Source organism: Actinokineospora terrae (genome assembly GCF_900111175.1).
Taxonomy (GTDB): Bacteria; Actinomycetota; Actinomycetes; order Mycobacteriales; family Pseudonocardiaceae; genus Actinokineospora; species Actinokineospora terrae.
In genome coordinates this window covers 341,543-456,885 of the sequence record NZ_FOGI01000005.1, presented here as the reverse complement: position 1 = coordinate 456,885, position 115,343 = coordinate 341,543, and the positions used below count along the sequence as shown (strand labels likewise).

General features: G+C 71.4%; 106 protein-coding genes and 2 pseudogenes (2 of these 108 running past the window's edge). 48 read left to right on the top strand and 60 right to left on the bottom strand.

The window, feature by feature from the left end:
* The 6 genes and pseudogenes from secA to mtrA all read right to left on the bottom strand — a co-directional run.
* Positions 1–1,504 carry the 5' portion of a preprotein translocase subunit SecA gene (secA, locus tag BMY07_RS13630; RefSeq protein ID WP_092778144.1) on the bottom strand. Its footprint begins 1,370 nt before the window's first position, so the window shows 1,504 of its 2,874 coding nt (coding positions 1–1,504); it begins with the start codon at positions 1,502–1,504; the stop codon falls past the left edge of the window.
* Between the two features lie 365 nt (positions 1,505–1,869).
* Complete coding sequence (gene hpf, locus BMY07_RS13625) at positions 1,870–2,577, bottom strand: ribosome hibernation-promoting factor, HPF/YfiA family (protein ID WP_092778142.1); 708 nt, start codon at positions 2,575–2,577, stop codon at positions 1,870–1,872.
* A 524-nt stretch (positions 2,578–3,101) separates the two neighbouring features.
* On the bottom strand, positions 3,102–3,827 hold the full coding sequence (locus BMY07_RS13620) for a ComF family protein (RefSeq protein ID WP_177215564.1): 726 nt from the start codon (positions 3,825–3,827) through the stop codon (positions 3,102–3,104).
* A 66-nt stretch (positions 3,828–3,893) separates the two neighbouring features.
* Entirely contained in the window at positions 3,894–5,609 is a 1,716-nt protein-coding gene (locus tag BMY07_RS13615; RefSeq protein ID WP_092778140.1) for an LpqB family beta-propeller domain-containing protein, read from the bottom strand.
* Positions 5,606–7,285, bottom strand: coding sequence for an MtrAB system histidine kinase MtrB (gene mtrB / locus BMY07_RS13610; protein ID WP_092778138.1), 1,680 nt, complete (start codon positions 7,283–7,285; stop codon positions 5,606–5,608). The genes BMY07_RS13615 and mtrB overlap by 4 nt, the downstream gene beginning before the upstream one ends.
* Before the next feature lie 13 nt (positions 7,286–7,298).
* Positions 7,299–7,977 (bottom strand): annotated as a pseudogene (gene mtrA, locus BMY07_RS13605) (MtrAB system response regulator MtrA).
* A 92-nt stretch (positions 7,978–8,069) separates the two neighbouring features.
* On the opposite strand from mtrA, the gene BMY07_RS13600 reads away from it, so the two are divergent.
* On the top strand, positions 8,070–8,552 hold the full coding sequence (locus BMY07_RS13600; protein ID WP_092778136.1) for a VOC family protein: 483 nt from the start codon (positions 8,070–8,072) through the stop codon (positions 8,550–8,552).
* A 357-nt stretch (positions 8,553–8,909) separates the two neighbouring features.
* On the opposite strand, the pseudogene BMY07_RS13595 reads toward BMY07_RS13600, so the two are convergent.
* From BMY07_RS13595 to ahcY, 3 genes and pseudogenes are all read right to left on the bottom strand, one after another.
* Positions 8,910–9,593, bottom strand: a pseudogene (locus BMY07_RS13595) (NACHT N-terminal helical domain 7-containing protein); the annotation flags it as partial.
* Between the two features lie 27 nt (positions 9,594–9,620).
* Positions 9,621–10,259 carry a dTMP kinase gene (locus BMY07_RS13590; protein WP_092778132.1) on the bottom strand — a complete coding sequence of 213 codons (639 nt, stop codon included), beginning with the start codon at positions 10,257–10,259 and terminating at the stop codon, positions 9,621–9,623.
* A 302-nt stretch (positions 10,260–10,561) separates the two neighbouring features.
* A complete protein-coding gene (gene ahcY / locus BMY07_RS13585; protein ID WP_092778130.1) occupies positions 10,562–12,052 on the bottom strand; it encodes an adenosylhomocysteinase in 1,491 nt (496 codons plus the stop codon).
* A gap of 162 nt (positions 12,053–12,214) precedes the next feature.
* Here ahcY and BMY07_RS13580 point away from each other — a divergent pair, with 162 nt between their 5' ends.
* The 3 genes from BMY07_RS13580 (at position 12,215) to BMY07_RS13570 (ending at position 17,444) form a co-directional block, all read left to right on the top strand.
* Positions 12,215–14,500 carry a hypothetical protein gene (locus tag BMY07_RS13580; RefSeq protein WP_425426286.1) on the top strand — a complete coding sequence of 762 codons (2,286 nt, stop codon included), beginning with the start codon at positions 12,215–12,217 and terminating at the stop codon, positions 14,498–14,500.
* Positions 14,501–14,614: 114 nt separating this feature from the next.
* Positions 14,615–16,150 (top strand): amino acid permease, encoded by a 1,536-nt coding sequence (locus tag BMY07_RS13575; protein WP_092778126.1) that lies wholly within the window; start codon positions 14,615–14,617, stop codon positions 16,148–16,150.
* 10 nt (positions 16,151–16,160) lie between these two features.
* Positions 16,161–17,444, top strand: coding sequence for a glutamate mutase L (locus BMY07_RS13570; RefSeq protein WP_092778124.1), 1,284 nt, complete (start codon positions 16,161–16,163; stop codon positions 17,442–17,444).
* A gap of 116 nt (positions 17,445–17,560) precedes the next feature.
* Here the strand turns inward: BMY07_RS13570 and BMY07_RS13565 are convergent, their stop codons facing one another.
* The 6 genes from BMY07_RS13565 to BMY07_RS13540 form a co-directional block, all read right to left on the bottom strand.
* Positions 17,561–18,484: a cation diffusion facilitator family transporter gene (locus BMY07_RS13565; protein WP_092778122.1), complete on the bottom strand. Its 924-nt coding sequence runs from the start codon at positions 18,482–18,484 to the stop codon at positions 17,561–17,563.
* Positions 18,485–18,536: 52 nt separating this feature from the next.
* Complete coding sequence (gene manA / locus BMY07_RS13560) at positions 18,537–19,766, bottom strand: mannose-6-phosphate isomerase, class I (RefSeq protein WP_092778120.1); 1,230 nt, start codon at positions 19,764–19,766, stop codon at positions 18,537–18,539.
* 88 nt (positions 19,767–19,854) lie between these two features.
* Positions 19,855–20,949, bottom strand: a complete 1,095-nt coding sequence (locus tag BMY07_RS13555; RefSeq protein ID WP_092778118.1) for a hypothetical protein — start codon at positions 20,947–20,949, stop codon at positions 19,855–19,857.
* Entirely contained in the window at positions 20,946–21,161 is a 216-nt protein-coding gene (locus tag BMY07_RS13550) for a Trm112 family protein (protein WP_092778116.1), read from the bottom strand. The genes BMY07_RS13555 and BMY07_RS13550 overlap by 4 nt, the downstream gene beginning before the upstream one ends.
* 52 nt (positions 21,162–21,213) lie before the next feature.
* The gene (locus tag BMY07_RS13545; protein ID WP_092778114.1) at positions 21,214–22,566 is read right to left on the bottom strand and encodes a phosphomannomutase/phosphoglucomutase; all 1,353 of its coding nucleotides are present in this window, start codon (positions 22,564–22,566) and stop codon (positions 21,214–21,216) included.
* Positions 22,567–22,687: 121 nt separating this feature from the next.
* On the bottom strand, positions 22,688–23,047 hold the full coding sequence (locus tag BMY07_RS13540; RefSeq protein ID WP_211346442.1) for a DUF3499 domain-containing protein: 360 nt from the start codon (positions 23,045–23,047) through the stop codon (positions 22,688–22,690).
* 107 nt (positions 23,048–23,154) lie between these two features.
* Between BMY07_RS13540 and BMY07_RS13535 the strand changes: the two genes are divergently transcribed.
* Complete coding sequence (locus BMY07_RS13535) at positions 23,155–23,613, top strand: metallopeptidase family protein (protein ID WP_092778110.1); 459 nt, start codon at positions 23,155–23,157, stop codon at positions 23,611–23,613.
* Here the strand turns inward: BMY07_RS13535 and BMY07_RS13530 are convergent.
* Positions 23,571–26,942 carry a glycosyltransferase gene (locus BMY07_RS13530; RefSeq protein ID WP_245782359.1) on the bottom strand — a complete coding sequence of 1,124 codons (3,372 nt, stop codon included), beginning with the start codon at positions 26,940–26,942 and terminating at the stop codon, positions 23,571–23,573. The two genes, BMY07_RS13535 and BMY07_RS13530, sit on opposite strands and share 43 nt — an antisense overlap.
* Positions 26,943–27,125: 183 nt before the next feature.
* Positions 27,126–27,440: a WhiB family transcriptional regulator gene (locus tag BMY07_RS13525; RefSeq protein ID WP_092778108.1), complete on the bottom strand. Its 315-nt coding sequence runs from the start codon at positions 27,438–27,440 to the stop codon at positions 27,126–27,128.
* Positions 27,441–27,670: 230 nt separating this feature from the next.
* Between BMY07_RS13525 and BMY07_RS13520 the strand changes: the two genes are divergently transcribed.
* The 5 genes from BMY07_RS13520 (at position 27,671) to BMY07_RS13500 (ending at position 31,953) form a co-directional block, all read left to right on the top strand.
* Complete coding sequence (locus BMY07_RS13520; protein WP_092778106.1) at positions 27,671–28,420, top strand: site-2 protease family protein; 750 nt, start codon at positions 27,671–27,673, stop codon at positions 28,418–28,420.
* Positions 28,421–28,490: 70 nt separating this feature from the next.
* Entirely contained in the window at positions 28,491–29,489 is a 999-nt protein-coding gene (cofD, locus tag BMY07_RS13515) for a 2-phospho-L-lactate transferase (RefSeq protein WP_092778104.1), read from the top strand.
* Positions 29,482–30,813, top strand: a complete 1,332-nt coding sequence (locus BMY07_RS13510; protein WP_245782358.1) for a coenzyme F420-0:L-glutamate ligase — start codon at positions 29,482–29,484, stop codon at positions 30,811–30,813. The genes cofD and BMY07_RS13510 overlap by 8 nt, the downstream gene beginning before the upstream one ends.
* The gene (locus tag BMY07_RS13505; RefSeq protein WP_092778100.1) at positions 30,810–31,337 is read left to right on the top strand and encodes an NUDIX hydrolase; all 528 of its coding nucleotides are present in this window, start codon (positions 30,810–30,812) and stop codon (positions 31,335–31,337) included. The genes BMY07_RS13510 and BMY07_RS13505 overlap by 4 nt, the downstream gene beginning before the upstream one ends.
* A 124-nt stretch (positions 31,338–31,461) precedes the next feature.
* Complete coding sequence (locus BMY07_RS13500; protein WP_092778098.1) at positions 31,462–31,953, top strand: tetratricopeptide repeat protein; 492 nt, start codon at positions 31,462–31,464, stop codon at positions 31,951–31,953.
* Positions 31,954–31,959: 6 nt separating this feature from the next.
* On the opposite strand, the gene BMY07_RS13495 is transcribed toward BMY07_RS13500, so the two are convergent.
* Positions 31,960–32,862, bottom strand: coding sequence for a DNA-3-methyladenine glycosylase family protein (locus tag BMY07_RS13495; RefSeq protein WP_092778096.1), 903 nt, complete (start codon positions 32,860–32,862; stop codon positions 31,960–31,962).
* Between the two features lie 74 nt (positions 32,863–32,936).
* Here BMY07_RS13495 and BMY07_RS13490 point away from each other — a divergent pair, with 74 nt between their 5' ends.
* Both BMY07_RS13490 and BMY07_RS13485 read left to right on the top strand, forming a co-directional pair.
* The gene (locus BMY07_RS13490) at positions 32,937–34,046 is read left to right on the top strand and encodes a mannose-1-phosphate guanylyltransferase (protein ID WP_218150659.1); all 1,110 of its coding nucleotides are present in this window, start codon (positions 32,937–32,939) and stop codon (positions 34,044–34,046) included.
* A gap of 132 nt (positions 34,047–34,178) precedes the next feature.
* Entirely contained in the window at positions 34,179–34,601 is a 423-nt protein-coding gene (locus tag BMY07_RS13485; protein WP_092778094.1) for a hypothetical protein, read from the top strand.
* Between the two features lie 45 nt (positions 34,602–34,646).
* Here the strand turns inward: BMY07_RS13485 and BMY07_RS13480 are convergent, their stop codons facing one another.
* Positions 34,647–35,510, bottom strand: a complete 864-nt coding sequence (locus tag BMY07_RS13480) for a glycosyltransferase family 2 protein (RefSeq protein ID WP_092778092.1) — start codon at positions 35,508–35,510, stop codon at positions 34,647–34,649.
* Positions 35,511–35,909: 399 nt separating this feature from the next.
* Here BMY07_RS13480 and BMY07_RS13475 point away from each other — a divergent pair, with 399 nt between their 5' ends.
* Positions 35,910–36,992, top strand: a complete 1,083-nt coding sequence (locus BMY07_RS13475; protein ID WP_177215563.1) for a glycosyltransferase family 4 protein — start codon at positions 35,910–35,912, stop codon at positions 36,990–36,992.
* 501 nt (positions 36,993–37,493) lie between these two features.
* Here BMY07_RS13475 and rfbD read toward each other — a convergent pair.
* Both rfbD and rfbB read right to left on the bottom strand, forming a co-directional pair.
* Positions 37,494–38,384, bottom strand: coding sequence for a dTDP-4-dehydrorhamnose reductase (rfbD, locus tag BMY07_RS13470; protein ID WP_092778379.1), 891 nt, complete (start codon positions 38,382–38,384; stop codon positions 37,494–37,496).
* 8 nt (positions 38,385–38,392) lie between these two features.
* Entirely contained in the window at positions 38,393–39,385 is a 993-nt protein-coding gene (rfbB, locus tag BMY07_RS13465; protein WP_092778090.1) for a dTDP-glucose 4,6-dehydratase, read from the bottom strand.
* Positions 39,386–39,647: 262 nt separating this feature from the next.
* Between rfbB and BMY07_RS13460 the strand changes: the two genes are divergently transcribed.
* Genes BMY07_RS13460 through BMY07_RS13450 form a run of 3 tightly spaced genes read left to right on the top strand, consistent with a single transcriptional unit; the run spans position 39,648 to position 42,738 of the window.
* Positions 39,648–41,225: an LCP family protein gene (locus BMY07_RS13460; protein WP_245782357.1), complete on the top strand. Its 1,578-nt coding sequence runs from the start codon at positions 39,648–39,650 to the stop codon at positions 41,223–41,225.
* A gap of 10 nt (positions 41,226–41,235) precedes the next feature.
* Entirely contained in the window at positions 41,236–41,901 is a 666-nt protein-coding gene (locus BMY07_RS13455) for a TIGR03089 family protein (protein WP_092778088.1), read from the top strand.
* A gap of 39 nt (positions 41,902–41,940) precedes the next feature.
* A complete protein-coding gene (locus tag BMY07_RS13450; RefSeq protein ID WP_092778086.1) occupies positions 41,941–42,738 on the top strand; it encodes an SDR family NAD(P)-dependent oxidoreductase in 798 nt (265 codons plus the stop codon).
* Here the strand turns inward: BMY07_RS13450 and BMY07_RS13445 are convergent.
* From BMY07_RS13445 to BMY07_RS13400, 10 genes are all read right to left on the bottom strand, one after another.
* Positions 42,698–43,228, bottom strand: coding sequence for a DinB family protein (locus BMY07_RS13445; RefSeq protein ID WP_092778084.1), 531 nt, complete (start codon positions 43,226–43,228; stop codon positions 42,698–42,700). The genes BMY07_RS13450 and BMY07_RS13445 overlap by 41 nt on opposite strands.
* 94 nt (positions 43,229–43,322) lie before the next feature.
* Positions 43,323–43,487 (bottom strand): hypothetical protein, encoded by a 165-nt coding sequence (locus BMY07_RS34305; RefSeq protein ID WP_177215562.1) that lies wholly within the window; start codon positions 43,485–43,487, stop codon positions 43,323–43,325.
* Between the two features lie 197 nt (positions 43,488–43,684).
* Positions 43,685–44,851 (bottom strand): acyl-CoA dehydrogenase family protein, encoded by a 1,167-nt coding sequence (locus BMY07_RS13435; RefSeq protein ID WP_092778080.1) that lies wholly within the window; start codon positions 44,849–44,851, stop codon positions 43,685–43,687.
* A gap of 73 nt (positions 44,852–44,924) precedes the next feature.
* Complete coding sequence (locus tag BMY07_RS13430; protein ID WP_092778078.1) at positions 44,925–45,719, bottom strand: hypothetical protein; 795 nt, start codon at positions 45,717–45,719, stop codon at positions 44,925–44,927.
* A 2-nt stretch (positions 45,720–45,721) separates the two neighbouring features.
* Positions 45,722–46,546 carry a hypothetical protein gene (locus BMY07_RS13425; RefSeq protein ID WP_092778076.1) on the bottom strand — a complete coding sequence of 275 codons (825 nt, stop codon included), beginning with the start codon at positions 46,544–46,546 and terminating at the stop codon, positions 45,722–45,724.
* Between the two features lie 74 nt (positions 46,547–46,620).
* Positions 46,621–47,175 carry a hypothetical protein gene (locus BMY07_RS13420; RefSeq protein ID WP_143073464.1) on the bottom strand — a complete coding sequence of 185 codons (555 nt, stop codon included), beginning with the start codon at positions 47,173–47,175 and terminating at the stop codon, positions 46,621–46,623.
* Positions 47,176–48,367: 1,192 nt separating this feature from the next.
* Positions 48,368–48,838, bottom strand: a complete 471-nt coding sequence (purE, locus tag BMY07_RS13415) for a 5-(carboxyamino)imidazole ribonucleotide mutase (protein ID WP_092778375.1) — start codon at positions 48,836–48,838, stop codon at positions 48,368–48,370.
* Between the two features lie 147 nt (positions 48,839–48,985).
* The gene (locus BMY07_RS13410; protein WP_092778072.1) at positions 48,986–50,170 is read right to left on the bottom strand and encodes a 5-(carboxyamino)imidazole ribonucleotide synthase; all 1,185 of its coding nucleotides are present in this window, start codon (positions 50,168–50,170) and stop codon (positions 48,986–48,988) included.
* A gap of 12 nt (positions 50,171–50,182) precedes the next feature.
* On the bottom strand, positions 50,183–51,184 hold the full coding sequence (locus tag BMY07_RS13405; protein ID WP_245782356.1) for a glycosyltransferase 87 family protein: 1,002 nt from the start codon (positions 51,182–51,184) through the stop codon (positions 50,183–50,185).
* Between the two features lie 704 nt (positions 51,185–51,888).
* On the bottom strand, positions 51,889–52,713 hold the full coding sequence (locus tag BMY07_RS13400; RefSeq protein WP_092778068.1) for a hypothetical protein: 825 nt from the start codon (positions 52,711–52,713) through the stop codon (positions 51,889–51,891).
* Positions 52,714–52,897: 184 nt separating this feature from the next.
* On the opposite strand from BMY07_RS13400, the gene BMY07_RS13395 reads away from it, so the two are divergent.
* Both BMY07_RS13395 and BMY07_RS13390 read left to right on the top strand, forming a co-directional pair.
* Positions 52,898–55,132, top strand: coding sequence for a sigma-70 family RNA polymerase sigma factor (locus BMY07_RS13395; protein WP_245782355.1), 2,235 nt, complete (start codon positions 52,898–52,900; stop codon positions 55,130–55,132).
* 71 nt (positions 55,133–55,203) lie between these two features.
* The gene (locus BMY07_RS13390; protein WP_092778066.1) at positions 55,204–55,743 is read left to right on the top strand and encodes a GtrA family protein; all 540 of its coding nucleotides are present in this window, start codon (positions 55,204–55,206) and stop codon (positions 55,741–55,743) included.
* 5 nt (positions 55,744–55,748) lie between these two features.
* Here the strand turns inward: BMY07_RS13390 and BMY07_RS13385 are convergent, their stop codons facing one another.
* Complete coding sequence (locus BMY07_RS13385) at positions 55,749–57,047, bottom strand: sensor histidine kinase (protein WP_092778064.1); 1,299 nt, start codon at positions 57,045–57,047, stop codon at positions 55,749–55,751.
* Between the two features lie 3 nt (positions 57,048–57,050).
* Positions 57,051–57,719: a response regulator transcription factor gene (locus BMY07_RS13380; protein ID WP_092778371.1), complete on the bottom strand. Its 669-nt coding sequence runs from the start codon at positions 57,717–57,719 to the stop codon at positions 57,051–57,053.
* A 39-nt stretch (positions 57,720–57,758) separates the two neighbouring features.
* Between BMY07_RS13380 and hisN the strand changes: the two genes are divergently transcribed.
* The gene (hisN, locus tag BMY07_RS13375) at positions 57,759–58,538 is read left to right on the top strand and encodes a histidinol-phosphatase (RefSeq protein ID WP_092778062.1); all 780 of its coding nucleotides are present in this window, start codon (positions 57,759–57,761) and stop codon (positions 58,536–58,538) included.
* Here the strand turns inward: hisN and BMY07_RS13370 are convergent.
* The 8 genes from BMY07_RS13370 to BMY07_RS13335 all read right to left on the bottom strand — a co-directional run bounded on the left by BMY07_RS13370 (position 58,515) and on the right by BMY07_RS13335 (position 65,367).
* Positions 58,515–58,787: a hypothetical protein gene (locus BMY07_RS13370; protein ID WP_092778060.1), complete on the bottom strand. Its 273-nt coding sequence runs from the start codon at positions 58,785–58,787 to the stop codon at positions 58,515–58,517. The two genes, hisN and BMY07_RS13370, sit on opposite strands and share 24 nt — an antisense overlap.
* Positions 58,784–61,267, bottom strand: a complete 2,484-nt coding sequence (locus BMY07_RS35360; protein ID WP_245782354.1) for a glycohydrolase toxin TNT-related protein — start codon at positions 61,265–61,267, stop codon at positions 58,784–58,786. Before BMY07_RS35360 ends, BMY07_RS13370 begins: the two co-directional genes overlap by 4 nt.
* Positions 61,268–61,276: 9 nt before the next feature.
* Positions 61,277–61,582 (bottom strand): WXG100 family type VII secretion target, encoded by a 306-nt coding sequence (locus BMY07_RS13360; RefSeq protein ID WP_092778057.1) that lies wholly within the window; start codon positions 61,580–61,582, stop codon positions 61,277–61,279.
* Positions 61,582–62,007 (bottom strand): YbaB/EbfC family nucleoid-associated protein, encoded by a 426-nt coding sequence (locus BMY07_RS13355; RefSeq protein WP_342741537.1) that lies wholly within the window; start codon positions 62,005–62,007, stop codon positions 61,582–61,584. Before BMY07_RS13355 ends, BMY07_RS13360 begins: the two co-directional genes overlap by 1 nt.
* 153 nt (positions 62,008–62,160) lie before the next feature.
* The gene (locus BMY07_RS13350) at positions 62,161–62,892 is read right to left on the bottom strand and encodes an SAM-dependent methyltransferase (RefSeq protein WP_092778053.1); all 732 of its coding nucleotides are present in this window, start codon (positions 62,890–62,892) and stop codon (positions 62,161–62,163) included.
* 55 nt (positions 62,893–62,947) lie between these two features.
* The gene (locus BMY07_RS13345; protein WP_092778051.1) at positions 62,948–63,889 is read right to left on the bottom strand and encodes a hydroxymethylglutaryl-CoA lyase; all 942 of its coding nucleotides are present in this window, start codon (positions 63,887–63,889) and stop codon (positions 62,948–62,950) included.
* A 1-nt stretch (position 63,890) separates the two neighbouring features.
* Entirely contained in the window at positions 63,891–64,487 is a 597-nt protein-coding gene (locus tag BMY07_RS13340; protein WP_092778049.1) for a PH domain-containing protein, read from the bottom strand.
* An 85-nt stretch (positions 64,488–64,572) separates the two neighbouring features.
* Positions 64,573–65,367, bottom strand: a complete 795-nt coding sequence (locus BMY07_RS13335) for a biotin--[acetyl-CoA-carboxylase] ligase (protein ID WP_092778047.1) — start codon at positions 65,365–65,367, stop codon at positions 64,573–64,575.
* A 169-nt stretch (positions 65,368–65,536) separates the two neighbouring features.
* Between BMY07_RS13335 and BMY07_RS13330 the strand changes: the two genes are divergently transcribed.
* The 7 genes from BMY07_RS13330 (at position 65,537) to BMY07_RS13305 (ending at position 73,704) form a co-directional block, all read left to right on the top strand.
* Positions 65,537–67,159 carry an acyl-CoA carboxylase subunit beta gene (locus BMY07_RS13330; protein ID WP_092778045.1) on the top strand — a complete coding sequence of 541 codons (1,623 nt, stop codon included), beginning with the start codon at positions 65,537–65,539 and terminating at the stop codon, positions 67,157–67,159.
* A 10-nt stretch (positions 67,160–67,169) separates the two neighbouring features.
* Positions 67,170–67,382 (top strand): acyl-CoA carboxylase epsilon subunit, encoded by a 213-nt coding sequence (locus BMY07_RS35355; RefSeq protein ID WP_092778043.1) that lies wholly within the window; start codon positions 67,170–67,172, stop codon positions 67,380–67,382.
* A gap of 217 nt (positions 67,383–67,599) precedes the next feature.
* Positions 67,600–69,204: a DHA2 family efflux MFS transporter permease subunit gene (locus tag BMY07_RS13320; RefSeq protein WP_177215561.1), complete on the top strand. Its 1,605-nt coding sequence runs from the start codon at positions 67,600–67,602 to the stop codon at positions 69,202–69,204.
* Positions 69,205–69,215: 11 nt separating this feature from the next.
* Positions 69,216–71,042, top strand: coding sequence for a Xaa-Pro dipeptidyl-peptidase (locus BMY07_RS13315; protein ID WP_092778041.1), 1,827 nt, complete (start codon positions 69,216–69,218; stop codon positions 71,040–71,042).
* Between the two features lie 478 nt (positions 71,043–71,520).
* A complete protein-coding gene (locus BMY07_RS13310; protein WP_092778039.1) occupies positions 71,521–72,135 on the top strand; it encodes a Maf family protein in 615 nt (204 codons plus the stop codon).
* 87 nt (positions 72,136–72,222) lie between these two features.
* Entirely contained in the window at positions 72,223–72,300 is a 78-nt protein-coding gene (locus BMY07_RS36170) for a putative leader peptide (protein ID WP_425426285.1), read from the top strand.
* A gap of 42 nt (positions 72,301–72,342) precedes the next feature.
* Positions 72,343–73,704, top strand: a complete 1,362-nt coding sequence (locus tag BMY07_RS13305; RefSeq protein WP_092778037.1) for a dicarboxylate/amino acid:cation symporter — start codon at positions 72,343–72,345, stop codon at positions 73,702–73,704.
* Between the two features lie 40 nt (positions 73,705–73,744).
* Here BMY07_RS13305 and BMY07_RS13300 read toward each other — a convergent pair whose 3' ends face one another.
* Positions 73,745–74,446, bottom strand: a complete 702-nt coding sequence (locus tag BMY07_RS13300) for a hypothetical protein (RefSeq protein ID WP_092778035.1) — start codon at positions 74,444–74,446, stop codon at positions 73,745–73,747.
* A 141-nt stretch (positions 74,447–74,587) separates the two neighbouring features.
* Here BMY07_RS13300 and BMY07_RS13295 point away from each other — a divergent pair, with 141 nt between their 5' ends.
* The 6 genes from BMY07_RS13295 to BMY07_RS13270 all read left to right on the top strand — a co-directional run bounded on the left by BMY07_RS13295 (position 74,588) and on the right by BMY07_RS13270 (position 80,146).
* Positions 74,588–76,366 carry an acetyl/propionyl/methylcrotonyl-CoA carboxylase subunit alpha gene (locus BMY07_RS13295; protein WP_092778033.1) on the top strand — a complete coding sequence of 593 codons (1,779 nt, stop codon included), beginning with the start codon at positions 74,588–74,590 and terminating at the stop codon, positions 76,364–76,366.
* 67 nt (positions 76,367–76,433) lie between these two features.
* Positions 76,434–76,928 carry a DUF1707 SHOCT-like domain-containing protein gene (locus BMY07_RS13290; protein ID WP_092778031.1) on the top strand — a complete coding sequence of 165 codons (495 nt, stop codon included), beginning with the start codon at positions 76,434–76,436 and terminating at the stop codon, positions 76,926–76,928.
* A 47-nt stretch (positions 76,929–76,975) separates the two neighbouring features.
* Positions 76,976–77,524, top strand: coding sequence for a GNAT family N-acetyltransferase (locus tag BMY07_RS13285; protein WP_092778029.1), 549 nt, complete (start codon positions 76,976–76,978; stop codon positions 77,522–77,524).
* Positions 77,525–77,674: 150 nt separating this feature from the next.
* Positions 77,675–78,058 carry a PE domain-containing protein gene (locus BMY07_RS13280; RefSeq protein ID WP_143073461.1) on the top strand — a complete coding sequence of 128 codons (384 nt, stop codon included), beginning with the start codon at positions 77,675–77,677 and terminating at the stop codon, positions 78,056–78,058.
* A 14-nt stretch (positions 78,059–78,072) separates the two neighbouring features.
* Positions 78,073–79,401, top strand: a complete 1,329-nt coding sequence (locus BMY07_RS13275; protein WP_092778025.1) for a PPE domain-containing protein — start codon at positions 78,073–78,075, stop codon at positions 79,399–79,401.
* 13 nt (positions 79,402–79,414) lie between these two features.
* The gene (locus tag BMY07_RS13270) at positions 79,415–80,146 is read left to right on the top strand and encodes an ESX secretion-associated protein EspG (RefSeq protein ID WP_092778365.1); all 732 of its coding nucleotides are present in this window, start codon (positions 79,415–79,417) and stop codon (positions 80,144–80,146) included.
* A 46-nt stretch (positions 80,147–80,192) separates the two neighbouring features.
* On the opposite strand, the gene BMY07_RS13265 is transcribed toward BMY07_RS13270, so the two are convergent.
* Positions 80,193–81,956, bottom strand: a complete 1,764-nt coding sequence (locus tag BMY07_RS13265) for a glycerol-3-phosphate dehydrogenase/oxidase (protein ID WP_092778023.1) — start codon at positions 81,954–81,956, stop codon at positions 80,193–80,195.
* 213 nt (positions 81,957–82,169) lie between these two features.
* On the opposite strand from BMY07_RS13265, the gene BMY07_RS13260 reads away from it, so the two are divergent.
* A complete protein-coding gene (locus BMY07_RS13260; RefSeq protein WP_092778021.1) occupies positions 82,170–82,910 on the top strand; it encodes an MIP/aquaporin family protein in 741 nt (246 codons plus the stop codon).
* A 34-nt stretch (positions 82,911–82,944) separates the two neighbouring features.
* On the top strand, positions 82,945–84,462 hold the full coding sequence (glpK, locus tag BMY07_RS13255; RefSeq protein ID WP_092778019.1) for a glycerol kinase GlpK: 1,518 nt from the start codon (positions 82,945–82,947) through the stop codon (positions 84,460–84,462).
* Positions 84,463–84,475: 13 nt separating this feature from the next.
* Here the strand turns inward: glpK and BMY07_RS13250 are convergent, their stop codons facing one another.
* A complete protein-coding gene (locus BMY07_RS13250; RefSeq protein WP_092778016.1) occupies positions 84,476–84,724 on the bottom strand; it encodes a hypothetical protein in 249 nt (82 codons plus the stop codon).
* A 1,020-nt stretch (positions 84,725–85,744) separates the two neighbouring features.
* Positions 85,745–87,145, bottom strand: a complete 1,401-nt coding sequence (locus BMY07_RS13245; protein WP_092778363.1) for an NAD(P)H-quinone dehydrogenase — start codon at positions 87,143–87,145, stop codon at positions 85,745–85,747.
* Positions 87,146–87,283: 138 nt separating this feature from the next.
* On the opposite strand from BMY07_RS13245, the gene BMY07_RS13240 reads away from it, so the two are divergent.
* The 3 genes from BMY07_RS13240 (at position 87,284) to BMY07_RS13230 (ending at position 88,978) form a co-directional block, all read left to right on the top strand.
* The gene (locus BMY07_RS13240; protein WP_092778361.1) at positions 87,284–87,745 is read left to right on the top strand and encodes a gamma-glutamylcyclotransferase family protein; all 462 of its coding nucleotides are present in this window, start codon (positions 87,284–87,286) and stop codon (positions 87,743–87,745) included.
* A gap of 99 nt (positions 87,746–87,844) precedes the next feature.
* Complete coding sequence (locus BMY07_RS13235; RefSeq protein ID WP_218150658.1) at positions 87,845–88,414, top strand: AMIN-like domain-containing (lipo)protein; 570 nt, start codon at positions 87,845–87,847, stop codon at positions 88,412–88,414.
* A gap of 12 nt (positions 88,415–88,426) precedes the next feature.
* Positions 88,427–88,978, top strand: a complete 552-nt coding sequence (locus BMY07_RS13230; RefSeq protein WP_092778014.1) for an AMIN-like domain-containing (lipo)protein — start codon at positions 88,427–88,429, stop codon at positions 88,976–88,978.
* A gap of 57 nt (positions 88,979–89,035) precedes the next feature.
* On the opposite strand, the gene BMY07_RS13225 is transcribed toward BMY07_RS13230, so the two are convergent.
* The 5 genes from BMY07_RS13225 to BMY07_RS13205 all read right to left on the bottom strand — a co-directional run bounded on the left by BMY07_RS13225 (position 89,036) and on the right by BMY07_RS13205 (position 95,896).
* On the bottom strand, positions 89,036–90,340 hold the full coding sequence (locus BMY07_RS13225; RefSeq protein ID WP_092778012.1) for a M20 family metallopeptidase: 1,305 nt from the start codon (positions 90,338–90,340) through the stop codon (positions 89,036–89,038).
* A 204-nt stretch (positions 90,341–90,544) separates the two neighbouring features.
* Positions 90,545–90,844 (bottom strand): hypothetical protein, encoded by a 300-nt coding sequence (locus BMY07_RS13220; RefSeq protein WP_245782353.1) that lies wholly within the window; start codon positions 90,842–90,844, stop codon positions 90,545–90,547.
* Between the two features lie 42 nt (positions 90,845–90,886).
* Complete coding sequence (gene meaB, locus BMY07_RS13215) at positions 90,887–91,885, bottom strand: methylmalonyl Co-A mutase-associated GTPase MeaB (protein WP_092778008.1); 999 nt, start codon at positions 91,883–91,885, stop codon at positions 90,887–90,889.
* Positions 91,878–94,061: a methylmalonyl-CoA mutase gene (gene scpA / locus BMY07_RS13210; protein WP_092778006.1), complete on the bottom strand. Its 2,184-nt coding sequence runs from the start codon at positions 94,059–94,061 to the stop codon at positions 91,878–91,880. Before scpA ends, meaB begins: the two co-directional genes overlap by 8 nt.
* Positions 94,058–95,896: a methylmalonyl-CoA mutase family protein gene (locus BMY07_RS13205; protein ID WP_092778004.1), complete on the bottom strand. Its 1,839-nt coding sequence runs from the start codon at positions 95,894–95,896 to the stop codon at positions 94,058–94,060. Before BMY07_RS13205 ends, scpA begins: the two co-directional genes overlap by 4 nt.
* A gap of 128 nt (positions 95,897–96,024) precedes the next feature.
* Between BMY07_RS13205 and BMY07_RS13200 the strand changes: the two genes are divergently transcribed.
* Positions 96,025–97,689, top strand: a complete 1,665-nt coding sequence (locus BMY07_RS13200) for a serine/threonine-protein kinase (RefSeq protein WP_281245063.1) — start codon at positions 96,025–96,027, stop codon at positions 97,687–97,689.
* A 25-nt stretch (positions 97,690–97,714) separates the two neighbouring features.
* Here the strand turns inward: BMY07_RS13200 and BMY07_RS35875 are convergent, their stop codons facing one another.
* Positions 97,715–98,434, bottom strand: a complete 720-nt coding sequence (locus BMY07_RS35875) for a MerR family transcriptional regulator (protein WP_281245062.1) — start codon at positions 98,432–98,434, stop codon at positions 97,715–97,717.
* Between the two features lie 66 nt (positions 98,435–98,500).
* Here BMY07_RS35875 and BMY07_RS13190 point away from each other — a divergent pair, with 66 nt between their 5' ends.
* The 4 genes from BMY07_RS13190 to BMY07_RS13175 are packed head-to-tail and all read left to right on the top strand — an operon-like array spanning position 98,501 to position 102,295.
* Positions 98,501–99,403, top strand: coding sequence for a hypothetical protein (locus BMY07_RS13190; protein ID WP_143073460.1), 903 nt, complete (start codon positions 98,501–98,503; stop codon positions 99,401–99,403).
* Positions 99,400–99,846: an ABA4-like family protein gene (locus BMY07_RS13185; RefSeq protein ID WP_092777998.1), complete on the top strand. Its 447-nt coding sequence runs from the start codon at positions 99,400–99,402 to the stop codon at positions 99,844–99,846. Before BMY07_RS13190 ends, BMY07_RS13185 begins: the two co-directional genes overlap by 4 nt.
* Positions 99,843–100,655, top strand: coding sequence for a purine-nucleoside phosphorylase (locus tag BMY07_RS13180; protein ID WP_092777996.1), 813 nt, complete (start codon positions 99,843–99,845; stop codon positions 100,653–100,655). Before BMY07_RS13185 ends, BMY07_RS13180 begins: the two co-directional genes overlap by 4 nt.
* Entirely contained in the window at positions 100,652–102,295 is a 1,644-nt protein-coding gene (locus BMY07_RS13175) for a phospho-sugar mutase (RefSeq protein WP_092777994.1), read from the top strand. The genes BMY07_RS13180 and BMY07_RS13175 overlap by 4 nt, the downstream gene beginning before the upstream one ends.
* Positions 102,296–103,335: 1,040 nt before the next feature.
* Here the strand turns inward: BMY07_RS13175 and BMY07_RS13170 are convergent.
* The 7 genes from BMY07_RS13170 to BMY07_RS13140 all read right to left on the bottom strand — a co-directional run bounded on the left by BMY07_RS13170 (position 103,336) and on the right by BMY07_RS13140 (position 108,650).
* Positions 103,336–104,862: an FG-GAP-like repeat-containing protein gene (locus BMY07_RS13170; protein WP_092777992.1), complete on the bottom strand. Its 1,527-nt coding sequence runs from the start codon at positions 104,860–104,862 to the stop codon at positions 103,336–103,338.
* A gap of 144 nt (positions 104,863–105,006) precedes the next feature.
* Entirely contained in the window at positions 105,007–105,459 is a 453-nt protein-coding gene (locus BMY07_RS13165) for a flavodoxin family protein (RefSeq protein ID WP_092777990.1), read from the bottom strand.
* A 170-nt stretch (positions 105,460–105,629) separates the two neighbouring features.
* Positions 105,630–106,562 (bottom strand): aldo/keto reductase, encoded by a 933-nt coding sequence (locus BMY07_RS13160; protein WP_092778355.1) that lies wholly within the window; start codon positions 106,560–106,562, stop codon positions 105,630–105,632.
* Between the two features lie 64 nt (positions 106,563–106,626).
* The gene (locus BMY07_RS13155) at positions 106,627–107,607 is read right to left on the bottom strand and encodes an aldo/keto reductase (protein WP_092777988.1); all 981 of its coding nucleotides are present in this window, start codon (positions 107,605–107,607) and stop codon (positions 106,627–106,629) included.
* Positions 107,604–107,990: a MerR family transcriptional regulator gene (locus tag BMY07_RS13150; RefSeq protein WP_092777986.1), complete on the bottom strand. Its 387-nt coding sequence runs from the start codon at positions 107,988–107,990 to the stop codon at positions 107,604–107,606. Before BMY07_RS13150 ends, BMY07_RS13155 begins: the two co-directional genes overlap by 4 nt.
* A 62-nt stretch (positions 107,991–108,052) precedes the next feature.
* On the bottom strand, positions 108,053–108,433 hold the full coding sequence (locus BMY07_RS13145; protein WP_092777984.1) for a type II toxin-antitoxin system death-on-curing family toxin: 381 nt from the start codon (positions 108,431–108,433) through the stop codon (positions 108,053–108,055).
* 10 nt (positions 108,434–108,443) lie between these two features.
* Complete coding sequence (locus BMY07_RS13140; protein WP_092777982.1) at positions 108,444–108,650, bottom strand: ribbon-helix-helix protein, CopG family; 207 nt, start codon at positions 108,648–108,650, stop codon at positions 108,444–108,446.
* A gap of 63 nt (positions 108,651–108,713) precedes the next feature.
* Here BMY07_RS13140 and BMY07_RS13135 point away from each other — a divergent pair, with 63 nt between their 5' ends.
* Both BMY07_RS13135 and BMY07_RS13130 read left to right on the top strand, forming a co-directional pair.
* Positions 108,714–109,313, top strand: a complete 600-nt coding sequence (locus BMY07_RS13135; RefSeq protein ID WP_092777980.1) for a TetR/AcrR family transcriptional regulator — start codon at positions 108,714–108,716, stop codon at positions 109,311–109,313.
* 47 nt (positions 109,314–109,360) lie between these two features.
* A complete protein-coding gene (locus tag BMY07_RS13130; RefSeq protein WP_092777978.1) occupies positions 109,361–110,509 on the top strand; it encodes a Fic family protein in 1,149 nt (382 codons plus the stop codon).
* A gap of 43 nt (positions 110,510–110,552) precedes the next feature.
* Here BMY07_RS13130 and upp read toward each other — a convergent pair whose 3' ends face one another.
* Positions 110,553–111,176 carry a uracil phosphoribosyltransferase gene (gene upp, locus BMY07_RS13125; RefSeq protein ID WP_092777976.1) on the bottom strand — a complete coding sequence of 208 codons (624 nt, stop codon included), beginning with the start codon at positions 111,174–111,176 and terminating at the stop codon, positions 110,553–110,555.
* Positions 111,177–111,258: 82 nt separating this feature from the next.
* Here upp and BMY07_RS13120 point away from each other — a divergent pair, with 82 nt between their 5' ends.
* Entirely contained in the window at positions 111,259–111,903 is a 645-nt protein-coding gene (locus BMY07_RS13120) for a DUF1707 SHOCT-like domain-containing protein (protein ID WP_092777974.1), read from the top strand.
* Here BMY07_RS13120 and BMY07_RS13115 read toward each other — a convergent pair.
* Complete coding sequence (locus BMY07_RS13115) at positions 111,900–112,544, bottom strand: TetR/AcrR family transcriptional regulator (protein ID WP_092777972.1); 645 nt, start codon at positions 112,542–112,544, stop codon at positions 111,900–111,902. The genes BMY07_RS13120 and BMY07_RS13115 overlap by 4 nt on opposite strands.
* A 56-nt stretch (positions 112,545–112,600) precedes the next feature.
* Between BMY07_RS13115 and BMY07_RS13110 the strand changes: the two genes are divergently transcribed.
* The 3 genes in view from BMY07_RS13110 to BMY07_RS13100 are tightly spaced (each overlapping or abutting the next) and all read left to right on the top strand, a layout consistent with a single transcriptional unit that may run on beyond the window.
* Positions 112,601–113,212 (top strand): hypothetical protein, encoded by a 612-nt coding sequence (locus BMY07_RS13110; protein ID WP_092777970.1) that lies wholly within the window; start codon positions 112,601–112,603, stop codon positions 113,210–113,212.
* The gene (gene deoC, locus BMY07_RS13105) at positions 113,191–114,126 is read left to right on the top strand and encodes a deoxyribose-phosphate aldolase (RefSeq protein ID WP_092777968.1); all 936 of its coding nucleotides are present in this window, start codon (positions 113,191–113,193) and stop codon (positions 114,124–114,126) included. The genes BMY07_RS13110 and deoC overlap by 22 nt, the downstream gene beginning before the upstream one ends.
* Positions 114,127–115,343, top strand: the 5' portion of a protein-coding gene (locus BMY07_RS13100) for an aldehyde dehydrogenase family protein (protein WP_092777966.1). 214 nt of this gene lie beyond the right edge of the window; only the first 1,217 of its 1,431 coding nucleotides appear in the window; the start codon lies at positions 114,127–114,129; its stop codon lies off the right edge, out of view.

Sequence of the window (115,343 nt, the reverse complement as noted above, 5' to 3'; positions counted from 1 at the left end):
CGATGTGGTCGGGGTTGCCGCCGAGCACGATGTCGGTACCGCGACCGGCCATGTTGGTCGCGACGGTCACCGCGCCCTTGTGGCCCGCGCCCGCGATGATCGCGGCTTCCTTCTCGTGGTGCTTGGCGTTGAGCACGTTGTGCGGCACGCCCGCCTTGAGCAGCAGCTTCGACAGGTACTCGGAGCGCTCGACGCTGGTGGTGCCGACCAGCACCGGCTGGCCCTCGGCGTGCCGCTCGGCGATGTCCTCGGCGACGGCGAGGAACTTCGCCTCCTCCGTCTTGTAGATCAGGTCCGGCTGGTCCTTGCGGACCATGTCCCGGTTCGTCGGGATCGGCACCACACCGAGCTTGTAGGTGGTGTGGAACTCGGCCGCCTCGGTCTCGGCGGTACCGGTCATGCCGGAGAGCTTGCTGTAGAGCCGGAAGTAGTTCTGGAGGGTGATCGTGGCCAGGGTCTGGTTCTCGGCCTTGATCTCCACCCCCTCCTTGGCCTCGATCGCCTGGTGCATGCCCTCGTTGTAGCGGCGACCGGACAGCACGCGACCGGTGAACTCGTCGACGATGAGCACCTCGGCGTTGCGGACGATGTAGTCCTTGTCGCGCTTGTAGAGCTCCTTGGCCTTGAGCGCGTTGTTGAGGTAACCGACCAGCGGGGTGTTCGCGGCCTCGTAGAGGTTCTCGATGCCGAGCTGGTCCTCGACGAGCGCGACGCCCTTCTCGGTGACGCCGACGGTGCGCTTGCGCTCGTCGACCTCGTAGTGGGTGTCGCGGCGCAGCATCGGGGAGAGCCGGGCGAACTCCTGGTACCAGCGCGAGGACTGGTCGGCCGGGCCGGAGATGATCAGCGGGGTGCGCGCCTCGTCGATCAGGATGGAGTCGACCTCGTCGACGATGGCGAAGTGGTGGCCGCGCTGGACCATGTCGTCGAGCGACCAGGCCATGTTGTCGCGCAGGTAGTCGAAGCCGAACTCGTTGTTCGTGCCGTGCGTGATGTCGCAGTTGTAGGCCTCGCGGCGCTCGGCCGGGGTCATCTCCGACAGGATCACGCCGACCGTGAGGCCGAGGAAGCGGTGGATGCGGCCCATCCAGTCCGCGTCGCGCTTGGCCAGGTAGTCGTTGGTGGTGATGACGTGCACGCCGTCGCCCGCGAGGGCGTTGAGGTACGCGGCGAGGACACCGGTCAGGGTCTTGCCCTCACCGGTGCGCATCTCGGCGACCTGGCCCAGGTGCAGCGCGGCGCCGCCCATCAGCTGCACGTCGAAGTGCCGCTGGCCGAGCACCCGCTTGGCGCCCTCCCTGGCCACCGCGAACGCCTCGGGCAGCAGCTCGTCGAGCGACTCGCCGCCGCGGTAGCGCTCCTGGAACTCGGCTGTCTTGCCGCGCAGCTCCTCGTCGGAGAGCGCGACGACCTCGTCCTCCAGCGAGTTGATGTGCGCTGCGATGTTGCGCAGCCGCTTGAGCATCTTGCCCTCGCCCGCGCGCAGGATCCGGGACAGCACCATCCGAGTCGACCTCGCTAGCTGATAGTCGTGCGCCCGCTACGGACGCTCCTGTTCGTCATCGTAGGCACCGCGCCCGGCAGCGTGCACCGACGCCGACTCCGACGCGGCGCAGGCTACCCGGGTGAGGCCCGCCACAGCACCAACGGCCCACCCGGCCGGGAGGTTCCGCACCTGCCGCCAGTTGGGAACTGGGAACGGACCGGGGTCGACCCGCGCGGATCGATCTCCGCCGGTCACCGGCCTGTCGGACGGTGTCGACGCCCTCCGGGCACCCTCGCGAATCCACCGACTAGGGGGCCGGGTGCGGGCATGGTGGTGCCCCGGGGGAGCTGGTCCCCCGGGGCACGCGGTGCGTGGGTCGGGGCTCAGACGAGCTTGATCACGCCGTAGTCGAAGGCGTGGCGCCGGTAGACGACGCTGGGGGTGCCGGTGTCGGCGTCGGCGAACAGGTAGAAGTCGTGCCCGACCAGTTCCATCTCGTAGAGGGCCTGGTCGACGGTCATCGGCTTGGCCGGGTGCTCCTTCTCGCGCACCACGCGGCCGGGGAGGCCGTCCTCGTCGTCCTCCCAGCGCTGCCGGGGCATGGGGACGCCGCCGTACTCGGTGGCCAGGTCGGCGTCGAGGTGGCTGCCGTTGGTGGTCCCGTCGTACTCGGGGGCGTGCAGCAGCGTGGTGCTCCCGGCGGTCAGACCCGCGTGCCCGTTCCCGTTGGTCATCTGGGTGGCCGCGGCGACGGCTTGGCCGACCGAGGTGGGGGTGCGCCGACCGTGGTGCACGCGCCTGCGGTCGTGTTGGCGGCGGAGCCGGTTCTCGATCTTGCTGACCGCCAGGTCGAGCGCGGCGTAGAAGTCGCCTGCGCATGCCTCCGCCCGCACGGCGGGGCCCTTGCCCTTCCCGGTGATCTCGACCCGCTGGCAGTTCTTCGACTGCCTGCGGTTGGGCTCGTGGAACAGCTCCACGTCGAAGCGGATGACCTTGCGGTCGTAGCGCTCCAGCCGGGTCAGCTTCTCCTCGACGTGTGTCCGGTAGTGCTCCGGAACCTCGACGTTACGGCCCTTAACCACGATGTCCATACACGACCTCCCTCGCTGGTGGCGAGTACTGGTTGCGGCTTTGCGGTACTTGGCGCCGGGCTGGTCTGGATTCCAAGTCCAGGACAGGAGCTGACCTGGGGCTACGCCCCCTCGGTCAACGCTCCACCGGCACCAGGGTCATGGGCTACTCGCCTCCTCCCCGCTTGCCGGGAACGGTGATAGCGATGCACGTTAGCCCGCGTTTCGACCGAGCAACAGCCCCCGAGGCGGGCGACATCCGTTCGCGACCGAGCGTGACGTCGTGCGACGGGCGGGCGGCCACGCGCGGCCGAACCGGGAGCGCGCCGAGACCACCGCGGCGAACCCGTTCCCCCGGGCGGCGCAGCACCGGGGGCCGAGCAGCGGCAGGGCGTGTTCGGTCGAGCGGACCCGGCCGCTGCGCCACCGGGTCCAAGACCACCCGCCTGCTCACCCTCATATCCGGCCAACGGCCCCGAACGGCGTACGGTTCCCGACCCTCCTTCACTCTTTCGGGGGTATCAGACTGTGGGATGGATCTCTCGTCAGACGGTCGCGGCGCAGGCGAGCACGGCGAGTACCGACAGCCCGGCCGACCGCAGCGCGCCCGCGCAGGCGGCGGCGGTCGAACCGGTGGTGACGACGTCGTCGAGCACCAGTACGGGTGCACCCGGCGGTGGGACGCCCCGACCCGAGACACACAGGTGCCGCGCCAGGTTCTCCCGCCGCCCGGCCACATCGAGCCCCACCGAGTCCCGCGCGCGACCGGCCAGCGACAACACCGGCGCGACCCGGGCGGGCACGCCGCCGAGCACCAGGACCCGGGCCACCACCTCGGCCACCCCGGCCATGTGGTGCCCACCCCGCCGCCGCACCGCCGCCCGCCTCGACGGCGCCGGGACGAACCACAGCGGGTCGCCCACATGAGCGACGCCGAGCGGCGGGGGCGACTTGCCCGACAGGGTGACCAGCGCGGGGCAGGCGGCACGCACCGCGGGCACCCGCTCGGCGAGGTCCGGCAACGCGGCCGCCATGGCCCGCCCGAGCGGCTCGGCCAACGCGCGCCGGTTGCGCTCCTTGTAAGCGATGATCGCGCGCCGCGCCGGTCCGCCGTAGGCCGTGAGGGCCAGCACGGGAACGCCCTTCGTGGCGCTCCGCTCGACCGCGCGCAGGCCGACCAGGGTCGCGGCGCACCGCGAGCACCACGAGGTGCCCGGCTCGCCGCAGCCCGCGCAGGTCAGGGGGATCAGGAGGTCCAGCAGCATCCGCATGCGAGCAGGGTGGCCGCTGCCGCGAGAACGCGCGCGAAGTTGTCCACAGGGCAGGGAAACCGCAGGTCAGCCGGGGTAGAACGGCAACGCCGCCGAGCCGAGGTTGTTCTGGTGGTACTGCCAGACCTTGCCCGCCTCGCCGGTGGTCCACATGCCGGACCCGTCGGTGACGATCGTCGACCGGCCGGGGGCGGCGGTGACCGCCGTGACCGGCAGGGTCAGGTTGGTCTTGTTGTAGGCGGTGTACGCGTACCCGTCGACCGACATGCTCACCACCGGCCGGATCGGCTGGTCGGTCGCAGCGATCACGGTGAGCCTGTCGAGCCAGTCCAGGCCGACGACGTCCTTCACGATCCCCGCTTGCAGGGTGCGGCCGGAGCGGATCGTGACGGCGTCGTTGGGCCTGACGACCGAGGCGACCCTGATCTCGCCGTTGACCACGGCCGCGACACGGGCGCCGTCGCGGGAGAGGCGGAGCTGGGTGATCGTGCCGCCGTTGCGGGTGAACTCCGAGGCGTCGACCGGGTAGTCCTCCCACTTGCCCTCGTTGGTGCGGACGACGCGGACAACCAAAGTCCCGTCTTGCACCGTCCAGACCTCGTTGGGCGTGGCCTCATTCGATCCCGCGAACAGCCAGGTGGGCCTGGTGAGGGTGGCCGCGGCAGGCAGGCTCACCTCGGGCAGATCGCCGTCTGACTTACCCACGCGCAGTTTCATGCCGCCCGGAGTCCGTTGCACGACTGCCAGCAGGCCGCCGTCCAGTGACTGCGCGGCGCTGACGATGTCGTAGCTGCCGTCGCCCGTGGGCCCGTCCAGCTTCTTGCCGTCACGCAGGGAGTAGAGGCGTCCACCGACAACGGCAAGTCCTAGAAGGTCTGCCTTAAGCGCGGACAGCGAGTCGTACGCGCCCACATCGCCGGTTGTCCAGTCCTCATGACCTGGCACCAAAGGAAGCCCTTGGCTCCGGATGCGCAGTGGGCTCGTGGTGACTTCCCGCAGGGATCGAACTAACTGCGCCGCTATGCGCTGTCTGTCCTCTAGTGGCTTATCGACCTTGCCGAGGTTGATGAGGATGGCGCCATCGGGCTCGGGGAGGATGTTGGTGCTCATCTCCAGCCCTTCGAGGTGGTTGCGCACCGCGCCCTTGAGCGACTCCGAGGGACCGCCGAGCAGCAGGTACACGACGCGGCCGAAGAGACCGGGGCGCGGCTCGATCGCCACGTAGCGGGGGTCGGAGACCATGACCCGCTGCTCGGGGTCGAAGAACTCCAGGTTCACCCTGCGGTAGCTCTTCGCGAAGTCCGCCTCGCGGATGAGGACCGCGTTCGGCGGCTCGGCGATGCGCCACTGCCCGTCCTGGCGCTTGATCACCACCCGGTACTCCAGCGACTGCACCTGCGGCAGGAACGAGAAGTCGCCGACCAGGCCGCCGATGGAGGTCGCGGTGAGGATGACGACCTGCTCGTTGGTCGGGTCCTTGCCCTCCGGAACCGACTGCGGGATGGTCTTGAACTCGTCCTGGATGATCGTCGGCGCCTCGCCGCTCTTCCAGTTGGGCTTGGCCTCCTCGGTGAGGTAGGTGCGCGCCGCGTCGGGGGTGCCCGCGTTCTTGACGAACTCCTGGACCAGGTTGAACGGGTCGAGCCCCGGCGCGGGTTTGCCGACCTGGCGCGGCTGCTCCTCGGTGGCGTCGACCACGACCCTCGGCAGCGTCCGGTCCGGGATGTTGGCGCAGCCCGCGAGCAGCGTGGCGCACAACAGGGCGAGGACGAGCCGGATCACGGGTAGACCTCCTCCGGAACGGAGATGGGCAGTGGGGCGGGCTGGGTCATGGGGCGGGCGTCGAGCGGCAGTAGCGGCAACGGGCTGTCTTCGTACTGAACGCCCTGGTTGCGAGGCAGGGTCAACCGGAAACAGGCACCCTCACCCGGTTCGCCCCACGCGTCAAGGCCACCGCCGTGCAGACGGGCATCTTCGAGGCTGATCGCTAGTCCCAATCCGGTGCCCCCGGTGTGCCGGTTGCGGGAAGGGTCAGCGCGCCAGAACCGGTTGAACACCAGGTCAGCCTCACCGGTGCGCAGGCCGACACCGTGATCCCGCACGGTTACCGCTACCGCGTTCTCGTCGAGCACCATCTTCAGCTCGACCGGCTTGCCCTCGCCGTGGTCGATGGCGTTGGCGAGCAGGTTGCGCAGGATCCGTTCGACGCGGCGGGACTCGACCTCGGCGATCGCGTCGCCCTCGGGCAGGTCGAGCACGATCTCCGACCCGGCGTTGCGCGCGATCACCCGCACCGACTCGACCGCGCGCCTGGCGATGGCCCGCAGGTCGGCGTGCTCGGCGATCAGCTCCTCGACGCCCGCGTCGAGCCGGGAGATCTCCAGCAGGTCGCCGAGCAGCGACTCGAACCGGTCGAGCTCGTCGACCAGCAGCTCGGTCGAGCGGGCCAGGCCTGCCGGAAACTGCGCGCGCGAGGCGTGCAGCACGTCGGCGGCCATCCGGACCGTGGTCAGCGGGGTGCGCAGCTCGTGCGAGACGTCGGAGGTGAACCGGCGCTGCAGCTGCCCGAAGTCCTCCAGCTGGCGGATCTGCCGTTCGATGCTCGCCGCCATCTCGTTGTAGGACTCGGCCAGCCTGGCCACGTCGTCTTCACCGGCGACGACCATCCGTTCGCCCAACTCGCCGTCCGCGAACCGTTCCGCGGCTCTAGCCGCACGCCGGACAGGCAGCACCACCTGCCGGGTCACGAGGTTGGTGATACCTGCCAAGAGAAGCAGTAGTACCAAACCGCCGACGACGAGCGTGCTCTGGACAACGCCGATCGTCCGTTGCTCGGCCGCTAGCGGGAAGAGCATGTAGAGCTGCACGGCGGTGTTCGCGGTCGCCACCGTCACGCCGACGATCAGGTAGGTGACACGCTCGCCGTTGCGGTCAACGGTGTAGATCTGCGAGACGGTCCGGTTGGACGTGTTCAGCAAGAAGTCCCGCAAGGACTGCGGGATGCTCTCGTACGGTCCAGCGGCTCTGACGTCACTCGGCGCGATGTACGGGGCGTCGTTGACGAGAACCGGTTCGAACGCGCCCGCGGAGCCTGCCCCGGACTGGTCGGGCGAAGAGCTGGTGAGCTTGTTGAGCGCGCTGTTGAGCCTGTCGCGGATGGGGTCGAACGGGCTGGTGCCGCCCAGTTCCCGCTCCGCGATCTGCACCGCGATCCTGGTCTGCGCGATGGCGGCTTCCTCTTTGGTCGCCAGCAGCCGCTCGGTGATCTGGTTCTGCAGCACCATGCCCAGCACGAAGATCACCGCGGAGCCCAGGGCGAGCGTGCTGACCACCACGCGCAGCTGCAGCGACCGCCGCCACAGCTCGCTGAACGCGCTGGAGCGGCGCCTGCCCGCGGCGACCAGGCCGCGAGCAGTGCGGACGAGCCACCGCCCCTGGCCGCTCGCCGCCGGGGTCACCGGGGATCCGCGATCACGGAGGGCCCGCCTTGTAGCCGACGCCGCGCACGGTCAGCACGGACCTCGGGGTGCTCGGGGTCGCGCTCCACCTTGGAGCGCAGCCGCTGGACGTGCACGTTGACCAGCCGGGTGTCCGCGGCGTGCCGGTAGCCCCAGACCTGCTCGAGCAGGACCTCGCGGGTGAACACCTGGCGCGGCTTGCGGGCCAGCGCCACCAGCAGGTCGAACTCCAGCGGGGTCAGCTGGATGGCCTTGCCGTCGCGGGTGACCTCGTGGCCGGGGACGTCGATGGTCAGGTCGCCGATGCCCAGCGTCTCGGCCGGTTCCGACTCGGTCCTGCGCAGCCTGGCGCGCACCCTGGCGACCAGTTCCTTGGGCTTGAACGGCTTGACGACGTAGTCGTCCGCGCCGGACTCCAGGCCGAGCACGATGTCGACGGTGTCGCTCTTGGCCGTCAGCATCACGATCGGCACGCCGGACTCCGCGCGGATCGCCTTGCACACGTCGATCCCGTTCATCCCCGGCAGCATGAGGTCAAGCAGCACGAGGTCGGGTTTCAGCTCGCGCAGCGCGGGCAGCGCCCGGGAGCCGTCCGCCACCACGGCCGTGTCGAATCCCTCGCCGCGCAGCACGATAGTGAGCATCTCGGCGAGGGCCGGGTCGTCGTCAACCACGAGCACTCGTGCCTTCATGGGCACATAGTCGCACTGTTGCGCGGGTGCCCGCGCAGCACCCGCCGTCGAGTATCGTTGAAACTTGAACAGGCCGACCGGCAGGAGCACCCATGGGCATCCGCAGGCTCAACCACGCCGTCCTCTACGTCCGCGACGTGGCGCGCAGCGTGGCCTTCTACGGCGACGTCCTCGGCTTCCGCCCGATCACCGAGTTCCCCGGCGCCGCCTTCCTGCGCGCACCGGACTCGGACAACGACCACGACCTGGGGTTGTTCCAGGTCGGACTGGACGCCCCCGGCCAGGTCGCAGGCGGCGTCGGGCTCTACCACCTGGCCTGGTCGGTGCAGACCCTGGCGGAACTGGCCGAGTTCAAGCGGGTGCTCACCGAGGTCGGCGCACTGGTCGGCGCCTCGGACCACGGGGTGTCCAAGTCGCTGTACGCGAAGGACCCGGACGGGGTGGAGTTCGAGGTCTCCTGGTTCGTCCCCCGCGACAAGATCACCCAGGAGATGGAACAGTCAGGCCCGCCACGGCCCCTCGACATCGACGCCGAGATCGCCGTCTGGGGAATCGAGTTGGTCGGCGCGCTGTAGCTCGATCAGTGCCTCCACCTGCTGCGTGATCGCAAGCGAGAGGTCTGGCAAGTCCAGCCCTAGTTCCGGGAACAGTCTCGCGGCCAACGCGCGCATAAGAGCCTCGGGTCTGGCCAGCTCGCGGGTGCTGTCCTTGACCCGGATGCCGTCGAGAAGGGCGGAACCGGTATTCGCCGAAGGTGGCGTGGAGGAACTCGTAGCCCCGCACGGCTCCTCTAGCCGTAGTGGCTTCAGGGGCGTGGATGAAGAAGAACTGGCTGAGGACCTGATCGCCGGATTGGGTTCGGTCGCCGAGGGCGGCTAGATCGGCGGTGAGGTCTGCCTCCGAGATGTACTGCGCCCCGCGGTTGAGCATGCCTAGAGCGGCGATCGACAAGCCCCAGAGCAAGCGTTCGACCGAATCAGCCGACTTCTCGGCCGAGCAGGTCCGGTGATGGCGGCGAGGCCGCGGGCGAGGTTCGCCGCGGTGACCTGGTCGGACCAGATCTTGAACTCCGGGACCTTGGTCGCCAGCTCCAGGAAGTGCGACCGGTACCGGTCGCAGAAGTCGTTGATGATGTGCCGGTTGACCGAGGGCCAGTCGCCCCGCACGTCGAACACGTCGAACACGGTGACCCCGACGCGCCGCGCCCAGCCGTCCAGTTCGGCGGTGTTGGCCTCGAACCCGACGACGGCGGACGGGGTGGGGATCTCGGCGGTGTAGAGGGCGTCGACGAAGGTCTGGCCCTCGGCGCGGCGGAGGTCGGCGATGGTCGCCTTCTGCTCGTCGGCGAGGTCGACGCCGAGGTGCGCGGCGACGGCGGCGGAGTACGCGGAGAGCACGATCGTGGAGTGCGCGGCGACCACCAGGTCCTGGCGGTGCACGCCGCTGGTGCCCATCAGGCGGTCGCCGAGGGCGTCGAGTGCGCCGCGGATGCCGGTCATGGCCTCGGACTTCTGGTCGCCCATGCCCCAGATCGCGCCGAAGACCGCCGCGACCAGGCTCAGCGGGCCAGAGGCGAGGATCACGCCGCCGAGCAGGGCGTTGAGGCGGGTCAACCAGGGGTGGTCGTCATCACGGTAGCGGGGTCAGGCGAGCAGGGTGCCGGTTAGCCACAAGGCGTCGAGGTCCGCGCTGCCGTCGACGACGTGCCAGGGCGACAGCCAGGACCTGGCGGCGAGGTCGTCGTAGACCTCGCCGACGCGGACCTGGAGCGGGGTGTCGGACTCCCACTTGTCCCTGGCGCGCGCGTCCACGGTCTCCCGGTGGGTCGCGCGCTCGGCGGCCAACTGGGCGGAGACGCGGAGCAGCAACTGCGCGTGCGGCACGGGTAGGCCAAACCGCTCGATCTCGATCGAACGCACCCACGACACGAAGTCGCCCGTAGCGGACTCGTGCAGGCGGGCAGCGCCATAGGCGGCGTTGGACGCTACATAGCGGTCCAGCAGGACGACGTCGAAGGACGCCAGGTCGGACAAGAGGTCGTCGAGCGCCCCCTGACGGTCCAGCGCATAGAGCACGGCCATGCCGTAGACGGAGTCACCGAGACCCCCGAGCCGACCGTGCAACCCCTCCTGCACCAGGTCAGCGGTCACCGACAGCCCGTACCGGGGAAAAGCGCGGGTCCCCACGGACGCGCCCTGCTCCGAGAACGCGGCGGTGAGCTTGTCGGCCAAGGTGCGCTTACCAGCGCCGTCCAGGCCCTCGATGACGATCAGACGTCCCACGGGCGTTGACCCTAGCGACAGCCGTGGCCGACTGCGTCGACAGCCGTGGCCGACTCCATCGACAGCCGTGGACGGCGCCTGCCCGGCTCTCCCCTCCGGGCCCGACGCCGTCCACGGTGCCATCCACCCCCCGGGGCGGCTCCTCGGCTCTGGCTTGCCCCCTGCGCAGGCCAGAACTACACAAGATCGCTGGACCGGGTCTGTTTGTTACACCTTTCGGTGACATAAGACGCGGGCCCCGGCACGCAGGTTGCGTGCCGGGGCCCGGAAGAACCGCCTACCGCCCAGTAGGGGCGTACTCGTCAGTAGCGGTAGTGCTCCGACTTGAACGGGCCCTCGACGTCGACGTCGATGTACTCGGCCTGCTCCTTGGTCAGCTTGGTGAGCGTGCCGCCGAGCGCCTCCAGGTGGATGCGGGCGACCTTCTCGTCCAGCTTCTTCGACAGCCGGTACACCTCGCGGTCGTACTCCTCGTGCTTGCCGTACAGCTCCACCTGGGCGATGACCTGGTTGGAGAAGCTGTTGGACATCACGAAGCTGGGGTGCCCGGTCGCGTTGCCCAGGTTGAGCAGGCGGCCCTCGGACAGCACGATGATCGAGTGGCCGTCCGGGAACACCCACTCGTCGACCTGCGGCTTGATGTTGACCCGGCGGATCCCCGGGAAGCGGGTGAGGCCCGCGATGTCGAGCTCGTTGTCGAAGTGGCCGACGTTGCCCAGGATGGTCTGGTGCTTCATCTTGGCCATGTGCTCGACGGTCACCACGTCCTTGTTGCCGGTCGTGGTGATGATGATGTCGGCCTCGCCGACGGCCTGGTCCAGCGTGCGGACCTCGTAGCCGTCCATCGCCGCCTGCAGCGCGCAGATCGGGTCGATCTCGGTGACGACCACCCGGGCACCCTGCCCGCGCAGGCTCTCCGCCGAGCCCTTGCCGACGTCGCCGTAGCCGCAGATGACCGCGACCTTGCCCGCGATCAGCACGTCGGTGCCGCGGTTGATGCCGTCGACCAGCGAGTGCCGGATGCCGTAGCGGTTGTCGAACTTGCTCTTGGTGACCGAGTCGTTGACGTTGATCGCCGGGAAGAGCAGCTCACCGGCGGCGGCGAGCTGGTAGAGCCGCAGAACGCCGGTGGTGGTCTCCTCGGTGACGCCGCGGATGTCGGCGGCGATCTTGGTCCACTTGCCCGAGTCGGCGGCCAGCGAGTGCCGCAGGGTCTCGAGGATGAGGCCCCACTCCTCCGGGTCGTCGTCCTCGGTGGCGGGCACGACGCCCGCCTTCTCGTACTGCACGCCCTTGTGGACCAGCAGCGTGGCGTCGCCGCCGTCGTCGAGGATCATGTTCGGGCCGGGGCCGTCCGGCCAGGTGAGCATCTTCTCGGTCGCCCACCAGTACTCCGGCAGCGTCTCGCCCTTCCACGCGTACACCGGGACGCCCTTGGGCTCCTCCGGCGTGCCGTGCGGACCGACCACGACCGCGGCGGCGGCGTGGTCCTGGGTGGAGAAGATGTTGCACGAGCACCAGCGGACCTCGGCGCCGAGCGCGACGAGGGTCTCGATCAGGACTGCGGTCTGCACGGTCATGTGCAGCGAACCGGAGATCCGGGCCCCGCGCAGCGGGTACACCTCGGCGTACTCGCGGCGCAGTGTCATCAGGCCGGGCATCTCGTGCTCGGCGAGGCGGATCTCCTTGCGGCCGAACTCGGCCAGCGAGAGGTCCGCCACGGCGAAGTCGATGCCGTTTCGGGTCTGCGCGAAGCTCGCTCCGGTCGCGCTCCGCGTGTCTTCTGCGGTCATCGAAAACATCCTCCAGACTTCTGGTTCCTGTCGAACACTACCGTTGGAGCAGGGGGCGCGGGGCGACCAAAAGGAGTGATCCGTGCCTGAGAGTGACCGGGGAGGGACGTGCTGCTAACGGGTTCGGAAACTCGCGTGGTCGAGCTGCGCGTGCACGGCATCATGGGCACCTCCGCGGAGAACCTCGTGACCGCGGTGGCCGCGGTCGATGTGGCAGGCGACGGCGTGGGCCGCATCGTGCGCCCGGCCGACCGCCTGATGCGGCCCGCGCCGGGTCCGGTGCTGCGCGCCGAGGGCCGGTCGGTACCCAGGGTGGTCGAGGGGTACGTGTGGGGCGCGATGACCTCCGGCGGCGTGGCCAAGGCGACCTGGGCGCTGCTGTTCCCGTTCTCGCTGGCGAACATGGCGCACTGGATGCTGCCACCGATCCCCAGCGGCCACCGGACGGCGCGGCTGCTCGGCGCCGTGAACCGGTCGCTGCTGCGGCTGGCCGCGCTGCTGCTCACCGGGCTGCTGGTGTCGCAGGCCGCCGTGGTCAGCATGGACCTGCTGGCCGCGCAGTGCCTGGCGCCGGGCACCGGCTGCCTCGACTGGGTGCCGGACTGGGTGCGCACGACCACGTCGATGCGCCAGGTGGTCGGCCTGGTGCCGGTGCTCGCGGGCATCCTGGTGCTGCACCGGGTGTCGACGGTGGCCTGGGAGACCCCTGCCGCGCCGAACCCGCCGGACGCCCAGCCCAACCAGCGGGTGGAACTGCCCGGGCGCAACCTCGTCTCCGACCCGGACACCCCCGCGCTGCGCGCGCTGCACCTGACCGCCGCGTTGGCGCTGGTAGCGCTGTTGCCGCTGGGTGGCCCGTTCACGCCACCGGCGCATGGGCCCGCCCTGTGGGTGTGGGTCGCGGCGCTCGCGGTGGTGGGCACATGTGTTTTGTGTGTACTCGCTTTGGACGACCCGCGGGGAGCCGACCCCTCAACTGCCGGTCGGTACCTGAGGACCGTACTGGGCCGGGTGCCGAGGGCGGTGTTGCTGCTCGGCGGTGCCGCGCTGGCGGTGGCGGCCGGGGTGATCACCGGTCCCGTCCCCGCGCGGATGACCGGCACCGGGCCGACCGTGGAGGCGATCGCGGCCGGGTTGATCGCGGTGGTCGTGCTGCTCGGGGTGTTCCTGGTGCCCGCCGCGCTGATCGCCCGCCGCACCTGGAAGCACCAGCCCAAGGCGCTGCGGCCGTGGGCAGGCGGGTGGATGGCGGCGCCGGTGCTGGCGATCAGCGCGTTGATCGGCGGCGGTTTCGGCGCGGGTCTGGCGATCTCGCTGCGCAAGGTGGTCGGGTCCAGCGGGATCGAACTGCCGCGCGGCTACGAGCAGGTGACCCTGCTGTGGGGTGCGGCGGCGGTGATCGGTCTCCTCGTGGCGATCCCGTGCGGCGCGGTCGCGGCGGTACGCCTGTTGATGGCGCCCGGCGGGTACGCGGAAGTCGACATGTTGCACGCGGGCAGACCCGCGGACGCCTCGGCCGCACTACGCGGATGGCGGGCGGCTGGGTGGCAGCGGCGCAACGCGCATCGCGTACTGCTGGCGTTCGCGGGGGTGCTCGCGGCGGGGACGGTCTTGTCGGTGACCACCCGGATCGCGAACCTGCACCCGCCGCAGTGGATGGACCCGTTGCCCACCATGGGAATCCTGACGCTCGGCGCGTTGGTCGTCGCGTTGTTGCGGGCGATCTACACGGCAGCGCAAGAGCCGGAGGCAGGGCGACGGTTGGGCGTTATCGCTGACCTGGCGTCGTTCTGGCCGCGTGAGGCACATCCAACGGTGCCGCCGTGTTACGCGTTGAAGGTCGTGCCGGAGCTGGCGGCGCGCGTGATGGAACACCTCAAGGACCCATCAACGCGGGTAGTGCTGACGGGCCATAGTCAGGGCAGCCTTCTCGTTGCGGTTACCGCCGCCCGGTTGATGGATGTGCTGAACGAGCCCGAACGGCAGCGGTTGGGTCTAGTGACGGTGGGATCGCAGTTGCAGTGGGCGTACCCGCGCGCGTTCCCCGGTGCGGTGCCGCATGCCTCGCTCGCCGAGCTATCGCAACGTCTAGGTACCCGTTGGCGCTCCCTGTGCCGTGGCACCGATCCTCTCGGCGGCGCCGTCACCACCTGGGACCGCCAGGTGTGCGACAACCAACTGCTCGGCACCGGCTTCCGCCCGGACGGCACCATCGGCCCCCTCCCCGCCGCCACCCCCTCCCCCACCGGCGCCCTGGTCCTCGGCGGCGACCACTGGCTCCCCGACCCCATGCGCGGCCCCTTCACCGGCCGCCGCTGGGTGGCCGGGGTCATGGGCCACGGCAACTACACCGCCGATCCCGAGTGGGACCGCGCCATCGCCATGGCCGCCGGGCTGGACCCGGAGGAGCCCAAGTCCACCCTCCCCTGGCCCAGTCGCCACGCCTGACCTCCGCCGCTGACCGGTAAGTGGGATCGGCCGGGCAGGCGACCATCCGGCGGAAAGGCACCGGGAACGTTAACCTTTCGTGGCCGATTCACCCGCACGGAAAGGGGGGCGAGGATGCCTGGTAACGGGCTGTGGCGGACGAAGTCGGTCGAGCAGTCGATCGCGGACACCGATGACGCCGAGACGAAGCTGCGGCGGAACCTGTCGACCTGGGACCTGATCGTGTTCGGGGTCGCGGTGGTGATCGGGGCCGGGATCTTCACGTTGACCGCGCGGACGGCGGGTGACCTGGCGGGGCCGTCGGTGTCGGTCGCGTTCGTGATCGCGGCGGTGGCGTGCGCGTTGGCGGCGTTGTGCTACGCCGAGTTCGCGTCGACCGTGCCTGTCGCGGGTAGTGCGTACACCTTCTCTTACGCCACCTTCGGCGAGTTCGTGGCGTGGATCATCGGCTGGGACCTGATCCTGGAGCTGGCCGTTGGCGCTGCCGCGGTCGCCAAGGGGTGGTCGGTCTACCTGAACACCGTGCTGGGCTACATCTTCGGGTTCGACCCGTCGCAGAGCACGGCGACGATCTTCAAGCTCGGTGGGCTCACCCTCGACTGGGGCGCGTTGGTCCTGGTGGTGTTCCTGGCGGCGATGCTCGCCATCGGCACCAAGCTGTCCTCGCGGGTCAGCGCGGTCATCACCGGGATCAAGGTGGCGATCGTGCTGTTCGTCATCGTCTTCGGCCTGTTCTACGTGAAGGCGGCCAACTACACGCCGTTCGTCCCGGAGTCGCAGCCGCCCGCGGTCGGCAAGAGCGGGGTCGAGCAGTCGCTGTTCTCGGTCATCGCGGGCGGCGACGGCAGCTCGTTCGGCGCGTTCGGGCTGCTGGCGGGCGCGTCGCTGGTGTTCTTCGCGTTCATCGGGTTCGACATCGTCGCGACCACCGCGGAGGAGACCAAGAACCCGCAGCGGTCGGTGCCGCGCGGCATCTTCGGCTCGCTGTCGATCGTGACCGCGCTGTACGTGGCGGTGTCGCTGGTGCTGGTGGGCATGGTCAGCTACCACCAGCTCGCGACGACGATCAAGCCGGACGGCAGCGCCGACAAGAAGACCCTCGCCACCGCGTTCTCCCTCAACGGGGTCGACTGGGCGGCGCAGATCATCTCCATCGGCGCGCTCGCAGGCCTGACCACCGTGGTCATGGTGCTGATGCTCGGCCAGATCCGGATCATCTTCGCCATGTCGCGCGACCACTTGCTGCCGCGTCAGCTCGCGCGCACCAGCGCCAAGCAGACCCCGGTCCGCGCGACCGTCGCGGTGGCGGTGCTGGTGGCGATCGCGGCGACCTTCTTCGAGGCGGACAAACTCGAGGAGATGGTCAACGTGGGCACGCTGTTCGCGTTCATCCTCGTGTCCGCGGGCGTGATCGTGCTGCGCAAGACCCGGCCGGACCTCAAGCGGTCGTTCCGGGTGCCGTGGGTGCCGCTGGTGCCGATCCTGGCGATCATCGCCTGTGTGTGGCTGATGCTGAACCTGACCGTGCTGACCTGGCTGCGGTTCGTGGCCTGGATGGTCCTGGGCGTGATCGTCTACTTCGCCTACAGCCGCCGCCGGTCGCTGCTCGGTCAGCGCAACGCCGAGGAAGCCGCCAAGTCCGAACCGTAGTATCGCGGTCGTGCCCTTCCTGTGCCTGGACATCGGTTCGACGTGGACGAAGGGCGCCCTCGTCGCCCAGGACGGCGAACTGCTGGGCACGGCCCAACACGAGACGACGCCGCCGGAAGTCCTCGACGGCATGGCGGCCGTGACCTCGGCGCTGGGTGCTCCCGGCGCCGAGGTCCTCGCGTGCTCGTCGGCGGGCGGCGGCCTGCGGCTCGCGGTCGTCGGCCAGGAGCGGCTGGTCAGCGCCGAGGCGGGCTACCGGGTGGCCCTCTCGGCGGGCGCGAAGGTCGTGCACGTCTGCGCGGGCAAGCTCGACAGCCTCCGCCCCCTGCGGGCCGACCGCCCGGACCTGGTGCTGCTCGTCGGCGGCACGGACGGCGGCGACGACACCGTCCTGCTGCACAACGCGCGCAGGCTCGCCGAGAACCGCCTCAGCGTCCCGATCGTCCTGGCGGGCAACGCCCACGCGCGCGCCGAGGCGCTGGCGCTGCTGGACGGCCGCACCGTCGTCCCGACCGACAACGTGCTGCCCGACGTCGGTGAACTGCACCCCGGCCCGGCCAGGCGGGCGATCCGCGAGGTCTTCCTCGCCCACGTCATCGGCGGCAAGGGCCTGTCCAGGGGCACGCGCTTCCGCTCCCTGGTGCGCACCGTGACCCCGGACGCGGTCCTGGTCGGCGTGTCCCGTCTGGCGCACCTGCTGGCCACCGACGACGATCCTGGCGCGGTGCTGGTGGTCGACGTCGGCGGCGCGACCACGGACGTCTATTCGGCGGTGTCCACAGTGGAGGAGACTGGCGCCACTGTCGCGTTGCCTGCCGACCGCAGGACGGTGGAGGGTGACATCGGGATGCGCTGGTCCGCCCCTGGCATCGCGGCGGAGGCCCGGGCGGAGCAGCTCGTCGAGGACGACAGTCTTGCGGCGGCCGCGCAGTATCGGGCCGAGAACGTCGACTTCATCCCGTCCACGGATGAAGAGTCCGCAGTGGACACCAAGTTGGCTGCCCTGGCCGCGATCATCGCGATCCGTCGGCATCTGCGGATGGTCGACAATCGGCTGGGGCCTCGGGGAGCGGGGCTTTTGGTGCTTTCGGGGGGCGTTTTTCGCCACGCGAGCAAGGCAGCGCAAACAGAGGTGGAGAACGCTCTCCGCGCCGACCCGGTGCTACGGCCGATCTTGCGCACGGCACGGATTGCTGTCGATCGCGACTACGTGCTCGCGCCGGCGGGTTTGCTCGCTGAGGCTGGGCACACTGAAGTGGCGGGGCGACTTCTGCGAGGACTCAGCACGGACTGACGCGGGGGTCGGCGCTTGCTGGGTGGGGGGCTCGATAGGGCGAACTTCCTTTGCGCGGGGCCCCTGGGCGCCCTGGGAAGGAAGTTCGCCCTATCGAGCGTGAGCAGTGTGGCGGCTCAGGGAGTGCTGACCGTGGTGCGGTAGAGGTCTGGCTCCAGGTAGATCAGCCGGGCAGCCGGGACGGCGTTGCGGACGCGGGCCTCGGCGTCGTCGATGGCCTGGGCGACGTCTTCCATGGGGAGGCCGGGGCGCAGGGCGATCTTGGCGGCGACGAGGAGCTCGTCCGGTCCGAGGTACTGGGTGCGCAGGTGGATGATCCGCTGGACCTTGCCGGTGGCCAGTTCGTCCTCGATCTTGGCCAGTTCGGCCGGGGTGGCGCCCTCGCCGATGAGCAGCGACTTCATCTCCACGATCAAGATGATCGCGATGATGCCCAGCAGCACCCCGATGCACAGCGTGCCGATGCCGTCCCAGACCGGTTCGCCGGTGGCCAGGGTGAGGCCGACGCCGCCGAGTGCGAGGACGAGGCCGAGCAGCGCGCCCGCGTCCTCCAGCAGCACGACCGGCAGCTCCGGGGTGCGCGACTGGCGGATGAAGCCCCACCAGGTGGCGTCGCCCTTGATCTTCCTGGACTCCACGATGGCGGTGTAGAACGAGTACGACTCCAGGGCGATGGCCAGCACCAGGATGATCACCGCGACCCACGGCGATGTCAGCGGCTCTGGGTGGCCGATCTTGTGGATGCCCTCGTAGAGCGCGAACACCGAGCCGAGCGAGAACAGCATCAGCGCCACGATGAACGAGTAGAAGTACCGGTCGCGGCCGAAGCCGAACGGGTGCTCCTTGGTGGCCCGCCGCTGCGAGGTCTTCTGCCCGAGCAGCAGCAGCCCCTGGTTGGAGGTGTCGGCGACCGAGTGCACCGACTCGGCGAGCATCGAGGACGACCCGGTGACCAGGAAGCCGACGAACTTGGCCACGGCGATCCCCGCGTTGGCGCCCAACGCGGCGAGGATGGCCTTGGTGCTGCCTCCAGCGGACACAGTCGCTCCCTGGTGCTAGTCCGATATGTCGGATCGGTGGATCGGTGGCAGCCTAGAGCGTGTCATGGTCGGGGGCCTCGGCGCCCACGGTTGCCACGAACACCTGGGTGTGACCCTCGCCGACCGGGCGGACCGCCAGGTCCACGTCGCACGCGGGCACCCACGCGGACTGGCCGCGACCGAGCCTGCGGCCGCCGACCTCGACCTCGCCGTCGGTGCAGACCATGATCTGCGGGCGCTGCACCGGCAGCGGCACGCGGTCGCGCTGACCCGGCGCCCACTCCACTCTGGACAGCTCGAACTCCGGCGCGTCGGTGCGGTAGGCGCGCAGCCGCCCGACCTGGTCGCCGGTGGACACCGGCATGTCGCCGCAGCCGAAGTCGAGCACCCGCAGCAGTTCCGGCACATCGACGTGCTTGGGGGTGAGCCCGCCGCGCAGGATGTTGTCGGAGTTGGCCAGGATCTCCACGCCGGTGCCGTGCAGGTAGGCGTGCAGGTTCCCGGCTGGCAGGTAGATGGCCTCGCCGGGGCCGAGCACCAGCCGGTTGAGCAGCAGCGCGGCCAGCACGCCCGCGTCGCCGGGGTAGCTCTCGCCCAGCTCCAGGACCGTGCGGCACTCCAGGGAGAACTCGCCGTGCGCCTTGACGTGCGCGACGCAGGCGTCGATCAGGTCCGGCATCAGCCGTTCCAGCGCGGTCTGCGGCAGCGTGATCCAGGTGGTGAACAGGGCCCGCAGCCCGTCGGAGTTGGGCTGGCCGACCAGCAGGTCGATGTGCGCGGACAGGCCGGGCGTGCGCAGCTGTTCGAGCAGCGCGATGGTGCGCACCGGGTCGCGGAACCCGGCGAGGGCGTGGAACTCGGTGAGCGCGCAGACCAGTTCGGGCTTCGCGGTCGGGTCCGGGTAGTTGCGGTTGGCCGCGTCCCTGGTGATGCCCGCGGCCTCTTCGCGCGCGTACCCCTCGGCGGCCTGCGCGGCCGAGGGATGCGCCTGCATGCTCAGCGGCTCTTCAACGGCGAGGATCTTGAGCAGGAACGGCAGCCGGTTGCCCCACCTGGCCGCGGTAGCGTCACCGAGCTGTCCACGCGGGTCGGAGTCGATCCGGTCGAGCAGGGAGTGCTCGGCGCCGTCGCCGTCGACGAACCGGGACGGGTCGCCGGGGTGCGCGCCCATCCACAGCTCGGCCTCCGGGTGCGGCGCGGGCACCGGCTTGCCCAGCAGCTCGGCGAGAGTCGTGCGCGACCCCCACGCATACGGGCGCACCGCATTGCGCAGCAGCTCCACCTGACTACTCACTCCTTCGGACCACCCGGTGGGGTCGGCAGCGACCACCGGGCTCGTTCCCACCGTCACCTCGGACCAGACTCCCTGGTCACGCGCTCGCGGGAGCGTAACGGCCGGTGCCGCCGGTGGTACCCGCGGCGAGGCCGAGGTAGAGCGCGGCGAGTTCGAAGCGCAGCGCGAGCACGGCCGCCCTGGTCGGCTCGTCCGCCGTGATCTCCTCGGCCGGGGCGATCAGGTCGGCGGCGGGCAGCGTCTCGTGGGCCTGCCTGCGCACCGGGTCGTCCGGCTGCGCGCGGACCGCGAGCAGCAGCACCCTGGGCGGCAGCGCGGCCGGTCCGTCGAAGGAGTCCGGGTCGGCGAAGATGTCGCGCTCGGAGGTGGCCCGCACGGCGGCGCGGTGCAGCGCGGTGCGGCTGCTGGCCTGCAGGTACCCGGCCACGTCGCAGACCAGGTCGGTGTGGGTGCCCAGCACCTGCACGGCGTGGCGGCCGACCGCGGTGGCGACGTGGTCGAGGCCCCACAGCAGCGGGGAGTGCTCGGCCAGCCGCAGCGCCAGCGTCTTGGCCGGGTTCACGAACGACTCGTGCTGCGGGTGGTCGCGCTCGGCCTCGCGGTCGAGCTCGTCGGCGAGCATGTCCACGTCGAAGCGCAGCAGGTCGAGTTCCCGCAGCGCGAGCAGGCCGCTGGTGTAGGCCTTGGCGAAGCCGAACCCGGGCCGCACGACCAGCCTCGGGGTGATCAACATGGCGTTGCCAGCGGCAGCGGCGGCGACCGGGCCCTCGGACGGCGCGGTCAGCACGACACCGGCGCCGCGGCGGCCCGCCCGGTCGACGTCCTCGGCCAGCTGCCGGTCGCCGGGGTCGTCGGTGTGCGCGATCACGACGTCCAGCGCGCCCACCCACGGCGGGACGACGTCGGTGACCACCAGCGGCACCGGGCACGCGGGCAGCAGCAGCTCGGCGAGCAGCCGAGACACCGCGGGGCCGAGCCCGGGGCGGGTCAGCAGCACCACCGCGCGCGGACGGCTGCCCGCGAGCCTGCCGATGCCCGCGCCCGCCGCGGCCTCGGAGGTGGCCCGCACCTGGGCACCGGCCATCGCGCCCGCCCGCAGCAGACCGTCCACGTCGGCCTCGCCCAACCGGGCGGGGTCGTCGAGGAGGCTGTCGTCGGCGACGGTGCTCACGGGGCTTGGCCGGTCTGCCGGTCGGCCGGGTGCTCCGCCTCGTCGAGCAGCAGCACCGGGATGCCGTCGGTGACCGGGTACCGCCTGCCGCACTCGGTGCAGGTCAGCACGTCGGCCTCCGGGTCGTCCGGGGTGCCGACGCGCAGCGGGGCGTGGTCGTCGGACGGGCAGGCGAGGATGTCCAACAACTGCTGGTCCAGTGTGACTGCCACGGTCGTCCTCCTCGTTGGGTCCAGTGTCCAGGCGGGTGCGGGTCGGCGCAGCTCAAGCCCGGACGATCGCCAGCACCTCGTCGCGGATGGCGGTGACGGCGCTGTCGTCGGCCGCCTCGATGTTGAGGCGCAGCAGCGGCTCGGTGTTGGAGGCGCGCAGGTTGAACCAGCCGCCGCCGGGCAGCCGCACGGTCAGCCCGTCGAGCTCGTCGAGCTCGACGCCGTCGCGGTCGCCGAACTCGGCGCGGATCGCGGCCAGCCGCCCGGCCTGGTCGGTGACCGTGGAGTTGATCTCGCCGGAGGCCGCGTAGCGGTTGTACTCCCTGGTCAGCGCGGACAGCGTGCCCGGCTGCTCGCCCAGCGCCGCCAGCACGTGCAGCGCGGCGAGCATGCCGGTGTCGGCCTTCCAGAAGTCGCGGAAGTAGTAGTGCGCGGAGTGCTCGCCGCCGAAGATCGCGCCGGTGCGGGCCATCTCCTGCTTGATGAACGAGTGGCCGACCCTGGTGCGCACCGGCTTGCCGCCGTGCTCGGCGACGATCTCGGGCACCGCGTCCGAGGTGATCAGGTTGTGGATCACCGTGCCGCCCGGGTCCTTGGCCAGCTCGCGCACCGCGACCAGGGCGGTGACGGCACTCGGGGAGACCGGGTCGCCGTTCTCGTCGACGACGAAGCAGCGGTCGGCGTCGCCGTCGAAGGCCAGGCCGACGTCCGCGCCGACCTCGCGCACCCTCGCCTGCAGGTCCACGATGTTCTTCGGGTCCAGTGGGTTGGCCTCGTGGTTGGGGAAGCTGCCGTCGAGCTCGAAGTACATCGGCACGACCTCGATCGGCAGGTCGGCGAACACGCTCGGCACGGTGTGCCCGCCCATGCCGTTGCCCGCGTCCACGACCACCTTCAGCGGCCGGATCCCGGTGAGGTCGACCAGCTCGCGCAGGTAGGCGGCGTACTCGGCCAGCAGGTCCTTGTGCTCGACCGAGCCCTTGGTCTCGGCGACCGGGTGGTCGGCTCCGGCCTCGACATCGGCCTGGATCTCGGTGAGACCCGAGTCCTGGCCGACGGGGGCGGCGCCTGCGCGGCAGAGCTTGATGCCGTTGTACTTGGCCGGGTTGTGGCTGGCGGTGAACATCGCGCCGGGCAACTGCAGGCTGCCGGAGGCGAAGTACAGCATGTCGGTGCTGGCCAGGCCGATGTTGACCACGTCGACCCCGGTCGAGGCCACCCCGTCGCCGAAGGCGTCGGCGAGCGCGGGCGAGGAGTCGCGCATGTCGTACCCGATCACCACGGCGGGCCCGCCGACCAGCCTGGCGAACGCGGCGCCGATGGCGCGCACGAGGTCGGTGTCGATCTGCTCGCCCACCACGCCGCGGATGTCGTAGGCCTTGAAGACGCCGGACAGGTCGCGCACGGGGTACTCCCAGGGGTCGGGCAGGCTGGCCCTGCGGCAGCCCGCGACTACTCGCCAGGAGCCTACCGGCGGCGGCCCGACCGCGACGCCCAGCGTCGCCAGTCGGCGACGGAGTCGGTCGCTACTCGGTGACCGGGTCCGGCAATACCCGCAGGTGACCGCGTCTGCCCGCGGCCGCGCCCTGGTCGGGTTGCTCCACCGGCCGGTCGACCCGGCCCGCCTCGCGGACCGCCTCGGCGAGCGCGGTGAGGTCGTCGACCGAGGGCTCGGGGAGGGCGAACGCGCCGTCGTGGCGGACGACCTCCCAGCCGCGCGGGACGGTGAGGCGCAACGCGTGCTCCTCGCAGAGGTCGTAGCTGTGCGGCTCGGAGTAGGTGGCCAGCGGTCCGACGACCGCGGTCGACTCGGCGTAGGCGTAGGTCAGCGTGGCGACGGCCGGGTCGAGACACCCGGTCCGTGAACACCGCCGCACGCTCCGCACGATCGGTGACCATAGCGCCTCCGCGGCCGCTCGCGCCCCAAGTGCCGCACGACACGCCCCCGACACGCCCAACCGGCCCAGCAGGGGACCCGCGTACCCTGCTCAGGGTGGTGACGGCTCGCAGTTCCCGGCGGCGCGGACGGCGCAATCGCGATCGACATGGACGCGGTCTGCGGGGTCCGCTGTACCCGTCGACGCTGCCCGCGGCGAGCACGCGCGCGGAGAAGTTCGACGCGCTGGTGCTCGACGCCCTGGAGCCCATCGAGGCGCGCTGGCGCACGGAGCTGACCAAGCTCGACGTGGCGGTGGACGACGTCCCCGAGGTCACGCCGGACACCCCGGACGGCGTGCTCGCCGACAGCGGGGTGCCGCTGGCGCGGCTGGTGCAGGCCGGTGTCGACCGCAGGGGCCAGCCGACCAGGGCGCGGATCGTGCTCTACCGGCGGCCGCTCGAGGCGCGCGCCAAGGACAGCGCTGACCTCGCCGACCTGGTGCACGACGTGCTGGTCGAGCAGGTGGCGGCCTACCTCGGGCTCGACCCGGGCGTGATCGACGGCGAGTCCTGACCGCGGCCGCGGGCCGGGATCGCTGTCAGCAGGGCGAACAGGACGACCGCGGCCTGGATGAGCAGGAGCAATCCGCGCAGCGTGGTGGGTTGTTCTATGCGCACTTCGGCCGCACGAGTCGGTATGGCTACCGCGACTGAACTGCCCCACGCCCGAACGACGGCGACGGGCCTACCGTCGATTGTCGCCTCCCAGCCGGGTTCTTCCTCGGCGGTGATCACGAGCAGCCGCCCTTCGGCGCCATCGGACACCTTCACGGCCACCTGTGGTGGTGCGGCTTCGACAGGCACCGCCGCGTCCGATGTGGGCGTGGCACCGGTAAGGGCTAGATGCGCCGCATCAGGCGAAAGCAGGTAGGCCGAACCGGACCGTGGAAGTAGCCGGAACACGGCTGCGCCGGTCGATGTGCGGGGTGCGTCAGCGACAAGAGTGCCTGCGCGGTCTTGGAAGCGTTGCGCGTCAGCTTGCGGGACTACGACGAAGAGGACTCCCGTAGCCGCGGCACGCAGCACAGCGGACTGGACGCGATCCGGGTCGTCCGAGCGCAATTCCCGGTCGAGTGCGGCAAGTCGAGGGCTGGACGACGGGGTGGGCGCGAGGTCGTCGTCACCGAACAGCGGAGCCCGACCGGTGACCTGCCGGGGCTGCTGGTCGGACAGGACCAACAGGGACCGGTTGGTGTTGGCGAGTTCCGCGGTCAGCGTGGTCGCCAACTGCTCGCCGCCGGAGTCGTCCAGTGGACCTTGCCTGCCCGGGATGATCACGCCGACAACAAGAACCCCCAACGCGGCCGCACCCGCGAACACAGCGGGCAGCCGTACCGGCGCCCGCCCGGTGCGAGAGGCGCCGAGCATCGCCCACACCAGCCCCCAGCCGACGATCAGCAGCGGCACACCGGCCCAAGCAGCGACCGGGGGGCCACCGCTCAACGGTGTCGCGGGCACCAGTCGCACGAGTACGACGGTGACCGCGCCCAGTAAGGCGAAACTCAGCCCAGGCAGCACTGACCGCCGTGCCCCGAAAGCGATCCCGGCCGCGACCGCCACCAGGACACCGAACCCGACGAACGACCACGCCCCCGGTCCGCCTGCGTTGAGGCCCACCAGGTCGACGAGCGAGACGGCAGGCGAATCGGTCACCGCGCCGATGCCGTGCAGGACGACCCCGGGGTGCTGGATCACCACCGCGGGCCAGGGCAGCAGCAACGCCAACGGCATGAGCACCAGCAGGAACAGCGCCGCACCACGCCTGCTGCCACCGCCGGGCACCAGGACGAACCCGCCGAGCGCCATGACGACCAACGTCAGGTGGGTCAGCGGGGAGAACGCCCCGATGGCCGCCAACCCGAGTGCCGTACCCGCCGTCGTCGAGAGCCAGGCGCCCTCACCGACCCGGCCGCGCCCGATCAGGGCCGCGATCCCGGAGGCCACCAACGGAAGCAGGATGTGCACTACGACCGCGTCGAGCCTGCCCTGCGCCACGGCGGACGCGGCGGGCGGCAGCAGCGCGTACCCGAGCGCGAGCAATGCCCGCACCCACCGGCGCACCGGCGCCCTTCTAGTCGCGATGTACGCGCTTAGGCCCGCCAGCGGCAGATCGGCCAACAGCAACACGGCCACGACCGCCGCCGGACCGCCCACGGGTGCGAGGAACGCTCCCAGGACACCGAGCACCGCCAGCGCTGTCGGGGCTGGCGCGGCCGTCCCGCCGGACACCCCGTGCCAGGTCGCCAGGTACTCGGCCCACACCTGCTCCAGCGACCCCACCGGCGCCAGTCGCCCGCCCGCGAGGTCGAGTCCCAGCCGGGCGGAGTTCACCACGAACGCCAACGCGACCAGCCCGAGGAACAGCACCAGCGGCGGTGCCAGGGCGATCTGCCGCAGGACGCGCGCCCGGTCCACCCGGACGAGCACCGCCTCGCGCGGCGGTTCCGGCGTGCTCCCGTCGCGGCGAACCGGCGACGGGCGCGGACCCGGACTCGGCGCCAGACCGGTCGGCGGCGGCTCGGCGAGCACCAACGGGACCGCGATCGCGTTGTCCGGTCGGCGCAGTCCGGCGCGCTTCGGCCGTCCACCCGCCCCGGCGGGCAACGCGTCCGGGCTCACCGGCGGCCGCGGCACGGCCTCCGGAGGCAGCCACGCCGGGTCGTAGTCGCCGGGCAGCCGACCCAGGGCGGCGTCGGCGACCACGCGCCTGCGGACCATGGTCGACACCGCGCCCCGCACCGCGTTGCGCAGCCTCGTGGCGCGGCTGGTGAACAGTCCGCGAACACTGCCCGATCGCGCACCCTGCCGTACCCGATCGCCCCGGGCGGCCCGCAGCCCGGCGCCGCCGCCGAGCAGGTACGCCACCGCGCGCAGTTCGGCGCGGGACTCGGCAGGCCTCCGTTGCATGGCGAAACCCAAGGCGCGCAGCAGGCACAGCGCGGTCAGCCGGGGAACCCCGACCAGGAACGAGAACGTGGTGCAGTTCACCAGGAAGGTGCGCAGCCCGTGCCCCCTGGCCAGCGCGCGCGGGGTACCGCCGAGCCGGGGCGCCGCCACGTCGACCCGCCTGCGCCGGGTGGTGACCGCACGGGCGTGCCGGATGCGCGCCTTGGGGACGCAGAGCACCACGTGCCCGGCCCGGTTCGCCCGCCAGCCCAGGTCGACGTCCTCGCCGAACAGCCCGAGGTCGCGGTCGAACCCGCCGAGCGCCGCCCACACCGAGCGGCGCACCAGCATCCCGGCCGAGGACACCGCGAGCACCTCGGTGCTCTGCTCGAGGCCCCGGTCGCCGCCGCGGCCGAGCCGCACCCAGTCCAGTTCGGACGGACCGACCCCGGTCTGCCGGTGCCCGGCGGCGTCGGTGGACAGTCCGGCCTCGACCACCAGCCTGGGGTCCTGCCAGTCCACCACCAGCGGCCCGAGCACCCCGGCCGACGGCGACACCTCGGCGGTGAGCAGCAGCGTGGCCAGGCAGTCCTGGTCGGGCGCGGAATCGTCGTGCAGCAGCCAGATCCAGCCGCCCGGGTCGCCCCAGCGGTCGACCGCGTGGTCCACCGCGGCGTGCACGGCCGCGGCGTACCCGGTCGCGCGGTCGAGGGTGATGACGCCGTCGACCACCTGGTCCGGACCGGCGCACGCGGCCGCGAGCAGCGCGGCGGTGCCATCGGTCGAGCCGGTGTCCACCGCCAGCACGTGCCGGGGGCGGGGCCTGGAGTGGCGCAGCGCGGACAGCGCCTGCCGCAACCACTCGGCGCCGTCGTGGCAGACCAGGACGGCGAGCACCGGCGCGGTGCGCAGCACAGGAGCGCCGCGCGCCAACGCCGACCGGGACCGGGACGGCACGGACCGGCACCTCCCTCGTTCGCGGGCCGTGGTGACCGCCCACCGTACGACGAGACGCGCTGGACCGTGGTGAAGGCGCGGGCGGTCAGCCCGCGTTATCGACCGTTCCCGCTGCCACCTTGAGCCCGGACTCCCCAGTACAGGCTCTCGGCGTCCCGCACGCCGCGCTCCAGGCCGTAGGGCCTAGACCGCGCGCTTCTTGAGCTTGCGCCGCTCCCGTTCGGACAGACCACCCCAGATGCCGAAGCGCTCGTCGTGCGCCAAGGCGTACTCCAGGCACTCCGAGCGGACCTCGCAACCGAGGCAGATCCGCTTGGCCTCCCTGGTCGAGCCGCCCTTCTCGGGGAAGAACGCCTCGGGGTCGGTCTGCGCGCACAGTGCGCGCTCCTGCCACTCCTGCTCCTCGGACTCGTCGAAGAACCCGGAGAACACCCCGAGGTCCTCTGTCGACCGCTCGCCCCACTCCACGACGCGGCCCCCGTCACCCAATCCCTGCATGATCGCCCGCCTCCTCGCCTTCCGCACTCCTCGGCTGGCGGATGCCATCGGCCGTCCCCGTGGCGAATGACATCGATGTGATTACACCCGTGTCGCCGCGGCGGGTCAAGCGCGGCCCCCGAGCGGGTGATGGGATATGTGCTCCCCGTACCCGATCGTGTACCTGCCGAAACGGCGGCGATTGCCGGTCCGGTCGTCCGCCAACCGGCCGACATTGCCACACTGGTGTGGTGCAGCGATCAGCGGTTCGGCCATCACCGGTCTTCCTTGCCCTCGTCCTGCTCACCGTCGGGGGCGCGCTGCTGACCCTCGTGGAAGGTGAGACAGCGCTGCGGGCTGGGGTTTTCCTGCTCGTCATGGGCGGCTGGGCGGTGTCGCTGTGCCTGCACGAGTTCGGGCACGCGATCGTCGCCTTCCGCGGCGGCGACCGCGAGGTCTACTTCAAGGGCTACCTCACACTCGACCCGCGGCGCTACACCGACCCGGTGCTGAGCCTGCTGCTGCCGCTGCTGTTCCTGGCGATCGGCGGCATCCCGCTGCCCGGCGGGGCGGTGTGGATCAACCACCACGCGCTGCGGTCCCGAGCGGTGGACTCAGCCGTCTCGCTCGCCGGGCCGTTCTCGAACCTGGTGATCGCGTTCCTGCTGACGGTCTCGGTGAACGTCTTCGACCCGGCCCCCGGCATCGCCTGGGGCCTGTCGTTCCTGGCGTTGCTGCAGCTCGCGGCCTTCGTGCTGAACATGCTGCCGGTGCCCGGCCTGGACGGGTGGGGCGCCATCGAGCCGTTCCTGTCCTACGAGGCGCGCAGGTTCGGCGCCAAGGCGCGGCAGTGGGCGCCGCTGATCCTGTTCGCGGTGCTGATCGGCGTGCCCGGCGTGAGCGGGGCGTTCTGGGACGTGGTGCAGGCCCTGTTCGGCGCCATCGGCGGCGACGAGCTCGCCGCGTACCTCGGGCAGCGCGCGTTCTTCTTCTGGCAGTAAACCCGGATGTGAAAACCGTCTCGGTGGCCGGTCGACCGGCCACCGACTGAGCTTGCGAGGGTCGCCGACCGTGAAGGTAGTGGTTGTCGTCGGCGGGGTCGGGGGAGCCCGGTTCCTGCTCGGCGTGAAGAAGTTCCTCGGTTTACCACCGGTCGGCGCACCGGAGGGGCCCAGCCCGCACGAGGTCACCGCGATCGTGAACACCGCGGACGACATCTGGCTGCACGGGCTGCGGATCTGCCCCGACCTCGACTCGTGCATGTACACCCTGGGTGGTGGCAGCGACACCGAGCGCGGGTGGGGCCGCACCGGGGAGAGCTGGACGGTCAAGGAGGAGCTGGCCGCCTACGGCGCCGAGCCGGAGTGGTTCGGCCTCGGCGACAAGGACATCGCGACCCACCTGGTGCGCACCAGGATGATGCGCGCGGGCTACGAGCTCTCGGACATCACCGCGGCGCTGTCGGACCGCTGGAAGCCCGGGGTGCGGCTGCTGCCGATGACCGACGACCGGGTCGAGACGCACGTGGTGATCGATGAGCCGAGCACCGGCGAGCGCAAGGCGGTGCACTTCCAGGAGTGGTGGGTCCGCTACCGCGCGGAGCCGAGGGCGCGCTCGATCGTGCCGGTCGGCGCGGACGAGTCGACGCCCGCGCCCGGCGTGGTCGAGGCGATCACCGACGCGGACATCGTGCTGCTGGCGCCGTCGAACCCGGTGGTGAGCGTCGGCACGGTGCTGGCGGTGCCCGGGGTGCGCACGGCGCTGCGCAAGACCGAGGCGCCGGTGGTGGGGGTCTCGCCGATCATCGGCGGCAAGCCGGTGCGCGGCATGGCCGACGCGTGCCTGGAGGCGATCGGGCTGGCGTCCTCCGCCGAGGCGGTCGGGCGGCACTACGGGTCGCGGGCCTGCTCGGAGAACGGGGTGCTCGACGGCTGGCTGGTGGCCACCGGGGACACCGCGGACGTGCCGGGCGTGGCGGTGCGGGCGGTTCCGCTGTTGATGTCCGATGTGGACGCCACGGCGGCGATGGTGCTGGCCGCGATGGAACTGGGCGGGGTGGACGTTGGCTGAGCACGCCGCGACCGGCGGCATCGAGATCCTGCCGGTGACCGGGCTGCCGGAGTTCCGGCCGGGCGACGACCTCACCGGCGCGGTGGTGGCCGCGGCGCCGTGGCTGCGCTCCGGCGACGTCGTGGTGGTGACCAGCAAGATCGTGTCCAAAGTGGAGGGCAGGCTGTACCGGGTGCCCGGCGACCCGGCGGGCCGGGAGGCGGCCAAGCGGCGCGCGGTGCTGGAGGAGGCCGACCAGGTCATCGCGGCCAAGGGGTCGACGCTGATCACGGTCAACAAGCGGATCGGCGTGGTCCAGGCCGCCTCCGGGGTGGACGCGTCCAACGTGGCCCGCGACGAGATCGCGCTGCTGCCCGCCGACCCGGACGGGTCGGCGATCGCACTGCGCAACGGGCTGCGGGAGCGGCTCGGCGTCGAGGTGGCGGTGGTGGTCACCGACACCATGGGCCGGGCCTGGCGGATGGGGCAGACGGACGCGGCGATCGGCTCGTCCGGGCTGGCGGTGCTGCACTCCTACGCCGGGTCGGTCGACGCGCACGGCAACGAGCTGGCGGTGACGGTGGTCGCGGTGGCCGACGAGGTCGCCGCCGCCGCGGACCTGGTGAAGGGCAAGCTCGGCGGGGTGCCGGTCGCGGTGGTGCGCGGCATGACGATCGGCGACGACAAGTCCGTCGCACGGGACCTGGTGCGCCCACAGGAGGACGACCTGTTCCGGCTGGGCACTGCGGAGGCGATCACCCGGGGGCGGCGGGAGGCGGTGCTGCTGCGCCGGTCGCTGCGGTCGTTCGCCGACGAGCCGGTCGACGTGGGGGCCATCAAGCGCGCGGTCGCGGCAGCGCTGACGGCACCCGCGCCGCACCACACCCGCCCGGTGCGGTTCGTGCGGTTGACGGCCAGGCGCGTGGAGCTGCTGACCGCGATGCGGGCGGCCTGGGAAGCGGACCTGCGCGGCGACGGCCTCGACGACGCGGCCGTGCTGCGCCGGGTCGGCCGCGGCGACCTGCTGGTCGAGGCGCCGGAGATCGTGCTGCCGTTCCTGGTCCGCGACGGGGCGCACGACTACCCGGACCCGAGGCGGGCGGACGCGGAGCGGACGATGTTCACCGTCGCCGGTGGCGCCGCGGTGCAGGGGTTGCTGGTCGCCCTCGGCGCGGAGGGCCTCGGGTCCTGCTGGGTATCCTCGACGATCTTCTGCCCGGACGTGGTGCGCTCGGTGCTGGGGCTGCCCGCGTCCTGGGAGCCCCTCGGCGCGGTCGCGGTCGGGCGGCCCCCGCAGGAGCTGACCCCGCGCGAGCCGCGGGACGAGGAGTTGCTGGAACTGTGAGCCCGCACCCCGACGCGGTCGCGACCATGTCCGCCTGGCGCCCGGCCGACCCGGCCCAGGAGTCGCTGCGGCAGGCTTTTCTCGGGTTCCTGCTCGCCAGGCCGGACGCGTGCCTGCGGGCCTGCGAGCCGGGGCACGTCACCGCGTCGGCGCTGGTGTTCGACGCGCACGGCGAGTACGTGCTGCTGACGCTGCACCCGAGGGTGGGCCGGTGGTTGCAGCTGGGCGGGCACTGCGAGCCGTCGGACCGGACGCTGGCCGGGGCGGCGCTGCGGGAGGCGACCGAGGAGTCCGGGATCGCGGGCCTGCGGATCGACCCGGTGCCGCTGCACGTGGACGTGCACCCGATCACCTGCTCGCTGGGGCTGCCGACCCGGCACTTCGACGTGCGGTTCGCGGTGCGGGCGCCCGAGGGGGCGCAGCCGGTGCGCAGCGCCGAGTCGCTGGACCTGCGCTGGTGGCCGGTGGACGCTTTACCCGACGGCGGAGTGGAAATCGACCCGATCTTGGCCGTTCTCCGATGAGTTCACCTTCTTAGGTGATGCAAGTTGTGAGCGTTTTGCCGGACGGCCGACGGAATTGTTTCTCATTCCCGTGAATAGGTCGTCCGGCTCCCCTCCGGCACCGGCGGTTGCTACATTTCACCGCATGACCGAGGAATTCGCCTGGCTGTTCCGCTACGACGACCGCGGCGACATTCTGCTGGAGGCGGCGCACGCCAAGCGGCGCGCGGGCCAGCCGGTGGCGGCCATCGGGTTCCTCGACGACGCGATCGCGCTCGGCGGTGAGGACCGCGGTTTCGCCAGGGTCGCCCTCGCCGACCTGATGCTGGAGCTGGGCCGCGCCGACGAGGCCGAGCACCAGTTCGACCTGCTGCGCGACGAGCAGCCGATCTTCCCGGCGCCGTGCGAGCTGGCGGCGGAACTGCACGCGGCGCACGGCGACCACCCCTCGGCGCTGGAGTGGTATTCGCTGGCCATCGCGAACCTGCTGCCGCACGAATTGGCGGAACTCGACCGCGACGACGCGCACTCCAGCTACGCCAACAGCCTGCTCATGGCCCGGCACCGCACTCGGCGCGCGCTCGGTCTCGCGCACGACGATTGGGACAATTGCGCGCTGCTCGACTTGACGCGCTGAAATGCGTCACATGCCGCGGTAGTCCTTGACCGAGAGCCGCGGCCCGAACCGCGGTTTGCGGAATCCGCTGGCCTCGATGTAGCGGACGACCCGTTGCCGGTGCGGCGCGTACGGGGCGAGCAGGTCGAGCATGCCCCGGTCGTCGGTCTTGCGGCCCGCCAGCGCGTACCCGACGAGCGCCGGGATGTGGAAGTCGCCGACGCTGACCGCGTCCGGGTCGCCCCACGCGCGCTGCGCCACCTCGGCCGCGGTCCACACCCCGATGCCGGGCACCTTGCGCAGCAGCAGCCTGCCCGCCACCCCGCGCAGCTCGACCGCCCGCTCCAACCGGCCCGCGACCTGCGCGGCGGCGATGACGGCGCGCCTGCGGGCCGAGTCGACCCCGGCCCGGTGCCACTCCCAGTCGTGGATCCCCAGCACGGCGGCCGGGGTCGGCGGGGTGAACATCCCCTCCGGCGCGGGTCCCGGCGCGGGCTCGCCGAACCGCCTGGCCAGCTCGCGCCACGACCTGCGCGCCTCCTCGCCGGTGACCTTCTGCTCCAGGACCGCGGCCAGCAGCACGTCCCACACCCGGCCCGTGGCGCCGAGCCGGATGCCCGGTCCGCCGCGCCGGGCCTCGGCGATCAAGGGGTGCAGCGGCTCGAACCCGCTGTCGTCGTCGTCCGCGCCGAGCAGCGCGGGCACGCCGTCGAGCAGCACCTGCGCGCCGGGTCCCCACGCGGTGGCGCAGACCTCGCCCGACGCCCTGGTCAGCAGCACGGTCGCGGGGCCTTGCGCGGTGTTGGCGGCCAGCCACGCCCCCGACGCGTCCTGGCGGAAGGCGGGGTCACCCGAGCCGCGCCGCAGCGGCCGCAGGACCTGGGCCAGGTCGAGCGGGTAGCCGGGGCGCCAGGCGCGGGTGGACGTCATCACGGGGACCGTACCGGCCGGTTGGTTACAGTTGTCGCCACCGGACTCGTCCCCACCACCAAGGACACCTGCCAGTGACGCTGCCAGAACTCTTCGTAGTAGTTCCCGCGGGTGGGAGCGGGACCCGCCTGTGGCCGTTGTCGCGGGCGGGCAACCCCAAGTTCCTGCACGCGCTCACCGGCACCGACCGGTCGCTGCTGCAGGCGACGTTCGACCGGTTGACCCCGCTGGCCCCGCCGGAGCGGCTGCTGGTGGTCACCGGGACCGCGCACGCCGCCGGGGTCGCCCGGCAGCTGCCGGACCTGCCCGACAGCAACATCCTGGTGGAGCCGTTCGCGCGGGACTCGTGCGCGGCGATCGCGCTGGCCGCCGCGGTGATCGAGCGGCGCAGCCCCGGCGCGGTCATGGCGTCCTTCGCCGCGGACCACCTGATCACCGACACCGACGAGTTCGAGCGGACCGTCGAGCAGGCGGTCGCCGGTGCCCGCGAGGGCTACCTGATGACCATCGGCATCACCCCGACCAGGCCGGAGACCGGCTACGGCTACCTGCGGCTGAGCGCGCAGGCCGAGCGCGGGCAGCTCCAGCCGGTGCTGGAGTTCAAGGAGAAGCCGTCGCTGGAGGTGGCCAGCCGGTACGTCGAGTCCGGGGCGTACCTGTGGAACGCCAGCATGTTCGTGTGGCGGACGGACCTGTTCCTGGCCGAGCTGGCCGCGCGCAGGCCGGACGTGGCCGAGCCGATCGCGGCGATCGCGGCGGCGTGGGACACCGACCGGCAGGAGGACGTGCTCGCCGAGCTGTGGCCGACGGTGCCCAAGGTGGCCGTCGAGTACGCGGTGATGGAACCCGCCGCGGAGGAGGGCAAGGTCGCGACCGTGCCCGGTGACTTCGGCTGGAGCGACATCGGCGACTTCGAGACCGTGGTCCGCCTGCTCGGCACCGACGTCGGCCAGGGCGGCCGCTCGTTCTCCCCCGCCGCGCCGCAGAGCAGGGCCGTGGTGGTCGACGGCGCGGACGTGATCGTGGTGCCCAACAGCGGTCGGCTGGTGGCGACGCTGGGCGTGCGGGACCTGATCGTGGTCGACACCGACGACGCGGTGCTGGTGTGCGACCGGGACCGGGCGCAGGACATCAAGCGGCTCACCGAGATCCTGCGCGAGCACGGCGACGCCGACTACCTGTGAATCCGGCTCGGATCCCGGGGGGATCGGCCTGGGTCGATGACGCGGCGTGCCGGGCGGGATACTCTGACGGGGTTGCAGGAGAAGTACAGCAGCACCGAGCACCACTGGCAGCGACGCAGGAGAGGCCGCCACATGGACCCCCGTGACCGGGCCGATGCCATCCTGGCGCGGGCCCGCGCGCGCGGCGCCTACGTCGTCACCCCGGACAGCGCCATCTCCCCGATGGACGCGTCCGCGACGCTGCAGATCCCGCGGGCGGTGGTCGCCGCGATCGACGCGGAGGACCCGGACATCACCGCGGTCTTCCCCGCCGGGGTGTTCCCGCCGAACACCTTCCCGCCGGACGACGGCCGCGGGCCGACCGAGGAACTGCCCGCCATAGCCCAGGAAGCGGCCACCCAGTCGGTGGCAGCCCCGCCCCGGCCGGGTGAGCGGCCGCCGCGGCCGTACCCGGTGCAGCGGCCGCTGCCGGTCGACGGCCTGGTGCCGACCTCACGGCCGCAGCAGCACCAGGGCCGCCCGTCGTTGTCGCAGCGGCTCGACGGCGACAACTGAGCGGCCCCGCCCGACCCGAGAACCCCGCTTGTCCGAAGTGGACGGTCAGCGGGTCTCCAGGCGCAGCCGCACGGCCAGTCCGGCCCTGATCGCCACCCGCAGCGGCGCCCACGCCGGGCCGCGGTGCCGGTCGGCGATGAACCGGTAGGCGCTGTCGTGGTGGGCGACCAGCATCTTCTCCGACACCTTGGCGGTCGAGACACCCTGGATGTGCATGACGCTCGCGGAGGGCACGTACACGTTCTGCCAGCCCGCCTGGCCGAGGCGCTCGCCGAGGTCGACGTCCTCGAAGTACATGAAGTAGCGGGTGTCGAACCCGTCCACCGAGTCGAACGCGGCGCGGCGCAGCAGCAGGCAGGAACCGGACAACCAGCCCGCTTCCCGCTCGCGCACGTCGGTGGCGGACTGCTTGTAGGCGCGGGTCCACGGGTTGGCAGGCCAGACCTTGCCGAGCAGGCCGTGGCCGATGCCCTTGCCCAGCGAGGGCACCTCGCGCGCCGACGGGTACACCGCGCCGTCCCGCTCGGTGATCAGCGGGCCGAACGCGCCGCCCCGCGGCCAGCGCTCGGCGGCGGCGAGCAGGTCGTCGAGCGAGCCGGGCGCCCACTCCAGGTCGGGGTTGGCCACCACGACCCAGCCGAACTCGGGGCCGAGCGCGGCGACACCGCGGTTGGCGCCGCCGCCGTAGCCGAGGTTGCCCCCGGTGCGGACCAGCTCCACGTGGTCGTGGGCGGCCGCGGCGGCCTCGGGGGCGCCGTCGACCGAGCCGTTGTCGGCGAGCACGACCCGCACGTCGCGGCTGGTGGCGGCGGCGAGGGTCTGGACGAACCGCTCCAGGGTGTCGCCGGGCGAGTAGGTCACGGTCACCACGGCGAGCCGGTCGCCGTAGGCGGTGGGTTCAGCGGTCACGACCCGGTATTGTGCCCGACCCGGCCGGTGCGCCCCCGCTCACCCAGCGCAGCGGCGCCGAGCCACCGACTCCCCCTCGAACGGGTGAACTTCCGACGGCCGCCACGCTCCACTCTGGACATATCCGTCCGGTGTGAGCCAACCGGACGCGACCGGTTGGGGCGATCGGGTCAGCGCGCGGCCGTGCGCGTGCGGGTGCCCGTGCGCGCACGGCGTTTCGCGCGGTTGAGCGCCCATCACGCGCTGCGATGAGGCACGCTATGGCGGAGGTGGCACCGCGGCCACACCCCGCCGGAGGGCGGCAGCACGGCGAGGAGGCACGGTTGGCCCAGCGCACCCGGGCAGACCCCGCGCGTGGACCGGGCGCCGTGACCGCGCGCGAGACAGGGGGACGTCCGCATGCCTAAGCCGATCCGGGTGTTGATCGACGGCACGCCACTGCTCGGCAACCGCACCGGCATCGGCCGCTACACCGCGGCACTGGCCGAGGAGCTCGCCTCGTCGTCCCATGTGGACATGCGCGCGGTCGCCTTCACCCTGCGCGGCTGGCGGGCCCTGCGCCGCGTCCTGCCGCACGGGGTCCGGGCCCGGGGCATCCCGTCCCCGGCAGGCCTGCTGCGGGCGGCCTGGCTGCGGGCCCCGTACCCGCCGGTCGAGCTGTTCGCGGGCCTCACCGATGTCGTGCACGGCACCAACTTCGTCCTCCCCGCGACCTTCCGCGCCTGCGGCGTGCTGACCGTCCACAACCTCAGCTTCCTGGACTACCCGGAAGAACTCTCGCGTTTCGACACCACCCTGCCGGAACTGGTCCGCGTCTCCGCCCACCGGGCCGGTGTCATCTGCACCCCGTCCACAGCAGTGGCCGACCTGGTCGTCTCCCGCCTGGGGGTGCCGGAGGACAAGGTCCGCGTAACCCCCCTCGGCGTCGACCCCGCCTGGTTCACCGCCCGGCCCCCTAATCCGGACCTCGCTCGGCGGCTCAATCTGCCCAGCGAGTATCTGCTGTATGTGGGTTCCGCTGGTCCGCGCAAGGCCCTTGACTGGCTCATCAAGGCTCACGCGAACACGCCGTCGTTGCCGCCGTTGGTGTTGGTGGGGCCCGGGCACACGGCTTCCGGTGGTCGGGTGCGGACAACGGGGTATGTGTCGGAGGCCGACTTGCGCAGCGTGATGGCGGGGGCTTCGGCGCTTGCGCTGCCCTCGCGGGATGAGGGGTTCGGGCTTCCGGTCATCGAGGCGATGGCTTGTGATGTGCCGGTGGTGTGCACTGATGTACCGGCGCTTCGGGAGGTTTCAGGGGGGCACGCTCATTTGGTGCCGTTCGGGGAGATTGACGCTATTGCTGCGGCGTTGGTCGAGGCTTTGGAGAAGCCCCTGACGGCAGGGACCATCAGTGAGCGGCGGGCTCATGCGGCTACGCATACTTGGCGGCGGTGTGCCGAGTTGACGGTGTCGGCTTATCGGGCGGCTGCTGGGCGGTGAGGCTGCGGCTTTGCCGAGGTCATGGTGAGTTGTCCACAGGGTTGTGGATCGCTCTGCCCGGTTTATCCGCGCGCGGCGGTAAGCTGTATATCGGGGGGTGCTTTGGGCGGTTTGATCTTGAGCTGGGGACTGGCGGCTCTCGAACTCGGCTGCGCCATCGACGACTAGACCTCGCCTGCGGCATTGGCCTGGGCGCGAGTTACGAGCTGTGCTCGATGCGGCGAACTTGTTTTGCGCGGGGCCCCTGAACCACCCGTGGCAGGACCGCAAAGCAGGGGCCGAAAAGCATGGCCCTGTCCGCGAACGACGCTACGGGCAGTCCTCCCCCACACAAAACAAGTCCGCCCCATCGAGCCGGCTTGGCACCAGCGACTCCGAGGAGCGTTCTAGGGCCAACGTTGTAGAGGGGCGCTTGTCGGCCAACACTGTTCGGGGGCGCGTGGTTGGCCAACGCCCGAGAGGGCAGGGTGGGGGTCAACGTTGTTGGCCCCTGTTCAAGTTCTACTGGGCTCGGAATTCGTTGCCCTGGCGGGAGAAGGCCTCGCGGAGGGCCTCGCGCCAGTCGCGCAAGGGGGTTAGGCCGGCTTCTGCCCAGGCGGTGCTGGAGAGGACTGAGTAGGCGGGGCGGCGGGCTGGGAGGGGGTAGTCCTCGGTTCCGCAAGACTTCACGCGGCTGGGGTCGGCTCCCAGTTCTTCGAAGATGGCGCGGGCGAAGCCCGCCCAGGTTACCGAGTTGGCGGCTGTGGCGTGGAGTACCCGCGAGGTGGGGCCGGATCCCCCGGAGATCCGGGTGGCCAGTTCCACCAGGCCGCGAGCCAGGTCGAAAGTCCACGTGGGACTTCCGACCTGGTCGTCCACAACGGACAATGTGTCCCGGGAGGATTCCAAGCGGGCCATGGTCTTGACGAAGTTCTTGCCCCAGGCCCCGTACACCCACGAGGTGCGCACGACCCACGCGTCCGCGCCGGAGCCCAGTACCGCGTCCTCCCCGGCGAGTTTGGTCAGTCCGTAGATCGACCGGGGTCCCGGTGGGGAGTCCACTTCGTACGGTTCGGTGGCGTCGCCGGGGAAGACGTAGTCCGTGGAGACGTGGATCAGGGGGACGCCGCGCGATGAGCAGACCGCTGCCAGGACTCGGGGGCCGTCGGCGTTGATCGCGAAGGCTCGGGATTGGTCGGTCTCGGCCTTGTCGACCGCCGTGTACGCGGCGGCGTTGACGACCACCGCGCGTTTGCCCGCGAGGGCGGAGACCGCCTCGATGACCGAGCCCGCACTGGTGATGTCGAGCTCGGTCGACCCCGGGGCGATGACTTCCACGCCGTCGGTGGTGAGGGCGGCGAGTTCGCGGCCGAGCTGGCCGGTGCCGCCGGGTACGAGGAGGACGAGGGACACGGTGGTGGTCAGCTCCCGGGTAGCGCGGCGCGGTTCTTCAGCGGTTCCCACCACGCTCTGTTGTCCCGGTACCACGCGACGGTGGCGGCCAGGCCGTCCTCGAAGGACACCCGGGGCTGGTAGCCGAGTTCGGTGGCGATCTTGGTGATGTCGACCGAGTAGCGGCGGTCGTGGGCCTTGCGGTCGATCACCGGCTGGACGAACGACTCGTCGGTGCCGGTGGCGGCGAGCAGCAGGCTGGTCAGCTCGCGGTTGTTGAGCTCGGTGCCGCCGCCGATGTTGTAGATCTCGCCAGCGCGGCCGCCGTCGGCGACGAGTTGGATGCCGTGGCAGTGGTCGTCGACGTGCAGCCAGTCGCGCACGTTGAGGCCGTCGCCGTAGAGCGGGACCTTCTCGCCGTCCATCAGGTTGGTGGTGAACAGCGGGATCACCTTCTCGGGGAACTGGTACGGCCCGTAGTTGTTCGAGCACCGGGTGACGCACACCGCCAGCCCGTGCGTGCGGGCGTACGACCGCGCGATCAGGTCGGAGGACGCCTTGGACGCCGAGTACGGCGAGTTCGGCTCGAGCAGGTGCTCCTCGGTCCAGGAGCCCTCATCGATCGAGCCGTACACCTCGTCGGTCGAGACGTGCACGAACCGGCCGACCCCGGCGTCGACCGCGGCCTGCAGCAACGTCTGGGTGCCGACCACGTTGGTCAGCACGAAGTCGGCCGCGCCGAGGATCGAGCGGTCCACGTGGGACTCGGCGGCGAAGTGCACCACCAGGTCGACCCCGGCCATGGTGGCCTTGACCAGGTCCGCGTCGCAGATGTCGCCCTCGACGAAGCGCAGCCGCCCGCTGTCGGCCACCGGGTCGAGGTTGGCCCGGTTACCGGCGTAGGTCAGCTTGTCGAGCACCACCACCTCGGCGTCGGCGAGCGACGGGTACGCCCCGCTCAGCGCCTGCCGCACGTAATGCGACCCGATGAAGCCCGCCCCGCCTGTCACCAGCACCCGCATGAAATCCCACCGTCCTCACACCCCGCGCGGACTCGCCGCGAGAAGTCTTCCACGTCTCACCCCTGACGCAGTAAACGTCGACGCTCACCGATCCGTGTTACCGGTGACGACGCTGACTGCCACTCCACACGGAGGTGGGTAACCTGGTTCCGTCAGGTCAGACCGGGGAGGAGCGTGCGTGGGCGAGCGTGCGCGCGGAGTGGTCGAAGACGAGCACGGGGGTGACTTACCCGTGCCACGTCGGCCGTCGCTGTTTCTGCGGGTGAGCACCATCGCGGTGCGCGCCGTGGTGACCGCCGTGTCCGTCGCCGTGGTCGCGGCCTTCGGCTACGGCTGGTGGGCCTTCAGCGGCCTCGACGACAACGTCGCCACCACCGATGTCATCGACGTGCAGGCCGACGACCCGGCGACCGGGCGGTCGAGCACCGACCGGCTCGACACCGCGACCGACATCCTGCTGGTCGGCATCGACAGCCGCACCGACGCCTTCGGCAACCCGCTGCCGAAGGAGGTCCTGGCCATGCTCAACGGCGGCAAGGCCGACGGCGAGCGCAACACCGACACGATGATCCTGGTGCACATCCCCGCTGGCGGGAAGCGGGCGGTGGCGTTCTCCTTCCCGCGCGACTCGTGGGTCGACATCGGCGGCGGCTTCGGCAAGCACAAGCTCAACTCGGCGTTCGTCTACGCCTACAACGACACCCGCAAGACGCTGCTGGAGCAGGGCGTCAGCGACCCGAAGGAGCTCGAGGCCAAGGCCGTCGTGGCAGGCAGGAAGAACCTGATCTCCACGATCGAGCGGTTGATCGGCAAGGCGGTCACCATCGACCGGTACGCCGAGGTCAACCTGGCCAGCTTCTACGAGGTCACCAAGGCCGTCGGCGGCGTCGAGGTGTGCCTGAACAACGCCGTGGACGAGCCCAAGTCCGGTGCCCGCTTCCCGGCCGGGCGGCAGACCATCTCCGGGGCGGCCGCGCTGTCGTTCGTGCGGCAGCGCTACGCACTGCCCAACGGCGACCTCGACCGGATCGTGCGGCAGCAGACCTTCCTCGGCGCGCTGGCCAACAAGGTCCTCTCCGCCGACCTGCTCACCAACCCGGCCAGGGCCAGGGACCTGGTGACCGCGGTGCAGAAGTCGGTCGTGCTGTCGTCGAACTGGAACCTGTCCCGCTTCGCCGCCCAGATGCAGGGCCTGAGCAGCGGGAACATCGAGTTCCGGACCATCCCCACCCAGGGCGACGCCAGGATCGGCGGCGCCGATGTGATCAAGGTCGACCCGGAGCAGGTCGCGGCCACCGTCAAGCAGGTCATCGACCAGGCCGACGGGGTGGCGAGCAGGCCGAGCAGCCCACCGGCGGGCACATCCGGGGGCGGCGCGGCGCCGCTGGTGCCGACCACGACCACGCCGTCCGGGTCGATCACGGTCGACGTGCGCAACGGGTCCACCACCAAGGGCCTCGCCACGACCGTGCTCGACCGGCTCGCGGGTCACGGCTTCCTGCGCGGGCAGGTCGGCGACGCGGCGGTGCAGCGCGGCTCGGTGATCCGGTACGCCTCGGGTGAGCTGGCGAAGGCCAACGCGGTCGCCAGCACCCTGCCCGGCGCGGCGTTCACCTTCACCGAGGACGGCACGCTCGACACCGGGCACGTGCGGGTCGTGCTGGGCACCACGTACCTGACCGGGGACTCGGTGCTGAACCTGACGCCGACCACGACCACCACCACGGCCCCGCCGACGACGTCGACCTCGGGCGCGACCAGGACCACGCAGCCGACCCGGTCGGGCACGGTCGTCGACGGACCCACGGTGGCGGCGGGCAACCTCAAGTGCGTCAACTAGGTTCGACCGGGTGAGCCTCACCGAGACCCTCCTGCGCCCGCTGCGCGCCTCGTCGGCGAAACCGCTGATCACCCACTACGACGACGCCGCGGGCACGCGGGTCGAGCTGTCAGTCGCGACCACCGCGAACTGGGCGGCGAAAACCGCGAACTGGCTGGTCGAGGAGCACGACGTCGAACCGGGCACCCCGGTCGCGGTGCGGCTGCCCGCGCACTGGCAGACCGCCGGGGTCCTGCTCGGCGCCTGGTGGGCTGGCGCGCACGTGGTCGCCGACGGCCCGGCGGCAGTGACCTTCGTCGCACCCGGGGAGTCCGCGGGCGGCCTCACCGCCGCCGTGTCGCTGGACCCGATGGGCCGCGACCTGGGCGGGTCGTCCGGCGGCGTGCTCGACTTCGTCGGCGAGGCCCGGCTCTTCGGCGACGACTACTTCGGCGCGCCGGTGCCGGGGTCGACGCCCGCGCTGGCCGGGCTGACGGTCGACGAGGTGCTGGCGCGGGCGGCCGGGCTGGCGGCGGGGGCGCGGGTGCTGTCGACTCGCGAGTGGACGGTGCCGGACGGGGTGCTGGCCGCCCTGGTGGCGCCGCTGCTGGCAGGCGGGTCGGTGGTGCAGGTGAGCAACCCGGCGCGGGTCGACGCGCACCGGCAGGCCGAGCGGACCACTGTGGACCTGACCTGACCTGATGTGTGGGGACCTGAGTCGTGGGGAGCTGTCCTGATGCGGTCGTTCGCGGGGAAGGTCGCCGTCGTCACCGGGGCGGCGTCGGGGATCGGGCGGTCGCTGGTGGCGGCCCTGGTCGCCGAGGGGGCGCGGGTGGCGGCCTCGGACGTCGACGAGGTCGAGGCGTCCGACGCCGTGCGGGCGTACCGGGTGGACGTGGCCGACCGGGACGCGGTGTACGCGCACGCCGACCAGGTGGTCGCCGACCTGGGGCGGGTCGACCTGGTGGTCAACAACGCCGGGGTGGCGCTCCAGGGGACCGTCGCCCAGATGAGTGACGACGACCTGAGGTGGGTGATGGACATCGACTTCTGGGGCGTCGTGCACGGGTCGCGGGCGTTCCTGCCGCACCTGGTGGCCTCGCGCGGGCACCTGGTGAACATCTCCAGCGTGTTCGGGCTGATCGGGGTGCCCACGCAGAGCGCCTACAACGCGGCCAAGTTCGCCGTCCGCGGCTTCACCGAGGCGCTGCGGCAGGAGCAGTCGGGAGTCGTAGGCGTCACCTGCGTGCACCCCGGTGGTATCAAGACCGCGATCGCCCGCAACGCGCGGACGTCCGACCCGGCCGAGAAAGAATCCTTCGGACGCTCCCTCGACCGGGTAGCACTAACTTCCCCAGACCGCGCTGCCCGCGTCATCTTGGACGGGGTGCGCCGTGATCGCGCACGCGTCCTGATCGGCCCTGACGCTTACGTCATCGACCTGCTGCCGCGCGTGCTCGGCTCCTGGTACCAGCCGCTGGTCCGCAGGGTGTTCAGCCCATCGTCTTCTGGCCGTCGAGGCTCTCGCGGATGATGTCGGCGTGCCCGGCGTGCTGCGCGGTCTCGGCGATGATGTGCAGCAGCACCCGCCGCACCGACCGCACGGCCCCGGCCTCGAACCACGGCGCGGTGGGCAGCGGGTAGGACTTGTCGAGATCGGCGGTCTTGATCAGCTCGTCGGTCTTGGCGGCGACGGCGGCGTAGTTGTCGAGGTGCGCCTGGATGGACTCGGTCGGGTTCATCCGGTGCTCGTCCTCCCAGTCCAGCGCGACGCTCTCCATCTCCTCGGCGCCCCCGACCATGAACCGGTACCAGGCCGCCTCGGTCGCGGCGACGTGCTTGATCAGGCCGCCGACGGTGAGCGCGCTGGCCGTCGTCCGCTGCCCCGCCTGCTCGTCGGTGAGGCCCTGCGCGGTGTAGCGCAGGAACCCCCGGTGCACGGCCAGGGTCTGCAGCAGGTCCGCCCGCTCGGGGTCGATGTCGGTGGCGGTCGGCGCGAGCGAGAGGTCAAGCGGGCTGCTCATGGTGCGTCCTTCGGTGGTCTTTCGCGGCTTCGTTGCGGACAACACTAGGACCACTTGCGGACAGCTCCAGTCCTCAACCGCGCACCCGATCCAACTACTTTTCGCCGCCCTCGCTGTCACTCTCCGCAGCCTCCTCCTTGAGCAGATCGCCCCGCCACCACCAGTAGGTCATCAGCGGGCTCAGCACCACCATCACCACCCCACCCACCACAACCCAGACATCAAACCCCCGTGTCACCGCCGACAACACCACCAACACCGCCGCGAACCCCGCAGCCGCACACACATCCCGACGCCCGTGCCGCGTCCCTACCAACCACCTGGGGAAGGACGGCACCTTCTCCCGCTCACCAGACTCCACAGTGATCAACCTGCCACACCGACCACCCGGAAAAACCCAAACGACGCAAAAGCGGCCCGACCACCAGGATCGGACCGCCTCCACAGACCTGCGCACTACCCCTTGAGCAGAGCCCGCGCCATCACCAACCGCTGGATCTGGTTGGTGCCCTCGTAGATCTGGGTGATCTTGGCGTCGCGCATCATGCGTTCGACCGGGAAGTCGCGGGTGTAGCCGGCGCCGCCGAAGAGTTGGACGGCGTCGGTGGTGACCTCCATGGCGGTGTCGGAGGCGAAGGTCTTGGCGGCGCTGGAGGCGAAGGAGCCGCCGGGTTCGCCGCGTTCGACCTTGGCGGCGGCGGCGTAGACCAGGTGGCGGGCGGCCTCGACCTTCATGGCCATGTCGGCGAGCATGAACTGGACGCCCTGGAACTCGGCGATGGTCTTGCCGAACTGCTTGCGGTCCTTGACGTAGGCGACCGCGGCGTCGAGGGCGCCCTGGGCGATGCCGAGGGCCTGCGCGCCGATGGAGTGCCGGGTGTGGTCGAGGGTGCGCAGCGCCAGCCGCAGGCCCTGGCCGGGTTCGCCGATGATGCGGTCGGCGGGGATCTCGCAGTTCTCGAAGTAGATCTCGCGGGTCGGCGAGCCCTTGATGCCGAGCTTGCGCTCCTTGGGGCCGACCACGAAGCCGGGGTCGTCCTTGTGCACCATGAACGCCGAGATGCCGTCGGCGGGCTTCGCGGCGTCCGGGTTGGACACCGCCATCACCGTGTACCAGCTGGACTCGCCCGCGTTGGTGATCCAGCACTTGGTGCCGTTGAGCACCCAGGTCTCGCCCTCCTGCCGCGCCCTGGTCCGCATGGACGCGGTGTCGGAGCCCGCTTCCCGCTCGGACAGCGCGTACGAGGCCATCTCGCCGTTGGCGATGGCGGGCAGCACCTGCTGCTTGAGCGCCTCGGAGCCGCCCAGGATGAGGTTCATCGTGCCGAGCTTGTTGACCGCCGGGATCAGCGACGACGACCCGCAGACCCTGGCGACCTCCTCGATGACGATGTTGGTCGCCACCGAGTCGGCGCCCTGCCCGTCGTAGGCCTCGGCGATGTGCGGTGCGGCGAACCCGGCCTTGTTCAGCGCGGTGAGGGCCTCGACCGGGAACCGCTCGTTCTCGTCCACCTCGACCGCGTGCGGCGCGATCTCCTTCTCGGCGAGGTCGCGCACGGCCTCGCGCAGCGCGTTGTGCTCGTCGCCGAGCTGGTAGAGCCCGTAGCCCGCGTCCACGTCCATTACCTCCCGGTAGGCCTGCGTCGGACCCCGATGTTAGTACTCGTTCACATCGGTGTCCTTGTGTCGTGCGCCGCTAGGCCAGGAAGGCGCCCGCGCGCAGGAACACGAACAGCGCCACGGACGTGGTCAGCGCGGTCATCACGAACGCCACCGCGGCGCGTCCGGCACCGAGCCGGTGCCCCGGTTTGGCCAGCGCCAGCTGCCAGCACATCAGCAGCACGCCGACCACGACGACCACCGGGTGCGCGAGCGCGTCCAGCGTCCCGCCGAGCATGGACACGGCGAAGAACAGCAGCACGAACCAGCCGAGCCCCGCGGTCCAGACCAGTGGGTGGCCGTCCTCGATCGGGCGGGTGCCGCCGAGGCCCGCGACCAGGGCGGCCAGCACGGCGAGCCCCACGACCGCGCTGATGGCCACCCAGGCCACGTTCGAGGGGATCGACCACCCCGCGTCGGTGATCTGGTCGACCTCCGCGGCGGTGAGGCCGATGCCCGACGAGAGCACGGCCACCGCTCCGTCGCCGCCCTCCGAGTACGCGAACGTGGCGTCGCACGGCTTGGGTTTGTCGGCGTAGCGCGCGGTGCAGGAGATGGGGCCGCCGTCGGTCAGGCCGCGCCGCAGGACGACCTCCAGGCGCCTGCCCGCGACGTCCACCACGCAGGTCTCCACGCGGTCGAGCTCGGCGCAGGCCAGGGCGGCGCGCGGGATGTTCGTCCAGGTGTCCTGGCCGTGGTCCACGGCGACGTAGTGGATCTGCTCGTACTCGCGGCTCGGAGCGAAGAGGGCGAGTAGGAGGCACGCGCCGAACAACGCGAGCAGCAGGGCCCCGGGGAGGGAGGATCTGGCGGTGAACCGGGCGGTGGCCATCGCTAGTCGATGTACGCGCCGCTGAGCTGGAACACGAACAGCGCCGCTGACGAGGCGAGCGCGGTTATCGCCAACGCTCCTGCGGCGCGCAAGATCGCGGGCGCGCGTGCGGGCTGGGTGAGCAGGTATTGCCAGTAGACGAGCAGGGGGCCGATGAAGAACAGCACCGGCAGCGCTAAGAACAGATGCAGGTCTCCGAGCATCCAGCATCCGGTGAGCACTACGACCAGCCACCCCACGCCGGTGGCCACGACCCACACCCGGCCGTTGTCGACCGGCTTGACGCCGCCGAACCAGACGACCAGCGCGGCCGCCACCGCGAGACCGGCGATGACGAAGGGCACCAGGTCGGTGACGTTCCCGGGGTCGGCCCACCACGGCCTGCTGTCCGCGATGCCCTGGGCTTGCGCCGCCGTCAGGTCGAGCCCCTCGGGGAGGACGGCGACGGCACCCACGCCCTTGGCGGTGTAGAAGTAGGTCGCCTCGCAGCGGACGGCCTTACCGTCGTACGTGGCTTCCGCGCACCGGATCTCCCGGCCCTCGTCGGCCCCGAAGGTCATCACGACCGCGAGCCGCTTGCCCACGACCTCCACCGCGCACGTGGACTCCTGCCCGTCCCTAGAGCACTCCAACGACGCCCTCGGGATGTAGACCCAGTCGTCCTGCCCGGCGTTCACCGAGACGGCATAGACCTGCCCGTCATCTCCGCGTCCCGGCGCGGCTAACGCGAGCAGGATCGCGATCCCGTACAACGCCACGAGCAACGCGCCGGGTACCGCTACCCGCCACGAAACCCACCCCAACCGAACCGGCGCGATAGCGGACATCAGGCTCCTCCACTCGACACTCACCGTGTCGCCTCGACTACGCGCGCGTTACCTACCTCACCCGGTCGGCCCAGCTAGTCGACGTACCCGCCACCGACGAGCGAGAAGATCAGCGCCACGACGCACGGCACGGTGGCCGCCAGGTACGCGACCACTCCGCGAGCGAGGCCGACGCGCCACGCGGGACGCGTGAGCGCCCACTGCCAGGCCATCACCACGGCTGTGCCGACCATCGCGGCCGGGACGAGCAGCCCGCCGAACAGGCCATTGCCCAGGGCGTTGGTGAACGCGAGGACCGCGACCCAGCCCACCGTCGTCGCGGCCAAGAGCAACCGGGCCTTGGCGGTCGGTTCACGGCGCGAAAACCCGACCACCAGCGCGGCGGCCAACGGCAGCACGAAGACCATGAAGGGCACGACAATCGGCATACCGCTACCGAGCCGCCACCACGGCATCCCCTTGGCGGCAGCGAGGTCGAACTGGGCACGGGTCAAGCCGAGCCCGTCAGTCATGGCCGCGTTGACGGACAGGTGCGCGTTAGAGCCGAAGTTCGGCAGGCACGGATGCGCCTGCCCCGCATAAGCAGCCAGACACGAGGCACTACGACTCGGGGACTCGCCGTAGGTCATCGCAGCAAGCAACTGCTTGCCCAGGACATCGACCGTACAGACGGCAGTCCGGTCATCTTGCCGCACGCAATCCAACGACTCGCCCGGTATGAGAGCCCAACCCCCATCGGCGTGCTCGATGGAAATCCCGGCTATCCCCCGACCGTCATCCCGATTCGGCGCCAGCAACGCCAACACGCCACAAGCCAGGAACAACAACACCACCAGACCACCAGGCACCAACGCCCGCCCAGCAACCCCCCGAACCCCACCCGGCGCGATCGTGGCCATCAGGCTCCCCCCTCACCACCCACGGTGTCGCCCCACCCACGCCCCCGGTTACCACCCCCACCCGATCAGCCCAGCCACTCCGACCTAGCCCCATACCCACCACTCACGCCCCCACACCCCACCAACCAGCAACTTCACCCCAGCCAGCCCCCACCCCAACGCTTACCCCGCGCAAACCCGCTTACCCCACCGAACCCGCTTGTCCCAGCACAACCGCTTCGCGCGCCCGCGCCAGTCCGGCCCCAGCCCCCACCCTCTCCGGGGGGCGTCCCAGGTCCCAGCCTATCGGCACCCCCCGACAGAGGATCTTGAAACAGGCCGCCGAAGATCCACATGTGGATAACTTCTGTACCTGAACCGGGTGAATGTCCGAGCACGGCAAAACGCAGAAAGCCTGCTCAGCGCCCGTACGGCCATCGCCCCACCGGCAATACAGACCTACGGCGCCAGAACGATTTCGATCATGCCCCGACCGCCCTGCCCAATAGCAAGTGCAGCAAGGTCGAGCGCGCCACACAAAGCCACCACTCGACATTCCCCAAGCGCGCCAACCCACCCGCGTAAACCCGCAAAGCCCGGTAGCGCCACCACATCAAGCCAGCTCAACCGGCCGCAGATACCCCCGCCGCATCTGACCACCCCAACCGGCCACGGATTCCCCCACCGCAACCGCCTCGCGCGCACGCGGTCCCGACCCTGCCCAGCCCCCACCCACACCGGGGGGCGTCCCAGTGCCAGTCTATCGGCACCCACCGACAAACGATCTTGAAACAGGCGGCAGCAAGATCCAGATGTGGATAACTTCTGTCGCTGGAACGGGTGAAGATCGGAGCAAGATCAGCAGCGGATTGCCTGATGGCGGGCCAAGTGGGGCAAGCCATCAGGGCCCAGGAAAGCCGGGCAAGCGAAAGTGGTCAGGAGATCAGGTCAGGGAGGCGCGGAGGGCGGCGTCCTTCTCCAGGACCAGGGAGTGCAGGGAGGACTGGAAGTCGGCCATCTTGGTGCGCAGGGTCGGGTCGGCGGTGGCGAGGATGCGGACGGCGAGTAGGCCTGCGTTGCGGGCGCCGCCGACTGACACCGTTGCTACGGGGACGCCTGCGGGCATTTGGACGATGGAGAGGAGGGAGTCCATGCCGTCGAGGTATTTCAGGGGGACGGGGACGCCGATGACCGGGAGGACGGTGGCGGAGGCGACCATGCCGGGCAGGTGGGCGGCGCCGCCCGCGCCCGCGATGATCACCTGGAGGCCGCGGTCCACAGCGGTGGTCGCGTAGTCGAGCATGCGCTGGGGGGTGCGGTGCGCCGAGATGACGCTGACCTCGTGCGGGATGCCGAACTCGGTCAGCGCCTCGGCTGCCAGCCGCATGACGGGCCAGTCCGAGTCGCTGCCCATGATCAAGCCGACGGCGGGGGTGTCGGACACCGGTTGTGCTCCTGTCTCGGGGAACGCGGGACGCGCGGGCAAGCCGGTCGCGCGGTAGAGCTAGCGATCACACTCAGGACTAGCGGACCGCGGTAGGGCTAGTGGATCGCGATAGGGCTAGTGGATTTCGTGGCCGTCGAGCCATACGGCGGTAGACAGCCAGTGCGCGGCGAGTTGCGCGCGGGTGCGGGTCTCGGCGAGGTCGGTTCCGAGGAACGTCACGTGGCCGACCTTGCGGCCAGGGCGCTCCTCTTTGCCGTAGAGGTGCACGCGCGCGTCGCGGAACCGGGCGAACAGGTGGTGCAACCGCTCGTCGACGCCCATGGTCGGGGCTTCCGCCGCGCCGAGCACGTTGGCCATCACCACGGCCGGGGCGACGGGGTCGGTCGCGCCGAGCGGGTAGTCGAGCACGGCCCGGATGTGCTGCTCGAACTGCGAGGTCAGCGCGCCGTCGATGCTCCAGTGGCCGGAGTTGTGCGGGCGCATGGCCAGCTCGTTGACGACCACCCCGGCGTCGGTCTCGAACAGCTCGACGGCCAGCACGCCGACCACGCCGAGCTCGTCGGCGACGCGCAGCGCGAGGCTCTGGGCGTGCTGGGCGAGCTCGTCGTCCAGGTCGGGCGCGGGGGCGAGGACCTCGACGCAGATGCCGTCGACCTGCACGGTCTCGACGACAGGCCAGCAGGCGCCCTGGCCGAACGGGGACCTGGCGACCAGCGCGGCCAGCTCACGGCGCATCACGACCCGCTGCTCGACCAGCAGCGGCGTGCCCGCGGCGAGCAGGCCGGGGATCAGCGCGGCGGCCTCGGCGGCGTCGTCGACCATCCACACGCCGCGACCGTCGTACCCCCCGCGCGCGGCCTTCAGCACGCACGGCCACCCCTCGGCGTCGCCGAACTCGACCACGTCGTCCACCGCGTTGACCTCGGCGAACGCCGGGATCGGCAGGCCGAGGTCGGCGAGCTTGCGGCGCATGACCAGCTTGTCCTGGGCGTGCACGAGCGCTTCCGGTCCCGGGTGGACCTTGACGCCGTCGGCCACGAGGGCGCGCAGGTGCTCGGTGGGGACGTGCTCGTGGTCGAAGGTGACCACGTCGACGCCCTTGGCGAACTCGCGCAGCGCGTCGAGGTCGGTGTGGTGGCCGAGGCTGACGTTCGGCGACACCAGGGGGGCGGGCTCGGCGGGGTCGACCGCGAGCACGTGCAGCGACTGGCCGAGCGCGACGGCGGCCTGGTGCGTCATCCGCGCCAGTTGCCCACCGCCGACCATCCCGACCACGGGGAAACCGGTACGTGCGTCCACGAGCAGGGGACTCTACCTGCGCCTGGCCAGGAGAACGGCGCCAGCCACCAGCGGCACCAGCATGTAGGCGCTACCGACCACGTACTCGAGCACTGTCCAGTCGAACTCGACAGCCTTGCCGTTGCGCATAGCCAGAAGCACGCAACTGGCGAAGACAAGGACAACTGCGACAGTTGGCGCCAACTGCGCGCGGGTGGGGTTGTGGTCCGGCAGGCGTGAGAGGAGGAAGACGATCAGTGGGACAGCCCACACCCAGTGGTGAGACCAGGAGACAGGGCTAACGAGGAGCCCGAAGAACGCGGTGACGAGCAGCGCGGGCAACGGGCTCATGCGTCGCACCCAGAGCACGCACGGCACGGCGAGGACTAGAGCGATCGGGGCGACGACGGTCATGGACCAGTCGGCGTTGTCGGTCAGCCTCAGCACCAGCCCGTTCAGCGACTGGTTGCCCGCCCAGTAGATGGGGCCGATGCGCTGCGGGTCTTGGACGGCGTGGCCCCAGAACCGGGTGAAGTCGTGCGGGATGAGCAGGAACACCAGCCCCTGGAGCACGACGAACGTGACCACGGCCCGCGCCGCGTCCGCCCAGCGCTTCTTGAGCAGCAGCAGCCCGACGAACACGAGGGGCGTCAGCTTCACTGCTGCTGCGACGCCGACCAGCACGCCACCGAAGCGGCTCCCGCGCGCGCCGAGCACTAAGACGTCGATGACGACCAGCGCCATCAGGACGATGTTGACCTGGCCGAGGAAGACCGTCCGCCACACGGGCTCTAGTCCGAACAGGACCACTCCCAGCAGGACCGCGGTCCGCATGGGGTCCATCCACTGTGGACGCGTTGGCAGTGCCTCTACGCACACCTTGATGACGTAGGTGAGGAGCAGCAAGGAGATAGCCGCCAACACCCCCCAGGCGACCTGGGTTGGCACTATCGCCAACGGCACAAAGAACACGGCCGCGGTCGGCGGATAGGTAAACGGCAACCGCGCCCACGACGGCTCATCACTCAAGAACATCTGGTCATAGAGCGGCTCCCCGTGCAACAACGCCACGGCCCCAGACCGATAAACCGCGTTGTCCACCCCAAGATGCCACCCCAGCGCCCACCCCACGACGCCCACAACCACACACACGACCGGAAGCACCAACGCCACCCAGAATGGCCGAACGCGCACAAGAGACCCGGTCACACCCCACAGCCAACCACGCCCCCAACGACGCCCCAGCCCCACCACCCCCGGTTTACGCCACCCAGCCCCGCCAACTCACCACCAAGCCACGCCATCCCCGACCGACCCCACACCGATCCGGCGCCCGCGTCCCAGCACCCACCGCCGACAGTCACCCCCAACCACCCACCGTCAGCCAAACCACCGACAGTCGGCCAAACCGCCCGCCATCGCCCCACCCAGCACCAGACACTCCGGCCGCCAGCACCCCCACCGCCGACCGTCAGCACCCGCCACCGTTGACCGTCAGCGCCACCACCCGCTCTAACCCCCACCGAACCCGCTTCGCGCGCCCGCGCCAGTCCGGCCCCAGCCCCCACCCTCTCCGGGGGGCGTCCCAGGTCCCAGCCTACCGGCACCCCCCGACAGCCGATCTTGAAACCACCCCGCCCAAGATCCACATGTGGACAACTTCTGTCCCTGAACCAGGTGAATCCCAGACAGGCCGAAGAACGCGCGAAAACAAGCCCCAGCTGCGGAAACGCCGAGACTCAAGCGCGGCTGATGTCGCGGAGGAGGTTGATGGCGGCGGGTTCGCCGGTGGGGAGGCGTTGGATGCGGACTTCGGGGGTGGCGCTCGGGCCGAGGTCGGGGTCGAGGGTGAGGCGGTCCTTGATGAGGATTCGGGCGTCGGAGGCGCGTTCGGCGAGGGTTGTGTCGCGTTCGGTGAGGACTACCGCGACCGAGGGGCCCAGGACGGCGACGGTTTCGCCGCCGTCGAAGACTGAGCGGAGGACGTCGCCGACGAGGACCATCGCCATCAAGCGGGACCAGCCGTCGACCTTGGTCAGGTCGAGGGTGGCGACGAGCAGGACGTAGCGGTCGGTGGGGCAGAAGCCCTTGCGCCTGCACTCGGCGTAGATCTCGCCGAGGCGGACGCGCAGGTAGTCGGCGTTGGCCTGGCCGGACAGGGTGTCGGTGATGTCGCCTGCGTGCAGGCGGCTCAGCGCGGCGTCGGCCCAGGCGATGGCCGTGGAGCGCAGCAGGGCGGCCGGGGTGGCGTCCAGGTCGAGGCACTCCAGGTCGTCGCCCTCGAGGACGGCGTGCAGCGCGGCCAGGTCGGCCAGCGTCTCGTCCAGGTCGGCACCGGCGAACGCGCGGGCGCGGGCCAGGTCGCCGAGGGCCGAGAGCAGGTCGCCACCGGCCAGGACGGCCGCGCAGACCTCGTCGACCTCGGGCGCGCCCCAGTCGCTGGGGAACCGCCACCCCGCCCGGGTGCTGGCCGTGCGCCACCGCGCCCGCAGCTCCCCCAGCGCGCAGTCAGTACCTTGAGCATCGTCACGGCGCCACCGCGACCCCGCTTCTCGCACCGCCACAGCTTCGAGTCCCTTCGCCGGTTCCCGAAGGAGAAGACGCGGCCCGGGTGCGGTTGTGACGCGGAACGGGTGAATCGATTGTGCGTAAAACAATCTCCCCCGCCCGAGTGATGCGTGACGTTACGGTGAGCTTCAGTCACACTTGGTCGCGACGCCGGGGGTGGCAGCGGTCGAGGGGAGCACAGTGTCGGAGTTCGACGGCCCGAGTGACGCCGAGCTGATCGATGCGGTGCGGTCGGGGAACGCCGCTGCCTACGGTCCGCTCTACGAGCGCCACTCGGGTGCCGCCCGCAACCTGGCCAGGCAGTTGGCGCGGTCGCAGGCCGAGGCGGACGACCTGGTGTCCGAGGCGTTCGCGAAGGTGTTGGAGACGCTGCGGCAGGGTCGGGGGCCTGATGCCGCGTTCCGCGCGTACCTGCTGACAGCGCTAAGGCACACCGCTTACGACAAGACGCGCAGGGACCGCAAGGTCGAGTTCTCCGACGACGTGTCCCAGGTCAGCGGCATCAACCAGGACCAGGTGAGCGTGCCGTTCTCGGATACGGCCATCGCCGGTCTTGAGCGGTCGTTGGCGGCGCGCGCGTTCCGGAAGCTGCCGGAGCGCTGGCAGGCGGTGCTGTGGCACACCGAGATCGAGGGCCAGTCCCCGGCCGAGGTGGCTCCGCTGCTCGGGCTGACCCCGAACGGGGTGTCCGCGCTCGCCTACCGCGCCAGGGAGGGCCTCAAGCAGGCCTACCTGCAGGTCCACCTGGCCGAGGCGGGCGACCAGCGCTGCCGGGCGACCGCGGAGCGGCTCGGCGCCTGGGTGCGCGGCGGCCTGTCGAAGCGGGAGAAGGCCCAGGTCGAGGCGCACCTGGACGAGTGCGACCGGTGCCGGGCGCTGGCCGCGGAGCTGGCGGACGTCAACAGCGGCCTGCGGCTGTTCATCGCGCCGCTGGTGCTCGGCCCGATGGCGGTGGCGGGGTACCTGGGCGCGGCGAAGGCGACCGCGGTGGTCGGGGCCGGTGTTGCGGCCGGTGCCAGCGGTGGCGGTGTGCTCAGCGCGATCACGAGCGCCCCACGGCAGGCCATGACGGTCGCGGTGTCGGGTGCGGCTCTTGTCGCTGCCGTCGTCGTAGGGCTGGTCGCCGCTCCTAACAGCACCCAGGTCCCGGCGGCCGTTACCTCTAACGCCCCGACAACGACCGCTCCCCGCCCGACCCCCAAGCCGCAGACTCCTCCCGTCACGCCGCCGGAGCCGGTACCGACCACGCCGGAACCGCCACCCTCGGAACCCACCACCACGGAAGCGCCAGAGCCCACCACCACGGCACCAACGACAACGACAACGGCGCCGACCACCACGACCACGCCAGCACCCACACCGACCCCGGAGCCACCGCAGCCCCGGCCGAACCTGTCGGCGTCAGGCCCAGGTGGCCCGGTCTCTCTCACCCCGGGCGCACCCACCGAGGTCCCCATCACCGTGACGAACTCCGGTGACGCTGTCTCCGAGCCAGTCGTGGCAGCCCTACCGCTCCCGACAGGTGTGCGCGCCGTATCCCCCAGCAGGCTCTCGGCGCCCCCGCTGCTCCGGCTCAACGCCCAGGCCACCACCATCGACTGCCCCGCGGGCACCGGTCGCGTCGTGTGCAGCACTGAACGCGGGCTCCAGCCGGGCGAGACGATCACGCTCGTCTACCGCTTGGTCGCGGACGACGCGCAGCTCACCGCGCAGATCGCGGGGACGCTGACGGCGGGCACGCAGATCGAGTTGCCGTTCACGATCGGCATCGAGGTGACACCGCTACCTGACGGCGTCGACCTCACCGCGGCCCTAGACGACCAGGGCCTTGTCGAGCGGCTCTTGCCGTGGGGACGCGAGGTTCGCGTAGCGGCGTGGGCAACCAACACCGGTGAGAGCACGAAGGCGGTCGCGGTGACGTTCGACCGCGATGCCAAGTTCCTGTCGTCGGACCGCGAGGTCAGCTGCACGGCAGGAGAGGACTTCCTGAACTGCGTGAGCACTACCTCACTCCGGCCGGGTGAACAGCTGAAGGTGATCGTCGGGGTCCGTAGTCACTACAAGGAGAAGCGAAACCTGACCGTCACCGCTGCCCTCGGTACCGCTACCGACAGCGTGACGATCCGGATCCCGCACCGGCCGATCTGCTGCGAGCACCGCCCCGAGCCGAACCCTCCCAAGCCGACTACGACCACGACCACCCCCGCGCCCACGACGCCACCCACCACCACCACGAGCCCCACGAAGCCGACCACCACGGCAGCGCCAACGACGACGACCACGCCACCGGTCACGACGGCGCCAACGCCGAAGCCCGAACCGCCGGTCGTGATCCCGGAAGCGGACAAACCGCTCATCCAGATCTGCCTGGAAATCGGGCGTTCGCGGTCGAAGTGGTGGAAGTGGGACTGCTGAACAGTGACCGACACGACTACCCGTCCCGGTTGCCGGGCCCCCCGCGAACAGGGCGGATAGACTTCGCCGTCATGGCCTTCGTGGACACGGTGCTGGCCCGGCTGCCCCAGCCGGTGCGGTCGTTGCTGATCAAGCACCGGGAGATGCTCAAGTTCGCGGTGGTCGGCGGTGTGTGCTTCATCGTGACCAACGCGGTCAACTACGCGCTCAAGCTCACCGTGCTCAACCGCAACCCGGTGACCGCGCTGATCGTGGCCGTCATCATCGCGACGATCGTGTCGTACATCCTCAACCGCGAGTGGTCCTTCCGCGACCGCGGCGGCCGGGAGCGCCCGCACGAGGCCGCGCTGTTCTTCCTGATCAGCGGCATCGGCGTCGGGCTCAACGCGCTGCCGCTGTGGGTGTCGCGGTACCTGTTCGACCTCGAGGTGCCGCACGTGACGCTGCTGACCCAGGAGATCGCCGACTTCGGCTTCGGCATCATCCTGGGCACCCTGATCGCCATGGTGTTCCGCTGGTGGGCGTTCAAGAAGTGGGTGTTCCCCGAGGCCGAGGGCCGGGTGCGGCCGCTGCGCGCGGTGCGGACCGGCGAGGACGAGCAGGCCGCCTGACCCCGCTAGCGCGGCGACCGCTCGGTCGGCCAGCGCAGGCCGGGGATGTTGCCCGCCTTGGGCACCGGCAGGAACACGGTGAACGTGGGCGGCCTGGCCGTCGACAGCTCCAGCCTGCCGCCATCGGACTCCACCAGCGCCCTGGCCAGCGCCAGCCCGAGGCCGGTCGAGCCGCCGCCGGAGACGCCGCGGTCGAAGATGTGCGGGGCCAGTTCGTCCGGCACGCCCGAGCCCCCGTCGGTGACCTCGATGACCACGGTCTCGCCGCCGACCGACTCCCCGGCGCGCGAGGACAGCACCACGGTGCCGCCGCCGTGCCGCAGGGCGTTGTCGAGCAGGACGCCGATGGTCTCGCGCAGCCGCGCGGGGGTCACCCTGGCCATCAGGCCGGGGGTGAGCTTCATGCGCAGCGTGCGGCCCTCGGAGCGCAGCATCTCGCGCCACTCGTTGGCGATGGCGGTGAGTTCCCTGGCCAGGTCAACGGGCTCGGCGTCGACGGCGCGGGCCTCGCGGGCGGCGGCGAGCAGCTCGTCGAGCACGTCGGAGAGGCGCTCGGCCTGGTTGAGGGCCTCGCTGGCCTCAGCGGCCGCGTCGGCGTCCGGCACCATCGTCAGCGCCTCCAGCCGCAGTTGCAGCGCCGTGAGCCTGCTGCGCAGCTGGTGTGAGACGTCCCCGACCAGGTCGCGTTCGCGTTGGACGAGTTGGGCGAGCGCGGTCGCGGAGGCATCTAGCGCCTCGGCGACCATGTCTAGCTCGTAGAGGTCGTAACGGGACTTGTCGAGTCGGAAGTCGCCGGCGCCGAGTTTGGTGGCACGGTCGGCGACATGGCGCAGCGGTCTGGCCAACCTGCGCGCGGTAACCATGGCGACCACGGTGCCAACGGCCACAGTCAGCACCACCACCAAAGCGACCAAGGCAGCGACTTGGGCCTGTCTCGTGCGCATAGGCCCAGCGTCGATCTCCAGCAGCACAGTGCCCTGCCGCGACATCGGTGCCTCTTCGGCTACCACGTCCTCGACCGGCTCCGGGCCAAGAGTGCCCAGAGTGCGCTTCCCCTCGCTGGGCAGCGTCACTGTGAGCCGACCGCCGGTCGGGACGGCCAACAGGACCTTGGTCAGGTCGACCGGCCTGCCGTTGGCGATCTCGTCGTCGAGCGTCGCGGTGATCTGCTGGGCGCGGACCGCGAGGTCCTCCCTGGTCAGCTTCTCCACCACCTGCAGCGCGGTGTAGCCGAGCGGGATGCCCAGCGCGCACGCGGTGATGGTCACCGCGAGCAGGATCGCGAGCAGGATGCGGCGGCGCACGCGCTACTCGGCGTTGAACCGGAAGCCGACGCCGCGCACGGTGGCGATGCGCCGCTCGGTGGAGCGCGGCCCACCCTCGCCGAGCTTGCGGCGCAGCCAGGACATGTGCATGTCCAGGGTCTTGCTGGTCTTGAGCTCGGGGTCGCTCCACACCTCGGTGAGGATCTCCTCCCTGGTCACGACCTGGCCTGCCCGCTGGATCAGCACCCGCAGCAGCTCGAACTCCTTGTTGGCCAGGGTGATCTCGGTGCCGTCGACGGTCACCACCCGCGCGGCCAGGTCCATCCGCACGCCGTTGACGTCGATGGCACCGGGGGCCTGCCTGCGCAGCAGCGCCCGGATCCTGGCCAGCAGCTCGGCCAGCCGGAACGGCTTGGCCACGTAGTCGTCGGCACCGGCGTCCAACCCGACGACGAAGTCGACCTCGTCGGCTCTGGCGGTCAGCATCAGGACCGGTATCCCGCGACCCGCGGCGCGTAAGCGCCTGCACACGTCGAGTCCGTCGATCCCGGGCAGCCCGAGGTCGAGGACAAGCAGGTCGGGGTGGCCGGTCGAGGCCACCTCCAGTGCGGCGTGGCCGTCTCCGACAACCCGCACCTCATAGCCCTCTCGGTGCAGTGCACGCGAGAGGGGGTCCGCGATCGCCGCGTCGTCCTCGGCCAGCAGTACCACGCTCACGTGCTCCAGAGTAGGCGTGACACGATCGCGCCCGTGTCAAGCGACGACCTGACTTTTGCCCGCCTGCTGGCCGACACGGCCGACGCGATCACCCGTGCCCGCTTCCAGGCCGTCGACCTGGTGGTCGAGCGCAAGCCGGACCGCAGCCCGGTGACCGACGCCGACACCGCCGTCGAGGACGCCGTGCGGGCGCTGCTGGCCGAGGCCCGACCGGACGACAGCGTGGCGGGCGAGGAGCGCGGCGGGGACGTTCGCGCTGGTCGGACCTGGGTTCTGGACCCGATCGACGGGACCAAGAACTTCCTGCGCGGGGTGCCGGCGTGGGCCACGTTGATCGCGCTGGTGGTCGACGGTGTGCCGCAAGTGGGTGTGGTTAGCGCGCCCGCGCTCGGAAGGCGGTGGTGGGCCGCGCGGGGTGAGGGCGCGTGGTTGAGCCGAGACGGTGGCGAGGCCCGGCGGATTTCCGTGTCAGGTGTGCGGTCGCTCGAAGACGCCTACCTGTCGACCACGCACCTGGGGTCGTGGGTGAAGTACCACTCGCGTGAGCGCTACCTGGCGCTGGTGGACGCGTGCTGGGAGAACCGGGCGTTCGGGGACTTCTGGCAGCACTGCCTGGTCGCCGAGGGCGCGATCGACCTCGCGGCCGAGGCGATCGTGAACCCGTGGGACGTGGCGCCGTTCCAGGTGCTGGTGGAGGAGGCCGGCGGCCGGTTCACGGACCTGGGTGGGGCGAACCGGTTCGACGGTGGCTCTGTCCTGACCTCCAACGGCCACCTGCACGAGGCAGCGCTAAGCCTTCTCGGTGACCGGTAGGACCCCGACGACGCCCCGCACGACCTGGGACCAGGTGAGCCTGCCGAAGAGGTAGTGGCAGGCCACCTGCTCGTTGGTGAAGCTCGCCCAGTCGTAGCGGTTGCCCTGCTCGCGCCAGAACACCTCCCAGCTGCCCTGGTCGGCGTGGTGCAGCAGGCACCAGGCGTTGTCGGACTCCACGCCGAGGGACACGAACTCGGCCGGGATGCCGATCGCGGCGAGCAGGCCGAGGATCGTCTCGGTGTTCACGGGGTCTCCTCCAGCAGACCGAGGGCGACGAGCTCGGCGGCGGAGTGGGTGGCTCGGTAGCGCTCACCGCCACCCGGCTGCCCGAACCACGGCGCCGACAGGGTCCGCCACACCGGGAGCGGTTGGAGCACCCGGTAGCGGCGGTAGCCCGAGCCCGCGTGCAGCGGCGGGAGGGCTCGGCGCGCGAACCTGGTGCCGTCTGCGCTGAAGACCCGGCCGTTAGCGGTACCGAACCGGTCGATCAGCGTGCCCTCGGGGAGCACGACTGCCTCACCTGGCGCGGTCCCCCCTTCCGGGAACAGCTCACTGGTCGGCCACGCGTACTCAGTGGTTCGCTGCGTGCTCGGGTCGAACGGGCGGACGAGGAACCGGTGGTCCCAGTCGCGCTCGTTGAGGCCACCGAGCGGGTCGTAGGCGTGCAGCAGGTCCGGCGCGGTGCGGCCACGGGTCGGAGCGCTGTGCTGGACCGGGGTGGCGTTGTCGGCCAGGTCGGACCTCGGGTGGTCGCCCGGCGGGAACCGGAGACCGGCGGCGAAGTCGACCTCCTCCGGCGGGGGCGGGATCTGCCAGGCGGGCTTGCTGGACGCGACCGGCAGGTGCCCCTCCGGGAACATCTGCGCCAGGAACTTGCTCGGCAGGGCCTTGTTGGTCGCCTGCGCGCGGGGAAGACCGACCGCGACAGCCATCACGGTGGCGCTATCGGACTGCTCGCGCTTGTCGGTGCCGTTGTCGTTGTGCTCGGGCGCGGGCAGCGACTGGTCCGGCTGCGGTGTGGCACCGGTCAGCCTGCCCGGACCCGGCTTGCCCGCGTCCGTCTTGGCCGTGTCGGCGGTCTTGCCGCCGTCGCCGCTCTTGGCTCCATCGCCAGGCTTGGCACCGTCACCCGGCTTGGCCGCGTCGCCGGGTTTGCCGGTTTGCAGCGCCTCGGCGATCCGGCCGGGCTGCGAGTCGACGGTCTTGGCGGTCAGGTCTGCCAGGCGCGCACCCGGCTTCGCCATCGAGTCGGATCGCTCGCCGGAGCGCGGCGCGGACCTCGGCGCCTCGGTGTTCTTCCCGCCCGGGTCGCCCAATGGCTTGCTGGTCGGGTCGCCGACGCGCGCGGCGATGTTGGCGCCCTTGGCCCCTGGTTGTGCGCGCTCGCCGGTCTTGGCCGCCTGCTCGGCGGCCTTGGCGCCCGGCTCGGCGCGCCCGGGCTGCGGCTTCTGCTGCGGCGGAGGGGCCAGCTGCTTGTTGCCGTTCGCGTTCTGCGCGGGAACGGCCGGAACGAGCCCGGGGGTGGACGGCCGCGCCGCGACAGACGGGCCGGACGCGCTCGGCACGTTGCCCACTACGGGCAGAGCGCCCGGGTTCACGCCGGTAAGCCTGCCGCCGAGGGGGTTCCCTGACGGCGGCGCGGACGTCGTCCCGCCCTGGTGCACGCCACCGACCGGTGACCCGCCCTGCGTGCCGCCTGGCTGCTGGCCGACCGGCGCGGAGCTCTGGCTGGGCGCGTCGATGACCGCGGCCGAGGCGGCTTGGACGACATCGGTCGGCACGCCGATGTGCGGGGTGGGCTGGGTGACCACGGGCAGCGGCGGCGGCACGTTCGTGGGGATCTCCGGCAGGGTCACCGAGGGCGTTTGCACTACCGGCGACGTCACCGGCGGGAGCTGCGCGGCGGGCGGTGTGTGCACGACGGGCTCGATGACCGGCGCTACCGGCGGGATGACCACGCTCGGCTTGAGTGGCGCGTCGAGCACCGGCTTGAGGTCGGGCAGCGCCCCGGATGCCGCGTTCGTGATCCCCCTGAGCGGCTTGCTGACATCGTTGAGGGTCTCACCGATGCCGTCAATGGTGTGCGCGAGACCGTCGCCGATCTGGCCGGGCAGGGCGCTGACGAGCTTGGTGACCGGCTTGATGACGCTGTTGAGCAGGCCGTCCAGCCCGGAGCCGATGGCGCCGGGGCTGTCGTTGACCAGGTCGTTGGCGAAGTGGACGCTGGTGCCCGGTTGGGCAACCGTGTTGAGCAGCGTGTTGCGGATGTGCGCGACGTTGGCCGCGGTGCCCTTGATCAGCCAGTCCAGGCTCAGCTGCGCCCGCCGGTCGCCCGCGGCGGCCGCGGTGTCGGCCGCGTCGAGGTTCTTGGCCAGCGCGACCAGCTTGCGCACGATCTTCACCTTGGCCGCGCCGATCTCCTCGGCGGCGTGCTCCAACCGGTCGGCCGCGGCGTTGCAGCCCTTCACGGTGGCGGTGAGGTGGCCGTTGTCGGCCTTGACGAACCGGGACCAGTACCTGGCCGCGGCGTCGGCCGAGTCGCCCTCGAAGGTGGACAGCGCGGCGTGCGCGGCGCTGTCGGCGTCACCGGCGAGCGCGGCGACCTGGGTGCCCGCGTGCCGCCACGCCTTGGCGGAGGCGCGCATCTTGTCCTCGTCGGCCTGCGGCCAGCGGACCCCGACCTTGGCGGCGACGCCTGCGAGCTCGGCGGGCAACTGGATCCCCATCACGTCCCCCTAGGCGTCGAGCACGCCTGCGTTGTGGTCGTCGGTGTGCCGGTAGGCGCGGGCGGTCTCGCGGAAGCGGTCGCCAACGTCGTCGAGCTTCCCCGGCAGCGCGCCGAGGGCCTTGAGCGTCTCGTGCGCGGACCCGGCGTGCGTCGAGGCGAACCGCAGCCCGATGTCGTCGCCGCCCCAGCAGGCACCGGCGGCGCTGACCTGGTCGGCGAGATCGCGGTGGATGCCGCCCACGCGCGAGGACAACCCGTCGAACTGCCCGGCTCGTAACGCGAGGCGGTCGCTGTCTACCTGGAACCTGTCCATCACGGCCTCCCCGCGTCTGGTTCTAACCAGGCCACGTTCTCGTAGCTGTCCTCTTCGACCGGCGGCGTGATCTCCGCGCGGTGCAGATCGGCAGTTCCCCGGAGCAAGGCCTCCGGATCGGTGCCAGAGGGCAGCACCGGGGCAACAGCGTGCCCGGCCGCACTGGCGGCGCGGGCGTCGGCGACAGCGGCTGTGCGCACGATCAGGGCGGCGAGGTCCGCGGGCCGGTACACGCGGTAGGCGTCGTCGCGCAGGTCGAGCGCGGTAAGAGCACCTTGGGCGGACACGGTCGCGGTGACCACACCGCAGTCGCTCGTGGCGGACTCGCTGATCGCCGAGAGCGCCCGGTGCACCTCGGCGAGCTGGTCCCGTCCGCGCCGGTAGTCGGCGAGGAGGTCCTCGACCTGGGCTCGGTGCTCGGACACCACGACCTCCTCCGCGTCATCGGCCAGCCTCCGGGCCCGCGTTGGACGCGGCTGCCCGCGGCCGGGTTCCCACCGGGCCAGGTTCCCACTCGAACCGGTGATCACGCCAACCCCACCCGGGTAGTCGCCGGACCCGCGGCCCGCGTTGCGGTCTCAGCTGTCGCGCGCGACCACGACAGCGCAGTTCAACTCGCCCGTGACCACCGACAGCAGCACGGTGATGCCGTTGTCCATGGCCACGATTCCTTCCGCACCGTAGCGGTCGAACAGCGCTGGGTGGTGCTCTTGGAACAACTGCGCCCACATGTCCCAGGTACGACCAACGCGCGGCCCCGCTCCTAGGTCACGCGCTTGCTCGACGATGAGCCCGGTGTCGTGCACGGCGTCTACAAGACCGTGCAGGTTCGGAACGGGGACGGTGATGACAACGCGCCCGCCCGGCCTGAGCACCCGCCGCGCCTCGGGCAGTTGTTCGACGCTCTCCTTGACCCAGACGGCGTCGAACGCGGCGTCGGAGTACGGCAGCAGCGGCCCGGTGAGTTCGAAGTGGACACTCGAGGTGGCCAGGTCGGCGGCGGCGTCGACCTCGACCGGGTTGGCCGAGCAGCCGGTGACGGCGACGCCGACGGTCGCCGCGAGCCGCAGCGGGACGGCCCCGGAGCCGAAGCCGATGTCCAGGACGTGCTCGCCCGGGCGCAGCCGGAGCAGGTCGGCGACCTGGCCGACGACCCGGTCCTGCGCCCAGTCGAGCCACTGCCACGGGGTGCCGGCGTGGTCGTCGGTGGCCAGCCAGGCGCCGATGTGGTGGCTGGGGCCCAGGCACAGGTCGTAGAGCGCGCCGTGCGCTGCTGGCGACCACGTGGGCAAGGGGGCGCTGGCGGTCATCGTCGAACCTCCCCGCCCAACGTCTCACCGAGCGTGTCGAGCTGTCAACGATGGGTTACCCGCGCAGGGCCCGGACCACCCTCGACGGCGCGGGCCTGCCCAGCCGCTCGGCCATCCACGCACTGGTGTCGGCCAGCCGGTCCAGGTCGACGCCGGTGCGGACACCGAGGCCGTCGAGCATCCAGACGAGGTCCTCGGTGGCGAGGTTGCCGGTGGCCGACTCGGCGTACGGGCAGCCGCCGAGGCCGCCCGCGGAGGAGTCGACGGTGGTGACGCCCAGGCGCAGCGCGGCGAGGGTGTTCGACAGGGCCTGGCCGTAGGTGTCGTGGAAGTGGACCGCGATGTCGTCGACCGGGACGCCCGCGGCCGCGGTGGCGGCGATGACGGACTCGACCTGCCCGGGGGTGGCGACGCCGATGGTGTCGCCGAGGGAGAGCTGCGAGGAGCCCATGTCCACCAGGCGCTTGCCGACCGCGGCGACCTGGTCGGCGGCGACCGGGCCCTCCCACGGGTCGCCGAAGCACATCGACACGTAGGCGCGCACGTCGAGACCCTCGGCGCGGGCCCGGGTGACGACCGGCTCGAACATGGCGAACTGCTCGTCCAGGGTGCGGTTGAGGTTGCGCTTGGCGAAGGTCTCGGTGGCGCTACCGAAGATCGCGATGTGCCGCACGCCCGCTGCTAGAGCCCGGTCGAGACCGCGTTCATTGGGCACGAGGACGGGGTAAGAGACGCCGTCGACCTTGGTCAGGCCTGCCAGCAGTTCCTCGGCGTCCGCGAGCTGCGGGACCCACTTGGGGTGCACGAAGCTGGTCGCCTCCAGGACGCCCAGACCCGCGTCAGCCAGCCGCGACAGGAACTCCAGCTTCACGTCCACCGGCACGACCGTGGACTCGTTCTGCAGTCCGTCGCGCGCGCCGACCTCCCAGATGGTGACGCGCTCGGGGAGACCGTCAGCCCTGACCGTCGCCGGTAGGCCTACCTCGCGGGCACCCACGTCAGCGCCGACCCTGCTCGGGGTAGTCACCCCGGTAGTCCTGCTCACGGGTGTCGCGGTAGTCGTCGCGGGCCGCGCGGGGATCCACTCGCGGCGTGCGGTGGAAGTCGTCGTTCGGGTTGTCGTTGACCTCGCGGTAGAGCAGCGTGTGCACCTTCTCGACGTTCGGGATGTCGTCGAACTCGAGCGGCTCCTGCGAGCTGGACTCGATGATCAGGGTGCCGCAGCCGACGATCCGGTCGATCAGCCCGTGCTCGAACCGGACGCTGCTGATCCTGGCCAGCGGGATGTCGATGCCGGTGCGCTTGACCACGCCCATCCGGAACATGACCCGGTCGGTGGTCACGATGAAGTGGGTGGTCCGCCACCGCACGAACGGGGCGAGGAAGCCCCAGACGACCAGGACGAGGGCGACCGCGCCGATGATGATGTAGGCGACCGTCGCCCAGGACAGGTCCTGGGCCAGGATGGCCAGCCAGATGCCCGCGCCGAGGGTGATCAGCAGGATCACGTACGGCAGCAGCAGCATCTTCCAGTGCGGGTGCCGGTGGAGCACGACCTGCTCGCCTTCGCTGAGCACGTCATCGGGGTATGCCACGGTGTCCTCCCGATCATCACTGGTGACGCGGCTACCGTACTCGGGAGCGGACCCCGCAGGCAGGCGGAGTGGTGAACTCTCCCGATCAGGCTCCCGGGCGGACGTGGACGACGTCCCCGGCGGAGAGCGTGCGGGCGGTCCCGCCGACGTCGACGACCAGCCTGCCCTCGCCGTCCACGTCGGTGGCCAGGCCCTGCAGGCTCGACCCGTCGGGCAGCTCGACGCGGACGCGGTGGCCCAGCGTCGCGCAACTGCCGCGGTACTCGCTGAGCAGGCCGGAGGTGACCAGGTCGCCCTGGGCGCCGCGCCACGAGCGCTCGGCCTCGTCGAACGCGCGCAGCAGGGCGATCGCGACCTCGGTGCGGTCGCCGGTGCCGCCCTCCTGGGCGAAGGACGTCGCGGGCAGCCCGCCGGGGCCGACCGGGACCTCGCCGGGCAGCGCGCCGACGTTGAGGCCGATGCCGACGACCACGGCGTCCGGGGTGGCCTCGGCGAGGACGCCCGCGCACTTGGCCATGGCCGCGCCCGCGAGCAGGTCGTTGGGCCATTTCAGGGATGCGAGGACCCCGGCGTGACGGGCAGTGCGGATCAGGGCCACCCCTGCGACCAGGGAGAGAGAGCCGTACCGGGACACGGGGACGCCGGTCGGCCGGAGCAAGACACTCAGGTAGAGCCCGGAGGCGGGGGGAGACACCCAGTCCCGTGCGCGCCTACCGCGTCCGGCGGTCTGCTGCTCCGCGATGAGCACGGTCCGGTCGGCGGCACTACCTGCCACGGCCACGAGGTCCGCGTTGGTGGAGCCGGTTGAGTCGACCACGTCCACAGCGCCGTAGGTGTCGCCAAGCGCGGCGCGCAGTGCCCCGGCGTCGAGAGCTGCCATGCGACCAGGGTAGAGCCGACCCCCGGACCCGGCCGGTCGGAGCAGGAACAGCCGGGCGGGGGTGGCGGTGCTGACTCTGCGATCTCAACCCAGGTAGAGGTCAAGAGCCCTGTGGTGTGCCCTACGCCTCGCCCCTGGTGACACCTTTCGGTCGCTAGGCTGCCGGGCCATGAGCAGCGCGACCGAGCCGACGGGCGAGCCGGACACCCACACCACGGCAGGCAAGCTCGCCGACCTGTACCGGCGCTACGACGAGGCCGTCAACGCAGGCTCGGCTCGCGCGGTCGAGAAGCAGCACGCCAAGGGCAAGAAGACCGCGCGTGAGCGGATCGATGCGCTGCTCGACCCCGGTAGCTTCACCGAGCTCGATGAGCTTGCCCGGCACCGGTCCACGAACTTCGGCCTGGAGAAGAACCGGCCCTACGGCGACGGCGTGGTCACCGGGTACGGGACCGTCGACGGCCGCCCGGTGTGCGTGTTCAGCCAGGACGTCACCGTGTTCGGCGGGTCACTCGGCCAGGTGTACGGGGAGAAGATCGTCAAAGTGATGGACCTGGCGATCAAGACCGGCCGCCCGATCGTGGGCATCAACGAGGGCGGCGGCGCGCGGATCCAGGAGGGCGTGGTCTCCCTGGGCCTCTACGGCGAGATCTTCCGCCGCAACACCCTGGCCTCCGGGGTCATCCCGCAGATCTCGCTGATCATGGGCGCGAACGCGGGCGGGCACGTGTACTCCCCCGCGCTGACCGACTTCGTGGTGATGGTCGACCAGACCTCGCAGATGTTCATCACCGGCCCCGACGTGGTCAAGACCGTCACCGGCGAGGAGGTGACGCTGGAGGAGCTCGGCGGCGCCCGCACGCACAACACCAAGTCCGGCGTCGCGCACTACATGGGCGCCGACGAGGACGACGCGATCGCCTACGTCAAGGAACTGCTGTCGTTCCTGCCGTCGAACAACCTGTCCGAGCCGCCGGTGTTCCCCGGTCCGGCCGCCGAGGGCTCGGTCGCCGACGACCTCACCGACGGCGACCGCGAGCTGGACGCGCTGATCCCGGACTCGGCGAACCAGCCCTACGACATCCACGAGGTGATCACCCGGGTCGTCGACGACGGCGAGTTCCTGGAGGTCCACCCGCTGTTCGCGCCCAACATCGTGGTCGGCTTCGGCCGGGTCGACGGCCGCAGCGTCGGCATCGTCGCCAACCAGCCGACCCAGTTCGCGGGCTGCCTGGACATCGACGCCTCCGAGAAGGCCGCGCGGTTCGTGCGCACCTGCGACGCGTTCAACGTCCCGGTGCTCACCTTCGTCGACGTGCCCGGCTTCCTGCCCGGCACCGACCAGGAGTTCGACGGCATCATCCGGCGCGGCGCCAAGCTGATCTACGCCTACGCCGAGGCCACCGTCCCCCTGGTCACCGTCATCACCCGCAAGGCCTACGGCGGCGCCTACGACGTCATGGGCTCAAAGCACCTCGGCGCGGACATCAACCTCGCTTGGCCTACCGCGCAGATCGCCGTCATGGGTGCCTCCGGCGCGTCGAACATCCTGCACCGCAAGACGTTGAAGGCCGCTCTAGACGCGGGCGAGGACGTGGACGCACTGCGGGCCAAGTTGGACCGCGAGTACGAAGACACCTTGCTGAACCCGTATGTGGCGGCGGAGCGGGGCTATGTGGACTCGGTTATCCCGCCTTCGCACACTCGCGGCTACATCGCGCGTGCACTGCGGATGCTGGTGGACAAGCGCGAGACTCTTCCCCCGAAGAAGCACGGCAACATCCCCCTGTAGAGGAGCGACCGTGAGCCCTGAACCCGTACTCCGTGTCGTCCGAGGTAACCCCGACGCGGCCGAATTGGCGGCGCTGACGGTAGTGGTAGCGGCAGCCGCCAGCGCCCCTGCGGAAACCCCGGCTCCTTTGTCGACAAGCGCGTGGGCGGACAAGAGCTCACTGGTCCGCCGCCCACTGCCTCACGGCCCGGGCGCCTGGCGCAGTTCCGGCCTCCCCCGGTAGTCCCGATGGGCCGGAGTTGTCCACAGCGCCACATCGTGACTGCCTGCCTCCCCACCACCCTCGATAGGCTGTGAGTCGGGGGCCGCTCAGCGCGGTTCGATCTTGACGCCGCCTGTTCGCCCCCGCTGACCTGGGCGGGGCCAACCCGCGCGACGGCGGGGCCCTAGGCTCTTGGGCGGTGGCCCGGGTGGCGGGGTCCGGGGCTGGAGTTGGGTTGATGAGCGGTGGGGTGCGCGGCCCGTGGGTGGCGCTGGCGGCGTTGTGCGCGTGCTTCTTCATGGTCATGCTCGACTCCACCATCGTCACCGTGGCGATCCCGGCGATGCTGGGCGGCCTGGACGCCACGCTGAACCAGGTCATCTGGGTCAACAGCGTGTACCTGCTGGCCAACACGGTGCCGCTGCTGCTCACCGGCAGGCTCGGGGACCGGTTCGGCCCCAAGCGGGTGCTGCTGGTCGGGCTGGTGCTGTTCCTCGGCGCGTCGCTCTGGTGTGGACTGTCGACTTCGGCGGGTTCGCTGATCGCGGCCCGCGCGGTGCAGGGGCTCGGCGCGGCGGCGATGACCCCGCAGACGCTGTCGTTCATCACCGGGCTGTTCCCGCCGGAGCGGCGCGGGGCGCCGATCGCGGTGTGGGGCGCGGTCGCCGGGGTCGCGACGATCACCGGGCCGGTGGTCGGCGGGCTGCTGGTGCAGCACGTCGGCTGGCAGTGGATCTTCCTGCTGAACCTGCCGATCGGCGCGGTCGGGCTGGTGCTGGGGGTCCTGCTGCTGCCGGACTGGCGCCCGGCCGGTCGGGTGCGGCTGGACACGACCGGCGCGCTGCTGGCCTCGGCCGGGCTCGGGCTGCTGGTGTTCGGGCTGCAGAACGGGCAGCACTACCACTGGGGGACGATCATCGGCCCGGTCGGTGTGCTGCCGGTGATCGGCGTCGGCCTGCTGCTCATCGGCGCCTTCACCGTCTACCAGCGGCGCGCGCGGGACCCGTTGCTGCCGCGCGGGCTGTTCCACAACCCGATCTTCGGCTACGCCAACCTGACCCACGCCGCGCTCGGGTTCGCCACGACCGGGATGTTCCTGCCGCTGGTGATCTACGTGCAGTCGGTGCTCGGGCTGGACCCGGTCGCCTCCAGCCTGCTGTGCGCGCCGATGGCCGTTGCCGCCGGTGGCGCGGCCTGGGTGGCCGGGCGGTCGCGGCTGCCGGGCCGGACGCTGATCATGACCGGGCTCGGCGGATTGGCTGCCGGGACGGTCGGGCTGGCGCTGCTGGCCGAGCCGGACACCGAGCCGCTGGTGCTGATCCCGGGCCTGGTGGTGGCCGGGCTGGGCATCGGGCTGGTGTTCTCCCCGCTCACCGCCTCGGCCACGCTCGGCATGCCGCCGGACCTGATCGGGGCCGCCTCCGGGGTGTTCAACACCTCCCGGCAGGTCGGCGGGGTGCTCGGCAGCGCGACCACCGGGCTGTTCCTCCAGGTCGGACTGGGGTTCGCGGTCCCGCAGGCGGCGCGCGAGTACGCGAAGTTCCTGCCGCCGCGCTACGCCGACGAGTTCGTCGAGCGGATCACCGCCGCCGCGCAGACCGCGAGCCAGTTCGGCGGCGAGGGCCCGGCGGTGCCGTCGGACTGGTCACCGGCCGTGGTCGAGAAGGTGCGCGAACTGGCCACCAACGCGTTCCACCTCGGGTTCACCAATGCGGCGAAGGCGACGCTGGTGTTGCCGGTTGTCGTCCTCATCCTGGGCATGCTCAGCGCGGCGGGCATCCGGACAGCGCCAACTGGTAACGCGAAAAACTCGGGACTGCCGGGGGAACGGGTCGGACCGTAGCGTCTGCACACATGGCTATACGGCGATCCTTGCTCACCACGGCCCTCGCGGTGATCGCGGGCCTTGGCGCGCTCACGCTTCCCGTGTCCGCGGCGCCAACGGCACCTGTCGCCGTGCGCAGCGACCCTATCTACTCTTACGCGAACGCCGTGCGTGAGACCGTCTGGGTCGACACAGGTCTAACAGCGCCGAATGGTTCGCGAGTTCGGGTCGCCACCGACATCATTCGCCCGCGTGAAGCGACTGGGCGCGTTCCGGTAATCATGGACGCGAGCCCTTACTACGCCACGCTTGGGCGGGGTAACGAGAGCCAGAAGAAGACCTACGACAGCGCTGGGAAGCCGGTCCAGTTCCCGCTGCACTACGACAACTACTTCGTCCCGCGCGGTTACGCCGTCGCGCTCGTTGACCTTTCCGGCACAGCCCGCTCTAACGGCTGCGTTGACATCGGCGGGCGCTCTGAGATTACCTCCGCGAAGTCGGTCATCGACTGGCTGAACGGTCGCGCCAGCGGTTACACGTCCGCGACCGGTAGCACCACCGTGACGGCAAGCTGGTCGACCGGCGCGGTCGGGATGATCGGCAAGTCGTGGGACGGCACCATCGCGAACGGCGTTGCCGCTACCGGGGTCGACGGCCTCAAGACCATCGTGCCGATCGGTGCGATCAGCTCCTGGTACGACTACTACCGTGCGTCCGGCGCCACGTTCACCAGCGGCAGCCCGGCCGGACTCGCACAGGTGGTGGAGAACTCGGCGGGCGCCGCAAACTGCGGGTCGGTCAAGACAACGTTGACGAACGGCTCCCCGTCGAGCGGCGACTACACCGCCATGTACAAGGAACGGGACTACCTGGTCAACGTTGCCAAGGTGAAGGCCAGTGTGTTCGTGGTGCACGGGCTCAACGACCTCAACGTGAAGACGATCAACTTCGGCCAGTGGTGGAACGCGCTGCCCGCGACCGTCGAGCGCAAGATCTGGCTGTCGCAGACCGGCCACGTCGACCCGTTCGACTTCCGGCGCTCGGTGTGGGTCGACACGCTGCACCGGTGGTTCGACCACTACCTGCTGGGCATCGACAACGGCATCGAGCGCGAGCCCGCGTCCACTGTGGAGCAACGACCGGACGTGTGGAAGGACGACGCGTCCTGGCCGCTGGCCACGTCGCCGACCACCGTGCGGCTGCGGCCCGGCACCACCGCGGGGGTGGGGGTCCTGGGGACCACGGCGCCGCCCGCCGGGTCGACCGCGAGTCTGACCGACAACCGCACCAGCTCATACGACTGGATCAACAATCCGACCACAACCTCGTCGGCCCGGGTCATCTACCGGACCGAGGAACTGGCCAGGGACGTGCGGGTTTCCGGTACCACGCAGATCACCGTGACCGCCACGCCGTCGCAGAGCGCGGCCCGCGTGTCAGCGGTACTGGTCGACTACGGCCCGGCGACAATCCGCAACTACCGCGGCAGCGGCGAGGGCATCCGCAACCTCACCACCCGCACCTGCTGGGGCGAAAGCACCACCGGCGACAGCGCCTGCTACCTCGACACCGCCGCCAACACCACCACCGTCTCCCAGAACATCATCGCCCGCGGCTGGGCCGACCTCGGCCACTACGCGGGCCTCGACACCCGCCGCACCCTGACCGCGGGCACCCCGTACACGATCACCTTCAACCTCGCCTCCACCGACCAACTCATCCCAGCGGGCCACCGCCTGGCCCTGGTCATCGGGAGCACGGACACCTCGTACATCAGCTCCGCAGGCACCAACCCCCGGCTGACGATCGACCTCATCAAGACCAGTGCTCGCCTTCCCCTGGTTGGGTCGATCTAGGGGGGCTTGAGCTGCGGGTTCTTGTTCCGGGGCGGCTTGGATGTTCACCTGGTTCAGGGACAGAAGTTGTCCACATGTGGATCTTGGACGGGGTGGTTTCAAGATCGTCTGTCGGTGGGTGCCGATAGACTGGCACTGGGACGCCCCCCGGTGTGGGTGGGGGCTGGGCAGGGTCGGGACCGCGTGCGCGCGAAGCGGTTGCGGTGGGGTAAGCGGGCTCGGTGGGGTAAGCCGGTATGCGCGGGGTATGCGGGCTTGTGCGGACAAGGGGTGTCGCGCAGGGCAAGCGGCCACGTGGGGGCGACTGGCTTGGTGCGGGGTATGCGGGCTTGCCCGGGTAAGAGCCAGGGCGCGAGACCAGTGGGCCGCATGGGGTGCGGGGCTCGGCGGGCCGTGCGGGGCTGGGGGCGTGCGGAGCTGGCTGGGTGGGTGGGTAGGACCCGCAGGGGCATAGCAGTGGGGCGGATAGCCTGCGGGAATGGAGTTCATTCTTGCGTCTCAGTCGCCGGCTCGGTTTGGGGTTTTGCGGGCTGCGGGGGTTGATCCGGTGGTTCGGGTGTCGGGGGTCGACGAGGATGCGGTGGCGGCCGCTGTGGTGGATCCGACGCCGGGGCGGGTGGTGGGGGTGTTGGCTGAGGCCAAGGCTCGGAAGGTTGTCCTGGCGGGGGACAACGCTGTGGTGGTGGGGTGTGACTCGATGTTGCACTTCGACGGGGAGCTGGTGGGGAAGCCGGGGACGGCTGAGGTTGCTCGGGAGCGGTGGGGGAAGCTGGTGGGGGGCACCGGGGTGTTGCTGACCGGGCACGCGGTGTTGCGGGTGGAGAACGGTGAGGTCGTCGCCAGTGCCACCGGGGTCGAGTCGACGACGATCCGGTTCGGGGAGCCGACAGCGGCGGAAGTCGAGGCCTACATCGCTTCCGGGGAGCCGTTGTCGGTGGCGGGGGCGTTCACCATCGACGGCCTCGGTGGGTGGTTCGTCGACGGGGTCGACGGGGATCCGTCCAGTGTCATCGGGATCAGCCTGCCGCTGACCCGGCGGCTGCTCGGCGAGGTCGGGATCAGCGTCACCCAGCTGTGGCGTTGCACCAACTGACCCAACGCCGTTCCACGTGGTGAGAGTGATTCCGCTCTCCGGGTGAGAGGGGAAGTTTCCGCCCTACCGGCTGGTTGGATCGCGGAGATGAGGTACTCACCAGCGCTGACCGTGCGCCTGCACGTCGATCTCCGGCGGCAGGCCAGCGCGCTGTGTCGAGGTTAGGAGCCACCCCACCCCCTCCTCTCCCCATTCCCTGGAGTCCCCATGTCCACCGACGTGTCCACCAGGACCAACCGGCGCACCCTCTACTTCGGACTGTCCGTGCTCGCGGGCCTCGTGTTAGGCGCGTTGCTCGGGTTCGTCGCCAAGCAGACCGACACCGCGTGGCTGACCACGACCCTCAAGACCATCGGCAACATCTTCACCAGCCTGCTGCAGTTCACCGTGATCCCGTTGGTGTTCACCGCCATCGTGGTCGGCGTGACCAGCCTGCGCGGCCTCGGTGGCGGGCGCACCGCGGCCAGGCTGGGCGGCAAGACGTTGCTGTGGTTCGGGATCACCTCGCTGATCGCCGTGCTCATCGGCATCGCCGTCGGCCTGATCTCCGGCGCGGGCAAGGGGGTGAGCGTGAAACCGAGCGAGGCGGCGGTGGCGCGGCTCGCCGACCGCGCGCAGGGCGACTGGCTGACCGTGATCAACGGCCTGGTGCCGGACAACCTGTTCAGCGCGTTCAGCAACGGCGAGGTGCTGCAGGTCGTGTTCGTCGCGGTGCTGGTCGGCATCGCGACCTACGCCCTCGGTGAGCGGGCCGCGCCGTTCGTGGCGTTCAACCAGGCGGCGTTCGACATCATCCAGAAGGTCCTCGGCTGGATCATCCGGTTGGCCCCGCTCGGTGTGCTGGGACTGATCGGCACCGCGTTCGCCACCTACGGCAACCAGTTCTTCAAGCCGCTGCTGTCGTTGATCGCGGCCGTCTACATCGCCGCGCTGCTGGTGCTGTTCGTGGTGTACCCGGTGCTGCTGAGGTTCGTCGGCAAGGTCAGCCCGCGCACCTTCTTCGCCAAGGCGTGGACGGCGCTGCAGTTCGCGTTCGTGTCGCGCTCCTCCGGGGCGACGCTGCCGCTGAGCAGGCAGACCGCGGTGAACCTCGGTGTGGAGCCCGGGTACGCCGGTTTCGCCGTGCCGCTGGGCACCACCACGAAGATGGACGGCTGCGCGGCGCTCTACCCGGCCATCGCGACGATCTTCATCGCGAACCTGTTCGGGGTGGGCCTGGGCTTCTGGCAGTACGTCGGCATCGTGGCGGTCGCGGTGTTCGGCTCGTTCGCCACCGCGGGCACCACCGGCTGGTTCACCATGCTGACCCTGACGCTGAGCACGATCGGCCTGCCCGCCGAGGTGGTGGCGACCGGTGTCGCGATCGTCTACGGGGTGGACCCGATCCTGGACATGATCCGCACCGCCACCAACGTCGCCGGTCAGATCACCGTGCCGGTCCTGGTGGCCCGCGGCGAGGGCCTGCTCGACGACGAGGTGCTCAACGCCCCCAGCGGTCCGCCGCTACTCGACGACCAGCCCGCCCGTGAGGAGCCCGCTCCGAAGGACAAGGACCTGGTCACCGCGTAAGGACAAGGACGGCCGCCCCCACCAAGGGGTGGCCGTCTCCTTATGGGCAGCCGCGCAACTGGGCCGCGGTGGGCAGGATCTTCGGGTACCCGGGCAGCTGGTCGATCCTCGGGAACAGCCGCGTGCAGCCCAGTTCCTGCCCGCCGAGGCCGAACACCTGCGCGTACACCGGCCGCTTCGAGCAGTCGGCGCCGGAAGCGCAGTCCAGCTGCACGGCGATGACCTCGGGCGCGGAGTCGCCGTCGACGTTGGCCAGGCTCAGGTAGTTCGCCTCCGAGAAGAACGCCCGGCCCTGCGCGCTCCACTTGTCCGACCGCCCGACCACGACCTGCCCCGCGGTGCCCTTGTCGCCGGAGCCGCGGACCAGGCAGGCCGACACCGCCCCCGGCGCGCACTCCAGCGACTCGTCGTCGAGGTACACCCCGAGGTCGGTGATGGTCATCTCGATGACCTGCTGGCCGCTGGGGCCGCCGATGCGCACCCGCCCGGAGACCAGCCCGGAGTCGCCGATCAGCTCGACGACGGTGCCACCGACGGTCGCGGTGCCCAGCAGCCTGCACGGCTCCCTGCGGCAGGTGACCGCGCTGGCCGACGTGGTGGTCTCCGGGGTCGGGCCGGGGGTGGCGTTGGCAGGCGCGGAGCGGACCCGCAGGACGGCGGCACCGGTGAGCGAGGCGGCGAGGACGAGGCCGCAGATCACCATCGCCAGCACGACCGCGGTGGGGGCGCGCCGACCAGCCACGACACACCTCCCGGCGGGGAATCGACAACGGCGGACGTCAGGGGGAGGGTAGCGGGCGAGTGTGGGGTTGCTCTCGGTTCCCGTGTCGCGGGTCGTCCGTAAACTCCCCCCAAGCGGCGATCCAACCAAGGAGGAACCGGCGTGTCCGAGTCGGCCAAGGCGCTGAGCAAGGTACTCGTGGCCAACCGGGGCGAGATCGCGGTCCGGGTCATCCGGGCCTGCCGCGACGCGGGGCTGGCCAGCGTCGCCGTGTACGCCGAACCCGACCGCGACCTGCCGTTCGTGCGGCTCGCCGACGAGGCGTTCGCCCTCGGCGGGTCGACCCCGGGCGAGAGCTACCTGGTGGTCGAGAAGGTGCTGGACGCGGCGAAGCGCTCGGGCGCGGACGCCGTGCACCCCGGGTACGGGTTCCTCTCGGAGAACGCCGAGTTCGCCCAGGCCGTCCTCGACGCCGGGCTGACCTGGATCGGGCCGGACCCGCAGGCCATCCGGGACCTCGGCGACAAGGTCACCGCCCGGCACATCGCGTTGCGCGCGGGCGCGCCGCTGGTGCCCGGCACCAAGGAGCCGGTGTCGGGCCCCGAGGAGATCATCGCGTTCGCCTCGGAGTACGGGCTGCCGGTCGCGATCAAGGCCGCGTTCGGCGGCGGCGGGCGCGGCCTGAAGGTCGCCCGCACGCTGGAGGAGATCCCGGAGCTGTTCGACTCGGCGGTGCGCGAGGCGGTCAGCGCGTTCGGCCGCGGCGAGTGCTTCGTGGAGCGGTACCTGGACAAGCCGCGCCACGTCGAGGCGCAGGTGCTGGCCGACAAGCACGGCAACGTCATCGTGGTCGGCACCCGCGACTGCTCGCTGCAGCGGCGCCACCAGAAGCTGGTCGAGGAGGCCCCCGCGCCGTTCCTGTCCGACGCGCAGCGCGCCGAGATCCACTCCTCGGCCAAGGCGATCTGCCGCGAGGCGGGCTACAGCGGCGCGGGCACGGTGGAGTACCTGGTCGGCACGGACGGCACGATCTCGTTCCTGGAGGTCAACACCCGGCTCCAGGTCGAGCACCCGGTGTCGGAGGAGACGACCGGCATCGACCTGGTGCGCGAGCAGTTCCGGATCGCGGCCGGTGAGCGGCTGCGGTTCACCGAGGACCCGATCCCGCGCGGGCACTCGATCGAGTTCCGGATCAACGGCGAGGACGCGGGCCGCGGTTTCCTGCCCGCGCCCGGCACCGTCACCACCTGGCGCGCGCCGGACGGTCCCGGGGTGCGGGTCGACTCGGGGGTCGAGTCGGGCACGGTGATCGGCGGCCAGTTCGACTCGATGCTGGCCAAGGTGATCGTCACCGGCGCCGACCGGGACGAGGCGCTGGCCCGGTCGCGGCGGGTGCTCGACGAGCTGGTGGTGGAGGGGATGGCCACGGTCGTGCCCTTCCACCGGCTGATCGTGCGCGACCCGGCGTTCATCGGTGACGAGAACGGGTTCCGGGTGCACACCCGCTGGATCGAGACCGAGTTCGACAACCGGATCGAACCGTTCGCCGGTGGCGCGGATGCCGGGGAGGCCGAGCCGCGGCAGAACGTCGTCGTCGAGGTCGGTGGCCGCAGGCTGGAGGTGTCGCTGCCCGCCGGTCTGTCGCTGGGCGGCGGCGGTGGTGGCACGGCGGTGAAGGCGAAGCCGCGCAGGCGGGCCGGGGGCAAGGCGGGCGCCGCGGTGTCGGGTGACGCGGTGGCGGCGCCGATGCAGGGCACGATCGTCAAGATCGCGGTGGCCGACGGGCAGGTCGTCGCGCAGGGCGAGCTGATCGTCGTGCTGGAGGCGATGAAGATGGAGAACCCGGTCACCGCGCACAAGTCGGGCACGGTCACCGGGCTGACCGTGGCCGCTGGCGAGACGGTCACCACCGGTTCGGTCCTCTGCGAGCTCAAGGACTGACGCCCGCGCCGGGTGAGCTGAGACAAACCTCAGCCGGGTCCGGCCGGGACTTCCGTAGCATCGTGGTGTGGACGAGATCCCCCCGACCGAGCTGCGCATCGGCGACGCCGAGCGGGAGGACGCGCTGCGCGCGCTCGGTGAGCACATGAGCGCGGGCCGCATCGACATCGAGGAGTACGGCGAGCGCAGCGCGAAGATCACCACCGCGCGCACCACCGGCGACCTGGTCGCGCTGTTCGCCGACCTGCCCGCCCCCAAGCCGGGTCTGCGGTCGACCGCGCCGCTGCCCGCCGCTCCCCCGCCGCCAGCACTGCCTGCGACGTGGGCCGACCGGCCGCTGGGGCAGCGGTTGTTCGCCGCCTTGGTGCCGATCTCGGCGATCACGGGCCTGTCGCTGTTCCTGTTCGTCGTGCACGCGTGGCCGTTGCTGCTGCTGCCGGTCGTGGTGACGGTGATCGGCGGCGCGCTGTTCGGCGACGACTGGCGCCACGGCAGGGGGCACGGCCAACGGCCGTTCGGCCCCGGGTACCGGCGCCGCCACTACCGCCGCGGCTGGCACTAGGGAGTTCGTTCCGCGGGTGTCGGTGCCGGGCGGTAGCGTGCTTCACCGTGGAACCGGTGGAGATCAACGCGGGCGCGTACTACCTGCGGGCGATCCGCAACGACTCCCGGTTCGACGACCGCCCGCGGCTCGTCGAGGGATTCACCGACCCCGAGTTCGTCCGCTGGCTGCCGCACCTGCGGGTGAGCGACCTGGCCAGCGCGGGTGAGTACATCGCGCGCCGCGACGCCGACTGGGCCGCCGACCGGCGCTACTCGTGGGCGGTCGCGGACCCGGTGACCGGGGTGATGCTCGGCGAGGTCCTGCTCAAGGAGGTGGACCTCGCGGCGGGCACCGCGGAGGCCGGGGTGTGGGCGCACCCGGACGCGCGCGGCAAGGGCATGATCACCCAGGCGTTGGCAGCGGTGCTGCGCTTCGCGTTCGGCGGGCTGGGGCTCACCGAGGTCACCTATCAGCATTCCGCGGGCAACGAAGCCTCCGGCCGGGTGGCCGCGAAGCTGGGGTTCACCACGTTCCGTGACCACGGGTTGGCGGTGCCCGCGGACATCGTCGTCCTGGTGGCCCGTAACGCCCCGGGGGAACCGGTCGTTGGGTAGACGGTGTGTAGCTGTGCGGGGACGGAACCCAGCCGATCCGGTGCACGTCTACGAAACCACAGGGGAATGGTCGAAACCGATCGTGGCGACTCGATAGAGTTGACGCACCACAGGTAGTGACGGGGATCCGGCGACAGGTGGGGAGGCGACGTGCCAGCAGGACACGGCGGGCAGCACGGGGGACATGGCGGGGGCGGCGAGCACCGCACGGACTTGCTCGACGTCACCCCGGACGCGGTGCCCGCGCTGCGCGCGGCTTTCGCCGACGCCCGCGACCGCGTGGCCAGGCAGCTGGAGCTCAGCGAGACGACGCTGCGGGTGCAGCCGTGGGCCAAGGACCCGGTGAGCCAGGAGGCCACCACGGGGGTCAACCAGCTCACCGCCGACCACGAGCGCGCCGCTCTCGACGCGCTGCGCGCCTACCGCACCCAGCTGGACACGGCCGTGCACACCCTCGACCGCGTCGCGGCGCAGTACCACCTGCTCGAAGAGGACAACGCCGCCACTGTCACGCAGCAGGGCACCGGCGGCTGAGGAGGGGACGAGCGATGACCGAGCAGTCGAGCGGGACGCGCTGGCGCGGGTTCAGCCACAAGGAGCTGTACCTGATGCTGCACGACGGTCCCGGCGCGCAGGCGTCGACCGAGCCGTCGCGGCGCTGGACCGAGCTGACCGCCACCCTCAACGAGGTCGGCCACGACCTCGCGGCGACCCTCGACGGGTCGGCCGCGGTCTGGGCAGGGCGGGCCGCCGGTGCGGCCAAGGACCGGCTGACCACGCTGGTGAGCTGGGCGCGCACCGCCGCCGACGAGGCGGACGGGATGCGCGAGGCCGTCGACAACCAGGGTGCCTACATCGCCACCGCGCGCGCCGAGATGCCCGCGCCGCAGGGTGAGCAGTCACTGGCGCCCGACCCGGCCACGGCCGCCGCGGTCCAGGTGGCGGCGGTGCAGAACGACGCGGAGGCCGTCGAGCAGGCCCGGTCGGCCGGTGCGCAGAAGGCGTACGAGGTCATGGCGACCTACGAGTTGAGCACCAGGACGAACCTGCGCGCCAGGACCGGTTTCGCGCGTCCCGCCGAACTGCTGGGCGGCAACCAGGGCGACCACCGCCAGCGCGGCGACGGCGTCACGCAGAGCACGCACACGTCGTTCGCGGGGACGCCGGTCGCGGCGCCGACGGTCGGCGGGTACGAGCAGTCGCACCGCCCGGCCGCGTACCACGGTTTCGGCGGCCAGACCAGCGGCGGCGAGCACCACTGGAGCGGCGGCCAGGGCCTCGGCCTGTCGTCGGCCGCGCTCGGGGACGCGCCGGAGGTCGTCCGCAGGGCACCGGTGGCGCCGGGGATGTTCAGCGGTGCCGCCCCGATGGCGCCGGAGGGCTCGGTGATCGGCCTCGGTGGTCGGGTGACCGGCTCCGGCGACTCCACGACCAGCGACCGGCGCTCGGGGGCGACCCCGCGTGGGGCGCTGGGGCACGGCCCGCTCGGCGGGGGCGGCGGTCCGGTGTCGGGTAGTTCCTCCATCGGGGGCGACGGGTTCTCCGGTCCGGGGTCGTCCGGGCAGGGGCTGGCGTCCTCGGGGTCCAACGCGGCGGCGACGCCGATGGCGCCCGCCGGTGGCGGCGCGCTCAGCGGTGGCCCGCTGGGTGGCGGGGACAACAAGCTCGGCGTGCGGCGGGTCGGGCCGGAGGCGCTCGGGTCGAGCCAGTGGTTCGCCGACGCCGCGGAGCCGAACCAGTCCTCGTCTTCCTCGTCGTCCACGCGGAACCTCGGTGGGCGCAGGCGCGAACTGGCCCGCGACGACGAGCAGGTCACCGAGTCGGTCAGCGTCTACGGCGACGACCACCACCTCCCGCCCGGCGTGATCGGCGGCTGAGCCGGTGACCGCGATGACGGTCACCGCCCTGGAGTTCGACGTGCTGGCCGAGCACCTGGGCGTGGCGTCGGTGCCGCTCGTGCTGTCGGTGCCCTCACCGGGGCGCACCGACACCGAGCGGGCGGGTCTGGTCGAGCGGGCGTGGCGGGGGTTGGCCGCGCGCGGACTCGGCGCGCCCGGCCAGGTCGACCCGCTGCTGGCGTCGCTGATCGGGCTGCTCGACCGGCCGGACCGGGAGGTCGACGGTCGCTTGTGGACGGACGGGCCGCTGCGGGTCTTGGCCGCCGCCCGCGCGGATTCCGCCGTCCTGGCAACGATGTCGCCCGACGCGGTGACCCTCCGCCCGGCGGACGCGTCCGGCTTACCGCGGTACGCGCTGCCCGTCCTGCCCGCGGTCGCCGCCGGCCCGGGCCGCTCGGTCACGGTCCCGACAGCCGACTTCGAGGCCGCCGCCCCCGGCCCCCTCGCCGCGGGCCTGCGCGCCAGGGGTATCCGCCCCGACGACGCCACCACCCTCGCCGAGATGATCACTCCCCTGCACGGCCACGGCCAGTTCGGCGCCGCCACCCGCGACCACTGGGGCACCCGCCACCGCACCGACCGCGTCGTCAGCTACTTCGACACCGCCCACGGCCGCTACCTGCAAACCCGCACCACAACCCCCACCGGCGAGTCCTGGACCACCATCTCCCCCGCCGACACCCGCAGGCTGCACCACCACATCGCCGAACTGCTCCCGGCCTGAACGCGCGCTGCCGTCTCCTAGGCCACAACTCGCTTCCTGAGAGAGGTCAGAGGATGGGTTCGGCGAGGTGGCGGCGGGATTCGGGGGCGTTGGCGCGGATGGTGTCGGCGGCGGTGTCGTCGGGCTGGGATTGGGAGGAGCGTTCGGCGTCTACGCGGGCGTTGTAGACGGAGATCTCCCAGTCGATGCGGGGTTGGTCCCAGGTGAGGGGGGTGGCCATGAGGTCGGCTACCTGGCGGGCGCAGGCGGTGCCGCGGTGGGGGTATTCGATGGAGATGCGGGTGCGGCGGGTGAGGACGTCTTCCAGGTGGAGGGCGCCTTCGGCGGCTACGGCGTAGAGGACTTCCACTTGGAGGTAGTCCGGGGCGCCGTCTATGGGCTTGAGGTGTTCGGGGCGGGTGGCGTAAGAGAGCACGTCGTGGAGTAGGGAGCCGTAGCGGTCCAAGAGGTGGCGGACGCGGTAGGGGTGGAGGCCCCAGCGGGCGGCCAACAGATCAGCCTGGTTGACCAGCGCGTGGTACCCGTCGGCGCCGAGAAGGGGGACGCGGTCGGTGATGGATGGCTGCAAGCGGCCCGGTAGGTCTACCGCCGCCGTGTCGACCGCGTCTGCGGCCATGACCCGGTACGTCGTGTACTTGCCGCCCGCGATGGCGACCAAGCCCGGGGCGACCCGGGCGACGGCGTGTTCGCGCGAGAGCTTGGAGGTCTCCTCGCTCTCCCCCGCCAGCAGCGGCCGCAGGCCCGCGTAGACGCCCTCGATGTCGGCGTGCGTGAGCGGGGTGGCGAGGACCGAGTTGACGTGTTCGAGCAGGTAGTCGATGTCCTTCTCGGTGGCGGCCGGGTGCGCCAGGTCGAGGTTCCAGTCGGTATCGGTGGTGCCGACGATCCAGTGGTTGCGCCAGGGGATGACGAACAGCACGGACTTCTCCGTGCGCAGGATCAGCCCGGTCTCGGAGACGATCCGGTCGCGCGGGACGACGATGTGCACGCCCTTGCTCGCGCGGACCCGGAACCGGCCGCGGCTGCCAGAGGCCCGCTGCAGCTCGTCGGTCCACACCCCGGTGCAGTTGATGACCACGTTCGCCCGGACGTCGACCTCGGCGCCGTCCTCCACGTCGCGCACCCGCACGCCGCTGACCCGGTCGGCCTCGCGGTGGAAGCCGACGACCTGGGTGGAGGTGCGCACGACCGCGCCGTAGTGGGCTGCGGTCCTGGCCACGGTCAGGGTGTGGCGGGCGTCGTCGGCCTGGGCGTCGTAGTAGCGGATGCCGCCGATGAGCGACGAGCGGCGCAGCGCGGGCGCCATCCGCAGCGCGCCTGCCCGGGTGAGGTGCTTCTGGCCGGGCACGGACCGCGCGCCGCCCATGGTGTCGTAGAGCAGCAGGCCCGCCGCGGTGTACGGGCGCTCCCAGACCCGGCGGGTGAGCGGGTAGAGGAAGCTGACCGGCTTGACCAGGTGCGGTGCCAGCGTGGTCAGCATCAGCTCCCGCTCGCGCAGCGCCTCCCGCACCAGCCCGAACTCGAGCTGCTCCAGGTAGCGCAGTCCGCCGTGGAAGAGCTTGCTCGACCGGCTGGACGTGCCCGATGCCAGGTCGCGCGCCTCGACCAGGGCGACTCGCAGGCCTCGGGTGGCCGCGTCCAGCGCGACCCCGGCGCCGACGACCCCGCCGCCGATCACCAGCACGTCGAACGGCTCGGCGGCCAACCTGGCCCAACTGCGGGCGCGCTCGGCCGGGCCGAGCCGACCACCTGGCGCCACTGTGTCCGAAGTGGACGGTTCAGCAGGCGCGGTGGGCTTGCGGTTGGCCATGATCGCCTCCCGGCGTCGACCTGGGGGATCGTCCGACCAGCACCACGCTACCCGTCCGGACCGGGTGCGGCAGGCAACCCGTGGACAGTCGAGCGAACCGGGGGTAACGTCCGATCTCACTCAGGGTGGGCACCGCCGCCATTCGTCCCCGTCCCCGACCCCTCCCGCTCCGGCCGCGCCTACCTCGCCACCCGGCAGTGCGAGGGAGACACCATGGGCTTCTGGCACATCGTCGTCTGGGAACTACTCGGCACCGCGGCGCTGATCCTGCTCGGCGCGGGCGTGGTCGCCAACACCGTCCTGCGCGGTTCGCTGGGCCACCAGGGCGGCTGGCTGCTGGTCACCATCGGCTGGGGTTTCGCGGTCTTCGTCGGCGCCAGCATCGCCGCGCCGAGCCAGGCGCACCTCAACCCCGCGGTCACCATCGGCCTGTTCACCGCGGGCGACCTGCCGCCGGCGCAGGTGCCCGCCTACCTCATCGGCCAGTTCGTCGGCGCGTTCCTCGGCGCCGTGCTGTGCTGGCTGACCTACAAGCTCCAGTTCGACGCGCACGACGAGCCGGAGAACACCCTGGGCGTGTTCGCCACCGGCCCGGTGCACCGGAACCTGCCGTGGAACCTGGTGACCGAGGTGATCGGCACGTTCGTGCTGGTGTTCTGGATCCTGACCAGCCCCGGCGCGAAGGTGGACACCGGCGGGCTGCCGCAGTTCGGCAACGCGGCGCTCGGGTACGCGGCGGTGGCGTTCGTGGTGATCAGCATCGGCGCCTCGCTCGGCGGGCCGACCGGCTACGCGATCAACCCGGCCCGCGACCTCGCGCCCCGCATCGCCTACGCGGTGCTGCCCATCCGCGGCAAGGGCGACCCGGACTGGGGCTACGCCTGGGTGCCGGTCGCCGGCCCCCTGCTCGGCGCGGTGCTGGCGGGCCTGCTCGCCCGCGTCCTGCCAACATAACCACCCCACCCTGGGCGAAGAGGGAGAGACACCGATGACCGAGTACGTCGCCGCCGTGGACCAGGGCACCACCTCGACCCGTTGCATGGTGTTCAGCCACGCGGGCGAGGTGGTCTCGGTGGACCAGCGCGAGCACCGGCAGATGCTGCCGCGCGCCGGGTGGGTCGAGCACGACCCGGCCGAGGTCTGGGCGAACACCCGCGCGGTGGTGGCGGGCGCGCTGGCCAAGGCCGACCTGCACACCACCGACATCGTCGCGGTCGGCATCACCAACCAGCGCGAGACCGCGGTGGTCTGGGACCGGCGCACCGGGGAACCGGTCTACAACGCGATCGTCTGGCAGGACACCAGGACCGACAAGATCGCCACCGCGCTCGGCGAACTCGGCGGCGGGCAGGAGCGGTACCGGGCCAAGACCGGGCTGCCGCTGGCCACCTACTTCTCCGGGCCGAAGATCCGCTGGATCCTGGACAACGTGGACGGTGCGCGGGCCAGGGCCGAGGCTGGCGACCTGCTGTTCGGCACCATGGACACCTGGCTGCTGTGGAACATGACCGGCGGCGTCGACGGCGGGGTGCACGCGACCGACCCGACGAACGCGTCCCGCACGCTGCTGATGGATCTGTCCACACTGGACTGGGACGCCGACATCGCTGAGGAGGTCGGGGTTCCGCTGTCGATGCTGCCCAGGATCGCGTCGTCCTCGGCGGAACTGGGCCGGGTCCGCGAGCGCGGCGCGCTGGGCGGTGCGCCGATCGCCGGGATCCTGGGCGACCAGCAGGCCGCCACCTTCGGGCAGGCGTGCCTGTCGCCGGGCGAGGCCAAGAACACTTACGGCACAGGCAACTTCGTGCTCCTCAACACCGGGACCGAGCCGGTGATGAGCGAGAACGGGTTGCTCACCACGGTCTGCTACCGCATCGGCGACGAGGCACCGGTGTACGCGCTGGAGGGCTCGATCGCGGTCACCGGCTCGCTGGTGCAGTGGATCAGGGACAACCTGGGCATGATCAGCTCGGCCGCCGAGATCGAGGAGCACGCCCGCTCGGTCGAGGACAACGGCGGCTGCTACTTCGTGCCCGCCTTCTCCGGCCTGTTCGCCCCGCACTGGCGCGCCGACGCCAGGGGCGCGATCGTCGGCCTGACCCGGTTCATCACCAAGGGCCACCTGGCGCGCGCGGTGCTGGAGGCGACCGCGTTCCAGACCAGGGAGGTCATCGAGGCGATGAACGCCGACTCCGGGGTGCCGCTGACCGCGCTGAAGGTGGACGGCGGGATGGTCGGCAACGAACTGCTGATGCAGTTCCAGGCCGACATCCTGGACGTGCCGGTCATCCGCCCGGTCGTCGCCGAGACGACAGCCCTCGGCGCCGCCTACGCCGCCGGTCTCGCCGTCGGCTACTGGGGCGGGCTCGACGACGTGCGGGCGAACTGGGCCAAGGACAAGCAGTGGACACCGTCGATGGCCGAGGACGCCAGGGAACGCGCCTACCGCCAGTGGAAGAAGGCCGTCACCCGCACCCTGGACTGGGTCGACGAGGACACCGACTGAGTCCACACCGGACTCACCCGAGCACGGAGACGACGAGGACCCCCAACCAGACCAGCATGGCCGCCCCGCCGCAGACAAGGCCCGCGACGGCGACCGGCTTGTTGGTCGCCTGCCCCTGCTCGGCCTTGGTGATGCCGACGACCGACAGGCCCACACCCGCGACGACGAGCACCAGGCCGATGTTGGCGAACCAGATCGCGGCCAGGCCGAGCACGCTGGCCACCAGACCGGCGACACCGATGGCGTTGGCGTTGGCCGACACCCGACCGGACGACGAGCCGTACGACGCCGGTGTCGAGCCGTACGGCTGAGCGGAAGTGGCGTACGGCTGCGGTGGCTGGCCGAATTGCTGAGGTGCCCCGACCGCTGGTGGCGCCCCGAACGACAGTGGTGCCCCAAACGACAGTGGTGCCCCGACCGCCGCTGGTGCCCCGAAGGACGGCGGGGGCCCAAAGGACGGCGGCGGCCCGAACGAGGGTGGTGCCCCGACCGGCGAGGGCGGCCTGAGCGGCTGCGGCGGCCCGGCCGGGTGCGTCGGTGCGCCCTGGGGCTGCGGCCCTGGGAACGCAGGCGCCGGTAAGGGCGGCGGCGAGAAGGGCTGCGCCGATGGCAAGGGCTGCCCCAACGGGTACGCCTGCGCAGACAAGTGCGGCTGGGCAGGCGAGGGCGGCGGCGGGAACGTCTGCCCCCGCGGCGGGAAGGGCTGTGGCTGACCCTGGTGCGGCCGAGGTGCGTGGCCGGGGTGGCCTGGGTGTGACATCGCCGGTGGTGCCTGTCTCTCGGTGGGAAAACCCGTTCCGGAGACCAGTGCGGGCCCGCCCGGGAAATCGGCGTGCGCGCCATCCCCCCGGATACGAGCGTGTTGTCTACTTTTCGTCAAATCGCGGGAAAACCCGCTCTGGCCACCCCCGCCTCCAAGGGCGGCCAGAGCGGGTCGGACCCGCTGATCAGACCTGGGTTCTGTCCGGCGTGCGCGGTGCGAGGAGCACTGCGCACACCCGCGGGATCTGTCCGATCCCGCCGCAACGCGGACAGAAGTCCTTGCGGTTGGGGGCGAGTCCTGAGCCCAGGCATTCCGGGCATTCATTCCGACGCGGCATGTCAGCCTCCGTACGTAACGGTTCGGTCCCCCAGGGGTACCGGCTCGGTAGGTCGATCAAAAGACCGACGCCAGAGTTTCACTCCTTCTCGTGCAAATCTGGTAACCGAGAAGGCAGTGTTGGGGCACAGACTATGCACGAAAGTGTGAAGTTGGGGCACAAACCATCGAATTGGGCGAATTTCAGTCGAGGTCGTCGTGCCGCATCAGCTGGCGGCCCGCCTCGGTGATCGAACCGGACAGCGACGGGTACACCGAGAAGGTCAGCGCGAGGTCGTCCACGGTCAGCTGGTTCTGCACCGCGAGGGCGATCGGCAGGATCAGCTCGCTCGCGCTGGGCGCCACGATGACCCCGCCGATGACCACGCCGGTCGCCGGGCGGCAGAACAGCTTCACGAAGCCGCGGCGCAGGCCCTCCATCTTGGCCCTGGCGTTGGTGGCCAGCGGGAGCGTGACGGTGCGCGCGGGCACCTCGCCGCTGTCGATGGTGGCCTGGCTGATGCCGACGGTGGCGATCTCGGGGTGGGTGAACACGTTCGCCGCGACCGTCTTGAGCTTGATCGGGGCCACCCCCTCGCCGAGGGCGTGCCACATCGCGATCCGGCCCTGCATGGCCGCGACCGAGGCCAGCATCAGCACCCCGGTGCAGTCGCCAGCCGCGTACACGCCGGGCACGCCGGTGCGCGAGACCCGGTCGACGGTGATGAACCCGCCGGGCCCCGGCTCGATGCCGATCTTGTCCAGGCCGATGTCCTCGGTGTTGGGCACCGAGCCGACCGTCATCAGCGCGTGGCTGGCGCGGACCGTCTCGCCGCCCTTGAGGTGCACGGTGACCCCGGTGCCGTCGCGCTCGATCTTCTCCGCGCGGGCGTGCTTGACCAGCGTGGTGCCGCGCTCGGAGAACACGTCCTCGAGCACCGCGGCCGCGTCGGCGTCCTCGTGCGGCAGCACCCGGTCCCGGCTGGAGATCACGGTGACCTTGACGCCCATCTCGATGAACGCCGAGGCGAACTCGGCGCCGGTGACCCCGGACCCGACCACCACCAGGTGCTCGGGCAGCTCGGCCAGGTCGTAGATCTGGCGCCAGTCGAACACCCTGACCCCGTCCGGCTCGGCGCCGGGGATCACCCTGGGGGTGGCGCCGGTGGCGATGAGCACCACGTCGGCGGCCAGCACCTCGGTCTCGCCGCCGGAGGTGACCGCGACCCGGTGCGCCGCCATGCCGGTGCGGTCGTCGCAGAAGCGGGCGGTGCCGACGACGACCCGCACGCCCTCGCGCTGCACCCGGTTGCGGATGTCGGCGGACTGGGCGAGCGCGAGGCCCTTGACCCGGCCGCGCACCACCGGCAGGTGCACCGTGGAGTCGACGTCGTCGGTGCCGATCCCGAGCTCGTCGGCGTCGCGGAAGGCGACCCGCGCGCCCGCCGAGGCGATGAACGTCTTGGACGGGACGCAGTCGTAGAGCACGCACGCGCCGCCGAGGCCGTCGCGCTCGACCACCGTCACGTCGGCGCCGTGCTGGGCGGCGACCAGAGCTGCCTCGTACCCGGCGGGGCCACCGCCCATGATCACGATCCGGGTCACCTGGTCCTCCAATTCACCGCGCGCGTCCAGCGGACACGGTAGCCGGGGGCGCACGACCGGGTCTGGGGTGGCCGCGAAAAGGTGATCCCTGCGCGCGGCTGCCTGCCGACACCGCTCGGTGTGGCTAGGCTGTCCGGCGTGCCGCTCTATGCCGCTTACGGGTCGAACATGGATCCGGGCCAGATGATGCAGCGAGCCCCGCATTCGCCGATGGCCGGGACGGGGTGGCTCGTCGGCTGGCGGCTGACCTTCGGGGGTGAGGACCTCGGGTGGGAAGGCGCGTTGGCGACCATCGTGGAGGACCAGGACTCGCAGGTGTTCGTCGTGCTCTACGACGTCACCGACGACGAGCGGAACCTCGACCGGTGGGAGGGCTCCGAGCTGGGGCTGCACTCCAAGATCCGGTTGCGGGTGCAGACCCTGGAGGGCTCCGTGCTCTCCTGGCTCTACGTGCTCGACGCCTACGAGGGCGGCCTGCCTTCGGCGCGCTATCTAGGTGTCGTCGCCGACGCCGCGGAAGCCGCTGGGGCGCCTGCGGACTACGTCGAGGACCTGCGCACTAGGCCGTGCAGTGGAATCGGCCCGGCGGCGGCCAGCTAGGCACAACTCCGAGATGTGTCGCACGTCTCCTCTGGTGCGGCCGAGTCACGGCCGCACCACTCACCGGCCGTGTCTTCGGCCGGACCGAGGAGAACGGACATGGCACATCGAAGATCCTGGCTCCTGACCCTGACCGCGGCGCTCGCCGCGGCCATCCTGTCGGCGACCCCCGCGGCCGCCGCCCCGACCTCCGCCCCCGCCGCTCCCTATTGCGGCATCACGTGGGGCTCCCAATCCAAGTCCGGTGACCCCGAGTCGGGGTACGGCGCGCTGACCGGCGCCCGGGCGGGCAAGCACGACTGCTTCGACCGGCTGGTGTTCGACGTGCGCAGCGCGGGGGTGCGCAGCTACATCGTCAGCTACCTCGACGCGTTCGAGGACATCTCGGGCAACCCGGTCACGGTGCGCGGTGGCGCCGGGCTGTGGATCTCCATGGATGCCTCGGCCATCGACCCCGACACCGGGGACATGGTGTTCCACCCGGCCAACCCGGCCGAGGTGGTCAACCTGGCCGGCTACCGGACCTTCCGCCAGCTCCACGACCTCGGCGGTCGGGTCCTGCACAACAGCTTCGCGCTCGGGGTCCGGGCGAGGCTGCCGTTCCGCGTCTTCGAAGTCGACGACGGCGCGACCAAGCGGATCGTCATCGACGTCGCACACGCCTGGTAAGGGGGAGTTGTGGTGAAACGCTTGTTCTCGGCCGTCGCCGCGGTGGCGGTGGCCTTCTCGATCGTCGTGTTCGCCCCGGTCGCCGCCTCGGCGGCCGACCCGTACTGCGGGATCACCTGGGGCTCCGGGCTCAAGACCGCGGGCTTCAACGAGACGGGCTTCTTCAGGGACGTGCGCGGCGGGCAGCACGAGTGCTTCGACCGGCTCGTGATCGACCTGGACGCCCCCGGTGGGCACGGCTACTACGTGAAGTACGTCGACGAGATCACCGCCGACGGCTCGGGGCACGTCGTCCCGACGCGGGGAGCGGGGAAGCTGCAGATCCAGGCCCTCGGGCGGGCCTGGGACGACAACGGGCAGCTGACCTACCACCCGGCGAACTGGACCGAGTTGGTGAACGTGACGGGGTGGCGGACGTTCCGGCAGGTCGTGTGGGCCGGGACCTACGAGGGGGACACGACGCTCGGCATCGGCCTGCGGGCCCGGCTGCCGTTCCGCGTCTTCACCCTGCCCAGGGACAACGGCGGCACCCGCATCGTGGTGGATGTCGCGCACCTCTGGTGAACCGCGTGAGGTAAATCCCCGGGGGCCCGCGTTCCGCACGCGGACCCCCGGGTCGTCTCAGGCCAGCGCGGCGAGCGCGGTGTGCGTCATGACGCGGATCCCGGCCAGCAGCGCGCGTTCGTCCAACTGGAACGTCGGCTGGTGCAGGTCGCGCATCGGGCCCTCGCCCGGCCACACGCCCAGGCGCATGAACGAGCCGGGGATGTGCTCGAGGTACCAGCCGAAGTCCTCGCCGCCTGCGGACTGCTTGGTGCCCGCCAACGCGTCCTCGCCGAGCGCGGACTCGATGGCGGTGCGCAGGTACTGGGTGCTCTCCCGCTCGTTGATCACCGGCGGCACGCCGCGGCGGTGGTGCAACTCGTAGCCGACGCCGGTGGGCGCGAGCAGCGACTGCACCAGACCGGCCACCAGCGGCTCCAGGTCCGCCCAGATGTCGTGGTCGCCGGTGCGCAGCGTGCCGCGCAGCAGCCCGTCCTGCGGGACGGCGTTGGGCGCCTCGCCCGCGTGGACCGCGCCCCACACCAGGACGGTGCCCGAGCGCGGGTCGATGCGGCGCGAGAGCAGCGCGGGCAGGCCGGTGATGACCGTGCCCAGCGCGTGCACCAGGTCGGCGGTGAGGTGCGGGCGGGAGGTGTGGCCGCCGGGCGAGGTGAGCCGCAGCTCCAGCAGGTCGGTGGCCGAGGTGATGGCCCCGACCCGGGTGCCGACCCGGCCGACCTCGGTGCGCGGGTCGCAGTGCAGGCCGAAGATGCGCTCCACCCCGTCGAGGCCACCGGCGTCGATGACGTCGAGCGCGCCACCGGGCATGACCTCCTCGGCGGGCTGGAAGATCAGCCGGACCCGGCCGGGCAGCTCGGGCGCCGAGGCCAGCGCGATGCCGGTGGCCAGCAGGATCGTGGTGTGCGCGTCGTGGCCGCAGGCGTGCGCGGCCTCGGCGGTGGTCGAGGCGTAGGGCAGGCCGGTCGCCTCGGTCATCGGCAGCGCGTCCATGTCGGCGCGCAGCGCCACGCAGCGCTCACCGGTGCCGATGTCGCAGATCAGGCCGTTGCCCCCGGGCAGCAGCTCCGGTTGCAGGCCGAACGACTTGAGCAGGCCCGCGACCAGCTCGGTGGTGGCGAACTCCTGGCGGGAGAGCTCGGGGTGGGCGTGGATGTGCCGGAACCAGGCCAGCACGTCGGCGGCGTTGGCGGCGAGCCACTGGTCGAGCCACGCGGGCCCGCGCCCCGCACCGAGATCCTCCACAGGGGGCATAGTGACCCCACTGGCGGTGATCAGCACGGCGGACTCCGGGTCCGACTTCGCCGCCCGGGTGCCCCGGCCGCTCTCCGACGGCAGGTCGCGCCGCGAATCCAACACAGTCACGCGACCCCTCCGGCGATGGTCTTCTCGGTCGTGGTTGCGGTTTCCATTTGCCACGATCCTGCCCTATGGCCCGCGTCACTCAGCGCCGTTTCGCCGGGGCGTACGGTCCGCGGTACCGCGTCTGCGACCAACGGTCGGCCGGGTTCGCCCGCACTGTTTGGGTGATCAAGACGACCGGTGCGCGTGCTGCTGTGAGCGCGGGGCTCAGCCCTTCTTCTTGCGCTTGGACCGGATCCGGTTGCCCCAGACGACCGCGCCGAGCAGCAGCACGGCGACCACGCCGACGACGATCTTGTTCTTCGCGGCGTCCCGGTCGGCCTCGGTCGGCGCCTGCGGGATGTCGACACCGGGGGCGGTCGGGGCCTGGGCGAGCCCGGCGACCGGCTGGGCGGTCACCGATCGGGCGACGACCGGTTGGGCGGCGGCGGGGGCCGCGGCGGTGCCGAGGGCGAGCACGACCCCCAGCAGCGCGGTGGGCAGCAACCGAGACACACGGACGGACAAGGGCCGGCCCTCCAGGTCGGGGGGAGAGAGACGATCACCAGGCTAGTCGGACCGGTCACTGTCCGCGAAGGCCGAAAGGATCCTCTCGGCGGCCAGCGTGGCGGTGAGCCGCCCGGCGCGGACGTCGCGCTCGAGCCCGGGGGTGAGCTCCCGGACCGCGGGGTGCTCGTGCAGCCGGGCCAGCAGGGTGTCGCGGACCATCGCCCACGTCCAGTCGACCTGCTGCTGCCTGCGCTTCTCGGCCAACTCGCCGGAGGCGGTCAACTTCTCGTGGTGCTGTTCGACCTGGTCCCACAGCTCGTCGAGCCCGGTGTTGTCGAGTCCGCTGCAGGTGAGCACGGGCGGGGTCCAGGTGGCGTCCGCGTTGCGCAGCAGCCGCAGCGCGCTCGCCAGTTCGCGGGCGGCCTTGCGCGCTTCGATGGCGTGGTCGCCGTCGGCCTTGTTGACCGCGATGACGTCCGCGAGTTCCAGGACGCCCTTCTTGATCCCCTGCAACTGATCACCCGTTCGGGCGAGCGTGAGGAAGAGGAAGCAGTCGACCATGTTGGCCACGGTCGTCTCGGACTGGCCGACGCCCACGGTCTCCACCAGCACCGTGTCGTACCCGGCCGCCTCCATCAGCACGATGGTCTCCCGGGTGGCCCTGGCGACGCCGCCGAGGGTGCCGGAGGTGGGCGACGGGCGGATGAACGCGGCCGGGTCGACCGCGAGCCGCGCCATCCTGGTCTTGTCGCCGAGGATGCTGCCGCCCGTGCGGGTGGAGGACGGGTCGACGGCGAGCACCGCGACCCTGCGCCCGGCGGAGGTGAGGGTGGTGCCCAGCGCGTCGATGAAGGTGGACTTGCCGACCCCGGGCACACCGGTGATGCCGACCCGGTGCGCGCCGCCCGCGTGCGGCAGCAGGCGCACCAGCAGCCGCTGCGCCAGGTCGCGGTGCTCGGCCCGGCGGGACTCGACGAGCGTGATCGCCCGCGACAGCACGCCGCGGTCGCCCGCGCGGACGCCGTCGACGTAGGTGTCGATGTCGAGCGGTTTAGCCAAGCGAGTGCCCGTGCCGCTCGGCCAGGGTGCGCAGCAGCCGCGCGGCGGCGTCGGCGATGACGGTGCCGGGCGGGAAGATCTCGGCCGCCCCCGCGGCGCGCAGCTCGTCGAAGTCCTGCGGCGGGATGACGCCGCCGACGACGATGACGATGTCGTCGCGGCCGAGCGCGGCCAGTTCCTCGCGCAGCGCGGGCACCAGGGTGAGGTGGCCCGCGGCGAGCGAGTTCACCCCGACGACGTGCACGTCGGCCTCGACGGCCTGCCGGGCGACCTCGCCGGGGGTGGAGAACAGCGGGCCGACGTCGACGTCGAAGCCGAGGTCGGCGAACGCGGTGGCGATCACCTTCTGGCCGCGGTCGTGCCCGTCCTGGCCCATCTTGGCGACCAGGATCCGCGGGCGGCGGCCGTCCGCGTCGGCGAAGGCGTCCACAATGGACCGGGTCTCGTCGACCGTGCTGGACGACTTGCCGACCTCGTCGCGGTACACCCCGGAGATGGTACGGATCTGCGCCGAGTGCCTACCCCAGACCTTGCCGAGCGCCTCGGAGATCTCGCCGACGGTGGCCTTGGCCCTGGCGGCGTCGATGGCCAGCTCCAGCAGGTTGCCCTGGCCGTCCGCGGCGCGGGTGAGCGCGTCGAGCTTGGCGGTGACGGCGTCGTTGTCGCGTTCCTCGCGCAGCCGCCGCAGCTTCTCCAGTTGCTGGCCGCGCACACCGGCGTTGTCGACCTTGAGCACGTCGATCTGCTCGTCGTCGGTGAGCTGGTACTTGTTGACCCCGATGACCGGCTGCCGCCCGGAGTCGATGCGCGCCTGGGTGCGGGCGGCCGCCTCCTCGATGCGCAGCTTGGGGATGCCCGCGTCGATCGCCTTGGCCATGCCGCCCGCGGCCTCGACCTCGCCGATGTGGCCCCACGCCTTGGCGGCCAGCTCGTAGGTGAGCCGCTCGACGAACGCGGAGCCGCCCCACGGGTCGATCACCCTGGTGGTGCCGGACTCCTGCTGCAGCAGCAGTTGCGTGTTGCGGGCGATGCGCGCGGAGAAGTCGGTGGGCAGTGCGAGCGCCTCGTCGAGCGCGTTGGTGTGCAGCGACTGGGTGTGGCCCTGGGTGGCGGCCATCGCCTCGACGCAGGTGCGGACGACGTTGTTGTAGACGTCCTGGGCGGTCAGCGACCAGCCGGAGGTCTGGCAGTGGGTGCGCAGGCTCAGCGACTTGTCCTGGGCCGGGTCGAAGCCCTTGACCAGCCGGGCCCACAGCAGCCTGGCCGCCCGCATCTTGGCGACCTCCATGAAGAAGTTCATCCCGATCGCCCAGAAGAACGACAGCCGCGGCGCGAACTCGTCCACCCCGAGCCCGGCGGCGCGACCGGCGCGGATGTACTCGACGCCGTCGGCGAGGGTGTAGGCCAGCTCCAGGTCGGCGGTCGCCCCGGCCTCCTGCATGTGGTAGCCGGAGATGGAGATCGAGTTGTACTTCGGCATGTTCCGCGAGGTGAACGCGAAGATGTCGGAGATGATCCGCATCGACGGGCCGGGCGGGTAGATGTAGGTGTTGCGGACCATGAACTCCTTGAGGATGTCGTTCTGGATGGTCCCGGCGAGCTGCTGCGGCGCGACGCCCTGTTCCTCGGCGGCCACGACGTAGAGCGCCAGCACCGGCAGGACGGCACCGTTCATGGTCATCGACACGCTCATCTTGTCCAGCGGGATGCCGTCGAACAGCCGGCGCATGTCGTGGATGGAGTCGATGGCCACGCCCGCCATGCCGACGTCGCCCGCCACGCGCGGGTGGTCGGAGTCGTAGCCGCGGTGGGTGGCGAGGTCGAAGGCGACGGACAGGCCCTTCTGGCCCGCGGCGAGGTTGCGGCGGTAGAAGGCGTTGGACTCCTCGGCGGTGGAGAACCCGGCGTACTGGCGGATGGTCCACGGCTGGTTGACGTACATGGTCGGGTAGGGGCCGCGCAGGTAGGGCGCGATACCCGGGTAGGTCTGGAGGAAGTCGAGGCCCTGGGTGTCCTCGGCGGTGTAGACCGGTTTGACGGCGATGCCCTCCGGCGTCTCCCAGGTCAGGGCGTCGGCGCCCTTGCCGGTGCGCGCGTGCAGGGCGGCCTGCCAGTCGGCGGCGGTGGCCGGGGCGGGCTCGCCGAGGTCGATGTCGCCGAAGGAGGGGATGGTCATGCCGGGACCCCCAGGGTCGTCAGGGTGTCGCGCAGGACGGCGACCGCGTCGCAGCCGGTGAACACGTGTCCGTCCACTCCGGACTCGCGGTGCCCCTTGCCCGCCAGCAGGACCTTCGTCGCGCCCGCGGCCTTGAGCGCCTCGACGACGGGAGCGGCCAGCTCCGCGTAGGACTTCTCGGAGCCGCAGACGACCGCGACGGTCGCGCCGCTCTCGGTGAAGCGCGTCGCGGCGTCCTCGGGTGAGGTGATCACGCCACCGGTCGGGGTCTCGATGCCGCCCGCCTGGAACAGGTTGGCGGCGAAGGTGGCGCGGGCGGTGTGCGCGGCGACCGGGCCGAGGGTGGCGAGGAAGACCCTGGGGCGGGCGCCGGTGGCCGCCAGCGCCCGGTCGGAGCGGTCGCGCAGGTCCTCGTACGCCTCGGCGTAGCGGTGGACCGGGAGGCCGCCGGTCGGGGCCGGGGGCGCTGGGGTGCGGACGGGCGCGCGCTCGGCGAGGTTCGGGAACTCGCTGACGCCGGTGATCGCGTCGGCCCTGGTGGCGAGGTTGCGCGCGCGCTCGGCCCAGGTGGCGGCGAGGCGGTCGGCGACGAGGCCGCTCGACAGCGCGCCGGGGAGTCCGCCCGCGCGCTCGATCTCGGTGAACCACGCCCAGGCGGCCTTGGCGAGTTCGTCGGTGAGGCTCTCGACGTACCAGGAACCGCCTGCCGGGTCGATCACGCCAGCCAGCCGGGACTCCTCCAGCAGCACCGCCTGGGTGTTGCGGGCGATGCGGCGGGCGAACGCGTCGGGCAGGCCGATGGCCGAGTCGAACGGCAGCACGGTGACCGCGTCCGCGCCGCCGACCCCGGCCCCGAAGGCGGCGAGGGTGGTGCGCAGCATGTTCACCCACGGGTCGCGGGCGGTGAGCATCGCCGGGGAGGTCACCGCGTGCTGGCGCTGCCCGACCGGCTTCGCGCCGACGACCTCGACCACCCGCGACCACAGCCTGCGGGCGGCGCGGAACTTGGCGGTGGTGAGGAACTGGTCGGCGGTCGCGGCGATGCGGAACTCCAGCCGGGCGACGGCGGTGTCCACATCGGTGCCCGCGGCGGTGATCGCGCGCAGGTAGGCCACGGCGGCGGCGAGGGCGGCGCCGAGTTCCTGGGCGTCCGAGCCGCCCGCCTGGTGGTAGGGCAGGCCGTCGACGACGATCGAGCGCAGCTTCGGGTACTGCGCGGTCTCGGCGACCAGGGCGGCGACGGCGGGCAGGTCGGCCGGTTCGCCGGTGCGGGCCTGGTGGCCGAGCGGGTCGGCGCCGAGGTTGCCGACGACCGCCGAGGCCGCGGTGCCCCGGTCGGCGAACAGGGTGAGCAACTCGGTCGCGGCGGCGCGGTAGTCCGGTCCGGCGTCGAGGGTGACGGGGGCGAGGTCGAGGTAGACGTCGGCGAGGACGGTGCCGAGGTCGGCGACCGGGATGCCGCCGTCGCCGACCACCAGCCACAGCGACGACACGCCGTGCTCCAGGTCGGCCAGGACGGCCGTCGCGGTGGTCGCCGGGTCGGCGTGCCGCTGCCGCACGTCCCAGCCCGCGGCGATGTGGCCGTCCGGCTGGGAGCCCCTGGTGAACGGGGCCAGGCCCGGGTAGCCGGTGGCGGGGGCGGCGTCCGCGGCGGTGTAGAGGGGTTTGACCAGGACACCGTCGTAGGTCTTGGTCGCCAGGAGGTCCTCGACCGGCCGGTCGTAGCCCTCCGGTACGGCGTCGGTGCGGCGCAGGACCCGCTCGACCAGGTGTTGCCAGCGCACGTGGTCGGCGGCGGGGAACTCACCTGCCAGGACCAAGTCGGGGGCCGTCATGGTCAGTGATGCTACGGAAACCCCGGACGGGCGGCGTGTGAGGCTGATCGCGGTTACCGGTCAGTACGTACCGGCTACGTTCGGCTTTTCACCCGTGGCACATCGCCGGGTGGGTGACAATATCGCCCGTGTCAGCCCCCGAGACCCCCCAGCGCCTGGTCGCAGGGCGATACCGGCTGCGCAAGCAGCTCGGCCAGGGGTCGATGGGCACGGTCTGGGAGGCCTACGACGAGTTCCTCCGCCGCCCGGTCGCGGTGAAGCAGGTGCGGCTGCCCGCCGACGACTCGCCAGCCGAGGAGATCGAGGAACTGCGGGAGCGGACCCTGCGCGAGGCGCGGGCGATCGCGGTCGTGTCCCACCCGAACGTGATCACCCTGCACGACGTGGCGCGCGAGGGCGACGAGCCGTTCGTGGTGATGGAGTTCGTGGTCGCGGCGAGCCTCGCCGAACTGGTCAGCGCCAACGGGCCGCTGGACGCGGAGCAGGCGGCGATCGTCGGGCACGCGGTCGCGGCCGGGCTCTCCGCCGCGCACGCCGCCGGGGTGGTGCACCGCGACGTCAAACCGGGCAACGTGCTGGTCAGCCCGGACGGCATGGTGAAGCTGACCGACTTCGGCATCGCCCGCAACCTGGCCGAGCGCACCCTGACCAGCACCGGGATCATGCTCGGCTCGCCCTGCTACATCGCACCGGAGATCGCCTCCGGCGGGGCCGTCACCCCGCGCGCGGACCTGTGGGGCCTGGGCGCGACGCTGTTCGCCGCCGTCGAGGGCCACGCGCCGTACGACGCGGAGGCCCCGGCGATGGAGATCGTCAGCCAGGTGGTCAACGGCGAGGTGCCGCAGCCCGCGCACGACGGGCCGCTGCGCGAGGTGATCATCGGCCTGATGGCCAAGGACCCGGAAGCGCGGATGTCGCTGCGGGAGGTCCGCGACCGGCTGCACCCGCTGATGCCCGCGCCCGGCAGCCCGGTGTACGACAGCCTGCGGCTGGACCCGACCCCGCCGGAGGACGCCCGGACGGTGATCACCAAGCCGTACGTGTCCCTCGACGCCCCGACCGAGACCAGCCCGCCGCTGGCGCAGGCACCCGGCCCGCTGCCGTTCCACCGCCCCGCGGTCCGCCGCAGCCGGGGCACGGCGGTGGTGCTCGGGGTGGTGTCGGTGGTGCTGTTCGCGGGCGCCGCGGTCGGCGGGTTCGCGCTGACCAGGTCGGTCGCGGGCCAGCCGGTGCTCCCGGTCGCCACCCCCGCCGCGTCCCAGCAGGCCGCCGCCCCCCTGCGGGAACTGGCCGTGCGCACCGCGGACGCCGCGACCCTGGCAGGCGAGCAGGGCGGGAGCTTCAGCGTCCCCGTCCCCGGCGACTGGGTGAAGTTCGTCGAACAGCGCACGGCCCGCACCCTGCCCAACAGCACCCGCGTGCACTGGGTCTCCCCGGACGGCACCTCGGAGATCGTCATCGAGCGCTTCCCCAACTTCTACCCGAAGCACACGATCGAGCAGTACCTCCGAGTCCTGGACTTCCGCACCCCCCGCTACCGCGCCGTCGGCAGCACTCCCCTCGACCGCACGGCCACCGAGCAGGGCCTCCAACTCACCTACCGCTCCGTCGACGTCGTCCCCACCGGCTCCACCGGCAGCGACGTCAACCGCACCTCCATCGCCAACATCCTCCCCACGGCGAAGGACCTCTGGGTGGTGAGCGTGACCGTCCCCATCGACCAGGAGGACACGGGCCGCCGCGGCCTGTTCGCCCGGATCGCCCCGGAGTTCCGGGTACTGAGCCGCAGCTAGAGCCGGGTTCTCCAGCGCTTCGGCGTCAGGCCAGGTCGTCGGGGCCTGCCTGGGTCAGGGCTTCGGGCTGGTTCTCGGTCAGGGTGCCCGCGCGGCGGTGGGGGTAGCGCTTGGTGGACTCGTTGACCTGGGCGAGGCGGCGGAGGGCTATGAGGGCGGTGTCGCCCAGGACTGTGCCCACCACGACGCTTTCGAGCATGCCGTCCACGCCTCGTTTGTCGGCGATGTAGTCGAGGTCGGCGACGCCGATCTGGGCGGCGATGACGGCGTAGCGGCGAACGGTGTCCAGGAAGGTGCCGTGGCCGAGGGCCTGGGCGGAGACGAGGACGCCCGCCAGCGCGGTCAGGGCGGGGTGGTCCTCGCGGCAGTGCCAGCCCAGGTCGTCGAGCAGGGCGCGGACCTCTTCCTCGGCGGCGGCCTGCATCTCGGCCTGGCCGCTCGCGGGCAGCGGCGGGATGACGGCGCGCTGGACGGTGCCGAGCAGTTTGTCGATGTCGTCGGACGGCGAGTCGACGGTGGCGAGCAGGTCGCGCACCTTGGCGACGGGCAGGCCGCCGACGTCGATCAGCGCCCGGACCAGGCGGAGCCGGTGGACGTGGCTCTCGTCGTAGCGCGCCTGGTTGGGGCTGGTGCGCTCGCCCGGGGGCAGCATCCCCTCGCGCAGGTAGTACTTGATCGTCGGCACCGCGACCCCGGTCCGCTTGCTCAACTCACCGATCCGCACGGTGCTCCCGCCTCTCGACATCCCGAGATGGATAGTGTACTTATCGAAAGCAGACAGCACCACTATCCATAATCTCGAGGGGGAGACATGCGGACCTGGTACCGACCCTTAGTGGTCTTCAGCGGCCTGATGGCGGTGACGGCGCTGGTCTCGGCGGTCGGCCTGCTGGTCGACGACCGGGTGCTGCTCGGCGCGCCGATCTGGCTCAAACCGCTGAAGTTCAGCATCTCGTTCGTGGCGTTCGGGCTGTCCTGGGCGTGGCTGCTGTCGCTGCCGCGGCGGCGGCCCCGGTTCCTCGGCGGCACCGCGTGGGTGATCATCGCCGCCTCGGTGCTGGAGATGGTCATCATCATCGGCCAGGTGGTGCGCGGGAAGCAGAGCCACTTCAACACCACCACGGCGTTCGACGCGATGCTGTTCAGCGTGATGGGCGCGACCGTCGCCGTCCTGCTGCTGGCCACGCTCGTGCTCAGCGTCTACATCGCCGCCCGCCGCCTCGCCCCGGCCGCCGAACTGCTGGCGATCCGGTTCGGCATGGCGATCTCCCTGCTCGGCATGGCCGTCGGGATCCTGATGACCACCGCGAGCAGCGGCGTCGAGGGCATAACCGGCGCGCACAGCGTCGGCGTGGTCGACGGCGGTCCGGGCCTACCGCTGACCGGTTGGAGTACCACCGGCGGCGACCTGCGCGCGCCGCACTTCATCGGCATGCACGCGCTGCAACTGTTGCCGCTGCTCGCGCTGGCCATCCGCCGCCGCGGTGAGCGTGCCTCGATCAGGATCGTGTGGGCGACCAGCTTGGGCTACCTGGGCCTGGTAGTGCTGACGACCTGGCAGGCACTGCGCGGGCAGCCGCTGTTCGAGCCGGACTGGGTCACCGGGACCGCGTTCGGCGTACTCGCGTTCGGCGTCGCGCTCGGCGTGCTGTCGGCGCGCAACCAGCCCGAGGTCAGCGCACAGCCCGCCGAGGCCGAGAGGATCCCCTCATGAGCACCTTGTTCACCTTCGCCTTCTACGCGGTCGTGCCGTTCTGGGCGCTGATGGTCGTGGTCCCGACCTGGTCGTGGACCCACCGGATCGCCGCGTCACCGTGGATCGTGCTGCCCGGGCTGGTCGTGTGGGCCATCGCCGCCGTCCCGGTGTTCGGCGACCTCGTCACCGGGGTCACCCAGCCGACGCTGGAGTTCTGGCTGGGCTTCCTGCGCGAGGACGGTGCCGTGGTGGCCGTCTGGGCGCAGGTCCTCGCGTGGGACCTGTTCATCGGCCGCTGGATGTACCTCGACAGCCGCGAGCGGGGCGTCAACCCGCTGCTCATGGCGCCGATCATGGTGCTGACCATCCTGCTGTCCCCGATCGGGCTGCCGCTGTACCTGCTGGTGCGCCTGGGATTCCCAGCACGCGCCGGGCGGGTCCGCGTAGGCTCCGGTGGGTGACCGCTCTCGACGTTGACACCGATCCCCGCCGCGCCGCCGACGAGGCAGCGAAGGCGCTCGCCGACCGCACCGGGGCCGACAGCCACGACATCGCCCTGGTGCTCGGCTCCGGCTGGCGCCCCGCCGTCGACCAGCTCGGCACGCCTGCGGCCGAGGTGCCGATGGCCGACCTGCCCGGGTTCCTGGCCCCCACGGTCCAGGGGCACGGCGGCACGGCGCGGTCCATCGTGGTCGGTGACAAGCGGGTGCTGGTCCTGCTCGGCCGCACCCACCTGTACGAGGGCCACGGGGTCGCGCGGGCCGTGCACGGTGTGCGGACCGCGGCGGCGGCGGGCGTCAAGGCGGTCGTGCTGACCAACGCGGCCGGCTGCCTGATGGAGGGCGTCCAGGTGGGGCAGCCGGTGGTGATCAGCGACCACCTCAACCTGACCGCGCGCTCGCCCCTGGTCGGCGCCGAGTTCGTCGACCTGACCGACCTGTACTCCCCCAGGCTGCGCGCGGTGGCCAAGGAGATCGACCCGACGCTGCGCGAGGCCGTCTACGCCGGACTGCCCGGCCCGCACTTCGAGACGCCAGCCGAGATCCACATGCTGCGGGTGCTCGGCGCGGGCCTGGTCGGGATGTCGACGGTGCTGGAGGCGATCGCGCTGCGCGCCGCCGGGGTCGAGGTGTTCGGGCTGTCGCTGGTGACGAACCTGGCGGCGGGCATCACCGGGGAGCCGCTGGACCACATCGAGGTGCTGGAGGCCGGGCGCAAGGCCGCGGAGGGGATGGGCGGGCTGCTGCGCGAGCTGGTCGTGCGCTCGTGAGCAGGCTGACCCCGGACCTGCGCGACCGGGCGTTGCGCTGGATCGCCGACGACCCGGACCCGGCCGCCCGCGCCGAGCTGCAGCAGATCGCGGCCAGGGCCATGGGTGGCGACGAGTCCGCTGTGGACGAACTGGCGGACCGGATGTCGGGGCCGTTGACGTTCGGCACGGCGGGTTTGCGCGGACCGGTGCGGGCGGGTCCTCACGGGATGAACCGCGCGGTGGTCGTGCGGACGACGGCCGGTCTGGCGTCGTGGCTGGCGGGCCAGGGGCACGCGGGCGGGGTCGTGGTGGTCGGGCGGGACGCCCGGCACGGGTCCGAGGAGTTCGCCGCCGACGCCGCCGGGGTGCTGGCCGCCGCCGGGTTCGACGTGCGGGTGCTGGCGCACCCGTTGCCGACGCCGGTGCTGGCGTTCCTGACGCGGTCGCTGAGGGCGGTCGCCGGGGTGCAGATCACGGCGTCGCACAACCCGCCCGCGGACAACGGGTACAAGCTGTACGTGGACGGCGGGGCGCAGATCATCCCGCCTGCCGACCGGGAGATCGAGACCGCGATCGCCGCGGTGGGGCCTGCGGTATCGGTTCCGTTGGCGGGCAACGTTACCACTGTGGACGATGGTGCGCTTCAGTCCTATTTGGATAGCGTGATCGCGCTGCCCCGGGGGACGGCGCGGCAGTTGCAGGTGGCGGCGACGGCGTTGCACGGCGTCGGGGCCGGGCCGTTGGCGTTGGCGCTGCACGGGGCCGGGTTCATCGACGTCGCTCTGGTGGCCGAGCAGTCGCTGCCCGACCCGGACTTCCCGACCGTGGGCTTTCCGAATCCGGAAGAGCCCGGGGCCACCGACTTGCTGCTCGCCCGGGCATCTGAAGTGGACGCTGATATCGCGATCGCACTGGATCCCGACGCGGACCGGTGCGCCCTCGGGGTGCGGGGTCGGGACGGGGTGTGGCGGATGCTCTCGGGGGACGAGACCGGGGCACTGCTCGGCGAGTACGTGCTGTCCACAACGGACGCCCCGGATCCGTTGGTGGCGACCACGATCGTCTCGTCCTCGCTGCTGGGGTCCATCGCGGCCGCGCACGGGGCCCGGCACGTGCTGACCCTCACGGGCTTCAAGTGGCTGATGCGCGCGGGCGAGGGCTTGGTCTACGCGTACGAGGAAGCGTTGGGGCACAGCGTGGATCCGTCACACGTGCGCGACAAGGACGGCATCTCCGCCGCCGTGCTCGCCTGCGACCTCGCGGCCACCCTGCGCGCCCAGGGCCGCACCCTGCTGGACGCCCTGGACGACCTCGCCGTCAAGCACGGCGTGGTCCTGACCAAGCAGATCTCCCTGCGCGTGGCCGACCTCGCCACCATCCCCACCCTGATGTCGCACCTGCGCGCCCACCCCCCACTCGAGTTCGCCGGCATCCCCGTCACCGCCGAGGACCTGCGCCCCGAAGCCGACGTCCTCCGCTACACCGGCCCCGGCATCCGCGTCCTGATCCGCCCCTCCGGCACCGAACCCAAGATCAAGGCCTACCTGGAAACCTCACAACCCCCCGCCCCCCAGGCCGAACTACCCGCGGCCCGCGCGAAGTCCGAACAACTCCTGGCCGCGGCGACCGCCGAGGTCTCCGCCTTGCTCGCCCCATGACAACCCCAACCCCGTCACCAACGGGGTCGCAAGCAGCAACGGGGATCATCCTGGGCACGCCACCCAACATCGGCTGAGGGCCCGGTCACCATAGGAAGAGTCACCCCCCTCACCCACCGCGACGATCCGAAACCTCACCGCTACCACGCTTGAGATTCTCGGCAACCGTCCAGGACCGCATCCGCCGCAACGCCTCAGCGGCAACCTTGAGATCTTTCGCCCCACCACGCTCGTAGACACGGCGCAGAAACCGCAGCTCAACCCACCGCCACACCAACCCACACAGAGCTGGCGCGGCCACACCGACCCACCACACCGACATGGACGACTCCACAACGAGGAAGCCCACCGGTGAGCGAGCGGGTCGTTGCGAGCGCCGTATTCGGTTGTCGAACGCGAAGAGCGGGCTAGATCCGACGTTCGCCCCCGCTCACCCCGGATCCGCTACCCCGAGAGGGCCGCACATCGTCCCTGGCTCCAAGGCCAGCACCCATCGCTTGATCAGGATATCGGGACGCCGTCAGGAATACCCGCTGTTTCACTCATCCCGGCGCTCCGAGTCCCGAGGGATCTCGGGCCGCCCACGTGCGAACCTCTCGCCCACTGTCCAGGGGCGCGTCCGCCGCAACGCCTCGGCGGCAACCTTGAGGTCCTTAGCCCCACCACGCTCGTAGACACGGCGCAGAAACCGCAGCTCAACCCACCGCCACACCAAAGCAGGACGCCGTTCGGGCTGACCCGAGCTGTCGCGGATTCGCGACTCACCTGGATCGCCACCCGACGCAGTCGTCTCGTTGACGGCAGGCGCGCCGTTTGAGGTGGATGAGTATCAGGCGCCGGAGAAAGCCGCGGCGTGACCGGCCTGGAACTCCAGGTGAGTCATGCTGGTGGTTCCTGGCGGGGAAGCGATGTTCCGCCGCAGGAAGCCCGAGAAAGCAGAAAGAACGGGTTCCGCCGCGGTGGGGGCATCACCGCGGCGGAACGCCGTTCGTCTCCGTGGCCGCCGAAAGGAGGGGGACGGCGGCCACGGATGCACTGGGTCAGACGCCGCCCGGGGTGGGGCCGCAGATGGCGAGGATGAAGCCCAGGGTGGTGCAGCTGGCCGGGGCGGCGACGTCGTTGGTCGGGTTGGGGTCGGCCGGGACGCTGGCGGTGCGCTTGGCGGTGACCTTGAAGGTGCCGATGGTGAACAGGGCCAGCGGGGCGGAGAACGTCTTCACCGTGGAGCCGCCGACCGCGAGGGCGCCGACCTCGCAGGTGACCGTGCGGCCGTTGACCGTGCAGCCGGGGCCCGCGACCGGGTTGAGCGGCGACGGGAGCGTGGCGGTGACGGTGCCCGAGGTCAGTGCCTGCGGACCGACGTTCTTCACCGTGATCGCGTACTGCAGCGCGGGCACCAGGACGCCGAAGCGCGGGGACGCCTGCAGCGACACCGCGAGGTCGCTGGTCGGGGGGACCGGCTTGGTGGTGCGGTTGAGCAGCACCGAGATGCCGTCGGCGTAGCGGTTGGTGGTGATCAGGTCCGCGCGGTTGTCGGCGTCGAGGTCAGCGGCGTGCACCTCGGTGGGCGTGGTGCCGGTGCCGAGGCTGGCGGCCTGCTCGAAGGTGCCGTTGCCGTTGTTGAGGACGGTGACGCTGTCCGCACCGGACAGTGAGACGGCCAGGTCGGGGTCGCCGTCGAGGTCGAGGTCGGCCACCGCGACGCCGAACGGGTTCGGGCCGATCGCCTTGGGGGTCGGCAGGCCGAAGGTGCCGTTGCCGTTGCCCAGCAGCACGGACACGGTGCCTGCGCCGTAGTCGGCGGTCGCGAGGTCCAGCTTGCCGTCGCGGTTGAAGTCACCGGCGGCGATGTCGATCGGGTTGACGCTGGCCGGGAACGGCAGCGGGAGACCGAAGGTGCCGTCACCGTTGCCGATGAACACCGTCACGGTGCCGGTGAAGAACCCGCCGATCGCGATGTCGGTCTTGGTGTCGGAGTTGAGGTCGGCGAGCACGACACCGCGCGAGTAGCCACCCGCCAGCAGGTCCGTGCCCGCGCCCAGGGTGCCGTCGCCGTTGCCCAGGAGGACGGTGATGCCCTCGGGACGGCTGATGACGACGTCGGCCTTCTTGTCGCCGTTGAGGTCGCCCGCGGCGATGCCCTCCGCGCCACCGCTGACCGGGAACGCCGCGCGCGGCTTGAACGTGCCGTCACCGTTGCCGAGCAGCAGCGAGACGGAACCCGCGGTGGTGACGGCGACGTCTGCCTTGCCGTCGCCGTTGAAGTCGGCGCTGGCCAGGGCGGTCGGCTCGTCGCCGGGGTAGACGGTGGTGCGCGGACCCAGCGCGCCCGCGCCGGTGCCGAGCAGCACGGTGAGCTGCCACTCGTAGCGGTCGGCGGTGATCACGTCGGCCTTGCCGTCACCGTTGAGGTCGGCGTCGATGACCGCCTCGGGGTGGTTGCCGGTCGAGTAGTCGACCCGCGGCGCGAACGTGATCGGGTTCGCCGCGGCGGCGGGCACCGCGGCGAGGGTCATGGTGGTCGCGGCGACGGCCACGACGGCGAGCGCCCGGGTACGAGCGGTCATGGGTGGGAACCTCCTCAACTGGCGGCTCCTACACGAGCGCCGTATGACCGCGGCATCGCTGCTGGTCGAGCGCGCGTTTCGCGTTTTCCCACTTACCTCGCTGCGTGTCCCGTCCGATTCGGACAGTGACCGGTCTGGACCGCCCTACCCCAGCGCCACCGCCGCGACGGTGGCGCCCAGCTCCCGACAGGACTCGATCTCCTTCTTGACCGGTTCACCTTGAACGACAACGGCAGCCGCGACCCGCCGCCACCGCATCGCGCCGGTGATGGACTCCACAGCCCGCACCGCGCCCTCGGTCCCCTGGTTGCCGTGCACGTAGTAACCGAACGGAAGCGCAGCGGTGGCGTCCAGGCAGGGGTAGTAGACGGTGTCGAAGAAGTGCTTGAGCGCACCGGACATGTACCCGATGTTCGCCGGAGTCCCGAGGACGATCCCATCAGCCCCCAACACATCCGCCGCCGTCGCCGACAACGCGGCCCTGCGGATGACTGTGACGCCAGCAAGTTCCGGATCACCGGCCCCCGCCACCACCGCCTCGAACATGACCTGCATCGAGGGCGAGGGGGTGTGGTGGACGATCAACAGTGTCGGCACAAACACGAGCCTGCCGAGGACCGGCGAGATGGGCAACCTCGGCGTCCCGGCCGGGCGATGAGCTCGTCGCGACTGAACCTGCCCTTGCTTCCCGTCTCTTGAACGGGCACCCCGGCGCCACAATCCCGGACAGCACTCCGCCGCGACGGGAAGGGGTCGCGGCGGGGTGGTTAGCGGTTGATGGATTGCATGCCGGATTCGGGGTAGCGGAGGCCTGCTACGGCGTCGGCGGGGACCGCGGATTCGATTCGGGATAGGTCCTCTTCGGACAGTTCGATCTCCGCGGCGGTCAGGTTCTCGCGTAGGTAGGTGCGGCGTTTGGTGCCGGGGATGGGGGCGACATCGGGGCCTTGGTGGTGGACCCAGGCGAGGGCCAGTTGGCCGGGGGTCAGGTCGCGTTCGGTGGCCAGGGCGCGGAGGGCGTCGACGATGGCGAGGTTCTTGCGGAGGTTGTCTTCCTGGAAGCGGGGCTGCAACGCGGTTCGGAAGTCGCCCTCGCCGAAGTCTGATGTCGAGGTGTAGCGGCCGGTGAGGAAGCCGCGGCCCAACGGCGAGTACGGGACGATGCCGATGCCGAGTTCGCGGGCGGTGGGGACGATCTCGGCCTCGATGTCGCGCGACCACAGCGACCACTCGCTCTGCAGCGCCGCGATCGGGTGCACCGCCACCGCCCGGCGCAGTGTTCCGGCGCCCGCCTCGGACAGCCCCAAGTGCCGGACCTTGCCCTCCGCCACCAGTTCCGCCATCGCCCCGACCGTCTCCTCGATGGGCGTGTTCGGGTCGACCCGGTGCTGGTAGTACAGGTCGATGTGGTCCACACCCAGCCTGCGCAGCGAGCCCTCGCAAGCCTGCTTCACGTACGCCGCGTCGCCGCGGATGCCGCGTTTGGCGGGGTCGGCCGGGTCGCGGACGATGGCGAACTTGGTGGCCACGACGACTTGGTCGCGGCGGTCGCGGATGGCGCGGCCGAGCAGTTCCTCGTTGGTGTGCGGGCCGTACATGTCCGAGGTGTCGAACAGGGTGACGCCCCGGTCGATGGCCTCGTGGATGGTGGCGAGCGACTCGTCGTCGTCGCGGCCCGCGTAGAACTCGCTCATGCCCATGCAGCCGAGGCCTTGGGCGCCGACGGTGAGGGCGCCGAGATTCCGGGTGTCCACAGTGGTCCTCCTATCGGCCGACGGCGCGCAGCATCGCGGGCGCGTAGCGCTCACCGGCGAAGGCGCCCGCGGGGGCGATCGCCTCGATGGTCGCGAGGTCGGCTTCGGACAGTTCGATGGTGGCAGCGGCCGCGTTCTCCTCCAGGTACGCGCGCCGCTTGGTGCCGGGGATGGGGACGACGTCCGCCCCCCGGGCCTGCACCCACGCCAGCGCCAGCTGACCGGGTGTCACCCCGCGCTCGGCCGCGACCGCCGCCACCGCGGCGACGACCGCGCGGTTGCGGTCGAAGTTGTCGGCGGCGAAGCGGGGCAGACCGGCGCGCATGTCGCCGGGCCCGATCTGGTCGGCGGAGAGCTTGCCGGTGAGCATGCCGCGCCCGAGCGGCGAGAACGGGACCACGCCGATGCCCAGCTCGCGGCAGGTCGGCAGGACCTCGGCCTCGATGTCGCGGGTCCACAGTGACCACTCGCTCTGCAGCGCCGCGATCGGGTGCACGGCGTGCGCGCGCCGGATGGTCTCCGCGCCCGCCTCGGACAGCCCGAGGTGCCGGACCTTGCCGGCGGCGACCAGCTCGGCCATCGCCCCGACCGTCTCCTCGATGGGCGTGTTCGGGTCGACCCGGTGCTGGTAGTACAGGTCGATGTGGTCCACACCCAGCCTGCGCAGCGACAGCTCGACCTGCTCGCGCACGTACGCGGCGTCCCCGCGCACAGCGGGTCCATCGGCGCCGCGGCCCGCGATGCCGAACTTGGTGGCGAGCACGACCTGGTCGCGCCGGTCCCGGATCGCGCGGCCGACCAGCTCCTCGTTGACGCCGTCGCCGTAGACGTTCGCGGTGTCGAGGAAGGTCACGCCGAGCTCGACGGCCCGGTGGATGGTCGCGATCGACTCGGTGTCGTCACCCGCCCCGTAGCCCTGGCTCATGCCCATGCAGCCCAGGCCCTGCGCGCTGACGGTGAGCGCGCCGAGCGCGCGGGTCGGGACGGTCATGCCGAGGCCTCCTGGATGTGGTCACTGCCGATGACCCGCTCGTAGTTGTCGATCTTGTAGTCCAGCGCGCCGAGGCAGGAGCGGAGTTCCTCGATGCGCGCGCGGACGTCCTCGCGGTGCCGCTCGAGGATGCGCTTGCGCTGACCTGCCGAGGCGATGCCCTGGTGCCGGAGCCTGGCGTACTCCCGCATCAGCTTGATGGGCATGCCGGTGGTGCGCAGCCTGGTGAGGAAGCCCAGCCAGGCCAGGTCCTCGTCGGAGTAGGCACGCCTGCCGCCGGAGTCCCGCGCGGGCGGGTCGACGAGCTCGATGCGCTCGTAGTAGCGGAGGGTGTCGATCGAGAGCCCAGTGCGGTGGGCCGCCTCGGCGATCGCGTACGTCACGGGACGACCGTAGGAGCTGGAGTGCACTCCAGGTCAAGCCGGTTCGGGTGGGTTTCGCGTGCTCAGGACTTCGGCAGCGCCCAGGCTTCGAGGTGGGCGGCCATTTTCGGCACCTCGACGGCGCCGCGGCCGACCTCGCGGACCAGTTCCAGCGCCTCGTCGGTGTCGGCGTCGATCCACCAGCCGTTGAGGTCGCACATGGTGACCGCCGCGACCCAGCCCAGCCGCCAGTTGCCCTCGGCGAGCGGGCGGGTGCGCACGATCGAGTCCAGCAGCGCGGCCGCCTTGGTCCACAGCGTCTCGTAGGCCTCGACCCCGAGCACGGTGGCGCGCGGCCGGTGCGCGGCGGAGTCGAGCAGCCCGAGGTCGCGCACCACCAGGTCACCCCCGGTCACGGCGGCGGCGAGCACCAACAGGTCACTGGCGTCCAGGTAGGCGGTCACCCGAAGATGATCACACGGGGCCGAGTTCGTCGAGCAGGCCCCGGTACCTGGGCAGCACCCGGCCGAGCACCTCGTCGAGCTGCTCCTGCTTGTGCAGCCTGGCCCACCGGTCGACCAGCGCGAGCCGGAGCACCTCCTGCTTGGAGCGCCCCTCGGCGGTCGCCAGCTCGTCGAGCCTGGCGTTGTCTTCCTCGGTCAGCCGCAAGGTCATCGCCATGCGCCCGATGGTACCACCGTGATACCAGCCGTGACGCTGTTATGAAACCGCTAGGATCTCCCGGTGCCCAGACCGAGGACGCACGACGAGGCGCTGCGCGGGCGGCTGCTCGACCGGGCGGGCGAGCTGCTGTCGCAGGAGGGCGCTGGTGCGCTGAGCCTGCGCAGGCTGGCCACCGACGCCGCCACCTCCACCACCGCCGTCTACTCGCTCTTCGGCGGCAAGCCGGGCCTGGTCCGCGAGCTCTACGTCGAGGCGTTCCACCGCCTCGGCACCCGCCTGCGCGCCGTCGCCGCCACCGGCGACCCGGCGGAGGACCTGGTCCGCCTCGGCGTCGCCTACCGGGCCAGCGCCCTCGCCGACCCGCACCTCTACGCCGTGATGTTCGGCGGCGCCATCCCCGGCTTCGACCCCGACGACGCGGCCGTCGAGCACTCCCGCGCGGCCCTGGCGCCGTTGCTGGGGGTCATCGAGACGGGGGTGCGCGAGGGCGTGTTCACCGACACCGACGGGACGATGGCCGTGGGCTGCTGGGGCATCGTGCACGGCCTGGTGTCGCTGGAGCTGCTCGGCAACCTGCCCCCGGGGCTCGACGTGGCCGCGGCGTACGAACGCGCCCTGCGCGCCAACACGGCGGGTTGGACGCGCCCGACTGGTACCTAGGATAGGTTTCGGTATCACTCGAGCGTCCGACTGAGAGTTGGGTATCCATGCGGTCCAGCGATGTCGCGCCCCCGCAGCGGCAACACCTCACCCGCGTCGAGGGGCGCTACCACGCCTTCGTGCCGCCGCCGCTGCCTCCGGCGCTCGTCCTCGACGACGTGCTGGTGAACCGGCTGTCCGCGGCCGACCGCGCGGTGGGCGCGCTGGCGGGGACCGGGCTGGCGCTGCCGGACGCCCACCTGCTGGCCAAGACCATCGGCCGCCACGAGGCCGTGCTGTCGAGCAGGCTCGACGGCACCCGGACGACGGTGTCGGAGTTGGCCTTCTTCGAGGTCGACGCGGTGAACCAGCCGAACAGGGCCGACGCGCAAGAGGTCTTCAACCACGTCACCGCCGCCGAGCACGTCCTCTCGACGGACCAACCGCTCGGCCTGGAGCCGTTGCGCGAGGCGCACCGGCTCCTGCTGGCGGGCGTGCGCGGCGACAGCGCGACCCCCGGCGACTACCGCGGCACGCAGAACTGGATCGGCGCCCCGGGGTGCGCGCTCGACACCGCCACCTACGTCCCCCCGCCGCCGGAGCAGCTCCCGGAGTCCCTGGCCGCGTTCGAGCAGCACCTGCTGGCCGAACCCGAGCTGCCGCCGCTGGTCAAGATCGCCCTGCTGCACTACCAGTTCGAGGCGATCCACCCGTTCCTCGACGGCAACGGCCGGGTCGGGCGGCTGCTGATCTCCCGACTGCTGGTCGAGTGGGGCCTGCTGCCCGCGCCGCTGCTGGACATGTCGGCCTACCTGGAGCCCCGGCGCGACGAGTACTACGCCCGGCTGCTGGCCGTGAGCACGCAGGGCGACTGGCACGGGTGGCTCTCGTTCTTCCTGGCGGCCATCACCGAGCAGGCGACCGACGCGGGCCGCCGGGTCCGGGCGCTGCACGTGCTGCGCGACGACCTGCGCGCGCAGGTGACCGAGCCGCGCCGGGCCTCCACGCACATCCTGAGCGTGGTGGACGCGCTGTTCGAGACGCCCGCGATCACCATCGGCCGCACGCGGGCGATCCTGGGGGTCACGCACAAGGCCGCGCGGGAGAACCTGGTGAAGCTGGTCGCGGCCGGGACGCTCGTCGAGGTCGAGCGGGAGGGTCGGGCGCGGGTGTTCCTCGCCCCGCCCATCGTCGACACGGTCCAGGGCACCGCGTAAGCACGACGGCGCGGTCTGGGCGCAGAGGTCCAGACCGGGTGGTTCAGACCGCGCCGTACTGGCGGTCGCCCGCGTCGCCGAGGCCCGGGACGATGAAGCCGGAGTCGTTGAGGCGCTCGTCGATGCTGGCCGTGACCAGCCGGACGGGCAGCCCCGCGGCGGCGAGGTGATCGATGCCCTCCGGCGCGGCCAGGGCGCAGATCGCGGTGACGTCGGTGGCGCCCCGGTCGACCAGCAGCCGAATGGTGTGGACCATCGAACCGCCGGTGGCGAGCATCGGGTCGAGCACGAAGACCGGGCGGCCCGCCAGGGAGTCCGGAAGGGACTCCATGTAGGGCACCGGCAGCAGGGTGTGCTCGTCGCGGGCCAGGCCGACGAAGCCCATCTGGGCGTCGGGGATGAGCTTGTGCGCCTGGTCGGCCATGCCCAGGCCCGCCCGCAGCACCGGGACCAGCAGCGGCGGGGTGGCCAGCCAGTGGCCGTCGGTGCGGGCGACCGGGGTGTGGATGCGCTCGGTGCGCAGCGGCGCGTTCCTGGTGGCCTCGTAGGTGAGCATCACGGTGAGCTCGTGCAGCGCGGCCCGGAAGGTGGCGCTGTCGGTCCGCGCGTCGCGCATGACGGTGAGCCTGGCCTTGGCCAGCGGGTGGTCCACGGTGAGCACGTCCATGGCCGGACACGGTAGACGGGTCCGCTTATTCGGCGGTGTCGACGTGCCCTATCGGGTGGTGGGGAGCGCTACCCTCGTTCCCGTGAGTGAGCAGCCCAGCCTCCCCGGTCCACACGACATGCGCGCGTCGAACGGCGACCGGGAGAAGTTCGCGAAGGTCCTGCACGACGCCATGGCCGAGGGCAGGCTCACCGTCACCGAGCTCGAGGAGCGGCTGGACCAGGTCTACGCGGCGCGCACGTTCGGCGAGCTGGAGCCGCTGGTGCGCGACCTGCCCAACCAGCAACTGGTCGCCTACCAGGCTTCCCTGCCGCAACCGGCCGCGGCGACCACCCCGGCCAGGGTCGGCGGGCGGGGCACCTCGTCGAGCGCCGTCGCGGTCATGTCCGGGTCCGAGCGCAAGGGGCACTGGACGATCCCGCCGACCTTCAACGCCTTCGCGATGATGGGCGGCGTCGAGATCGACCTGACGCAGGCCACCTTCGAGGCGAACGAGACGGTCATCCACGCCTTCACCATCATGGGCGGCATCGAGATCACCGTCCCGCCGGACGTCACGGTGTACGTCACCGGTTCCGGGTTCATGGGCGGCTTCAGCAACACGGTGCGCACCCAGGCCCCGCCCGGGAGCCCGGTCGTGCGGATCACCGGGATGGCCATCATGGGCGGCGTCGAGGTCAAGCCCCCGAAGAAGCCCAAGAAGAACAAGGAGATCCAGGAAGGCTAAGCGCCGCCCACACACCCGTTGAGCAGGGTCCGCAGTGACCAGCGGAACTGCTCCTCGGTGTTCCAGGTGGCGACCACCGGCCACGCCGCCGCCGTGAGCGGGAGGAAGCCGGGGTCGATCGCCACCTCCAGCCGCGCCGCGACGATGTCGGCCTCCGTGCCGCCGCGCAGGTCCGCCGCGGTGAGCGTGGCCGAGCCCAGCACGTGGACGATCACCGCGTAGGTCGACCTGGCCGCGTCGGCCGTGCTCAGGCCCGCCGAGGTGAACACGGCCAGCAGCCGTTCGCCCACCAGCGCCGCCGTCTGCCCGTCGATCGGGGCGGTGTGCAGCAGCGCGGCCGCGCCCCGGTGCCGCAGCAGCACCGACCGCAGCGCGCACGCGTAGTCCTCGACCCTGCGGCGCCAGACCCGCCTGCCGATCAGCAGGTCCGGGTCGGCCATGGCCAGGAACCGGTCGACGAGCGCGCGTTCCATCGCGGCCCGGTCGGGCAGGTACGTGTACAGCGTGTTCGGCCGCACGCCCAGCTTCGCGGCGACACCGCGGATCGACGGCGCCTCCCCGTCGAACAGTTCCAGCGCCACGTCGACGATCTGCTCGGCGGTGAGGCTGCGCTTGGGTCCCGGCCGGGTCTTCTCTTCCACGGCGCATCACTGTACAGTGCATAACATTGCACACCGTACAGAGATAGGACGACCCCATGCTCTCCCTGTTGCTCGTCGCAGGCGCGCTCGGCGCGAACCTGGCCTTCGTCGGCCTCGGCGTGGTCTTCAACTACCCGGACGTGCTCGCCAAGCCCGCGCCGGAGGTGCTGATCGCGTTCAACGACAACCAACTCGCCGTCTCCGCGCTCTTCGTGCTGCTGGCCGCGAGCGCCGCCCTGCTGATCCCCATCTCGAAGCGGCTCGACCGACCGGGCCTGACCGCGCTGGGCACCGCCGCCGCGCTGGTGCAGGTGATCGGGTTGATGCGCTGGCCGCTGATCGTCCCGTTCATCGACGACCCGGACACGTTCACGGCAGTGTCCACTGTGCTCGGTACCGTCATCGGCGAGACGCTGGGCTACGCGCTGACCGCGATCTGGACGGTGCGCGTCGCCCACTACTACGGCCTCAAGTTCCTCGCCTACCCCGCCGCGGGTCTTGTCGCGCTCGGCGTCCTGATCCCGCTAGGGGTACCCGGCACTGACATGGCGAACTTCATCGGTTACATCCTCTACACCGTCTGGCTCGTCGTGCTCGCCGTCCGCGTGCGCCCTAGCGCCGCCAAGAACCCCCTAGACTCGGGCGCATGGGCGGCACGACAGAGTTGACCGACGTCACCCGGGACGAGGCGTCGCTGCGGCGGTTCCTGCACGGCTTGCCCGGTGTCGACGCGGTGGGGATCGAGCAGCGCAGCGCCGGTCTCGCGACGCGCAGCATCAAGAAGGCCAGCAAGCTGTGGGCCATCGACACCGCGATCTCCATGGTCGACCTGACCACACTGGAGGGCGCGGACACCCCGGGCAAGGTGCGCACGCTGTGCGCCAAAGCGCGACAACCGGAGCCGGGCATCCCCCCGGTCGCCGCGGTCTGCGTCTACCCGGACATGGTCGCCACCGCGAAGGACGCGCTGGGCGGCGCCGCGGTGAACATCGCCAGCGTCGCCACCGCGTTCCCGTCCGGCCGGTCCAGCCTCAAGGTCAAGATCACCGACACCGAGTACGCCATCGCCGCGGGCGCGACCGAGGTGGACATGGTGATCGACCGGGGCGCGTTCCTCTCCGGCCGGTACGGGCAGGTGTTCGACGAGATCCGCACCATCAAGGCGGTCTGCGGGGACGTGCACCTCAAGGTGATCCTGGAGACCGGCGAGCTGGCGACCTACGACAACGTGCGCCGGGCGTCCTGGCTGGGGCTGCTGGCAGGCGGCGACTTCATCAAGACCTCGACCGGCAAGGTCTCCCCCGCCGCGACGCTGCCGGTCACGAACCTGATGCTGCAAGCCGTGCGCGACTGGCACGAGGTCACCGGCCAGCACCGCGGCGTCAAACCGGCGGGCGGGATCCGCACCACCAAGGACGCCATCCGGCACCTGGTGGCCGTGCGCGAGGTGGCAGGCGAGGCCTGGCTGACCCCGGACCTGTTCCGCTTCGGCGCCTCCAGCCTGCTCAACGACCTGCTCATGCAGCGCCGCACCCAGCTCGACGGCCACTACAGCGGCCCCGACTACGTATCGGTGGACTAGATGACCTGGGAATACGCACCCGCTCCCGAGTCGGCGGCGATCGCCAACCTCAAGCCGAGCTACCGGATGTTCGTCGACGGCGAGTTCGTCGAGGGGGCCGGTGAGCCGCTCAAGTCGGTCAACCCGGCCACCGAGGAGGTGCTGGCCGAGGTCAGCACCGCGAGCGCGGCGGACGTCGACCGGGCGGTGAAGGCCGCGCGCCGGGCGCACGACAAGACCTGGGGCCGGATGCCCGGCGCCGAGCGCGCGAAGTACATCTACCGGATCGCCAGGATGGTCGCCGAGCGCGCCCGCGAGCTGGCGGTGCTGGAGTCGCTGGACAACGGCAAGCCGATCAAGGAGGCGCGCGACACCGACGTCCCCACCGCGGCGGCGCACTTCTTCTACCACGCGGGCTGGGCCGACAAGCTCGACTACGCGGGCCTGGGCCCCGACCCGCGGCCGCTGGGCGTGGCCGGTCAGGTGATCCCGTGGAACTTCCCGCTGCTGATGGCGTCGTGGAAGATCGCCCCGGCGCTGGCCTGCGGGAACACCGTGGTGCTCAAGCCCGCCGAGACGACCCCGCTGACCGCGCTGGTGCTCGCCGAGATCATCCAGCAGGCCGAGCTGCCGCCCGGGGTGGTCAACATCATCCCGGGCGCCGGGGACGTCGGCGCGGAACTGGTGAACCACCCGGGGGTGAACAAGGTCGCGTTCACCGGGTCGACCGAGGTCGGCAAGGTCATCCAGTCCGCGCTGGCGGGCACCGGCAAGAAGCTGACCCTGGAGCTGGGCGGCAAGGCGGCCAACATCGTCTTCGACGACGCGCCGCTGGACCAGGCCGTCGAGGGGATCGTCAACGGCATCTTCTTCAACCAGGGCCACGTCTGCTGCGCCGGGTCGCGGCTGCTGCTGCAGGAGTCGATCGCCGAGGAGTTCCTGGCCAAGCTGCACGCCAGGGTCAGCACCCTGCGCGTCGGCGACCCGCTGGACAAGAACACCGACGTCGGCGCGATCAACTCCCGCGACCAGCTCACCAAGATCCAGGACCTGGTGGCCTCGGGTGAGCAGGAGGGCGCCGAGCGCTGGTCGAGCCCGTGCCCGCTGCCGGACAAGGGCTTCTACTTCGCGCCGACGGTGTTCGCCAACGTCACCCAGTCCATGCGCATCGCCCGCGAGGAGATCTTCGGCCCGGTGCTGTCCGTGCTGACCTTCCGCACCCCCGCCGAGGCGCTGGC

Excerpts from the sequence above, each read along its gene's own strand:
- hpf (WP_092778142.1), bottom strand. The coding sequence starts at position 2,577 with ATGGACATCGTGGTTAAGGGCCGTAACGTCGAGGTTCCGGAGCACTAC.
- BMY07_RS13620 (WP_177215564.1), bottom strand. The coding sequence starts at position 3,827 with ATGCGGATGCTGCTGGACCTCCTGATCCCCCTGACCTGCGCGGGCTGC.
- BMY07_RS13600 (WP_092778136.1), top strand. The coding sequence starts at position 8,070 with ATGGGCATCCGCAGGCTCAACCACGCCGTCCTCTACGTCCGCGACGTG.
- ahcY (WP_092778130.1), bottom strand. The coding sequence starts at position 12,052 with ATGACCGCAGAAGACACGCGGAGCGCGACCGGAGCGAGCTTCGCGCAG.
- BMY07_RS13580 (WP_425426286.1), top strand. The coding sequence starts at position 12,215 with ATGGGCACCTCCGCGGAGAACCTCGTGACCGCGGTGGCCGCGGTCGAT.
- BMY07_RS13575 (WP_092778126.1), top strand. The coding sequence starts at position 14,615 with ATGCCTGGTAACGGGCTGTGGCGGACGAAGTCGGTCGAGCAGTCGATC.
- BMY07_RS13525 (WP_092778108.1), bottom strand. The coding sequence starts at position 27,440 with ATGCAGGGATTGGGTGACGGGGGCCGCGTCGTGGAGTGGGGCGAGCGG.
- BMY07_RS13500 (WP_092778098.1), top strand. The coding sequence starts at position 31,462 with ATGACCGAGGAATTCGCCTGGCTGTTCCGCTACGACGACCGCGGCGAC.
- BMY07_RS13495 (WP_092778096.1), bottom strand. The coding sequence starts at position 32,862 with ATGACGTCCACCCGCGCCTGGCGCCCCGGCTACCCGCTCGACCTGGCC.
- BMY07_RS13485 (WP_092778094.1), top strand. The coding sequence starts at position 34,179 with ATGGACCCCCGTGACCGGGCCGATGCCATCCTGGCGCGGGCCCGCGCG.
- BMY07_RS13475 (WP_177215563.1), top strand. The coding sequence starts at position 35,910 with ATGCCTAAGCCGATCCGGGTGTTGATCGACGGCACGCCACTGCTCGGC.
- rfbB (WP_092778090.1), bottom strand. The coding sequence starts at position 39,385 with ATGCGGGTGCTGGTGACAGGCGGGGCGGGCTTCATCGGGTCGCATTAC.
- BMY07_RS13450 (WP_092778086.1), top strand. The coding sequence starts at position 41,941 with ATGCGGTCGTTCGCGGGGAAGGTCGCCGTCGTCACCGGGGCGGCGTCG.
- BMY07_RS13445 (WP_092778084.1), bottom strand. The coding sequence starts at position 43,228 with ATGAGCAGCCCGCTTGACCTCTCGCTCGCGCCGACCGCCACCGACATC.
- BMY07_RS13435 (WP_092778080.1), bottom strand. The coding sequence starts at position 44,851 with ATGGACGTGGACGCGGGCTACGGGCTCTACCAGCTCGGCGACGAGCAC.
- BMY07_RS13430 (WP_092778078.1), bottom strand. The coding sequence starts at position 45,719 with ATGGCCACCGCCCGGTTCACCGCCAGATCCTCCCTCCCCGGGGCCCTG.
- BMY07_RS13425 (WP_092778076.1), bottom strand. The coding sequence starts at position 46,546 with ATGTCCGCTATCGCGCCGGTTCGGTTGGGGTGGGTTTCGTGGCGGGTA.
- BMY07_RS13420 (WP_143073464.1), bottom strand. The coding sequence starts at position 47,175 with ATGACCTACGGCGAGTCCCCGAGTCGTAGTGCCTCGTGTCTGGCTGCT.
- purE (WP_092778375.1), bottom strand. The coding sequence starts at position 48,838 with ATGGGCAGCGACTCGGACTGGCCCGTCATGCGGCTGGCAGCCGAGGCG.
- BMY07_RS13405 (WP_245782356.1), bottom strand. The coding sequence starts at position 51,184 with ATGTTCTTGAGTGATGAGCCGTCGTGGGCGCGGTTGCCGTTTACCTAT.
- BMY07_RS13390 (WP_092778066.1), top strand. The coding sequence starts at position 55,204 with ATGGCCTTCGTGGACACGGTGCTGGCCCGGCTGCCCCAGCCGGTGCGG.
- BMY07_RS35360 (WP_245782354.1), bottom strand. The coding sequence starts at position 61,267 with ATGGGGATCCAGTTGCCCGCCGAGCTCGCAGGCGTCGCCGCCAAGGTC.
- BMY07_RS13360 (WP_092778057.1), bottom strand. The coding sequence starts at position 61,582 with ATGGACAGGTTCCAGGTAGACAGCGACCGCCTCGCGTTACGAGCCGGG.
- BMY07_RS13350 (WP_092778053.1), bottom strand. The coding sequence starts at position 62,892 with ATGACCGCCAGCGCCCCCTTGCCCACGTGGTCGCCAGCAGCGCACGGC.
- BMY07_RS13335 (WP_092778047.1), bottom strand. The coding sequence starts at position 65,367 with ATGGCAGCTCTCGACGCCGGGGCACTGCGCGCCGCGCTTGGCGACACC.
- BMY07_RS13330 (WP_092778045.1), top strand. The coding sequence starts at position 65,537 with ATGAGCAGCGCGACCGAGCCGACGGGCGAGCCGGACACCCACACCACG.
- BMY07_RS13320 (WP_177215561.1), top strand. The coding sequence starts at position 67,600 with ATGAGCGGTGGGGTGCGCGGCCCGTGGGTGGCGCTGGCGGCGTTGTGC.
- BMY07_RS13315 (WP_092778041.1), top strand. The coding sequence starts at position 69,216 with ATGGCTATACGGCGATCCTTGCTCACCACGGCCCTCGCGGTGATCGCG.
- BMY07_RS13310 (WP_092778039.1), top strand. The coding sequence starts at position 71,521 with ATGGAGTTCATTCTTGCGTCTCAGTCGCCGGCTCGGTTTGGGGTTTTG.
- BMY07_RS36170 (WP_425426285.1), top strand. The coding sequence starts at position 72,223 with ATGAGGTACTCACCAGCGCTGACCGTGCGCCTGCACGTCGATCTCCGG.
- BMY07_RS13305 (WP_092778037.1), top strand. The coding sequence starts at position 72,343 with ATGTCCACCGACGTGTCCACCAGGACCAACCGGCGCACCCTCTACTTC.
- BMY07_RS13275 (WP_092778025.1), top strand. The coding sequence starts at position 78,073 with ATGACCGAGCAGTCGAGCGGGACGCGCTGGCGCGGGTTCAGCCACAAG.
- BMY07_RS13270 (WP_092778365.1), top strand. The coding sequence starts at position 79,415 with ATGACGGTCACCGCCCTGGAGTTCGACGTGCTGGCCGAGCACCTGGGC.
- BMY07_RS13265 (WP_092778023.1), bottom strand. The coding sequence starts at position 81,956 with ATGGCCAACCGCAAGCCCACCGCGCCTGCTGAACCGTCCACTTCGGAC.
- BMY07_RS13260 (WP_092778021.1), top strand. The coding sequence starts at position 82,170 with ATGGGCTTCTGGCACATCGTCGTCTGGGAACTACTCGGCACCGCGGCG.
- glpK (WP_092778019.1), top strand. The coding sequence starts at position 82,945 with ATGACCGAGTACGTCGCCGCCGTGGACCAGGGCACCACCTCGACCCGT.
- BMY07_RS13235 (WP_218150658.1), top strand. The coding sequence starts at position 87,845 with ATGGCACATCGAAGATCCTGGCTCCTGACCCTGACCGCGGCGCTCGCC.
- scpA (WP_092778006.1), bottom strand. The coding sequence starts at position 94,061 with ATGACCATCCCCTCCTTCGGCGACATCGACCTCGGCGAGCCCGCCCCG.
- BMY07_RS13205 (WP_092778004.1), bottom strand. The coding sequence starts at position 95,896 with ATGACGGCCCCCGACTTGGTCCTGGCAGGTGAGTTCCCCGCCGCCGAC.
- BMY07_RS35875 (WP_281245062.1), bottom strand. The coding sequence starts at position 98,434 with ATGTCGAGAGGCGGGAGCACCGTGCGGATCGGTGAGTTGAGCAAGCGG.
- BMY07_RS13190 (WP_143073460.1), top strand. The coding sequence starts at position 98,501 with ATGCGGACCTGGTACCGACCCTTAGTGGTCTTCAGCGGCCTGATGGCG.
- BMY07_RS13185 (WP_092777998.1), top strand. The coding sequence starts at position 99,400 with ATGAGCACCTTGTTCACCTTCGCCTTCTACGCGGTCGTGCCGTTCTGG.
- BMY07_RS13170 (WP_092777992.1), bottom strand. The coding sequence starts at position 104,862 with ATGACCGCTCGTACCCGGGCGCTCGCCGTCGTGGCCGTCGCCGCGACC.
- BMY07_RS13160 (WP_092778355.1), bottom strand. The coding sequence starts at position 106,562 with ATGGGCATGAGCGAGTTCTACGCGGGCCGCGACGACGACGAGTCGCTC.
- BMY07_RS13155 (WP_092777988.1), bottom strand. The coding sequence starts at position 107,607 with ATGACCGTCCCGACCCGCGCGCTCGGCGCGCTCACCGTCAGCGCGCAG.
- BMY07_RS13140 (WP_092777982.1), bottom strand. The coding sequence starts at position 108,650 with ATGGCGATGACCTTGCGGCTGACCGAGGAAGACAACGCCAGGCTCGAC.
- BMY07_RS13130 (WP_092777978.1), top strand. The coding sequence starts at position 109,361 with ATGCGGTCCAGCGATGTCGCGCCCCCGCAGCGGCAACACCTCACCCGC.
- upp (WP_092777976.1), bottom strand. The coding sequence starts at position 111,176 with ATGGACGTGCTCACCGTGGACCACCCGCTGGCCAAGGCCAGGCTCACC.
- BMY07_RS13110 (WP_092777970.1), top strand. The coding sequence starts at position 112,601 with ATGCTCTCCCTGTTGCTCGTCGCAGGCGCGCTCGGCGCGAACCTGGCC.
- deoC (WP_092777968.1), top strand. The coding sequence starts at position 113,191 with ATGGGCGGCACGACAGAGTTGACCGACGTCACCCGGGACGAGGCGTCG.